The sequence below is a fragment of the Pedobacter sp. AC464 genome, from assembly GCF_979253075.1.
In genome coordinates, this window is sequence record NZ_CEEDBV010000002.1 from 1,134,797 (window position 1) to 1,250,139 (window position 115,343).

General features: G+C 39.3%; 106 protein-coding genes and 1 tRNA gene (2 of these 107 running past the window's edge). 40 read left to right on the plus strand and 67 right to left on the minus strand.

From position 1 onward, the window contains the following. The 23 genes from nuoL to AC0IWT_RS15860 all read right to left on the minus strand — a co-directional run. Positions 1–447, minus strand: the beginning of a protein-coding gene (gene nuoL, locus AC0IWT_RS15750; protein ID WP_471797881.1) for an NADH-quinone oxidoreductase subunit L. It extends 1,455 nt beyond the left edge of the window; only the first 447 of its 1,902 coding nucleotides appear in the window; its start codon is at positions 445–447; its stop codon lies off the left edge, out of view. A 13-nt stretch (positions 448–460) separates the two neighbouring features. After that, a complete protein-coding gene (gene nuoK / locus AC0IWT_RS15755; protein ID WP_010601897.1) occupies positions 461–790 on the minus strand; it encodes an NADH-quinone oxidoreductase subunit NuoK in 330 nt (109 codons plus the stop codon). Continuing rightward, positions 790–1,293, minus strand: coding sequence for an NADH-quinone oxidoreductase subunit J family protein (locus AC0IWT_RS15760; protein ID WP_471797882.1), 504 nt, complete (start codon positions 1,291–1,293; stop codon positions 790–792). Before AC0IWT_RS15760 ends, nuoK begins: the two co-directional genes overlap by 1 nt. Positions 1,294–1,441: 148 nt before the next feature. Then, positions 1,442–1,945 (minus strand): NuoI/complex I 23 kDa subunit family protein, encoded by a 504-nt coding sequence (locus tag AC0IWT_RS15765; RefSeq protein WP_231425464.1) that lies wholly within the window; start codon positions 1,943–1,945, stop codon positions 1,442–1,444. Between the two features lie 2 nt (positions 1,946–1,947). Continuing rightward, positions 1,948–2,985, minus strand: a complete 1,038-nt coding sequence (gene nuoH / locus AC0IWT_RS15770) for an NADH-quinone oxidoreductase subunit NuoH (RefSeq protein WP_056869355.1) — start codon at positions 2,983–2,985, stop codon at positions 1,948–1,950. Then, entirely contained in the window at positions 2,985–3,995 is a 1,011-nt protein-coding gene (locus tag AC0IWT_RS15775) for an NADH-quinone oxidoreductase subunit G (RefSeq protein ID WP_471797883.1), read from the minus strand. Before AC0IWT_RS15775 ends, nuoH begins: the two co-directional genes overlap by 1 nt. Positions 3,996–4,074: 79 nt before the next feature. Continuing rightward, on the minus strand, positions 4,075–4,617 hold the full coding sequence (locus tag AC0IWT_RS15780) for an ORF6N domain-containing protein (RefSeq protein WP_471797884.1): 543 nt from the start codon (positions 4,615–4,617) through the stop codon (positions 4,075–4,077). Positions 4,618–4,670: 53 nt separating this feature from the next. Beyond that, positions 4,671–6,038, minus strand: a complete 1,368-nt coding sequence (gene nuoF, locus AC0IWT_RS15785) for an NADH-quinone oxidoreductase subunit NuoF (RefSeq protein ID WP_471797885.1) — start codon at positions 6,036–6,038, stop codon at positions 4,671–4,673. An 80-nt stretch (positions 6,039–6,118) separates the two neighbouring features. Then, a complete protein-coding gene (locus AC0IWT_RS15790; protein WP_471797886.1) occupies positions 6,119–6,631 on the minus strand; it encodes an NADH-quinone oxidoreductase subunit NuoE family protein in 513 nt (170 codons plus the stop codon). Then, the gene (locus AC0IWT_RS15795) at positions 6,624–7,838 is read right to left on the minus strand and encodes an NADH-quinone oxidoreductase subunit D (RefSeq protein ID WP_471797887.1); all 1,215 of its coding nucleotides are present in this window, start codon (positions 7,836–7,838) and stop codon (positions 6,624–6,626) included. Before AC0IWT_RS15795 ends, AC0IWT_RS15790 begins: the two co-directional genes overlap by 8 nt. A gap of 5 nt (positions 7,839–7,843) precedes the next feature. Then, positions 7,844–8,344, minus strand: a complete 501-nt coding sequence (locus AC0IWT_RS15800) for an NADH-quinone oxidoreductase subunit C (RefSeq protein ID WP_471797888.1) — start codon at positions 8,342–8,344, stop codon at positions 7,844–7,846. After that, on the minus strand, positions 8,344–8,886 hold the full coding sequence (locus AC0IWT_RS15805; protein ID WP_056869349.1) for an NADH-quinone oxidoreductase subunit B: 543 nt from the start codon (positions 8,884–8,886) through the stop codon (positions 8,344–8,346). The genes AC0IWT_RS15800 and AC0IWT_RS15805 overlap by 1 nt, the downstream gene beginning before the upstream one ends. 181 nt (positions 8,887–9,067) lie before the next feature. Beyond that, positions 9,068–9,439, minus strand: a complete 372-nt coding sequence (locus tag AC0IWT_RS15810; RefSeq protein ID WP_056869348.1) for an NADH-quinone oxidoreductase subunit A — start codon at positions 9,437–9,439, stop codon at positions 9,068–9,070. Positions 9,440–9,522: 83 nt separating this feature from the next. Further along, complete coding sequence (locus AC0IWT_RS15815; RefSeq protein ID WP_471797889.1) at positions 9,523–11,238, minus strand: tetratricopeptide repeat protein; 1,716 nt, start codon at positions 11,236–11,238, stop codon at positions 9,523–9,525. Positions 11,239–11,352: 114 nt separating this feature from the next. After that, positions 11,353–12,252 carry a PstS family phosphate ABC transporter substrate-binding protein gene (locus tag AC0IWT_RS15820; protein ID WP_471797890.1) on the minus strand — a complete coding sequence of 300 codons (900 nt, stop codon included), beginning with the start codon at positions 12,250–12,252 and terminating at the stop codon, positions 11,353–11,355. 6 nt (positions 12,253–12,258) lie between these two features. After that, complete coding sequence (locus AC0IWT_RS15825; RefSeq protein ID WP_056869345.1) at positions 12,259–12,477, minus strand: hypothetical protein; 219 nt, start codon at positions 12,475–12,477, stop codon at positions 12,259–12,261. A 4-nt stretch (positions 12,478–12,481) separates the two neighbouring features. Next, positions 12,482–13,297 (minus strand): energy transducer TonB, encoded by an 816-nt coding sequence (locus AC0IWT_RS15830; RefSeq protein ID WP_056869344.1) that lies wholly within the window; start codon positions 13,295–13,297, stop codon positions 12,482–12,484. 18 nt (positions 13,298–13,315) lie between these two features. Continuing rightward, on the minus strand, positions 13,316–13,822 hold the full coding sequence (locus AC0IWT_RS15835) for an ExbD/TolR family protein (RefSeq protein ID WP_056869343.1): 507 nt from the start codon (positions 13,820–13,822) through the stop codon (positions 13,316–13,318). A 3-nt stretch (positions 13,823–13,825) separates the two neighbouring features. Then, on the minus strand, positions 13,826–14,443 hold the full coding sequence (locus AC0IWT_RS15840; protein ID WP_056869342.1) for a biopolymer transporter ExbD: 618 nt from the start codon (positions 14,441–14,443) through the stop codon (positions 13,826–13,828). Positions 14,444–14,521: 78 nt separating this feature from the next. Next, complete coding sequence (locus AC0IWT_RS15845; protein WP_056869341.1) at positions 14,522–15,352, minus strand: MotA/TolQ/ExbB proton channel family protein; 831 nt, start codon at positions 15,350–15,352, stop codon at positions 14,522–14,524. 297 nt (positions 15,353–15,649) lie between these two features. Then, positions 15,650–17,245 (minus strand): phosphoenolpyruvate carboxykinase (ATP), encoded by a 1,596-nt coding sequence (gene pckA, locus AC0IWT_RS15850; RefSeq protein ID WP_471797891.1) that lies wholly within the window; start codon positions 17,243–17,245, stop codon positions 15,650–15,652. A 177-nt stretch (positions 17,246–17,422) separates the two neighbouring features. Beyond that, complete coding sequence (locus AC0IWT_RS15855; protein ID WP_471797892.1) at positions 17,423–17,773, minus strand: translation initiation factor; 351 nt, start codon at positions 17,771–17,773, stop codon at positions 17,423–17,425. Positions 17,774–17,787: 14 nt separating this feature from the next. Beyond that, positions 17,788–18,669 (minus strand): diacylglycerol/lipid kinase family protein, encoded by an 882-nt coding sequence (locus tag AC0IWT_RS15860; protein WP_235528480.1) that lies wholly within the window; start codon positions 18,667–18,669, stop codon positions 17,788–17,790. A gap of 225 nt (positions 18,670–18,894) precedes the next feature. On the opposite strand from AC0IWT_RS15860, the gene metK reads away from it, so the two are divergent. Beyond that, entirely contained in the window at positions 18,895–20,145 is a 1,251-nt protein-coding gene (gene metK, locus AC0IWT_RS15865; protein ID WP_471797893.1) for a methionine adenosyltransferase, read from the plus strand. A 226-nt stretch (positions 20,146–20,371) separates the two neighbouring features. After that, on the plus strand, positions 20,372–20,716 hold the full coding sequence (locus AC0IWT_RS15870; RefSeq protein WP_056870196.1) for a hypothetical protein: 345 nt from the start codon (positions 20,372–20,374) through the stop codon (positions 20,714–20,716). A 195-nt stretch (positions 20,717–20,911) separates the two neighbouring features. Here AC0IWT_RS15870 and AC0IWT_RS15875 read toward each other — a convergent pair whose 3' ends face one another. From AC0IWT_RS15875 to AC0IWT_RS15885, 3 genes are all read right to left on the minus strand, one after another. After that, positions 20,912–21,082, minus strand: a complete 171-nt coding sequence (locus tag AC0IWT_RS15875; protein WP_471797894.1) for a hypothetical protein — start codon at positions 21,080–21,082, stop codon at positions 20,912–20,914. Positions 21,083–21,247: 165 nt separating this feature from the next. Further along, on the minus strand, positions 21,248–21,910 hold the full coding sequence (locus AC0IWT_RS15880) for a hypothetical protein (RefSeq protein WP_471797895.1): 663 nt from the start codon (positions 21,908–21,910) through the stop codon (positions 21,248–21,250). 72 nt (positions 21,911–21,982) lie between these two features. After that, positions 21,983–23,929 carry a glycoside hydrolase family 97 protein gene (locus AC0IWT_RS15885; protein ID WP_471797896.1) on the minus strand — a complete coding sequence of 649 codons (1,947 nt, stop codon included), beginning with the start codon at positions 23,927–23,929 and terminating at the stop codon, positions 21,983–21,985. 197 nt (positions 23,930–24,126) lie between these two features. Between AC0IWT_RS15885 and AC0IWT_RS15890 the strand changes: the two genes are divergently transcribed. Together AC0IWT_RS15890 and AC0IWT_RS15895 are read left to right on the plus strand one after the other, a co-directional pair. Next, the gene (locus AC0IWT_RS15890) at positions 24,127–25,836 is read left to right on the plus strand and encodes an FAD/NAD(P)-binding protein (protein WP_471797897.1); all 1,710 of its coding nucleotides are present in this window, start codon (positions 24,127–24,129) and stop codon (positions 25,834–25,836) included. A 48-nt stretch (positions 25,837–25,884) separates the two neighbouring features. After that, the gene (locus tag AC0IWT_RS15895; RefSeq protein ID WP_471797898.1) at positions 25,885–26,460 is read left to right on the plus strand and encodes a DUF1543 domain-containing protein; all 576 of its coding nucleotides are present in this window, start codon (positions 25,885–25,887) and stop codon (positions 26,458–26,460) included. A gap of 50 nt (positions 26,461–26,510) precedes the next feature. Here AC0IWT_RS15895 and AC0IWT_RS15900 read toward each other — a convergent pair whose 3' ends face one another. From AC0IWT_RS15900 to AC0IWT_RS15925, 6 genes are all read right to left on the minus strand, one after another. Continuing rightward, positions 26,511–26,873 (minus strand): response regulator, encoded by a 363-nt coding sequence (locus tag AC0IWT_RS15900; protein WP_056869331.1) that lies wholly within the window; start codon positions 26,871–26,873, stop codon positions 26,511–26,513. Further along, positions 26,863–28,419: a PAS domain-containing sensor histidine kinase gene (locus AC0IWT_RS15905; RefSeq protein WP_471797899.1), complete on the minus strand. Its 1,557-nt coding sequence runs from the start codon at positions 28,417–28,419 to the stop codon at positions 26,863–26,865. Before AC0IWT_RS15905 ends, AC0IWT_RS15900 begins: the two co-directional genes overlap by 11 nt. A gap of 208 nt (positions 28,420–28,627) precedes the next feature. After that, a tRNA-Asp gene (locus AC0IWT_RS15910) sits at positions 28,628–28,701 on the minus strand. A gap of 106 nt (positions 28,702–28,807) precedes the next feature. Next, on the minus strand, positions 28,808–29,881 hold the full coding sequence (gene prfA, locus AC0IWT_RS15915) for a peptide chain release factor 1 (protein WP_471797900.1): 1,074 nt from the start codon (positions 29,879–29,881) through the stop codon (positions 28,808–28,810). Between the two features lie 98 nt (positions 29,882–29,979). After that, entirely contained in the window at positions 29,980–30,123 is a 144-nt protein-coding gene (locus AC0IWT_RS15920; RefSeq protein ID WP_471797901.1) for a hypothetical protein, read from the minus strand. Between the two features lie 186 nt (positions 30,124–30,309). Continuing rightward, positions 30,310–31,050, minus strand: coding sequence for a UDP-2,3-diacylglucosamine diphosphatase (locus tag AC0IWT_RS15925; protein WP_471797902.1), 741 nt, complete (start codon positions 31,048–31,050; stop codon positions 30,310–30,312). A gap of 238 nt (positions 31,051–31,288) precedes the next feature. Here AC0IWT_RS15925 and AC0IWT_RS15930 point away from each other — a divergent pair, with 238 nt between their 5' ends. The 3 genes from AC0IWT_RS15930 (at position 31,289) to AC0IWT_RS15940 (ending at position 34,898) form a co-directional block, all read left to right on the plus strand. Further along, on the plus strand, positions 31,289–33,328 hold the full coding sequence (locus tag AC0IWT_RS15930) for a prolyl oligopeptidase family serine peptidase (RefSeq protein WP_471797903.1): 2,040 nt from the start codon (positions 31,289–31,291) through the stop codon (positions 33,326–33,328). Positions 33,329–33,520: 192 nt separating this feature from the next. After that, a complete protein-coding gene (locus AC0IWT_RS15935) occupies positions 33,521–34,531 on the plus strand; it encodes an NAD(P)/FAD-dependent oxidoreductase (RefSeq protein ID WP_471797904.1) in 1,011 nt (336 codons plus the stop codon). Between the two features lie 40 nt (positions 34,532–34,571). Next, a complete protein-coding gene (locus AC0IWT_RS15940) occupies positions 34,572–34,898 on the plus strand; it encodes a 2Fe-2S iron-sulfur cluster-binding protein (RefSeq protein ID WP_056869326.1) in 327 nt (108 codons plus the stop codon). A 93-nt stretch (positions 34,899–34,991) separates the two neighbouring features. On the opposite strand, the gene AC0IWT_RS15945 is transcribed toward AC0IWT_RS15940, so the two are convergent. From AC0IWT_RS15945 to AC0IWT_RS15960, 4 genes are all read right to left on the minus strand, one after another. Then, a complete protein-coding gene (locus AC0IWT_RS15945) occupies positions 34,992–37,595 on the minus strand; it encodes a glycoside hydrolase family 2 protein (RefSeq protein WP_471797905.1) in 2,604 nt (867 codons plus the stop codon). An 82-nt stretch (positions 37,596–37,677) separates the two neighbouring features. Beyond that, a complete protein-coding gene (locus AC0IWT_RS15950) occupies positions 37,678–39,006 on the minus strand; it encodes an alpha-L-fucosidase (protein WP_471797906.1) in 1,329 nt (442 codons plus the stop codon). An 18-nt stretch (positions 39,007–39,024) separates the two neighbouring features. Continuing rightward, complete coding sequence (locus AC0IWT_RS15955; protein WP_471797907.1) at positions 39,025–40,716, minus strand: S41 family peptidase; 1,692 nt, start codon at positions 40,714–40,716, stop codon at positions 39,025–39,027. Between the two features lie 163 nt (positions 40,717–40,879). After that, on the minus strand, positions 40,880–41,095 hold the full coding sequence (locus tag AC0IWT_RS15960; protein WP_471797908.1) for a hypothetical protein: 216 nt from the start codon (positions 41,093–41,095) through the stop codon (positions 40,880–40,882). A 153-nt stretch (positions 41,096–41,248) separates the two neighbouring features. On the opposite strand from AC0IWT_RS15960, the gene AC0IWT_RS15965 reads away from it, so the two are divergent. After that, positions 41,249–41,851: a porin family protein gene (locus AC0IWT_RS15965; RefSeq protein WP_056869321.1), complete on the plus strand. Its 603-nt coding sequence runs from the start codon at positions 41,249–41,251 to the stop codon at positions 41,849–41,851. A 188-nt stretch (positions 41,852–42,039) separates the two neighbouring features. On the opposite strand, the gene AC0IWT_RS15970 is transcribed toward AC0IWT_RS15965, so the two are convergent. From AC0IWT_RS15970 to AC0IWT_RS15985, 4 genes are all read right to left on the minus strand, one after another. Beyond that, complete coding sequence (locus AC0IWT_RS15970) at positions 42,040–44,337, minus strand: gliding motility-associated C-terminal domain-containing protein (protein ID WP_471797909.1); 2,298 nt, start codon at positions 44,335–44,337, stop codon at positions 42,040–42,042. Between the two features lie 179 nt (positions 44,338–44,516). After that, positions 44,517–45,332: a hypothetical protein gene (locus tag AC0IWT_RS15975; protein ID WP_471797910.1), complete on the minus strand. Its 816-nt coding sequence runs from the start codon at positions 45,330–45,332 to the stop codon at positions 44,517–44,519. 10 nt (positions 45,333–45,342) lie between these two features. Further along, positions 45,343–46,914: a RagB/SusD family nutrient uptake outer membrane protein gene (locus AC0IWT_RS15980; protein ID WP_056869317.1), complete on the minus strand. Its 1,572-nt coding sequence runs from the start codon at positions 46,912–46,914 to the stop codon at positions 45,343–45,345. A gap of 11 nt (positions 46,915–46,925) precedes the next feature. Then, on the minus strand, positions 46,926–50,024 hold the full coding sequence (locus AC0IWT_RS15985; RefSeq protein WP_471797911.1) for a SusC/RagA family TonB-linked outer membrane protein: 3,099 nt from the start codon (positions 50,022–50,024) through the stop codon (positions 46,926–46,928). A gap of 234 nt (positions 50,025–50,258) precedes the next feature. Here AC0IWT_RS15985 and AC0IWT_RS15990 point away from each other — a divergent pair, with 234 nt between their 5' ends. Then, a complete protein-coding gene (locus AC0IWT_RS15990) occupies positions 50,259–51,005 on the plus strand; it encodes a DeoR/GlpR family DNA-binding transcription regulator (protein ID WP_056869315.1) in 747 nt (248 codons plus the stop codon). A 42-nt stretch (positions 51,006–51,047) separates the two neighbouring features. Here the strand turns inward: AC0IWT_RS15990 and AC0IWT_RS15995 are convergent, their stop codons facing one another. The 3 genes from AC0IWT_RS15995 to AC0IWT_RS16005 all read right to left on the minus strand — a co-directional run bounded on the left by AC0IWT_RS15995 (position 51,048) and on the right by AC0IWT_RS16005 (position 56,765). After that, complete coding sequence (locus AC0IWT_RS15995) at positions 51,048–52,346, minus strand: RagB/SusD family nutrient uptake outer membrane protein (RefSeq protein ID WP_056869314.1); 1,299 nt, start codon at positions 52,344–52,346, stop codon at positions 51,048–51,050. A gap of 18 nt (positions 52,347–52,364) precedes the next feature. Further along, positions 52,365–55,502 carry a SusC/RagA family TonB-linked outer membrane protein gene (locus tag AC0IWT_RS16000; RefSeq protein ID WP_471797912.1) on the minus strand — a complete coding sequence of 1,046 codons (3,138 nt, stop codon included), beginning with the start codon at positions 55,500–55,502 and terminating at the stop codon, positions 52,365–52,367. A 66-nt stretch (positions 55,503–55,568) separates the two neighbouring features. Continuing rightward, positions 55,569–56,765 (minus strand): anhydro-N-acetylmuramic acid kinase, encoded by a 1,197-nt coding sequence (locus AC0IWT_RS16005; RefSeq protein WP_471797913.1) that lies wholly within the window; start codon positions 56,763–56,765, stop codon positions 55,569–55,571. A gap of 156 nt (positions 56,766–56,921) precedes the next feature. Between AC0IWT_RS16005 and nagB the strand changes: the two genes are divergently transcribed. Together nagB and AC0IWT_RS16015 are read left to right on the plus strand one after the other, a co-directional pair. Continuing rightward, positions 56,922–58,841 (plus strand): glucosamine-6-phosphate deaminase, encoded by a 1,920-nt coding sequence (gene nagB / locus AC0IWT_RS16010; protein ID WP_471797914.1) that lies wholly within the window; start codon positions 56,922–56,924, stop codon positions 58,839–58,841. Positions 58,842–58,991: 150 nt separating this feature from the next. Further along, positions 58,992–60,134 carry an acyltransferase family protein gene (locus tag AC0IWT_RS16015; protein WP_471797915.1) on the plus strand — a complete coding sequence of 381 codons (1,143 nt, stop codon included), beginning with the start codon at positions 58,992–58,994 and terminating at the stop codon, positions 60,132–60,134. Here the strand turns inward: AC0IWT_RS16015 and AC0IWT_RS16020 are convergent, their stop codons facing one another. Next, positions 60,135–61,679 carry a glycoside hydrolase family 10-like protein gene (locus AC0IWT_RS16020; RefSeq protein ID WP_471797916.1) on the minus strand — a complete coding sequence of 515 codons (1,545 nt, stop codon included), beginning with the start codon at positions 61,677–61,679 and terminating at the stop codon, positions 60,135–60,137. Positions 61,680–61,889: 210 nt separating this feature from the next. Between AC0IWT_RS16020 and AC0IWT_RS16025 the strand changes: the two genes are divergently transcribed. Next, positions 61,890–62,792 carry a hypothetical protein gene (locus tag AC0IWT_RS16025; protein ID WP_471797917.1) on the plus strand — a complete coding sequence of 301 codons (903 nt, stop codon included), beginning with the start codon at positions 61,890–61,892 and terminating at the stop codon, positions 62,790–62,792. Here AC0IWT_RS16025 and AC0IWT_RS16030 read toward each other — a convergent pair whose 3' ends face one another. The 4 genes from AC0IWT_RS16030 to AC0IWT_RS16045 form a co-directional block, all read right to left on the minus strand. Then, positions 62,793–66,521, minus strand: coding sequence for a sensor histidine kinase (locus tag AC0IWT_RS16030; protein ID WP_471797918.1), 3,729 nt, complete (start codon positions 66,519–66,521; stop codon positions 62,793–62,795). It lies immediately after the preceding gene. Between the two features lie 87 nt (positions 66,522–66,608). Next, on the minus strand, positions 66,609–67,490 hold the full coding sequence (gene fabD, locus AC0IWT_RS16035; RefSeq protein WP_471797919.1) for an ACP S-malonyltransferase: 882 nt from the start codon (positions 67,488–67,490) through the stop codon (positions 66,609–66,611). Positions 67,491–67,555: 65 nt separating this feature from the next. Next, the gene (gene folE / locus AC0IWT_RS16040; RefSeq protein WP_471797920.1) at positions 67,556–68,191 is read right to left on the minus strand and encodes a GTP cyclohydrolase I FolE; all 636 of its coding nucleotides are present in this window, start codon (positions 68,189–68,191) and stop codon (positions 67,556–67,558) included. Between the two features lie 6 nt (positions 68,192–68,197). Further along, on the minus strand, positions 68,198–68,608 hold the full coding sequence (locus AC0IWT_RS16045) for a 6-pyruvoyl trahydropterin synthase family protein (protein WP_471797921.1): 411 nt from the start codon (positions 68,606–68,608) through the stop codon (positions 68,198–68,200). Between the two features lie 100 nt (positions 68,609–68,708). Here AC0IWT_RS16045 and mqnB point away from each other — a divergent pair, with 100 nt between their 5' ends. Both mqnB and AC0IWT_RS16055 read left to right on the plus strand, forming a co-directional pair. Further along, a complete protein-coding gene (gene mqnB, locus AC0IWT_RS16050) occupies positions 68,709–69,332 on the plus strand; it encodes a futalosine hydrolase (RefSeq protein WP_471797922.1) in 624 nt (207 codons plus the stop codon). Between the two features lie 40 nt (positions 69,333–69,372). Further along, entirely contained in the window at positions 69,373–70,200 is an 828-nt protein-coding gene (locus AC0IWT_RS16055) for a menaquinone biosynthesis family protein (RefSeq protein ID WP_471797923.1), read from the plus strand. Here the strand turns inward: AC0IWT_RS16055 and AC0IWT_RS16060 are convergent, their stop codons facing one another. The 3 genes from AC0IWT_RS16060 to AC0IWT_RS16070 form a co-directional block, all read right to left on the minus strand. Next, positions 70,201–70,896: a response regulator transcription factor gene (locus AC0IWT_RS16060; protein ID WP_471797924.1), complete on the minus strand. Its 696-nt coding sequence runs from the start codon at positions 70,894–70,896 to the stop codon at positions 70,201–70,203. 180 nt (positions 70,897–71,076) lie between these two features. Next, positions 71,077–72,894 (minus strand): sensor histidine kinase, encoded by a 1,818-nt coding sequence (locus AC0IWT_RS16065; RefSeq protein WP_056869302.1) that lies wholly within the window; start codon positions 72,892–72,894, stop codon positions 71,077–71,079. A 225-nt stretch (positions 72,895–73,119) separates the two neighbouring features. Further along, on the minus strand, positions 73,120–73,488 hold the full coding sequence (locus tag AC0IWT_RS16070; RefSeq protein ID WP_056869301.1) for a DUF3127 domain-containing protein: 369 nt from the start codon (positions 73,486–73,488) through the stop codon (positions 73,120–73,122). A gap of 72 nt (positions 73,489–73,560) precedes the next feature. Between AC0IWT_RS16070 and AC0IWT_RS16075 the strand changes: the two genes are divergently transcribed. The 10 genes from AC0IWT_RS16075 to AC0IWT_RS16120 all read left to right on the plus strand — a co-directional run bounded on the left by AC0IWT_RS16075 (position 73,561) and on the right by AC0IWT_RS16120 (position 82,499). Next, positions 73,561–74,757 carry a THUMP domain-containing class I SAM-dependent RNA methyltransferase gene (locus AC0IWT_RS16075; protein WP_471798501.1) on the plus strand — a complete coding sequence of 399 codons (1,197 nt, stop codon included), beginning with the start codon at positions 73,561–73,563 and terminating at the stop codon, positions 74,755–74,757. Between the two features lie 200 nt (positions 74,758–74,957). Then, positions 74,958–75,236 carry a helix-turn-helix domain-containing protein gene (locus tag AC0IWT_RS16080; protein ID WP_471797925.1) on the plus strand — a complete coding sequence of 93 codons (279 nt, stop codon included), beginning with the start codon at positions 74,958–74,960 and terminating at the stop codon, positions 75,234–75,236. 76 nt (positions 75,237–75,312) lie between these two features. Next, a complete protein-coding gene (locus AC0IWT_RS16085) occupies positions 75,313–75,957 on the plus strand; it encodes an HD domain-containing protein (protein ID WP_471797926.1) in 645 nt (214 codons plus the stop codon). Between the two features lie 94 nt (positions 75,958–76,051). After that, complete coding sequence (locus AC0IWT_RS16090; RefSeq protein WP_471797927.1) at positions 76,052–76,579, plus strand: hypothetical protein; 528 nt, start codon at positions 76,052–76,054, stop codon at positions 76,577–76,579. A 79-nt stretch (positions 76,580–76,658) separates the two neighbouring features. Then, positions 76,659–77,918, plus strand: coding sequence for a putative DNA modification/repair radical SAM protein (locus AC0IWT_RS16095; protein WP_056869297.1), 1,260 nt, complete (start codon positions 76,659–76,661; stop codon positions 77,916–77,918). Positions 77,919–77,943: 25 nt separating this feature from the next. Beyond that, positions 77,944–78,708: a TIGR03915 family putative DNA repair protein gene (locus AC0IWT_RS16100; protein WP_471797928.1), complete on the plus strand. Its 765-nt coding sequence runs from the start codon at positions 77,944–77,946 to the stop codon at positions 78,706–78,708. A 34-nt stretch (positions 78,709–78,742) separates the two neighbouring features. Further along, complete coding sequence (locus tag AC0IWT_RS16105) at positions 78,743–79,402, plus strand: hypothetical protein (protein WP_471797929.1); 660 nt, start codon at positions 78,743–78,745, stop codon at positions 79,400–79,402. A gap of 46 nt (positions 79,403–79,448) precedes the next feature. Then, on the plus strand, positions 79,449–80,474 hold the full coding sequence (locus AC0IWT_RS16110) for a sensor histidine kinase (RefSeq protein ID WP_056869294.1): 1,026 nt from the start codon (positions 79,449–79,451) through the stop codon (positions 80,472–80,474). A gap of 360 nt (positions 80,475–80,834) precedes the next feature. Beyond that, on the plus strand, positions 80,835–81,476 hold the full coding sequence (locus AC0IWT_RS16115) for a DUF47 domain-containing protein (protein WP_200940304.1): 642 nt from the start codon (positions 80,835–80,837) through the stop codon (positions 81,474–81,476). Positions 81,477–81,488: 12 nt separating this feature from the next. Continuing rightward, positions 81,489–82,499, plus strand: a complete 1,011-nt coding sequence (locus tag AC0IWT_RS16120) for an inorganic phosphate transporter (protein ID WP_056869292.1) — start codon at positions 81,489–81,491, stop codon at positions 82,497–82,499. Between the two features lie 322 nt (positions 82,500–82,821). On the opposite strand, the gene AC0IWT_RS16125 is transcribed toward AC0IWT_RS16120, so the two are convergent. Further along, the gene (locus tag AC0IWT_RS16125; RefSeq protein WP_471797930.1) at positions 82,822–84,111 is read right to left on the minus strand and encodes a hypothetical protein; all 1,290 of its coding nucleotides are present in this window, start codon (positions 84,109–84,111) and stop codon (positions 82,822–82,824) included. Continuing rightward, on the minus strand, positions 84,104–84,682 hold the full coding sequence (locus tag AC0IWT_RS16130; RefSeq protein ID WP_471797931.1) for an RNA polymerase sigma factor: 579 nt from the start codon (positions 84,680–84,682) through the stop codon (positions 84,104–84,106). Before AC0IWT_RS16130 ends, AC0IWT_RS16125 begins: the two co-directional genes overlap by 8 nt. 412 nt (positions 84,683–85,094) lie before the next feature. On the opposite strand from AC0IWT_RS16130, the gene AC0IWT_RS16135 reads away from it, so the two are divergent. From AC0IWT_RS16135 to AC0IWT_RS16185, 11 genes are all read left to right on the plus strand, one after another. After that, entirely contained in the window at positions 85,095–85,853 is a 759-nt protein-coding gene (locus AC0IWT_RS16135) for a DUF4197 domain-containing protein (RefSeq protein WP_471797932.1), read from the plus strand. 85 nt (positions 85,854–85,938) lie between these two features. After that, a complete protein-coding gene (locus AC0IWT_RS16140; RefSeq protein ID WP_471797933.1) occupies positions 85,939–86,874 on the plus strand; it encodes a hypothetical protein in 936 nt (311 codons plus the stop codon). Positions 86,875–87,193: 319 nt separating this feature from the next. Further along, positions 87,194–87,745, plus strand: coding sequence for an RNA polymerase sigma factor (locus AC0IWT_RS16145; RefSeq protein ID WP_056869286.1), 552 nt, complete (start codon positions 87,194–87,196; stop codon positions 87,743–87,745). 11 nt (positions 87,746–87,756) lie between these two features. Beyond that, positions 87,757–88,104, plus strand: a complete 348-nt coding sequence (locus AC0IWT_RS16150; RefSeq protein ID WP_471797934.1) for a hypothetical protein — start codon at positions 87,757–87,759, stop codon at positions 88,102–88,104. Between the two features lie 353 nt (positions 88,105–88,457). Beyond that, positions 88,458–88,718 carry a hypothetical protein gene (locus AC0IWT_RS16155; protein WP_471797935.1) on the plus strand — a complete coding sequence of 87 codons (261 nt, stop codon included), beginning with the start codon at positions 88,458–88,460 and terminating at the stop codon, positions 88,716–88,718. 3 nt (positions 88,719–88,721) lie between these two features. Next, complete coding sequence (locus tag AC0IWT_RS16160) at positions 88,722–88,952, plus strand: hypothetical protein (RefSeq protein WP_471797936.1); 231 nt, start codon at positions 88,722–88,724, stop codon at positions 88,950–88,952. 4 nt (positions 88,953–88,956) lie between these two features. Further along, complete coding sequence (locus tag AC0IWT_RS16165; RefSeq protein ID WP_471797937.1) at positions 88,957–89,340, plus strand: hypothetical protein; 384 nt, start codon at positions 88,957–88,959, stop codon at positions 89,338–89,340. Positions 89,341–89,395: 55 nt separating this feature from the next. Then, on the plus strand, positions 89,396–89,839 hold the full coding sequence (locus AC0IWT_RS16170) for an Hsp20/alpha crystallin family protein (protein ID WP_471797938.1): 444 nt from the start codon (positions 89,396–89,398) through the stop codon (positions 89,837–89,839). A gap of 161 nt (positions 89,840–90,000) precedes the next feature. Further along, positions 90,001–91,221 carry a DEAD/DEAH box helicase gene (locus AC0IWT_RS16175; protein ID WP_471797939.1) on the plus strand — a complete coding sequence of 407 codons (1,221 nt, stop codon included), beginning with the start codon at positions 90,001–90,003 and terminating at the stop codon, positions 91,219–91,221. An 82-nt stretch (positions 91,222–91,303) separates the two neighbouring features. Beyond that, a complete protein-coding gene (locus AC0IWT_RS16180; protein ID WP_471797940.1) occupies positions 91,304–91,774 on the plus strand; it encodes a Dps family protein in 471 nt (156 codons plus the stop codon). Positions 91,775–91,850: 76 nt separating this feature from the next. Beyond that, the gene (locus AC0IWT_RS16185; RefSeq protein WP_471797941.1) at positions 91,851–92,762 is read left to right on the plus strand and encodes an AEC family transporter; all 912 of its coding nucleotides are present in this window, start codon (positions 91,851–91,853) and stop codon (positions 92,760–92,762) included. Between the two features lie 58 nt (positions 92,763–92,820). On the opposite strand, the gene AC0IWT_RS16190 is transcribed toward AC0IWT_RS16185, so the two are convergent. Continuing rightward, complete coding sequence (locus AC0IWT_RS16190) at positions 92,821–94,203, minus strand: L-serine ammonia-lyase (protein WP_471798502.1); 1,383 nt, start codon at positions 94,201–94,203, stop codon at positions 92,821–92,823. A gap of 156 nt (positions 94,204–94,359) precedes the next feature. Here AC0IWT_RS16190 and AC0IWT_RS16195 point away from each other — a divergent pair, with 156 nt between their 5' ends. Next, positions 94,360–94,857, plus strand: a complete 498-nt coding sequence (locus AC0IWT_RS16195) for an RDD family protein (RefSeq protein WP_471797942.1) — start codon at positions 94,360–94,362, stop codon at positions 94,855–94,857. Here AC0IWT_RS16195 and AC0IWT_RS16200 read toward each other — a convergent pair. From AC0IWT_RS16200 to miaB, 10 genes are all read right to left on the minus strand, one after another. After that, the gene (locus AC0IWT_RS16200; protein WP_056869275.1) at positions 94,838–95,497 is read right to left on the minus strand and encodes an MgtC/SapB family protein; all 660 of its coding nucleotides are present in this window, start codon (positions 95,495–95,497) and stop codon (positions 94,838–94,840) included. The genes AC0IWT_RS16195 and AC0IWT_RS16200 overlap by 20 nt on opposite strands. Before the next feature lie 24 nt (positions 95,498–95,521). After that, complete coding sequence (locus AC0IWT_RS16205) at positions 95,522–96,544, minus strand: PorP/SprF family type IX secretion system membrane protein (RefSeq protein WP_056869274.1); 1,023 nt, start codon at positions 96,542–96,544, stop codon at positions 95,522–95,524. Beyond that, entirely contained in the window at positions 96,541–100,797 is a 4,257-nt protein-coding gene (locus tag AC0IWT_RS16210; protein WP_471797943.1) for a PKD domain-containing protein, read from the minus strand. Before AC0IWT_RS16210 ends, AC0IWT_RS16205 begins: the two co-directional genes overlap by 4 nt. Positions 100,798–101,118: 321 nt before the next feature. Further along, positions 101,119–102,756, minus strand: a complete 1,638-nt coding sequence (groL, locus tag AC0IWT_RS16215; RefSeq protein WP_056869272.1) for a chaperonin GroEL — start codon at positions 102,754–102,756, stop codon at positions 101,119–101,121. 83 nt (positions 102,757–102,839) lie between these two features. Continuing rightward, the gene (locus AC0IWT_RS16220) at positions 102,840–103,130 is read right to left on the minus strand and encodes a co-chaperone GroES (protein WP_029281770.1); all 291 of its coding nucleotides are present in this window, start codon (positions 103,128–103,130) and stop codon (positions 102,840–102,842) included. Positions 103,131–103,390: 260 nt separating this feature from the next. Next, complete coding sequence (gene secG, locus AC0IWT_RS16225; RefSeq protein ID WP_056869271.1) at positions 103,391–103,750, minus strand: preprotein translocase subunit SecG; 360 nt, start codon at positions 103,748–103,750, stop codon at positions 103,391–103,393. A 13-nt stretch (positions 103,751–103,763) separates the two neighbouring features. Further along, the gene (locus AC0IWT_RS16230; RefSeq protein WP_471797944.1) at positions 103,764–104,840 is read right to left on the minus strand and encodes a hypothetical protein; all 1,077 of its coding nucleotides are present in this window, start codon (positions 104,838–104,840) and stop codon (positions 103,764–103,766) included. Between the two features lie 484 nt (positions 104,841–105,324). Further along, on the minus strand, positions 105,325–105,828 hold the full coding sequence (locus tag AC0IWT_RS16235) for an LptE family protein (protein ID WP_471797945.1): 504 nt from the start codon (positions 105,826–105,828) through the stop codon (positions 105,325–105,327). Between the two features lie 8 nt (positions 105,829–105,836). Next, positions 105,837–107,081, minus strand: a complete 1,245-nt coding sequence (locus AC0IWT_RS16240; RefSeq protein WP_471797946.1) for a sigma 54-interacting transcriptional regulator — start codon at positions 107,079–107,081, stop codon at positions 105,837–105,839. A gap of 177 nt (positions 107,082–107,258) precedes the next feature. Further along, positions 107,259–108,674: a tRNA (N6-isopentenyl adenosine(37)-C2)-methylthiotransferase MiaB gene (gene miaB, locus AC0IWT_RS16245; protein WP_471797947.1), complete on the minus strand. Its 1,416-nt coding sequence runs from the start codon at positions 108,672–108,674 to the stop codon at positions 107,259–107,261. 303 nt (positions 108,675–108,977) lie between these two features. Here miaB and AC0IWT_RS16250 point away from each other — a divergent pair, with 303 nt between their 5' ends. The 4 genes from AC0IWT_RS16250 (at position 108,978) to AC0IWT_RS16265 (ending at position 114,208) form a co-directional block, all read left to right on the plus strand. Next, positions 108,978–110,765 carry an AsmA family protein gene (locus tag AC0IWT_RS16250; protein ID WP_471797948.1) on the plus strand — a complete coding sequence of 596 codons (1,788 nt, stop codon included), beginning with the start codon at positions 108,978–108,980 and terminating at the stop codon, positions 110,763–110,765. A 64-nt stretch (positions 110,766–110,829) separates the two neighbouring features. Continuing rightward, the gene (locus AC0IWT_RS16255) at positions 110,830–112,647 is read left to right on the plus strand and encodes a hypothetical protein (protein ID WP_471797949.1); all 1,818 of its coding nucleotides are present in this window, start codon (positions 110,830–110,832) and stop codon (positions 112,645–112,647) included. A 55-nt stretch (positions 112,648–112,702) separates the two neighbouring features. Continuing rightward, positions 112,703–113,257, plus strand: coding sequence for a LemA family protein (locus AC0IWT_RS16260; RefSeq protein WP_471797950.1), 555 nt, complete (start codon positions 112,703–112,705; stop codon positions 113,255–113,257). A gap of 3 nt (positions 113,258–113,260) precedes the next feature. Then, on the plus strand, positions 113,261–114,208 hold the full coding sequence (locus AC0IWT_RS16265) for a DUF3137 domain-containing protein (protein ID WP_471797951.1): 948 nt from the start codon (positions 113,261–113,263) through the stop codon (positions 114,206–114,208). On the opposite strand, the gene AC0IWT_RS16270 is transcribed toward AC0IWT_RS16265, so the two are convergent. The 3 genes in view from AC0IWT_RS16270 to AC0IWT_RS16280 are tightly spaced (at most 30 nt apart) and all read right to left on the minus strand, a layout consistent with a single transcriptional unit that may run on beyond the window. Beyond that, on the minus strand, positions 114,205–114,570 hold the full coding sequence (locus tag AC0IWT_RS16270; protein ID WP_056869262.1) for a response regulator: 366 nt from the start codon (positions 114,568–114,570) through the stop codon (positions 114,205–114,207). The genes AC0IWT_RS16265 and AC0IWT_RS16270 overlap by 4 nt on opposite strands. Before the next feature lie 30 nt (positions 114,571–114,600). Next, positions 114,601–115,182: a chemotaxis protein CheB gene (locus AC0IWT_RS16275; protein WP_471797952.1), complete on the minus strand. Its 582-nt coding sequence runs from the start codon at positions 115,180–115,182 to the stop codon at positions 114,601–114,603. After that, positions 115,167–115,343: the 3' portion of a CheR family methyltransferase gene (locus AC0IWT_RS16280; protein WP_471798503.1), read on the minus strand. 606 nt of this gene lie beyond the right edge of the window; 177 of the gene's 783 nt are visible here — the last part of the coding sequence; its start codon lies off the right edge, out of view — the gene reads right to left on this strand; the stop codon is at positions 115,167–115,169. The genes AC0IWT_RS16275 and AC0IWT_RS16280 overlap by 16 nt, the downstream gene beginning before the upstream one ends.

The following is a 115,343-nucleotide window of genomic DNA, read 5'->3' on the forward strand; positions in this document are numbered from 1 at the left end:
TACACCTTCCCAACCGATAAACATGACGATGTAGTTTGAACCCAGAACTAACAATAGCATAAAGAACACGAACAGGTTTAGGTAGGAAAAGAATTTCCCGAATCCTTCATCATCGTGCATATAACTGGTAGAATATAAATGAATCAGGAAACCTATTCCAGTAATAATCAGTAGCATGATTGCGCTGAGTGGATCAACCAGGAATGATAAAGGAATGTGCAATGTTCCTGCGCTAATCCAATCAAATAAAACTACCTCGTGAGATTTTTGTGTATCGCCTTGTAAACTAAAGAAAATAACTACGCTGATTATGAAAGAGGCTAATATTACGCCACTTCCAATGATGCCAACAAGTCCTTTAGATAAAGATTTTCTGCCCAGTCCGTTAATTACAAAACCTAAAAAAGGGAGTAAAGGAACCAACCAAATCAATTGTTCTATTGTCATTCTTAATATATATTTACCACTTAAGGCGATTTAAAACATTAATATCTATCGATTTTGTATTTCTGTATACCATAACAATAATCGCCAAACCAACCGCAACTTCTGCAGCGGCAAGGGCCATAATAAAGAATACAAAAACCTGCCCTGATGGGTCATTACTGTGCACGGAGAAAGCGGTTAAAAGCAGGTTAACTGCATTCAACATTAACTCTACCGACATGAAAATTACGATTGCATTTCTGCGGGTTAATACGCCGATTACACCAATTGTGAAAATTATTGCACATAAATAGATGTAGTGATTTAGCGGAACGCCTGCCATTTGTGTAGTTAGATTTTCCATTATGCTTCTACCTCATCTCTTTTAGATAATAAAACGGCTCCTACCATTGCTGCCAACAGTAACAGAGATGATAATTCGAATGGTAATAAGAATGGGCCAAAAAGTTCTTTACCCAGGTTTTCTACCAAACCTAAGCCCGGGTTTTTTAAAATTAACGGACTGGTAATGGTTGCTGCTTTGAAAGAACCCACCAAGGTTACCACTAAACAACAGCCTGCAATTACCCCCACAATTTTAATTAATGGTGATTTTACCGGCTCAGTTTCCTTATTTAAGTTTAGGAGCATGAGCACAAATAAAAATAAAACCATAATGGCACCCATGTAAACAATGAAGTTTACCACAGCTAAAAATTGCGCATTTAACAGTACGTAATGAACTGTAAATGTGAAGAAAGTAAGGATTAAGTACAAAACGCTGTGGATCGGATTTTTTGCAAAAATCACCATCAGCGAAAAGATGATACTTAATGTGGCTACGAAATAGAATACTTGTGTACTCATTAATTTAATATTTGTTTGTATGCCGGCAATTGCAAGGCAAGAAGCAAGCTTATTTATTTAACGTCTATCGCATTAGGATTGCTTCGTTCCCCGCAATGACGATGGTTAACTTCATTTGTAATTCATTTGTGAAAATACAAATGAGGCTTTATTTTTTCATCTCCAACGGAGCTTCCACTAATTTATCTTTACCGTAAATAAAATCCTTACGTAAATAATCGGCCGGTACAATTGGCCCATCTAAATAAATTGCTTCTTTCGGACAAGCCTCTTCGCATAAGCCACAGAAAATGCAACGCAACATATTGATTTCGTAAGTTGCTGCATATTTCTCTTCGCGATATAAATCTTTCTCCTCCGGCTTGCGTTCTGCTGCAATCATTGTGATGGCTTCAGCAGGGCAAGATAAGGCGCATAAACCACAGGCGGTACAACGCTCTTTTCCATTCTCATCACGTTTAAGTGAGTGCATACCTCTAAAATTTGCAGAGAATTCTCTTTCAACTTCCGGGTATCTTACTGTAGCCTCCTTTTTGAATAAGTGGCTGATGGTAATGCCCATTCCCTTTGCAATTGCAGGAAGGTACATACGCTCCATAAAGCTTAAAGGCTTTTGTTCCAGTACTTTTTTCTTATTACTTAATGATTCCATAGTTAAAACTTCTCAATAATCGCAATCACAACCCCAGTTATTATAATATTAGCAATTGCCAAAGGTATTAAACCTTTCCAACCTAAGTTCATCAATTGGTCATAGCGGAAACGAGGTATTGTCCACCGTACCCACATAAAGAAAAAGATGAAGAAGAATATTTTAGCAAACAAAATAGCCGTTCCAAATAAAGGTGCCCAGGTTGGCCCAAGTAAAGTAGCCATATAATCCATACCTGGGTAGTTATAACCACCAAAGTATAAGGTTGCCATAACTGCTGATGAAACAAACATGTTGATGTATTCGGCAAAAAGGTAAAAGCCTAATTTCATTGATGAATACTCCGTATGATAACCACCAATTAGCTCTGTTTCACATTCTGGCAAATCGAACGGTGCACGGTTGGTTTCAGCAAAAGAACAAACCATGAAGATTAAAAACCCTAAGGGTTGATAGAGCACATTCCAATGCCAGCCATGTTGTTGCTCAACAATGGTTTTTAAGCTTAAGGTGTTTGTCATTAAAAGCAAAGCGATGATGGATAATCCCATTGCGATTTCATAACTAATATTTTGTGATGCCGCACGAATAGCACTTAACAATGAATACTTATTATTTGAAGCCCAGCCGCCAATCATTACACCATAAACACCTAACGAAACTACACCGAAAATGTACAAAACACCTACGTTAATATCGGAAACCTGCAATGGAACAACTTTATCGCCAATAACCATCGGGCTGCCCCATGGAATAACCGCTGTACCGATACAGGCACAAAGTAAAGCTAAACCTGGCCCAACAATAAATAACCATTTGTTCGATGTGGTCGGAATAATTTCTTCTTTCATGAACATTTTAACTCCATCAGCCAGTGGTTGTAAAATACCAAAAGGCCCAGCTCTATCCGGACCTAAACGATCTTGAAGATATGCTGCAACCTTACGTTCTGCGTAGGTAGAATACATGGCAATTACCAAACTGATACCGAAAATTACCGCTACCAGAATAAATTTTTCTATGATAAAAGCTATATCCATTAGTATTTTACTGTTTTATGTAACTCAATTTCGTTGGCTGCCTGCAAAGCTGCGTTTGGTTTTATTACAGGAAGTGGCCTTAATGTTTCGTAATGGTTCGATGCAATCACCGACGTATCATCAATGTGCGTTGGATGTTCAATTGTCCAATCTGAAGTTGCCTTCTTATCAAAACGGCAGGTGTTACAGATAAATTCTTCTACCTCGCCAAATTGGTCTTTACGAGCGGTAACGCGGAGTACATTCTCCCCTTTATACCAAAGCGTAACCTTTCCATTGCACTTTTCGTGGTCGCAGTTGCGATGAGCATCAACCGGCTTTGTAAACCAAACGCGGTTTTTGAAACGGAAAGTTTTATCCGTTAAAGCGCCAACCGGACAAACATCAATTACGTTTCCTGAGAAATCGTTATCAACAGCTTGTTGGATGTAAGTTGAAATCTCAGAATGATCGCCACGGTTTAAAATGCCATGAACACGTTTGTTAGTAATCTGATCGGCAGTGAAAACGCAACGGTAACACAAAATACAGCGATTCATGTGCAACTGGATTTTATCACCTATATCAATTCGATCAAACGTACGGCGCTCAAATTCATAACGCGTTTTCTGCAAACCGTGTTCATAACCTAAATTTTGCAAATCACATTCTCCTGCCTGGTCGCAAACAGGACAATCCAACGGGTGGTTAATCAATAGAATTTCCACTACCCCTGCACGCGCCTCTAAAACTTCGGGCGAAGTAATGTTAAGCACTTCCATACCATCCATTACTGTTGTACGGCAAGAAGCAACCAATTTTGGCATTGGCCGTGGGTCTTTTTCCGAACCTTTTGTTACCTTAACAATACAGGTACGGCACTTTCCACCACTGCCTTCTAACTTAGAATAATAGCACATAGCCGGCGGAACGATATCGCCTCCAATTTGCCTCGCAGCATTTAGGATCGTTGTTCCGTTATCAACCTCTACTGTTATCCCATCTATCGTAACCTTAACTTTTTCACTCATGGTTATTGATAATCTTATTTTTTATGCTCTTGCCGTCATTGCGAGGCAAGAAGGCTGCCTAACGCAGGCAATCTCAATACTATTTTTTCTGTTTCGAAATCTTGTAGCCAATTTCCTTCGTTGGCTGCGCTTTCTGTTCCAGTAGCTGATCAAAATACCTAAATATCACTTCGATGTTTTTATTCTGATTATCCACCTTCTTTTTTATCTTTTCTACTTCTAATCTTATTTCTGTATTGCTTAAAACCATTTTCCTAAGTTCAACAAACACATCTATAATTTTAATACTAACTTCTATCGCCCGTTTACTTTTCAAAACGTTTGACAATTGCAATACACCATGTTCGCTAAAAGCGAAAGGTAGGTATTTTGAGTATTTTCCCTGTTCTAAGATCACAGATTGTGATCTTAGAACCTCGTTTTCCTCATTAGTTAACTCAAACATAAAGTTCTCTGGAAAACGCTCTATATTTCGTCTAACTTGCTGTTTTAAGTGTCTAGTCTCAACACCAAAGAGTTCAGCCAAATCAGAATCCAACATCACCTTTACTCCTCTAAAAAGATATATCTTTTTAACTATTACTTCGTTGGGGATAATTTCAGGTGATATCAGTTTATCCATTTACATATACTCGTTGCTTAATTTTTACTTTTCAATTTGCAATCTTTGAACTTTTATCCCTCTTCTGCTACCGGAGCCTTTTCTATCGGATTAGCATAATTTGCCAAACCATAGTTTTGTTGCTGGCTTTTAACCGGCTCTTTAATGTGCCACTCAAACTCATCTCTAAAGTGACGAATTGCACTGGCAACCGGCCATGCAGCCGCATCACCTAAGGGACAAATTGTATTTCCTTCGATTTTACGTTGAATATCCCAAAGTAAATCTACATCTTCCATAGAGCCGTGTCCATGCTCGATTTTGTGCAACACCTTTTCCATCCATCCGGTTCCTTCGCGGCAAGGCGAACATTGTCCGCAACTTTCGTGATGATAGAAACGAGAGAAATTCCAGGTATTGCGCACAATACATTGGTCTTCATCAAAAGCGATAAAACCGCCAGAACCCATCATTGTTCCGGTAGCGAAACCACCTTCAGATAAAGATTCGTAGCTCATTAACCGGGGTTCGCCATTGGCTAGTTTCAAAGTTAAGTTTGCTGGCAAAACCGGAACCGAAGAACCGCCTGCCACCGTTGCTTTTAAACGTTTTCCGTTTGCAATACCTCCGCAGTATTCGTCAGAATAAATGAATTCTTCAACCGGCAAGCCTAATTCAATTTCATAAACGCCTGGCTTCACTAAATTTCCAGAAGCTGATATTAATTTAGTACCTGTGCTTCTGCCGATGCCAATTTTAGCGTACTCTTCGCCACCATCATTAATAATCGGCACAACCGCCGCAATAGACTCTACGTTATTTACCACTGTTGGGCAACCATATAAGCCAGCAATTGCAGGGAACGGAGGTTTAATCCTTGGATTACCTCTTTTACCTTCAAGCGATTCTAACAGGGCGGTTTCTTCGCCACAAATATAGGCGCCGCCTCCCGGCTGAACATAGAGTTCCAAATCGTAACCTGTTCCCAAAATATTTCTACCCAGCCATCCGGCAGCTTTCGCCTCTGCAATTGCTTTCTCCAGAATACGGATTTGAGGCATCATCTCTCCACGAACGTAGATATACGAAACTTCTGCGCCCAAAGCGAAACTCGAAACAATCATTCCCTCAATCAATGCATGGGGAATGTACGTCATCAAATAACGGTCTTTAAAAGTACCCGGTTCCGATTCGTCAGCATTACAAACCAGATAGCGTGCAACACCCTCTGGTTTAGCCAGGAAACTCCATTTCATTCCCGTTGGGAAACCCGCACCACCGCGGCCACGTAAGCCCGATTTCTTAACTTCTTCAACAATCTCTTCAGGTGTTAAAGTTTTAAGCGCTTTTTCCACGGCACGATAACCACCTTTTTGGCGATAGACATCAAGTGTGTTGATGCCTGGTACGTTTATATGCTCAAGTAATAATTTGCGGCTCATTTATTTTTAGATATGAGATGTGAGCAATAAGATGTACGGCAATTGCCCAATCTCAACGCTCAAATCTGGTTTCTCAAATCTTATTTGTTTTTCAAATCTTCAATCAATTTATCTACACTTTCTGTAGTTAGGTTTTCGTAAAAAGTATAGTCGGGGCTAATTTGTAAAACCGGACCAAAGCCGCAGGCGGCTAAACATTCAACTCCTCTAAAGCTGAATAATCCATCGGCCGTAACTTCGCCTTCTTTAACACCTAGTTTACTTTCCAAGTGGTCTAATATTTTTTCGGCACCAACCAGGCAACAAGGGCCTGTTCTACAAACTTCAAGAGCATATTTCCCCTGAGGTTTTAAAAAGTACATTGTGTAAAAAGTTGCTACTTCATAAACTTCAATGGGCTGGATATTTAAATATTCAGCAACTCTATCCATTGCAGGTGTACTTACCCAAAGATATTCTGCCTGTACCAGGTGTAATAATGGCAACAGTGCTGATTTATGTTTGCCTTCGGGATAACGGCTTTTAACATCATCAAATTTGGCAAGCAATTCTGATGAGAACACTACAGGTGTTTGTTCTTCTACTTTAAGCATCTAATTCTCCTGCAATAATATTCATACTACTCATGTTTATAATGGCATCAGACAGCAACATGCCTTCGCTCATTGGTGCAAACATTTGGTAATTTACAAAACTTGGCCTGCGGAAGTGCAAACGATAAGGCGTACGGCCACCATCATTGATTAGATAGAAGCCTAATTCTCCGTTTCCACCTTCCACAGCATGATAGACTTCTGCTTTCGGCGCATCAATTTCACCCATCACAATTTTAAAGTGGTAAATTAAAGCTTCCATGTTATTGTAAACTTCTTGTTTTGGAGGAAGATAAAACTCAGGCACATCCGCATGGAAAATGCCTTTTGGCTCTGTTTTTAACTTTACTATAGCTTGTTCGATAATGCGCAAACTTTGCCACATTTCCTCGTTGCGCACTAAATATCTATCATAAATATCGCCACTTGTGCCAACCGGAACCTCAAAATCAAAATCCTGGTAAGACGAGTATGGGTCGCTTACACGTACATCATAATCGATACCCGTAGCACGCAACAATGGGCCAGTCCAGCTGTATTCTAAAGCAGCTTCCTGACTAACTTCTGCAACACCAGCTGTTCTGTCAATGAATATACGGTTACGCGTTAAAAGGTTTTCAAACTCTTTTAAAGCTACCGGAAATTCTTTTAAAAATTTATCAATTTTCGCGAAGGCAATCTCATTGAAATCTCTTTCAAAACCGCCGATACGACCAATATTTGTAGTTAGGCGGGCACCGCAAACCTCCTCAAATATTTCGTAAATATGTTCACGAAACTGAAAAAGGTAAAGGAATGTTGTCGTTGCCCCGGTATCCTGACCGATAATCGTATTGCAGATAATGTGGTCGGCTATTCGTGAAAGCTCCATTACAATAACGCGAAGGTAATCTACACGTTTTGGCATCTGGATATTTAACAATTTTTCAACCGTCATGTGCCAGCCCATATTATTTATAGGCGACGAACAATAGTTTAAACGGTCGGTTAATGGGGTAATCTGATAAAAAGGGCGGTGCTCGGCAATTTTTTCAAAAGCTCTGTGGATATACCCAATGGTAGAAACGCCGCTTACAATACGCTCGCCATCTAGTTGCAAAACGTTTTGAAAAACGCCGTGGGTTGCAGGGTGTGTCGGACCTAAATTTAAGGTTACGAGCTCACTTTGCGGGTCGTTATCTGTAAATACCGGATGGTTATGATTCATATAAATTACCTTCCAAAAAATTCGTCTTTTTTATCAACTCTGTTCGGGTCTTCCAATGGATATTGTTTCAACATCGGGTGCACTCCTAAATCATCCATATTTAAAATACGGCGCAAATCTGGGTGACCTTCAAATTTAACTCCAAACAAATCATAGGTTTCACGCTCCATCCAGTTTGCACCTTTCCAAACCACTGTAGCCGTTGGTATGGTTGGGTTTTGTTCAGAAATGAAAACCTTTATTCTAACTCTTACCTTCTCTACCATGTTATGCAGATGGTAAACCACAGCAATACCATGTTCTTTACCCGGATAGTGAACTGCTGTTATATCAGTAAGGAAGTTGAACTTTAATTCTTCTTTTAGATGTGAAAGCACATTTACGATAACATCTTTATAGGTTACGAAGGTTAGCAAACCATAAGGTTCAGAAACGGCGGTAACTTTTTCGCCAAACTTTTCTGTCAGTTTAACGTATATGGTGTTATTCAGCGTTGTTTCTTCCATTATTTAATGCCGTATTGCCCTAAAAGGTCTCTATAATAATCTGAATTTCGTCTCCTGCCAGATTCATTTTTAACCAAATCCTGAATGCGTTGAAAACCATCCAGAATCGCTTCTGGTCTCGGCGGGCAACCCGGAACGTAAACGTCTACAGGAATAACTTCATCAATGCCTTGCAAAACAGAGTAAGTATCAAAAATACCTCCACTACTCGCACAGGCGCCAACTGCCATTACCCAACGCGGCTCGGCCATCTGGATATAAACTTGTTTTAATACGGGTGCCATTTTTTTAGCAATGGTGCCCATTACCATTAAAACATCTGCCTGACGGGGAGAAAAACTTAAGCGTTCGGCTCCAAAACGACCTAAATCGTAGTGAGAACCCATGGTTGCCATAAACTCAATTCCACAACAAGAAGTAGCGAACGGCAGCGGCCATAATGAATTTGAACGAGCCAAACCAATCACTTTATCTAATGAAGTAGCAAAGTACCCAGGACCTTCGGTTCCTGGAGGCGCATCAACTATATTAATTTCACTCATGTTTATAAACAAAAAATGCTCATCCCTTTGCAGAATGAGCAACAAATTTACAATATTTTAAAGGCAATTAAAGTAGCTTAACCTGATTTAGAACCTTTCTAAATTAGATGCGGTTTTGGATTCTGAGCTGCATGTTTACCCACCAAAAACCACTGTGTGAATATTTTAGTGTTATAGAAATCTAGTTCCAGTCTAATACTTTTTTCTTGATAACATAGATAAAGCCAAGTAGTAATGTTCCCATAAAAATGAACATTTCAATCATGCCATCCATTTTCAATGCCCTGAAATTAACTGCCCAGGGGTACATAAAAATAACTTCAACATCAAATAATACAAACAAGATGGCTACCACGAAATATTTAATTGAAAAAGGCTGGCGGGCGTTACCGACCGATTTAACTCCGGCCTCAAACGTTTCAAGCTTATCTAATGTTTTACGCTTAGGGCCTAAAAAGTGCGTTGCAACCAAGGTGGTTACCACAAAACCTAGTGCAACGATAACCTGGAAAATAATGGGTAAAAAATCTATTGATGTGCTTTGTGTCTGCATAATCTGTAATTTCTGATGCAAAAGTAAAAGAAAAAGGCAGAGTAACAAAACTCTGCCTTTTCTAAATTATTTAACCTTAGCTATTATTTCCCTTTTCCTTTTGGAGCTGGTGCAGCTAATTCTTTCAATTTTGCAGCAGCAAACGTTCCGCTTGGATATACAGCTACACTTTTATCAAAATAATCTTTAGCTTTTGCTTTATCACTGTTGAAGTAATATCCACCTAAGTTATCATATGCTTCTGATAATTTTTTTGCATTAGCAGTAACCAACTCAGGCTTTTCAGTTACTTTCTGAACGAAAGTTTCAAAAAACGGAATCGCTAAACCTTTAGGCGCTTTATCATCATCTAAAAGGTTATTTATCCTGGCTCTGTATAAGTACGCATCAGTTGTTTCAGGAGCCAATTGAGCAACCTTCGCAATTGAAGAATCTGCTTTTACCAATAAATCTTTTGAAGGATTCTTTTTTGCTGAATACTGTGTAGCGTACTCGAAGTAATAGGCTAAACCATCATAAAAATAGCTATATAAAACACCTTTACCATTCGGACTAGCAGCGATAACTTTATCGTAAATAGCAGCAGATTTAGCATACTTTTTAGCATCGAAGAATGTTTTCGCAACTTCTGCTAATGCATCAGTGTTCGATGAATCTTTAGCTACTGCTTTGGTAATGTTAATTAAAGCTAAGCTATCCTGACCAGCTTTTAATTGTGCTTTACCTAAATACAGGTAATCGAAACCTAAAAGCTGAGTAGTATCTTTTTGTTTAGCAAAATATTCGGTCATGTTGGTTAATGCCTGAGGATAGTTTTTATTCTCATAGGCAGACCAACCTTTCAGCCTGGAAACGATAGGTGCTTTAGGGTTGTTTGCAGGAACCTGAATAGATGATGCAACTTGTTCTAAAGCCGGGAAATCTTTTGCATAGAATAAAAACTGCATGTAACGCAACTGAGATTCTAAAGATTTATCAGTTAAATCAAGGTATTTTTTATAAAATTCTACCCCTTTAGCTGCCTTTTCTTTATCTGTTCCGAAGCTACTCCACTGTAAATATAGCTCCCCTAATTCGCGGTAAGCAGGTCCATAATTTGGGTCAGCGGCGATAACTTTTTTCAACTCATCTTCACCTTCTTGGAATGCACGCGATTCTTTATACATCTTACCAACCTGGGTTGTCGCTCTTCTGTTTGTTGGATCTATATCACCAACACGGAAATAAGGACCGATGGCTTCAGAATTTTTCTTTTGTAATGCGTATGCATCGCCAAGACCAATAAACACTTCAGCATCTTTATCCTTAGCGTCTAATTCGTCCGCTTTAGTTAAGTTTGCAATTGCATTCGCAAAGTCTGGTTTCGAAGCTACATCGCCAGGTTTGTCCTGAGCTAAGTAGGCTTTACCAATTGCTAAATAAGTTTTATAGTCTTTCGGGGCAGCTGCAATAGCTTTATCGAAATTAGTTTTAGCTGAGGTAGGGTTGTTAGACAACAAATCTGCCTCGCCTAAACCAGCATAATTTGATGCATTCTTTGCATCTGCTGCTACACCTTTATTAAAAACGACTCTAGCTGAATCGATGTAACCGGTTTTTAAATAAACCAAGCCAAGGTTATAAAAATTATCACCATTAGACGCTTGGGAGGTTGTTAATGTTTTAAGCATAGATGATGCTTTTTGATATTGTTCAGCATCAATCGCTTTTTTCGCGTCGGTTAAACTTTGAGCAAAAACTGCAGAACCCATCAACACTAAACCTACATTTAAGGTTATTGCTTTCTTTGAAATTTTCATAGTTCTTTAATATGTTTTTTTAATGGTTATAAAGTTTACATAAGCCATGCAACCTTCATCTGATTTTTCTTGTTTTTTGTAATTGATTGCTGTCTGCAATCGTGGTTCAATTTATTATTTTTTAGTTATATTCAATTCTCTCGGCATTAACTTATGAGGGGCCAATGCAGATTTCAGTACGATGAGTTGTCCACGCTGACTCCTTAACCATACTGCAAACCCCGTGCCTAAACCATCTCTTCCCTCGCAATCGATGATATTTATGTTCCTTAAAAACGGATAGTCACCATTAATCAGGTTTGTTTGAGTTGGCTGGTAATATTTGTCATCGCCAGGCTTTCCTTTAACATTTTTAACGCCTAATACTGTAATTTTGTCCTGATATTTGAGCAGTTCCGGGTTTTTGTCAGAAATCCAATTTACGCCTAAAATACCTATAAAGTTTTTATCTTGCGCAATAAGTTTTATAACTTCATTGCTAGAGTTCTTCGAAAAAACATCTTTTGCAGGAAATTGACTGATATTAGCCAATTGCATAAAATACTGAAATGTGCTAGAATAAGCGTTATCAAAAACCAACTGTTTCCCCGTTCCTTTTCCCTTTAATATATCAACAACATCTTTAACGTTGATTGTGCTGTCATTATTGCCTTTATTTGTAATTAAAGCAATACCATCAACAGCAAACCTGGATGTGTTGATTTTAATGTTTCTTTGTTTATAATATTTCTCTTCTGCTTTGGTAAGCATTCTTGGAAGCACAATCACCCTCGCCGTATCGTTTAAAAACGCAGGCAATAGTTTTAGCTCAGGTTTAAACGTAGTTAAAAATGTAGCCTTAGGATAATCGATTTTGAAGATGTCAATCTCTTGTTGTACAATAGGCCCAACGCTTTCATCCACCAAAATTTTGAGGGTTCCGCTGGTTCGGGTTTCTTCGATACCATCTTTTTTCTCCTTGCGTTTGCAGGAGAAAAAAGACAACGCAATAAATAACAAAAGGATGTTTCTCATTAATAATTAATCACGCCTACCCAGGCTTAGTAATCTAACAAAAGCATAAATAATTAAAAATATTCCAATGCCTATCTTGTAAGGCCGGCCAATGTTTAGCGGCAGCTCTGCCCAGAAAATACAGGCCAGGCCAATTGCCAAATAGAAAACAAACATGATAAGGCCTAAAATGAGCAAAAACCGCTGTTTAGGCGATTTTTGCTTAAAAATATCAAAATTTAACATTTTACTATTGTAGTGCAAAGTTAATGTTGATGTTGTATTTAACACGAACTGGTTTACCATTTTGAATACCTGGAACCCAACGCGGACTAGCTTTTAGTACACGTTTTGCTTCCTCGTCGGTACCGCTACCTAAACCGCGGGTTACCACGATATCGGTAAGTTCGCCATTACGCTCCACAACGAAAGATAAATAAACTTTACCCTGAACGTTATTTTCCTGAGCCATTGGCGGATATTTCATTGTTTTCTGCAAAAACGAATAAAACTTAGCCATACCGCCCGGAAATTCCGGAACCTTTTCAATACTAACAAAATCGTAAACTTTGTTATCATCTACTGCAACAGCAGCTTCTTTTTTAGGTCCTTCACCAACTGGTTCAGCGATAACGATATCAGCCGTTGGGTCACCTTTGATATCTTTTTGTCCTGGATCTGCCTCTTTCAATTTTTCAACTGTAGGTGGTTCATCCTGAACTTCGATATCCGGTTTTACAATCGGAGGTGGCATTTTTACCTGATCCACTTTTGGTGGCGGTGGCTCTACCGGTGGTGGCGGAGGTGTTTTCGGATCAACAGGTGGTGGCGTGTTCAACACAACCTCCTGCGCCTTTAACTGTTCCTCCTCCGGAATAGCGCCTTTAATAAGACTGTAGATTTTTGGTGAGAAGAACAAAACCAAGAATACAATGGAGCCATATAAAAGGGCCTTTGTTGTATTGCCAGCACTACCTTTACGCAATTGGTAAGCACCGTAAGCTTTATTTTTATCAGCAAAAACGACTTCCAGCCATTCTTTTCTAAATATATCTAACTTCGACATAATTCCTGATTTGATTAATTATAAAATTCCTTGTTCCTTCATGAAAGCCTTTTCGTTATCAAGGATGTTATCATCATCGATTTGACGAGAGTTAACTTTCATGATCTCTAGTTCATCCATCATATCAACAAAATTTTGGAAAGTAGAACCAGTAGTAGGTTTTACAAGAACTGTAAACTCTCCGGCAACGCCAGAATTGTTTGCTTTAGTTCTATTTTCCGCAATAGTTTTTTCGATATCTGAAAATGATTCGATTACCGGCGAACTTTTACCTGCCTCACCCATGTACCAAGCTATTTTATTGTTTTTACCCAATAATACAGTCATAGTTTTGGTTGCCTTTAGTTCAAGTCTGTTTTCCGGCAGTTTTTCGTTTTTATCTGGTTTTGTAATATCCATCGCCTGTGGCGTAGAGATTACAGTAGTTAAGATAAAGAATGTTACCAAAAGAAACATTAAATCAACCATTGGAGTCATATCGACTCTTGGCGTGGCTTTCTTCCCGCCTGTGTTTAATTCTGCCATTTCTTATTTCTTCTTTTTAGCTTCAGCGTTTGTTACCAACAAAAATTTATTCACTTTTTGTTTCTGAAGTACATCAATAACTTTTTTCACAACAGGATATTCTTCCTTAGCATCGCCCTTGATACTAATACGCATATCCTGGTTATTTAGTTCTTTTGTTGCTTTACGAGCATTAAGAACCCATGAATCTAACTGGTTATCTAAAGAATCTGCTGGAATACCAGTTTGAACACCAGGTTTCATACGGTCAGCACTGTTCATGGCAATTAATGATTTCAGGTTTTGAATCGGAACACCGAAACTCGCAAGACCTGAAAATCTATTAACTTCCTCCGGGGTGAACGTTAACTTGTACTGTTCGCCCATTAATTGCAATGTTCTTGCTCTTACTTTTTGTCCTGCTACTTCGAAGAACACCTTACCTTGTCCAATTGTTAAAATTGCGTTGTTTTCTACTGGCACCTTAAACTCATACGTAGATGAGGGTGTTGCAACAGCTAAAGGTTCTGGTTGTCTTGCCGTAGCAGTCAAAATGAAGAAAGTAAGTAACAATGATGCCACATCACACATGGCGGTCATGTCTGTTACTGTACTTGTTCTTTTAACTTTTATTCTAGGCATAATATTTTACTAGTTTTTTAATAATGATGATCTTTTTTCCGGTTTTCCATAAAGCCGGTAAAAATTTTTTCAAAATTCTTATTTATGAGAACTAGCGTATGTTTGAACGATGCTAAAACCAGCTTCGTCGATTGCATAAGTTAACTTGTCAATTTTAGAAGTTAATACGTTGTACATGATAATTGCCAAAGTAGATACAGCGATACCAGTCATCGTGTTAATTAATGCCTCAGAGATACCTACCGCTAATGCTGATTGATCTGGAGCACCAGAGTTAGCTAAACCGGCGAATGCACGAATCATACCTGTTACTGTACCTAATAAACCGATTAATGTACCGATTGATACTAAAGTTGCAATTACAGTTAAGTTTTGCTCTAACATTGGCATTTCTAAAGCAGTTGCTTCTTCAACTTCTTTTTGGATAGCAACGATTGATTGCTCAACATCCATATTCGTGTCTGCTTCAACTTCGCTATATTTTTTTAAACCTGATTTTATTACAGCTGCAACAGAACCTTGTTGTTTATCGCATTCTGCTTTTGCAGCTTCGATGTTACCTGAGTTTAAGAAACCTTTAACTTTAACGATAAAAGTATCTAAGCTTGATTTACCGCTTGCTTTACCAATAACGATTAAACGTTCGATAGAGAATACGATTACAACTAGCATTAAGCCAATTAAGATTGCTACAATCGGACCACCTTTGTAAGCTGTTCCAGGGTAGTTGTTAGGTAATGGTAAATTGTTGTTGTCTCCTCCGATAAAGTTATCAGAAGCACCTAATACGAATCTCCAGATAATAAATCCGATAATAATACAAATAGGAATAACAAATGTTGCAAATACATTTGATGCACTTGAAGAGCTTTCAGTTTTAACAGTTGTTGGTTTTGGTGCGTTTGCCATTTTTTTAATTTTTAGTTTTAGTTCTTGTTTTAATTTTTAGCTGTTTTTTTCTTTTGTAATACACACAACGTAAGTTTATCTGATTTTGTTGCGAAAACAAATTTATAAATTGATTTTAAATTACAAATTAATAAATCAATAAACAATTAAATCGTTACTTAACTTTTTAGTTTTCCGCTTATCACTTGGGTATATAACAAAAAAATTGCCTCAGCCGGAGGCAATTCTTTCACAATAAAAACTAAAAAAAAATCGAATTGCAAATTTTTCGACTAAAAAATGCATTTAAACCTACATTTAACACATTTTTAACGCTTCTTCCCCAACATTGGGCGTTTTCTCCGCTTCAAATTGTTTGAAATTTTGGATGAAGGCTTCATTGAGTTCGTAGGCTTTTAAAAAGTATTCTTCCGGGTTGCTCCATGTTTTAGAGGGGTCTAAAATATCGTTCGGAACATTAGGGCAATGTAAAGGCATCATTAACTTAAATACATGATGCTGTTTATAATTGCGGTGTTCTAAACCGCCGTTTAGTGCCGCGGTAATCATTGCCCTGGTATAGTCCAGCTTCATCCGTTTACCTATACCATATGGTCCGCCTGTCCAACCGGTATTTACCAGCCATACATTAACGTTGTTTTCCTTTATCTTTTTACCGAGCAGGTTCGCATATTTTGATGGATGCAAAGGCATAAACGCTTTACCAAAGCAGGCCGAAAAGGTTAATTGCGGCTCGGTAATACCAGCTTCGGTGCCGGCCACTTTAGCGGTATAGCCACTCATAAAATGAAACATGGCTTGCTCTGGCGTTAATTTCGATATTGGCGGAAGCACACCAAAGGCATCGGCAGTTAAAAAGAATATATTTTTTGGGTTTGAAGCAATGGAAGGAATAACTGAATTTTCAATATACTCTAAAGGATAAGCTACCCGGGTGTTTTCAGTTTTTTCGACATTGGTAAAATCTACGTTCTGAGTTCCAGGATAGAAGTTTATATTTTCCAATAAGGAGCCGAATTTTATGGCTTTGTAAATCTGAGGCTCTTTCTCGAGCGTTAAATCAATACACTTCGCGTAGCAACCTCCTTCAAAATTGAACACAGAATCATCGCCCCAACCGTGCTCATCATCTCCAATTAGTGCCCGTTGCGAATCAGCTGAAAGCGTGGTTTTTCCTGTGCCCGAAAGCCCAAAGAAAATTGCCGTATCGCCATCTACCCCAACGTTTGCAGCGCAATGCATTGGAAGGGTATCTTTATAGGTGGGTAACAGAAAATTCAGGACTGAAAAAATGCCTTTCTTAATTTCGCCTGTATAGCCTGTTCCGCCAATCAAAATCATCTTTTTTGTGAAATTGATAATTGAAAAGTTTTCCTGCCTTGTGCCGTCTACAATCGGATTTGCAAAGAATCCTGGTGCGGCAATAATCGTCCATTCGGGAGTTTCGCCTAAACTTTCCTGCTCCGGCCTGAGAAAGAGATTATTAGAGAAAAGATTTTGATAAGCTGTTTCGGTGATAACCCTTATTGAAATGGAAAAATCCGGATTTGCACAAGCATTTGCGTCTCTAACGTACATTACCTTATCCCGAAGATAAGATGTCATTTTAGTTTGTAGCTTATCGAAATCCTCCGTATCGAATTTGATATTTATATCGCCCCACCAAACGCTACTTGCTGTTTCTGCATCGCAAACAATGAACCGATCTTTAGGTGAACGTCCGGTAAATCTCCCGGTATCAACAGCCAGCGCACCAGAAGAAGCTAAAACGCCTTCATTATTTTGAAGTGCTTCTTTTACAAGTTCGGCTGCAGACAGCTGATATTTTACGCATAAACTATCCTGTAGATTTAAGTAGCTTAAATCCGGAGATTGCAGTTCCATTTTGCTCATAACAATAAGTTAGTTAGTTGAGCAAAGGTAAATACATTTTTATCGAAGAAAGAAATTTTTTAAACGCTTTTTTTACATATTGTAGCTTGTACACTATGATTTAAAATGCTTTTAATCAGATGTTTAAATAAAATAAAACAGCACTAAAAAATATTAAAAAATACACTAAGTAAGTGTTTACCCGCCTGCCTTTTTTGCTTTAAAACCATCTTTTTGGAGAATCAGCATAACCTTATCTCTAACATCACCCTGAATGAGGATTTCTCCATCTTTAACCGAACCCCCTACGCCACATTTATTTTTCAGCATTTTGCCGAGTTTTTCCAAATCTTCGTTTTTACCCTTAAAACCGGTAATTAGTGTTACAGCCTTACCTCCGCGGTTTTTTTTATCCAGCATTACCCTTAAATCCTGCTGTTGGTTCGGTGCGGTAACCGTATTATCAACTTCTTGTTCATATTCAAATTCGGGATTTGTAGAATACATAATTCCACCTAAATCGCTCAGATTATTTTTTTTTGACTTCATACTTTAGGGTGTTTTTAAGGCACGATTACTTCTAAGGAAAGCGGATTAATACTGATTTCGATTTCCTTGCCCATTTTTAACGGCTCGCCGTCAACATGTACAGGACCATCCTTCGTTCTCGAAATCGTAATTTTTTGTCCGCGGATAATCTCAATCATATCAGAACTTTCGGCAGTTCCTTTTAACATAACATAACTTAAAACAGGCAGTTTTAGTATCGAAAAGGGCTTTATAATGCAAACATCCAGCAGGCCATCTTTAACTGAGGCATCTGGTGCAATGTAAACATTATTGCCATATTGTGATGAATTTGCCACGGTAACCGCGAAGGCTTTCCGGTTATAATCTGCACCATCGATATTTATGTTATAAACTTCGTCTTTATAACTAAACACTTCTTTAAGGCTCTGCTTAATGTAACCGGCTAAACCACGCTTCTTATCTTTCGAAAATGCAGAACTTAAATGGGCATCAAAACCAACTCCTGCAAGGTTAAAAAAAAACTTATGGTTAAAAGTGGCCGAGTCAATCCGATCAGTTTTCATTTTATTAATCAGGAGAATGGCCTCCTTCAAATTTTGTGGTATGTTTAGGAACCTGGCCAGGCCGTTACCCGAACCTAATGGCAAAATACCCAGAATTTTTCCATGTTCTACAACCTTCGAGGCTACTTCATTTATAGTTCCATCGCCGCCGGCAGCCACAATAACATCGAAATTTTTCGCAATCGCCTCTTCCACAATCTCTGTGGCATGGCCAGAATATTCTGTCAACAAAAAATTTGCATTAAACCTTTCCTTGTCCAAATACTTATCAATAAGCGTCGGGATTCGCAACTTTGCCTTTCCTCCTGATATCGGGTTAATTACGAATAAAATATTTGTTTTGACTTGCAAAGCTTGAGTATGAGGACACAAAATAATCTATAATTTTTGAAATAAAGAAAATATGCTAATTTTGCATCGTTAAAAGTGGATTGATTTGCGATGTTTCTTTTTAAGAAACGGGATTGCAACCACTCAAAAAAAAGTGCTAATACCTTCCTTTTACAAGCAAAACCTGTTTTCAGGGACTGTTAGCGCTTATTAAATGTTTATTTTCATCATTAATTTATTTAATAAATGTCGTATTTATTTACATCAGAATCTGTATCTGAAGGCCACCCTGATAAAATTGCCGATCAAATTTCGGATGCTTTAATTGATAACTTCCTTGCTTTCGATGCAGAATCGAAGGTTGCCTGTGAAACTTTAGTAACTACAGGGCAAGTTATTTTAGCTGGAGAAGTAAAATCAAAAACCTATTTAGATGTGCAACAAATCGCCCGCGATGTGATCAGGAAAATTGGTTACACGAAAAGCGAATACATGTTTGAAGCCAATTCTTGCGGTATTTTATCTGCAATTCATGAGCAATCTCAAGACATTAATCAAGGTGTTGATAGAACGACAAAAGAAGAACAAGGTGCCGGCGACCAGGGAATGATGTTTGGTTACGCAACAAACGAGACGGAAAATTACATGCCACTGGCTTTAGATTTATCTCATGCTTTGTTAATTGAACTTGCAAACCTGAGAAGAGAAAATGCCGAAATTACCTACTTGCGCCCGGATGCAAAATCGCAGGTTACTTTAGAATATTCTGACGACAATAAGCCACAACGAATTGATGCGATTGTAATTTCAACCCAACATGATGACTTTGATGAGGAGGCTACCATGCTCGCCAAAATTAAATCAGATTTGATATCGATATTAATTCCAAGAATTAAGGCAAAATATCCTCAATATGCGCATCTTTTTAACGACCAGATTACCTACCATATCAACCCAACAGGCAAGTTTGTTATCGGCGGACCGCATGGAGATACCGGCCTAACCGGAAGAAAAATAATTGTTGATACTTACGGTGGTAAAGGCGCCCATGGTGGTGGTGCATTTTCTGGTAAAGACCCAAGTAAAGTAGATAGAAGCGCTGCTTATGCAACACGCCACATTGCTAAAAATTTAGTTGCAGCTGGCATTGCCGATGAGATTTTGGTTCAGGTGAGCTATGCAATTGGTGTGGCTAAGCCAACATCGATTAACGTGGTTACTTACGGTACATCTAAAGTTGGTTTAACCGATGGCGAAATCAGTAAAAAAGTAGAAGCCATTTTTGATATGCGCCCTTACTTTATCGAACAGCGTTTAAAATTAAGAAATCCAATTTATAGCGAAACTGCAGCTTACGGACACATGGGACGCAAGCCTGAAACTGTTTCAAAAACCTTCAGAACACCGAATGGTGAAGAAAAAAATGTTTCAGTTGAACTATTTACCTGGGAAAAATTAGATTTCGTTGATAAGGTTAAAGAAGCATTCAGCCTCTAATAATTTGAAATAATAGAAAGCCCCGAGAAAAATCGGGGCTTTTTTTATGGCCGTTGATTTCGTTTAGGTGAGATCTTTCTCAAAAACATCCAAAAAAAAAAGCCTTTGCAATTTTACATTGGCTGTTCATCTTCCTTAATTTGAGCGTACATGATGCCAGCACAAAAAAATGACTAAAACCATTTTAAGTGCAACGTGTTTAAATAGTACTAAAAATCTTATAACTATGGAACGGCCAATTGCAATGAATACTTTAAGTCAGATTTTAGAGAAATTGAGACTTAAAGGAAAAGATAACGAGTTAAAAATGACAGACCACGGCAAAATGCAGAGCCAAACCGGGAAAATTTACAAGCCAGAAGACTTAACAATTGTTAAAACCTACCGCTTTGAAGGAGACTCAGACCCTGCAGATAACTCCGTTCTTTACCTAACTGAAGACAGTGATAAAGAAATAGGTTATATTTTAGATGCCTACGGAATTTACTCAGACAATATCGGCTCGTCTTTTGATGATTTCCTGAAGAAAATTCCTACGGAAAACAGAGACGAACAAGAATTATTTTGTTAAACACTAAACCGAGAAAAAGCGGCATTGCTACAGCAATGTCGCTTTTGTTGTTTATCAGGATTTTTTAAACCAGCTACAATGATTTCAGACACCGCAAAAATTGTAAAACGTTTTAAAAATAGTATCTCAGCCTTACAATCAGCATTTTGACAGTGCTAAAAACCTGTAACTGCTTATTTAAAAAAATTCGTTTATTCATGGGTTTTTAGCAACGATTTCTCGCTCTATATGCTGCACCCATTTGCTTTCGCGTTCTACCAAACTAAATATATATGCCGACGTAATGAATACCAACATTGCAATAAGAAATGTTACCATTAGTTTATTTGTCGCCTCAATTTGCGTATTCGTTCTTCCCTGACTCATGATGATTAATTTAGTGGGCCCAGGCAAATTTGAAAGCGCTAATTTGCTTAACTCAGGTCTAAAAACACGGGTATCAGAATTTTGTTTTTCAGCATTTAGCTAAAGTAGATAAACGGTAAAAAAAAGTAGATAACCAGCCTAAAAGTTGTCTAAAAATACTTTAAGCTATGATTTTTTTGAAGACGACTTCTCATCCTCATTATATTTTTTGAAGATGAGACCAAGGTCTTTAAAGCCTAGGTATTTCGATTGGAATTGCTTAATCAACACCGGATTATCAGCGAACGCTTTACTCAAAATATCGATATAATTTTTCTTTGTAAGTTCGTAAGTGGTGTTACCTTCTTCGTAAAGGTAAGTCTCATCAACTCCGGTTACGCCCGATGTACTTGAAAAAGAATTTGCGTTACTATAAATGCCCCTTCCGGAAGAGGCGGTCATGGTTGGTGCGGCGCTCATGCTCATACTTTGCGAGCCTGCAGTAGTATACACGCTGTATTTGCAGAAAAAATTTCTGCCGGGCGTTGAGGCGACCTGTGTTGCAAGGTACTTTTTACTCGCTTTATTATCCTGGGTTTTTACCACCAGGCTATCGTTGTTTCCTGCGAGCACAACGCTGCTTACATTATCCAAACTAATAATTTCTTTCGGGGTTTCATTGTCTTGTTTAAAAACCAATGAAGTTAAGTTAGGGGGGCAGTATAAAAAACCAGAAATTTTTTCGCCTTTTAGGTTGTAGTAGTGGCCAAATTTAAAATCTTTCGAACTTTGGGCTTTGGCATTGATGCATAGGAACACCAGAACAGATAAAATAATTGAATTGCGCATATTAATGTAGATGATTAGATGAACCAAATTAATTAAAATTTTGATGGAGAAAAAGCTAAATGGTTATTAGATTTAGTTTATAGGAACAAAATGAGCTGCATACCCCCCATCCTTAACCATATCAATATTGATTTTATCGCCAGCTTTGATTTTCATGGTTAACCGCTTAAAATCCATCGCCTGAAAATCAGCATTAACACCATCTTTAATGATTGTAAGTTGATAAGTTTTATTCTTGGGCAAAAAATCAGTGTCGATAATTAATTTACGTTCGGTACTATTTGTCATAGCCCCTAAAAACCATTCCTGACCTTTTCTTTTTGCCGTAACAATATATTGTCCAACTTCGGCCTTTAGAACTTTTGTTTCATCCCATGTTACCGGTACACTTGTTATAAAAGAAGTAGTTTCAGGTTCGCGAAGGTAATTAAAAGGGTTATCGGCCAGCATTTGAAATCCACTCTCGAACACAATATACATGGCAAGTTGATGTGCCCTCGTGCCAATACTCATCACATTTATCCAATTCGGCTTGTAATCTTTTGGGTGCCCGGACCGCATAGCACCGGGCGTATAATCCATTGGCCCAACTGCATTCCTTAAAAATGGCAGGTAAAGGTTATTGTTTGGCGTTGCCAGTCCGCCGCCAATATTTTGCTCCATACCAATTACACCTTCGTAAGAAAGCACGTTTGGATAGGCGACTTCGAGCCCGGCAGGTTTAAATGCACCGTGGAAATCAATTAAAATATGGTGTTTGGCAGCCTCTTTTGCTACCCTGGTATAATAATTTACCATCCATTGGTCGCTGCGATCCATAAAATCTACTTTCATACCAGCAATTCCCCACTCTTCCAGTTTTTTAAATACGTCGGGGTTTTGCTCCACTGCCAGCCAGGTAAACCATAAAATTATTTTTACATTTTTTTGCTTACCGTAGGCAATTAACTCCTGGAGATTAATTGTTGGATTGGGTTCGTAAGGATTTAAAGTTGTTTTTGCCCAACCTTCGTCCATAATGATGTAGGGAACCTTAAACTTTGAGGCAAAATCGATGTAATATTTATAGGTATCCTGATTGTAGCCAGACTTAAAATCGACACCATAAACATACGCGTTGTGCCACCACTCCCAGGTAACTTGCCCGGGTTTAATCCACGAGGTTTCCTTTAGCTGGTTCGGGGTTGACAGTTTATAAACCATCTCATTTTCCGGTAAAGCTTCATCCTTCTCAGAAATAACCATAAATCGCCACGGGTAAGAGCGCCTGCCCAAGGTTTTTGCGATGTAATTGTGCTCCTTTACAATTTTAATATTTCTGTCGCCGTTTGGCGCATACAATTCCGGCACCTTCGGAAAAACGGCGTCGATGGCATTATTTCCTTTTGCTTTTACGAACATTGCGGGGTAATCATACAAATCCGCCTCCGACAGTAAAATTTTATACTTTTTATCGTTAAACAAAATTGGCAATACGCTCATCTTTTGCGCATCAACCTCTCTTAAATTTTTATTTTGATACAAGATTTCATAAGCGGTCATAAAACTCTTGGTTTCGAGATATGAAGCATTTACATCGTTCGCAAAGGCAACGTAAACCTTTTCATCTTCAACGATAACCGAATCTTTTTTACTGGTGATGAAACGGTAGGCAATACCATCATTATACGCTCGAAATTCTACGCTAAAATTATTCTTAAAATTTAGACGAAGCAGCCCATATTTATTTTCTACACTGCTGTTTTTTAAAGGCACAACGGGTTTTGAAACATCAACATGCGCAGAAATTATTTTATTTAACAATTTTGGATTTTCGCCAAGAGTTTCGCCGGCGAGATTTAATTGCAGAAACGAATTTGAAAGTACATTTTCGCCGCTTACAGCTACAGAATAAAAAATTTTCTTTGAAAGATTTACTGTGACTTTCACTTTCTTATCTGGAGAAAAAAGTTCGATCGGTGCGCTATAAAGCTTAAATGATAGACAAATGGCTACGACTAAGAGTAATTTCGACTTCATGAAATTGAAAGGTTAGCTAAGGATTTAAATTCGGTTATCAAACCAAATATATATAAAAACAATGTGATTTTTAACATTCTAAAACGTTTTATCATACTTTTAATGGGCAACAAAAAACAAGATCTAAACATTCTCAAAAACTTTATTTAGTTGAAAAGGTTATCTGAGACAATCATTAATAATTTAACTTCAAATATTTGAAAAACTATAAACACATTGCCATTTTAGGTGGCGGGCCAAGCGGACTTTTCATGTTTAAGCGATTGGTAGATTTAAACGAACCTGAAATCAGCATCGCTATTTTTGAGAAAAGTGCACAACTCGGTGCAGGCATGCCTTACAGTAAAGCCGGTGCAAACGACGAGCATATAACAAACGTTTCCGGCAACGAAATTCCGGAACTCGTAACCTCGGTTGAAGAATGGATTCAAACTTTACCGCAAAATATACTCGAACGTTTTAACATAAAGCCTGATAAGTTTAACGACTACAAAGTAATGCCGCGTTTGCTTTTTGGAATGTATTTAACAGCGCAATTTGAGCTGTTGCAAAAGCAGGCCGAGGAAAAAGGAATTCCTGTAAAAATTCACCTCAACAATGAAGTTGTCGACATTATTGATCGGCCCGAAGACAACAAAGTTCAAGTTAAGCTTGCGGAAGGTCAGGTTTTTGAATTCGACAACGTTGTTGTTTGCACAGGTCATAGATGGCCAAAAAAGTCTGAAGGCAAAATTCCCGGCTATTTCGATTCACCATATCCACCGGCAAAATTAGAATTTAAAGTAAATCATGCTGTGGCCGTAAAAGGATCATCGCTCACCGCCATAGATGCGATACGCACTTTAGCACGCCATAATGGTCATTTCAAAGATTCTGACAACGATAAATTTACCTTTGAACTAGCAGAAGGGAGCGAAAAGTTTAAAATTATTATGCACTCCAGAAACGGCATGCTCCCTGCTATACGTTTTCACCTGGAAGATCCTCATTTACTAAAAGATTCGATTCTGAGTGAGGAAGAAGTAGAAAAAAACAAGGCTGATAATGGCGGGTTTTTATCCCTTGATTATGTTTTCGACAGAAACTTTAAGGAGATGTTTAAGGAAAAAAGGCCCGAGTTCTACGAAATTATTCAAAACCTTTCTATGGAAGATTTTGTAACCGTGGTAATGAATAAACGGGAACACAAAGCCGCTTTCGACCTTTTTAAAGCGGAGTATTTAGAGGCAGAAGAATCAATAGAAAAAGAAGAATCTGTTTACTGGAAAGAAATGCTTGCCGTTTTAAGCTTCGCGATGAATTATCCGGCAAAATACTTTTCAGCCGAAGATATGTTGCGTTTGCAGAAAACATTAATGCCACTAATTTCAATTGTAATTGCCTTTGTGCCCCAAAGCTCTGTTGTGGAAATGATGGCTTTACACGAAGCTGGAATTCTGGAAATAACAGCAGTTGGTGATGATGGCGAAGAGGAACCTCAGGAAAATGGTGGAGCCATCTATCGTTTTACTGATGAGAGCGGTACAAAGCAGGAGCAATATTACGAAACATTTGTAGACTGCGTGGGCCAGCCTCATTTATCGTATCGCGACTTGCCTTATAAAAGCCTGGTCGATATGAAAACCGTTGCGCAGGCCAAGATCAAATTTAGAAAAGAAGAGAAAGCCCGCAAAGCCTTTGAAACTAACGATAAGGTAGAAGCAAGTGATGACGGTAATTATTACCTGAATGTTCCTGGTATTGCCATAAACGATAATTTTCAGGTTATGAACAGCCTCGATGCGGTAAATGAAAGGATTTACATGATGGCCGTTCCTTACATCGGCGGCTATAATCCCGATTATTCTGGCCTCGACTTTTGCGAAGCGGCCTCCGAGCGAATTGTAAAATCGCTTTTGCCAAACTGATTTGAGCTGACTTTGTTAAGTATGGAGGCAAATAAAAATTTACGCTAAATGACCGAAAACGAACAACTGACACCGAAACTATTTTTGCTGCTGCTTGGCTCAAAAGCCCCTAAAAGAAATGTAGAACAGCACGATTATTTTTTCGGTATTGCAAATACACTAAAGGAACTTGTTCCACAGATTAAAGCATTTTGGCCTGAAGCAGGGGATTCCATTCATTTGGATGGATGGCGATTGGTTACCAATGTTGATGGTTACGAAATTAAGGTAATGCCAAGAACAGGTTTAACCCCGCCATCTGAGCGAAAACTCTTTTTTATTAACCTTGGTGGCTACCAGCCCAACAAACTCGAAGAGCAACACTATACCGTTTTAACGGTGCAGGAAAACCGGGCAAGTGCTGTTCAGGATGCCAAAAAAACTGCATTTTTTAAGGCCAATTCTATCAAAGGTGCAAATTCGCACATCGATGAGAAATACGGAATTGATGTTGACGATATTTACAGAGTTGAAGATATTTTAGACCCGCAGCAAAAAGAAAAATATCACATCGTTATCGAGCCGGGCAGTGATTTAACAGCAGACCACATTCACCTTGGATATTTCAAGCTGGATAAACTATAAGAAAAATCAATTCTTATAGTTTATCTCGTCATTTTTGGAAAATAAACGCATTAATTAAGGCACTCTTCCACTACGGCGAGTACGTGGTCAAAATCGAAGGGCTTTGCCAGGTAAGCATTGGCGCCGGCAGCGGCTGCAATTTCTGCACCGTCTCTGCTTGCCGACATCACAATTACAGGAAGATTCATCGTTTTTGGATTGCTTCTAATCATCTTCAGAATCTGGTCTCCGGAAATAACCGGCATCCATAAATCAAGGATGAGCAAATCCGGCTCTTTATTCTCGATGAGGGCTTTTACATTTAAACTTTTAAGTTCGGGGATAACGATATGTCCGGTGTCTTCAAGCATCAATTCGAGTACATCAACGATTCCCGCATCATCATCACATATTATTATTTTCTTACTTGCCATCTTTTCCGGTTGATTTTTTAGGGATCGTAAAATTAAATGTCGAACCTTTTCCAATTTCGCTTTCTACCCATAGGGTACCGCCATGGTTTTTAATAATCTGGTCGCAGATGTACAAGCCGATGCCCATGCCCGGAAATTTCTTCTGAATATCGCCACCACGGTAAAATCGCTCAAAAACCCTTTTCTTATCTTCCGAACTCATTCCAAGGCCAAAATCCTTTACCGAAACTTTTACATATTCACTTACACTTGCAATGTTGACTTCAATTTTTTTAGAATCCGGTGCATATTTTATTGCATTCGATAAGAGGTTATTTATGACCTGAATAATGTGCGATTCATCGGCCGTAACCTTGGCACCGGTATTTCCGGTTAAACTTATCTTATGGTCATGCGCTGAAGCCCTGATGCCCTCAATTGCTTCTTCAATCATCGCATCAAAGTCGAAACTCGATTTATGCAATTCCATATTGCCGGTCTGAATTCTTGACATATCAAGCAGTTCGGCAATGAGGTTATTAAGTCTATCAACGTAAACGGCAACCTTTGATAAGGTTTTACTAAACTTTTCTGAAACGTTGCCTGGAACACTTCTTTCCAGCACCTGAATATAGCCTTTAATGGTTGTAAGAGGTGTTTTCAATTCATGACTGGCAATGGATAAAAAGTCGTCTTTCCGGCGTTCAATTTCTTTACGTTCGGTAATATCCTCTATAGCAAGCAAAATCTGATCTTTAAACTGGCCTTCAAGCTCAATGCGGTAAGCATTTAATAACATAAGTTTCCTGCCGATGTGCGGAAAATCATGTTCCACTTCAAAGTCTACCACAGGGTTGTTAGTTGGCAATATTTTAATTAACAGCTCTTTCAACTGCGGAATATCCCATTGGTGGTTACCAAGCTCATATAACGGCTTGCCAACAGTTTCTTCTGCAGATACTTTAAAAGTACGCAAGAAGTGATAATTAGCACTTAAAACATTAAACTCAGGGTCTAAAACCAGCAAGCCCTCGCGAACGGTTTCAATTATGCTGGATAGAAAGGCTTCACTTTCGCGAAGTTCCCGCGTGCGGTCTTCTACCTTTTTTTCCATCATTGATTTTTGTACACGTAAATCCTGTTCAGCCTTTTTCCTTAAGGTAACGTCATTTTGCACACCAATGAAATGTGTTATTACACCAGCAGAATTTTTAACCGGCGACATATATAGTTCATTCCAGAAAAGATCTCCATTTTTCCGGTAGTTTCTAATTTCTACCCTGCACTCCTTACCTTTCTTTACCGCCTCAGACAAAATCGCACGTTCTGCCTGACTTCGGTCATCGCCCTGAAGAAACCTACAGTTATGGCCAATAATTTCGGCCCGTGGATAGCCAGAAATTAATTCGAAGGCTTTATTGCAAAATACAATCGGGTTATCTGGCTCGCGGTGGTCGGTAATAATAATTCCTGAAATTGAAGCGTCAAGCGCCTGGGTTAATAGCTCGAAGTTATCAGTAATCGAATCGCCTGAGACGTTGAACTTACCGTTTTGAAAAGTGTTCAATTAACTTGGGTTTTATTAAAAAGTGAATGATTTGTTTTTTAGTCAAAGATATCAAACATGAAAATAATATAAATGTTTCAAACCGATATATTTTTCAGTTACGTATTTTGGTAAGCGAAGGTTTTGGAAAACAACACTAAGGTAAATCGATGAAGTAATTCCACGAAAACAACAAAGCCTCAACTTTTTCAAGTTAAGGCTTTGTTTGCGGAATGGACGGGACTCGAACCCGCGACCTCCTGCGTGACAGGCAGGCATTCTAACCAGCTGAACTACCACTCCGTTTTGTTTACTTTTTAAAAGTTTAAACCTCTTTCCCCTTTCGAGGTTGCAAATATAGAGACAATATCGTTATTAGCAAACTTTTTTTTAAAATATTTATAAGTCGTTAGCTTACAGCACCTTCTTGCATCTTCTCTGCATTCTCTGCAAACTGAAGTGCGTCAATAATCTCCTGGATGTCGCCATCCATGATGCTTGGCAGGTTATACATCGTTAAACCGATGCGATGTTCGGTAACACGGCCTTGCGGATAATTGTAGGTTCTAATCTTCGCCGAACGGTCTCCAGTTGATACCATTGTTTTACGTTTAGCTGCGATATCGCCATTTTTTTTCTGCAATTCGATGTCGTACAATTTACTGCGAAGCATCTCCATCGCAATAACGCGGTTGCCCAACTGCGAGCGCTCCTGCTGGCAAACCACAACAATACCCGATGGTTTGTGGGTTAACTGCACTTTAGTTTCCACTTTATTTACGTTCTGTCCGCCTGCACCACCAGAACGCGAGGTTTGCAGTTCAATATCCGCGGGGTTTATATACAAATCAATTTCTTCAGCCTCAGGCAAAACTGCAACAGAGGCCGCCGATGTATGCACGCGGCCCTGCGTTTCTGTATCCGGCACACGTTGAACGCGGTGTACACCACTTTCATATTTTAACTGCCCGTAAACATCATCGCCACTTACTTTTAAAATAACCTCTTTGTAACCGCCGGCAGTTCCTTCGGTAACATCAACCGTTTCAACACGCCAGCCTTTAGTTTCAAAATAGCGGGTATACATGCGGTACAGATCGCCGGCAAATAAAGCCGCTTCATCGCCACCTGTGCCGCCACGAATCTCAAAAACAGCATTTTTAGCATCTTCCGGGTCTTTCGGAATCAACATCAACCTGATGTTGCTTTCCATCTCTTCCTGCTGTTTTAAAAGCAAATCCAACTCCTCTTTCGCCATATCACGCATTTCTGCGTCTTTTTCTACCGCCAAAATCTCTTTGTTGGCATCAATATTACTCATCACATTCTTGTAGATTTTGTACTCATCTACAATTTTGCCTAAATCTTTATATTCTTTGTTTAAAGCCGCAAAACGTTTCATGTCCTGAATCACATCCGGGTTACTCAACTGCTCCTCTACATCCTCCCAACGCTGCTTAATCGCTTCTAATTTATCTAACATAGTATTATTAAAATTGAATTCCTTAGCTTTTGTTTAGCAAAAAATTAAGGAAATGCAAAAATAAGTAAAAAAGCTGAATTAGTTTGGCAGGGCGGAAATCAAAGAGAAATGATTTTTTGGAAATGATTGTCGCCGGCAATGGCGGCCTGTAGTCCCGCTAACGTTGCAAGCACCGTTAAAAACGATGGCTTTACACTCATATCGGGTTTAGAACCAAGGTAACCTGCTTCGTAAATAAGCAAGTAGCCATTTGGGTTTGCAACCTTTAATAGCAGCAGAACCTCGCGTAATTAAACGGGATTGAAATGGCAGCTCCCGATTTTTTTCTAATCGGGACTATAATGAAAAGCCCGGCGTACATTAATTTTAAGTACTACCCTTGCTTTTCAAATACTTAAATACCATGCAAGAGAACAATATCTACAAGGTTATTTAAAATATTCGAGCGTTAAATTCGAACCATCATACACTGCATAAGAGGAATATTTCAGCCATTCGCCGGTGTTTATGTAGCGGCTGCCATTGCCTAAATCTAAATCTAAAGGCAAATGCCTGTGTCCGTAAATAAAAAAGTCGAAGTGTTCTTTTTGGAGTATTTCTTTCGAATAAATGGCCAGCCACTCTTGGTTAACTCCGAAGAATACTTCTTCAGGATTACTTGCTGCACGGCTACTTTTGCTCCATCCGGTAGCAATGCCAATGCCCAAATTTGGGTGTAAACGGGCAAAAAGCCACTGGCAAAGCGGACTTCTAAATATCTTTCTTAAGAATTTATATTTCTTATCGCCCGGCCCAAGGCCATCGCCATGGTGCAGATAAAACTTTTTTCCGCCACGTTCCATAACCATCTCATCACTTATAATCTGCATCCCGATTTCTTCGGTAAAGTAATTGCGTACCCACATATCGTGGTTGCCCTTAAAAAAGTAAATCTTAATTCCTGAATCGGCCATTGATGCAAGCTTACCCTGCAACCGGATAAAACCTTTAGGAATTACTTTTTCGTACTCAAACCAAAAATCAAAAATATCACCCATTAAAAATAGCTCACCACAGTTGGGCTCAATAAAATTAAGCCACTTTACAATGCGCTCTTCGCGGCTACGGCTTTCGGCATGGTTTGGGGTGCCTAAATGAAAATCAGAAGCGAAATAGATGTTTTTACTCATGTGCGATTTCAAAGGTAACGCAAAAAGCTGAAAGACTAAAGGCCAAAGCTAAAAGCCCCGAAAGCCAGCTGGGTAACCGTTAAAAAACAGCTGAGGGTTTACATTCTATCTTACCAGTATTAATGAAAAACATAAATTGGTAAATAATTAAATGCGGTAAGAAAAAAGCCAATCCTATTAGCCTTATTTGTATTAAAATTGGCCTGTAAATAGCATAAGAATATAACGCAGTATTTTAATGAAATATCCGGAAACTAAAAAAGATTCGACAACCGACAATTACTTTGGCGCTGTAATAGCCGACCCATATCGTTGGTTAGAAGATGACACATCAGTAGAAACAGAACACTGGGTTGATGCTCAGAACAGCCTGACAAAAAACTACTTAAGTAAAATCCCATATCGGGCAGACATTAAAAAGCGTTTAATGGAAATCTGGAATTACCCAAAAGAAACTGCGCCATTTAAGGTGGGCGAACATTATTTTTTCACCAGAAATGACGGCTTGCAAAATCAAAATGTTTGGTTTATAAAACAAGGTTTAAACGGAAGCAAAGAGTTATTTTTAGATCCAAACACCTTAACGGCTGATGGCACGGCTTCGGTTTCGTTACTCGGTTTCTCTAAAAACAAAAAATATTTAGCCTATGCCGTGGCGCAATCTGGTTCTGACTGGAGCAATATTTACGTAATGGAAATTGCAACAAAAAAGAAACTAGCCGATGAATTAGCGTGGACCAAATTCTCTGGCGCCGCCTGGTATGGCGATGGCTTTTACTACAGTAGATATGATGAACCAGTAAAAGGTACGGAATTTTCTGAGGCAAATCAGTTTCAAAAAGTGTATTACCACAAGCTTGGAGATGCGCAAGCTGCCGATAAATTAATTTTTGAGGACAATACAAATCCTAACTTATATTTTGGGGCAGAGGTTACGGAAGATGAGCATTTCCTGGTTTTGTATGCAAGTGCAGGCACCTCAGGCAACGCCTTATACCTAAAGGATTTACAAGACCCTGAAAACGACATTGCTTTATTGGTAAAAGGGTTTGAGCATAACCATAGCGTTGTAACCAATGTTGGCGATAAACTTTTACTAAGCACAGATTTAAATGCAGAAAATATGCAGGTAGTTCTTGTTGATCCGAAGATGGCCGAGCCGAAACACTGGCAGATGATTATTCCTGAATCGAACCTGGCATTAGAAAGCGTTCGGCCGGGCGGTGGATTTTTATGGGCATCGTATTTAAAAAATGCGAGTACGCATATCATTCAATTTGACCTGAACGGAAAGGAAATTGCGGTAGTAAAGTTACCTGCAATTGGCACTGCGAGCGGCTTCGGTGCTTTTAAAGACGATAAAGATTTTTTTTACTCTTTTACCAATTTTACCAGCCCGGGCACTACTTACCATTACGATATTGAAAGTGGCAAATCGACGCTTTACAGAAAATCTGCACTTAAATTTGATACCGAAGATTACCAAACTGAACAGGTATTTTACCCATCAAAAGATGGCACGAAGGTTCCAATGTTCATTGTTTATAAAAAGGGGACAAAACTCGATGGCAATAATCCATTGCTTTTGTATGCCTACGGTGGATTCCAGGTTTCGCTAACACCGGCTTTTAGTTTATCGAGAATGCTGTTTCTGGAACATGGAGGCATATATGCGCAACCGAGCTTACGCGGTGGAAGCGAATATGGCGAAGCGTGGCACAAAGCGGGAATGCTGGAAAACAAGCAAAACGTTTTTGATGATTTTATAGCTGCCGCAGAATACCTGGTTAAAGAGCAGTATACAAAGCACTCGAAAATCGCAATTTCCGGTGGTTCAAACGGGGGCCTTTTGGTTGGCGCCTGCATGACGCAACGCCCCGAGTTATTTAAGGTTGCCTTACCAGCTGTTGGCGTTTTGGATATGCTGCGATACCAGAAATTTACAGTTGGGTGGGGCTGGGTAGTAGAATATGGCAGCAGCGATAAAAAAGAGGATTACGATTACCTGATTAAATATTCACCATTACACAATGTTGAAGATGGCGTAAATTACCCGGCAACCTTAATTACAACTGCCGATCATGACGATCGTGTTGTACCCGCCCATTCATTTAAATTCGCAGCCACTCTTCAGGAAAAACATAAAGGAGAAAACCCGGTTTTAATTAGAATTGAGAGAAATGCAGGTCATGGTGCAGGCAAACCAACCGGAAAACTTATCGCTGAGGCTACCGATGTCTGGAGTTTTGTTTTTCAAAATTTAGGCATAAATTGGTAAATCGTACAACTACTAAATCTATAGACCAATTATAATTCGCTTTAAACGGCTTAAAACTGTTAACTATTGCTTTTTATTAATGATGAGCATACAAAATACTGAATATAACGGGTTTACAAAATTATCTGGAATATTTCTAAATAAGAATATTGATAATAGTTTATTTCGTAACTTTGCGTCAAATTTTTTTGCATGATTTCTACTGATATAGCTGTAATAGGCGCTGGTCCGGTTGGTTTATTTGCCATTTTTGAAGCCGGCTTGTTAAAAATGCGTTGCCATTTAATAGATTACCTCCCACAGGTTGGTGGTCAGCTTTCTGAAATTTACCCTAAAAAACCAATATACGACATACCTGGTTATCCATCGGTATTGGCTCAGGAGCTTATAGATAACCTGATGGAGCAGGCAAAACCTTTTCACCCAACATTTACTTTGGGCGAACGTATTGAAGGTTTAGAGAAAAGGGGTGAAGCAGATTTCGTGTTAACAACGAACATGGGTACTGTTATCGAAGCTAAGGTTATCGTTATTGCTGGTGGTTTGGGCTGTTTTGAACCTCGTAAACCGGCTGTAGAAAATCTTGAAAACTTTGAAAATGGTAAAGGTGTAAATTACATGATTCTCGATCCGGAGAAATATCGTGATCAAAAAATGGTTATTGCCGGCGGCGGCGATTCAGCGCTCGACTGGACAATCTATCTTGCCGAAGTTTGCTCTGAATTAACTTTGGTACACAGAAGCGAAAGTTTCCGTGGTGCTCCTGATTCTGTTGCAAAAGTTATGGCATTGGCCGAAAGCGGAAAAATTAATCTTGTTTTAAATAGCAATTTGCATGCTGTTCATGGTAATGATAAGTTAGAGCAGGTAGAAATTGTACAAAACCGCACCATGGAAAAATCCATTGTAGAAGCCGACCATTTAATACCATTGTTTGGTTTAAGTCCGAAATTAGGGCCTATTGAAGAATGGAATTTAAACATCAGTAAAAGTGCTATCGAGGTAAATACCGACGATTACTCTACAAATATTCCTGGAATTTACGCCATTGGCGATATTAATACGTACACAAATAAACTGAAACTAATTCTTTGTGGTTTCCATGAGGCAGCGTTAATGAGCCACAGCGCTTATTCGTATATGAACCCCGGGGTTAAATACACGATGAAATATACAACCGTGAACGGAGTTTCAGAATTTTAAGTAGTTTATTTTATATTTGCAGTCGATATTAAACGAGCAAATGGAAAATAACATTACGATATATATGCAGGAGCCGGATGGTTCTGTTACGCCCCACGAAGCCCCAACAGATATGGGTCTGAGTTTGATGGAGTTTTTGAAAGCATCTGAATACGATATTCTGGCTACATGTGGCGGTATGGCGTTGTGCGCAACTTGTTGCGTGGATGTTTTAGAAGGCGAAGAAAAGCTTAACGAAATGAGCGATGACGAATATGCGATGCTGGATACCTTGCCAGATTTATTGCCGAACTCCCGCCTGGCCTGCCAGTTGCAGTTAAACAACAATATGGACGGTTTGAAGGTTAAACTTCATGGTGCAGGTTAACTAAAAACGATAAAAAACAAAAAGCGATGCAAATGCATCGCTTTTTGTTTTTGCGCTGTTATTGTTATTGCCAGCTAATCGCAATCTATTAAATCAATTAACTTCTATCCTCGTTTTTTCTACATTCCAGCCGTAAACTTCAACAGCTGTTTTTTGATTTCCGGGATATTCTACTGTTACGGTTTTGCTTTCGCCCGGAAGAATGCTAATGTAATTATCATCATAAAAAGCTGGTAAAATCCGCTTCCCTGATGCAGCATCAATCAATGCTATCCGGTTAAAAAATGCAACTGGGTTCCCGGCGCTGTTCGTTAATGTTACCAAAACTTTTCCTTTAACGTTTTGCGTGGCTTTTACCTCTGGAGCAACAGATTTCATTTTCTGCAAGCCTTTATATTCGCCGTCTTTAGCGGGTAACCAATATAAATTTTCACTCAAAACCTTCTGGCTTTCGTCCAGGATGCGTAGTGAAACGAAAACGCCATCTTTTTTATCGAGCTTTTTTAAGTAATCATTTAAGGGGAAAAACCTTCTTACAGACGACGGCCCTATCGAATTAAAGACCTGAGAGTAAAAATAATCCTTTCCATCCATATCATAAACCTTTGCCTGCACCATCAAATTATCACGGGTTAAAAAACCGTTATTTACTACGGTAACCATGCTATCCAGCGGATTCATCATTACATGCAGCGGCTCACTTCCTTTTCTTAAACCATACAAACAGGCATTTGGGTCGAGGTAGTAATCGTACATTTGTCCACGCATGGCCGTCCACGGATTTTGGGTTTTCCAAATGATAGAACCCGTATACCACTCCCACATGTGAGAGGAAAAGCCTTCCATTAGAGCACGGTATTGGTCGTAATTAACCAATTGTGCTTTCATTGCAAAATCTTTGGCATCTTTTGCTTTTCCATAAGGATTAATGTATTCATCGTAACCAATATATTTGTGGTAATCCCAAACAGAATCTAGTTTTTCTTTAAACTGCGGGGCAAGCAAATTTTCCTTTGGAATAAATCTTTCCAACGATTCGAAATCGCCAACGCCAACGGAGCCCACTTCAGAATTGTAGGGGAATGTTTTGTTCGCCCAAAAACTTGTCGGATTTTGAATGCCATAAGGTCCGTCGCCGTTTCCTCCTAAAGAATTGAATGACATCTCATCGCTGTTCGAAAAATCAAAGAGTATGCGTGTTCCATCTAAACGCGGAAGGATATCATCCTTCATTGGCTGTAAAATATCTGCTGGTGGCGTAATCTCATTACCACCGCACCAAAAAGCCAGTGAAGCGTGGTTTCGAATCATTTTCACCTGGTCTTCAATCGCGGTTAAAACCAGATTATGATTGTCGGGATACTTTCTTCTCGTCCACTGGTCGTCTTTCTTCATCGGATCTACCCAACGCCCGTTACAATCTCCACTAAACCAAAAATCCTGGAAAACCAACAAACCGTATTTGTCGCAAGCATTATAAAACTCTGGTCGCTCGAGAATTGCACCGCCCCAAATCCGAATCAGATTCAGGTTCATATCCTTATGGTAACGCACTTCAGCATCATACCTGGCATCGCTAAAACGAAGCATTGCATCAGAAATAATCCAGTTGCCACCCTTTATAAATATTTTCTGCCCGTTTACATAAGCCCCCATACTTCGGGTTTGCTCGTTCCACAGGTTATCAATTTGCCGAACGCCAACTTTTAGATTCTCCTGATCTAACGTTTGCGCATTGCTGATAAATTTAATGTTCGCATCATACAGATATTGCTCGCCGTAGCCATTTGGCCACCATAACTTTGGGTTCTGAAGAACCAAATCGGGAAATGAAACCTCTATGTTCTGGTTTGCTTTGATGCTGATTTGTTTCTGAATGGTTTGGCCGCCGAGCTGGTACTGTAAAAGGCCGGAAATAACTTTTTCTGTCGGATTTTCTACCTCTACAGACATTTTTACCGTTGCCGGCTTTTGTTTCCCTTCAGGCAGACGCTTACCCGGAACCATGGTAATTACATGTGGATTTTTGAGGTTAATTCCTACTGTTTTTTCGATGGTCACTTTATCCCAAATGCCGGTATTTCTATCGCGAATTGGCTGAATCCAGTCCCAACCTGCTGTATATTGCGTGGTTAAACCTTTGGCAATTGTTCCATCGCCGCCCTGGCCCCCATTCGGGTTTCCAACAACATCTGGTGGATGAACAATAACTGCTAATCTATTTTTGCCGTTTGCAGCAAGCAGTTTGGTAATGTTGAAATGAGAGCGCAAATGCATTCCCTCAATAACATTCTGGTTCACTTTTTTGCCGTTTAAATAAACATCAGCCTTATAATTTATGCCCCGGAATTGAAGCCAGATTTGTTCACTACCTAAAGCTTTTTGTTCGAAATCTTTTACAAACCAGTAGGTATAATAATCATTTCCGGTTCTATAAACGTCAGCTATCTTTTCATTGTTCATGCCATAAAATGGATCAGGAACCTTGTTGTTGTTTAAAAGGCTTGTTAGAACTGTACCCGGCACAGTTGCTTTCATCCAGTTACTTGTTGAAAAGCGCTGGTTGGAAATTTCAACACCTGTTAAATTAAGATCTTTAACATTAGCACAAAGCCAGCCAGTGTTTAATTCATAACGTTGTTGGGCATTGGCGAAAAAGCCAAGGCACAGAAATAATACTATAAAGATTTTTCTCATTTTAAACGGTAAAGAGCACAAAGAAAGTAAAATATTGCAAAAACGTTTTACTTTTCTGCCTGAAACTTAAGAAATGCAGAGGCTAGTTTGCAACGTCCAACACAACAACATTATCAATTTCAGCATTAGAAAAACCCGTTGTTATAGCTGCCGAACCATTTTTTAAGCTGTACTTTACAGCTGTTTTATCTTTCAATAAATAAGCTTTTGTTATTTTCTTGAAAGGGAATTTATCGAATAAAACTGATGCGTTTTTAGGGTCTAAAATGTGTAAATAAACTTTATTGCCTTTTTGCGTTACACTACCCCACGATTGAGGCTTTACAAATCCGGCTGTAGTGCCGTAAATACTTTCGCCATAAGTTTTAAGCCATTCGCCCATTGCGTTTAAGCGCTCTATAAATTCAGGTTGGATTTCACCATTAGGCATTGGCCCAATGTTAAGCAATAAATTGGCGCCCAAGCTGCTCGATTTAACCAATGTGCGGATTAAGGTGGGTTTACTTTTGTAGCTTGTATCGGTTAAATTGAAACCCCATGAGCCATTTATGGTAATACAAGCTTCTAATGGTAAATGCTCACTAGCTTGCTGGAAACTGAGGCCTGATTTATTTTCACCAGGCAAATCCTGCTCAAACATTTGAAAATCTTCACCTGGAAATGGTGTCATATGGTGGTTGTTGCCAATCATACACTGTGGCTGAAGCCGATGTATCAAACCATAAATTTCGTTGTATTTCCAATCAATACGCGAACTTCGGTCTGCAGCACCTTCCGGAGCGGTCTGGTCCCAATGTCCATCAAACCAAATTCCACCAATTTCACCATAATTAGTAAGCAGTTCCGTGAGTTGGTTTTTCATAAACTGGAGGTAGGTAGCGTAATCGCCATGACCTTTCCGCCCGCTGAACTGGCCGGTTTTACCGGTTTCATGCGGATAATCTTCGCGGCGCCAATCTAGCAACGAATAATAGAGATAGAGTTTAATGCCTTGCTTATGACACTCATCGGCCATCATTTTAACTATATCTTTCTTGTAGGGCGTATTCATGATGTTAAAATCCGAATATTTCGTATCCCACATACTGAAGCCATCGTGATGACGGGTGATTAAGGTGATGTATTTCATCCCTGCATTTTTTGCAGTGCTAACCCATTTCTCCGCATCAAAATCAATCGGATTGAAAAATTTTTCCAGACGGCTATAGTTTTCCACCGTGACTTTCCGCTCGTTCATTACCCACTCGCCGGCGCCGGGAATACTGAAAGGCCCCCAGTGAATAAACATGCCAAAACGGGCATCGTTAAACCATTCCCTTTGTTTTAAATTTGCTGCAGAGGGCTTGTACTCCTGTGCGTTCAATCTGGCAAGGCACAAAAGCGCAATGCAAACCAGAGATAATTTTTTCATAGCATGTTGTTTAACTACTTAATCGATGCTTGTCGTTTCTTTAGCAGGCTTGCCAATAACCTTATAGTTGCCATCGCCTTTTAAAATAGCAAGCATTTGCTGTTGATTATTGAAGACCGCTTTTGCCGCCGCAAGTTCTTTATCGTATTGGAAACTTTGTTCAATCCTTCCCTTTTCATAAAAATAGCGACTAACAATTTGTGTTTCCAGTACTCTTTTTATTTCTGCTTTGTGATTGGCCAAGTCGGCTTTCTTTGCAGAGATTAGCTTGTTCTTCAAATTTTCTAAATCTGCTTTCACCTCTGCCGTTTTATTCTCCTTATCGGCCTCGTACCGCAATTCAGTTAATAATCGTTCCGTTCTGCTTTGGTAGCTTAAATCTTTATCGGCCAGCGAATTTGCAAATGCCGCATAATCAGCATCTGTAATTTGAAATGTTTTGGCTGATGCAACTTCAGGCTTTTCCTTTTTATAAAGGTTTGCATAGTTAAAAAACATGCTTTTATTAATCATTGTAATCGTAATCGGACTTAATTTTGCTGCCTCTACAACAACATCTGGATATACGCCATTGCCACTATAAACATTTCTGCCCGCTTTGGTTTGATACATGGCTATAGTAGAATCAGCAAAACGTTCGGCAATGCCATCTGCGTTTCTATGGGCATAATCCAACTTTTGGATGCACCGGCCAGACGGGGTATAATATTTAGCTACCGTTACTTTTACCAAACTATTATAAGGAAGATTGAACGTTTGCTGCACCAATCCTTTTCCGTAACTGCGCTGTCCGATAACAATTGCCCTGTCTAAATCCTGTAGCGAACCGGCAACAATTTCGGATGCTGAAGCTGAATTAGTATTGACCAAAACCACCAAAGGCACCGAAGGTGAAACTGGTGGAACCTGAGTTTTGTAGCTTATTGTTTTCTCTGCATTTTTACCTTTCTGGGTAACCACAAGCTGATCTCTGTTTACGAAAAGGTTTACAATCTTCACAGCTTCTTGTAAAATACCGCCACCATTGTTCCTCAAATCCAACACAATTCCCTTGGGGTTTTCCTTATTTAAACTTAGCAAAGCATCTCTAACCTCCTGACCAGAATTTTCGAGAAATTTATCCAGGCGAATGTAACCTACGCCATCGCCAACCATTCCGTAATAAGAAACATTGGGTTGTTTTATCTCTTCACGGATAATTTTTTTTATGATTTCCTTACCTTCCCGAATTATCGTCAAATCAACCGGGGTTCCCTTCGGCCCTCGGAGTAACTGACTTATCTGCGCTCTGTCTTTTCCTTTAATTTCAATGTTATTGATTTTGGTAACCTGATCGCCTGCCTTGACGTCTGCCTTATTAGCCGCATAGCCTTCGCTTACTTCATTAACAAAAAGCTTTCCATCGATGATAACCGTCCCGGCGCCGATACCACCGTATTGCGTACTAACATATTTCAACTTGTAGTCTTCAATTTCCGACTCTGGCACATACTCGGTATATGGGTCGAGACTTTCGAGCATTGCATCAATGCCAGTTTTCATCAATTCCGGCGCACTGGTTTCATCAACATAATTTATGTTAATTTCCTTGTAGAGGGAAGCAAAAATATCGAGGTTTTTTGAAACAAGAAATAAATCTTCTTTAAACGAAAAGGATAAAATTGCAATGGCTGAAACAGTTGCAATGACCAGGTATTTAATTTTCTTCATCCCTTATTGTTTTTAATGCTAAGCGCAGCCGAAGTAAACTTATGTCTAAATTAACCAATTGCGTACTGTAAATGTACAAAAAGAGACAAAGATTAAAAAGAAGGTCGATGGCTAAACGGGTAACTTAATCGTTAGCGTTTAAGAAAAAATACGAAGTAAAAATTTATAGTCTGTTGCCTTTTGTATCGGCAAGGGCTTTTTGAAGCGTATACTCAACGTAGGTACGATCGCGTTTAACCAGACGCATTATGTCTGCAACTAGCTTATCTTCGTTACCAGGGGTAAAATCCAACGGCTCGGCTACAAGATCGCGATATTTTCTTAAAAACTTAATTTTAACTTTTTCTGCGTTATCTGCCGTGAGTTGAAAGTTTGCCATTTTAATTTGATTTGCTACAAAAGTAAAAATATTATTGTTTGATTGACATGTTTTTAAATCAAAAACACAAAAAAATGGGCCTGTGTTTATTTTAGCATGATAATTGTGTTAAAAGTGCGTTATAAACGAAAATAACCCTTAAACTTAAACACAATGAAAAAATTTATCTTCTCTATTGTATTCTTAACCGTTGGTTGGGCAACGGCGCAGGCTCAGACCTTTAATCTAGGAATTAAGGCGGGCGTAAATCTTGCTAAAATAAACGCCGATTTCGCCAGCGAAGAAAACCGATTAGGTTACCAGGTAGGTGCATGGGCACGCATTGGTGGCGCCAGTTTTTATGTACAACCCGAAGCTTATATTGGTAGCAAAGGCAATAAATTTATCAGCTTTACAAACAACAGTAACACCGAAATTGCTGCAGAAGGAAAGGTGAAATTCACAACCTTAGATATCCCTGTATTATTGGGAACTAAGTTTGGCAGCAAAAACCTAAACGTAAGGGTAATGGCTGGCCCTGTATTATCGCTGATTTTAGATGACAGTTCTACTTTCAGTTCCGCTTACCAACAAGCTACAGATTTTGACAATTACAAAAACCAGGCTTTTGGCATACAAGCCGGAGCAGGCGTAGATGTTGGCGCAATTTCTGTTGATTTACGTTACGAAGCTGGTTTAACAAACATTAGCAAAAGCGAAAAATATAAGCAAACACCAAACTTATTCCAGTTAAGTTTAGGATTTAAGATTTTGTAAAGAAATTTAATCAATATGAAAGGCGGCCAATTGGCCGCCTTTTTTTGTTTCAGAATAATTGTCTGATAAAAAGACAGAAATCAGCTTTTTCAATTCTGATTATACGGGGAAATATAAAATTGTAATCGAGGGCATTAACGCTGACGGGCAAATCGGCCGGGCTGTATATAATTTTGAAGTTAAATAGATCACTTCAAAATCGTTAGGCTTCCGCTCAATTTACCACAATCATTTTTTAAATCTATTAAATAATAGTAAACACCAACGTTAAGTGGTTTGCCATTATCTGTCCCATCAAATTCTTTAGCATAGCCTTTGGAATAGAAGATTTTATCGCCGTTTCGGTTAAATATCGAAAATTCTCCCGCCGGGTAATTTGTTGCGCCTGCAATTTTCCAAGTATCATTTATGCCATCTCCATTTGGTGTAATTGAGTTCGGCACCTGCAAAACACTATTTTCGAGTTGGGTAAAGTCTATACTTTCGGTGCTAACCACACAGCCGAATTTATCTGTTACCATCAGAGTATATTTGCCTGGCTTCACGCCCTGTATATTCAAACCCTGGTAAACGTGTTCGCCGCTTGTATTCATCCAGCTGAACGCGTAAGGCGCCGTATTTCCAACAATCTCAATTCCTGTAGCGCTTACAGTTTTGCCATCGCAACTAATAGATTGCTGCATTTTACCAAGGTTGATTATCGGTAGCTCGGTGATGCCAACCGTGAAAGTTCCGGCAATATTGGTACAGCCATTGCCATTAGAAGCGATTAATGTGTAGTTGCCCGCAAAAACATTGCTGAGGTTTTCAGAATTGCCAACAATGTTTCCGTTTTCATCAGTCCAGCTAAAGTTTGTTGGCTTTTCTGTTTCATAGCTTATGATTGAGATGGCGCCATTTTTTTCGTTGCAGCTTGCAGGCAAAGTATTACTGGTTTTAACTTTATAACTGATGTTAATATTTTTAATGGTGTAATTTGCTGATAAAACATCGCAACCTCCGGGCTGGCTGGCTTTTAAATAATAGATCCCAGCCGGAACATTTACTAAATCCTTTGCATTGCCAACTTGTTCGTTGGCGGCGTTGTACCAATTAAAAACACTCGCGTCGCTAATGGTTAAATTTGTGATACTACCGTTTGAAGCACCACAGAATACATCGAATATTTTCTTAGATGCTTCTGAGATAAGTGGTTTAGAAAATCCAGAAGTTGCACCATCAGGATTGGTTCCGGTGCTGGTTAAACCTCCGGTTAGCGGTCCATTATATTGCCATGCTCCATTCGCATCTGTTTGTAAAGTTGCAACCCAGTTTTTACCCTGACAATCCGGACATTCGTCATCATAAAATAATTCTATTATGGAATTTGGGAGGTAAACGCCAGACGCCGAATTAGCGGTGATTAAATCGATTTTCGATTGTGAAATGGTTTTTCCATCTGGCAAGTCTTTAAATTCTATAGCAGATTTTTTGTTACAATAAAGGCTGTTCTTTAATATCGAAACGGGATAAGAAAAATCGACTTGTATGGCCTGTTCATTGTATGCAATTATATTTTGGTCGGAAATTAAACTACCACCAACAACTCCTGCGTCACAGTTATAAAGCTCTATTCCAAACTTGTTGTTGCCGAAGTTTTGGCTAGATAAAGCAGTACCAATATTGTTCCGCTTTATTTGATAGCCACTTTTTACATTATCAAGCATAATTCCTTTTTGCTGTGATGCAATGTAATTATCGGCAATAATAATCTTTGCATTCTGCCCGTTTGCAAAAATACCGGTAGCAAGTTCTGCAGGAAAACTCTTTGTTTTTGTAGCATCTAAGCCAATTATATTGAAAGAAACGTTTATGTTACCGCTTAAGCCGCCGAGCGATACTGCGTTTCTATTGCCGCTAACTAAGTTACCAAAACTGGCATTTGGCCCGCCAATCATGGAGTTTTTCAGGTAACTCAAATCAATGCCTACAACATTGCCTACAATTGTTAAACCTGTTGGATCTAAACCGATAATGTTTGCTGAAACTGTAATGTCGTCTAAATTGCTTGGTGTGGTTGGAGAAATAACTGACGTATAGTTTCCGCCAAAACAGTTCTGCCTGTTTGGTGCACCAATAATGATGTGCATTGCATTCTTAAGAAATATGCCTGCTTTACGCTCATCGGCCGGAATGCCGGTTTGTGAAATAAAATTGCTGAAGTATATACCGTAGACCTCAACATTTTCTATGCCATCGATGACTAACCCGCTGTAAAAAGCGCTCGATGCTCTTACTAGTTTAATCTTGATACTTGCATTGCCGAAAAATGATGAGGGCTGGGTTGTTGCATCAATAACTAAGTTGGAACTCAACGCAGGAAGCTCTTCGGTTAAACTGATTGTTACATCATCAGCGATTACTCCAGTTATATTAAAAACAATGTTATCTGTTCCGGCTGTTCCATTTGCATTTGCATCTAAAATTGCCTCGCGCAGAGACCCCATACCAGCATTTGAGTTGTTTAAAACTGTAAAAGTTGCTGCTTTAATTTTAAGGCAAAATGAAATGGAAACAAAGCAGATCCAAACAAATTTCATCATACAACAAGATACAAATATTTAAAATTCGTTTAAATAAAAAAGTCCCGATTTGCATCGGGACTTTAATTCATTTGCCTGCCAAATTACTGGTTAGCTGTATTATCAAGCAATGGCCTGTTAGCAGCCGTTGCCGATGTTATTGTCAGGTCGCCACGAGCACCAACGGTGTTGGTTCGTCCGCCGAAAAAACTTACAACTCCGTTTGTTGTTCCATTTCTAGAGATAATATTAGTAGAAGAGCCAGGATATCTTACATATAGTTCATAGCTTCCAATTGGCACAGCAACAAACGCTGACCCGGCTTTATAAGCAACATTTGTAGCAACTACAGTTTCAACCGCTGTAATTGAGTTCTTTATAACCAGATTCAGAGGAGCAGTACCATTAGGAATTGCATTTACAAAGCGCACATATGAAACCATATTGCTTGCAGAGGTCGGCGGTAATACATCTTCCAATACAAACGACTCAGCAGTTTTAGTAGTTGCATTGTAAATTCCACTTGTGTAAAAAGAATAGTATTTGCCGTTAGCTAAAACTGGGCTAATTTCTGATATAGAAACGTTCGCATTTGCGGAAGCTGTTGATGGAATAATACCGTTGATTTTATATGTGCCACCTGCTATTGCGCTGTAGTTAGAAGCAGGATATACCGCTCCATACCCTGTACCAGCGGTATTTTCAGCGCCTGTAGCACTTAAAATGCCAGATACTTTAACACCATTTGCATAAAAGTTCACTGAAGGTGCTCCGGCAGCAAAATTGAAATACTTAATCCTTGCATTATTTGCAGCATCTAAAGGCAAATCAATCACTTGTATGGAATTGTCTTTCTTACAAGAAAAACTAAATACTGATGCCAGTGTTACGGCCAGTATAGCTAAATATTTTATTTTCATAACGAGCTAATTAAGGTTGAACGATCCAGGTTGGTTTAGTATGATAATCGGTTGCTAAACCACCAATAACGCCTAAGGCTGTGCGGTTCCAAACATATTCAGAATTGTAACGCGGACGAATTCTGTATGCCGGTTTACCCGCATTATCTGAATATAATGTTGTTGGAAATACATAACCCAGATAAACCTGTTTACCGGTAGCCGGGTCTGCATCTGTATAATGGTATCTTCTCATATCCATCCAGGTTTCCAGATGGCCCCAACCCCACTGGGCAATATATTTCTGACACATAATCTGCGTTAAAGTTAAATCGGCAGAGCTTGTAGGGATAATTAACGGCGAACTCAAATAAGCTGTTTTTTCTGCGCTCGTAATCTGCGTTGGCGATTGGTTATCTTCAATATTTCTCGCGTTAACAAAATCGATGTGGCTAGATACACCAGCTGTATATGCGCCTAAGGCTGTTGCTTTATCGCCTTTTCTGAATGCAGCTTCTGCTTTAATAAATTGTAGCTGAGAATAAGTCATTACCGGCAGTTTACATTTATCAGAGAAAATATATCTTCCCTGTGTATTGGCTGGCGGAGCTGAGATAGAAGCTAAATTCCAAAAGTTATTCGGTAACTGACTTGCAGCAAACGATGCGTTTCCTGCGGCAGTAACAATACCTCTGTACACGCCATCTGGTGCTGGTGCAAGCATACGGCTCATGCGAGGATCTGTAACGCCAGTGAATTGCGTTCCATTCATCAAATTAACTATAAATGATGTTTGTCTGTAAGTTTGCATATTGCCCCTGGTTGGACCTAAAAAGTTTCTGTCATCATTACCAGTTACACCAGGATAAGCCATTAGCGCATCATCTGCATTACTGGTGAAAGACTTATCGACCGCAGCAATAACATCATCAGGTTTATAAGTCGATTTATTGCTGTAGTGGTTTAAATTTAAAGCCAGCATTGCGTAGGCAAGTTTTAACCATTTAGACCGGTCGCCTTTGTAAATTAAATCTGTTTTTCCTAAAAAGGCGGCATCTACGGCTCCGTCAGTTCTTTGCAAATTTGCGATAGCAGCGTTCAACAAACGCTGAACTTCCTGATAAGCAAATTCCTGTGTGTCATAATCGAATACATATTTCGTTGGATCAATTGCCTGTTTAACAATAATTTCCCCATGAACATCGGTTAGAGATTGCCATCCCCAAGCTTTAATTACCTGACCAACACCTAATAAATCCCATCGTTGTTCTGCTTCGGCCTTGGTGTTCATATCAACCAGATTCTGGCCCAAACTCCAATAAACATCTCTCCAAAGTTCGGCGCCATTATCCGAAACCGGATCGTAACCCTGTAAATCCCAGGTTGTACCTGCTGAAGTTGATGTCCAGTTTTGGGTATATCTGCCAATAAACCTTCCATCGTACTGTGGAGCAGTTACCATCCAGTGTATCATCGGCGACAGGTATAAGTTAGCTGTTACCGTTTGTGGTGCATTTGGATTGGTATTTACATCCAGATATTTCTTACAACTGCTAACAGTGAACAGAAGTCCGGTTAGCAATATTAAATATATTTTTTTCATAATCTTTTCTATTATAATCCGATCTTAATTCCAAAGTTTAAACCAATCGGCATCGGGAAGTTACCATAATCGATACCAGCCGCCCCTGAACCACCAACTGCTGCTGTATTACCATTAACAACCGGGTCTAAACCTGTGTAGTTTGTAATCAAAAACAAATCGGTACCAGTTACGAAGACACTTGCACTTTTAACAAATTTTTGTTTGCTAAGCAAGGTTTGTGGAAGTCTGTAATTAAAGGTAACATCACGCAATCTTATCCAGTTAATATCTTTTTCGATAAATAATTCCTCACTTACTGATGAATAAAAACCGTTTTGGTAGTAAGGAACGAAAGAAATGTTATTTACCGTTGGATTAGCGCTGTTTTCTCTTCCATCCTGCAACACTCCAGGAATAATTCTTGGCGTCATTCTATCAAGCGTATTGGTGCTTAAGCCTAAAGTGGTTAGGAAGTGTTGTGTTGCATTCAATACATCGCCACCTTTTCTAATGTCCAACAAGAAAGAGAGCGACATATTTTTGTAAGTGAAAGTATTGGTTAATCCAATCGAGAAATCTGGCTGTCTGTCATAACCTCCTTCAAGGAAAGTTGTTGAACGAACCGGAATACCTGAGGTTGGATTTATTAACAATTGTCCCTGGTTATTACGTAGGTAGAAAAGCCCTGTTAATGATCTGGTTGAGAAGCCCGGCGTATTACCGTTACGCACGTTTGCATATAACCAGGTGTCAGACACGTAAGATTCTGGCAAATCATTAGGTAAAGATAAAACTTTTCCTTTTGCCGATTCAAAGTTCGCTAACACATCCCAGTTGAAGTTTTTAGTCTTAACAGGCGTTCCACGCAAGGTAATTTCAACACCCTGGTTTCTGGTAGAACCACCATTAAGGTTTAACAAAATAAAACCGGTTGCATAACTGCTCCTGATGTCGTTTACAATCTGATCTGTAGTTTCTTTACGGTAAGCAGTTACATCCAAACCTAAACGATTATTGAAGAAGCCAAACTCAGCACCAAACTCGTAAGATTTCGCGAATTCTGGTTTTAACCCAGGGTTTGGACCTGTAAAACCGTATCCGTAACCACCACCTGCAGTTGTTTTGTTTTCTAAGGTCGGCACATAAGCATACGGTCTGGCATCCTTACCAACATTTGCATAAGCTGCTCTTAACTTACCGTACGAAAATACGTTTTTCAACGCCTTAAATGCAGGCACGTCTGTGAATACAAAACTACCTTGAACTGATGGATACCAGAAAGAATATCTGTCAATTGGAATGGTTGATGTACGGTCATTTCTGATTGTTCCGGTCAAAAATAAATAGTTTCTGAAATCGAACGTGGCTCTACCAAAGAAACTTACCAAACGGCGCTGGCTGATTGATGTTCTAACCAATTTGGTTGCAACGTTGTTTAACGAGTTGAAATTTGGATCAAGAAACCCTTCTCCATAACCTGCATCTACATTCGACTTTAGATTTTGCAATGAGTTACCTAAAGTAGCATCAAATGAAATATCTTCAGTAAGCTTTTGTTTCTCAAAATTAATTAAGTTTTGCAAATTGATGTTTCTGGTAATGTCGTTCGCAACATCTATTGTTCCACCGCGGCTAAATGCTGAAGCGCTTTCCGGGTGACGAACGATTAAGTTTTGATTCGTATATGAATCGATACCTACATTAGATTTGATGTTAACCCAGCTGAAAGGTGTAATAGTTAAACCCAGGTTGGAGATAATTCTATTGGTTTTTGAATTGATGATATTCTTATTAACGTTAAAATAAGGATTATCTATTTCAGCGTTCCCGGCAGAACCGAATGCCAATAATCTTCTTGTACCAGCGGCGGTTATGTAATTTGTTGCATCATCCGTTTGTGGCCAAACTAATAATCCTAACAATGGGCCAATACTACCTTTTAAAGGCTGGTCGTTAACGGAATAGCTATAATTCATTGATAAATCGGTTTTTAACCAACTGTTTACAATGCCTTGAGATGCACCTGTTAAATTTATCCTTTGATAAGCTGAATTAGGAACTACACCACCCTGATCTGTGTAAGATGTCGAAATACGGTAGTTAACTTTTTCTGAACCACCTTCAAATGATAAGTTGTGCTTTTGAGTAAAACCTGTTTGAAAAAAGTCTTTAACGTTATCATAAAACTGCGTTCCGGGCGCATAGGCAGGCCCAAAATACTGATAGATATTGTTAAGAGTTGAAACAGAGTTTGGTATACCCTGGCCACCCAAGCCATATTCTTTCTGTAACTCAGGATATTTTCTTGTTGTTTCTACTCTGAAACTGTTGCTGTAATTAATTGCGCCTGCTCCAGCTTTTGCTCTTTTTGTAGTAATAACGATAGCACCATTTGCCGCATCAATACCATAAAGTGCTGCTGCCTCCGGACCTTTTAAAACCACCAAACTTTCAATATCTTCAGGGTTAATATCTGCCGAACGGTTTGTAAAATCTACGCCACGATTGCTAAAGGCAGTGTTAGAACTCGCGTCAGAGACAAATGCCGAAGTGTTTAATGTCTTGTTATCAATTGGCAAACCATCAACAATCATTAAAGGCTGGTTGCTTCCGCTGATAGAACTTACACCACGAATTGTAATTGAAGATGATGCTCCCGGTACACCAGAAGAACTTGTAACCTCAACCCCGGCAACGCGGCCTTGTAAAGCGTTAACGAAGTTTTCGCGTTGAGTTTCGGCAATTGCAGCGCCCGAAACCGTTTGTTGAGAAGTACCCAACTCGCGTTTCTTAACCGTATTACCCAAAGCTGTGATCACAACCTCGTCTAAACCTTTTGCGTCCGACTGTAGCGCAACGTTAATTGTTGTATTGGATCCAACTGTTCTTTCAACTGTTGCAAAACCAATATAAGAAAATGTTAAAACATCTGTTCTGGATGCCTTAATTGAGTAAGTACCATCTCCACTGGTTTGAGTAACCACCGTGGTACCTTTAACTTTAATGGAAACACCCGGTATCGGTCCGTCAGACGACGTAACCCTACCGGTAACGGTTATTTGTTGCGCTATGGCATGAGCCAGCAACAAAAACGTACCGATAAAAATTAAGAGTAGCTTTTTTTTCATAAACTGCCAATAAGGTTAGTAAAATGTTTAGTTGTTTGTAGTTAGTTTGTTTTGCCAAAAACACGCACAATACCGCACGTTTTTCAATATTAAGCTAATATCATAAATGTTTTTCAATAAAAGAACAAACAACTAACATTTTTATTTACAACTTACAGTATTTAATTGCAGAAAACCGCAAAAACACGCACGTATTTGAAAATTATTTTTACATTCGTGTAAACCAAACGCTATATGCTCAAAAAGGAACGCCATGACTTCATCATGCGCCAGATCAATCTGCACAACCGGGTACTTACTTCTGATTTAGTTCATTTACTTAACGTTTCGGAAGATACGATACGCAGGGATTTACAGGAACTTGTTGACCAGGGCCTGCTTTTTAAGGTTCATGGCGGTGCATTGTCTAAGTCTTACCATTCTTCTTTTGATGATAGCACGGTTTATGCCCGGGAAAGCAAAATCATCATCGCCAAAAAAGCAACCACTCTGGTTAAAGATGGTATGGTTGTTTTAACCGGCGGGGGAACGACCATTCTTGAATTTGTTAAACAATTACCAGAAAACCTTGCCGCTACTTTTTTTACGATAAGTCCGTTGGTTGCCGTAGAACTTGCTAAATACAGTAACATAGAAGTTATTTTGATTGGCGGCTTATTCTCAAAAAATTCGCAAATAACCTACGGTGGACATGTTATTAATCAACTTTCGGAAATTAAAGTTGATTTATGCCTGATGGGAACCAGTGCTATACATCCGGAAGAAGGTTTAACAGATACCGACTGGGAAATTAACCAGCTAAAAAAAGCAATGCTGGCGGCTTCGAAAAAATCGGCGGTTTTGTGTATATCAGAGAAACTCGATATTTCTTTGCGACTAAAAGTTTGTTCGATGGAAAGTATAAGTTACCTGATCACTGAATTGGACGCGGACCATGATTCGATATCGAGGTATGTTGTAAAAAATTTGAATATCCTATAATTAGCAAAAAAGGTTCCGGTTTTATACCGGAACCTTTTTGCTTTAAAATGATGGATCTGCAGGTGTGTTTGAATTATTATCACGCTCCTGAAACGGATATGGGAAGAAATTACGCTTCCTTTCTGATGTTGGCCTTGCGAATCTTCTCATATCTTCCAGTTTTAAACCAGACATGTACAATTCGATACAGCGGTTTTGATAGATTAAATCCAATAATTGCTGCTGGCTATAACTTCCTGTCAAAGCAGGCAAAGCTGCACCAACGCCGAACGGATCGCCCGCAGCAGTTTTGGTTATTATTTTATTCAACTCTGTTAAAGCATTAGGTAAATCTGGTTGCCTGGCGTAAACTTCAGCCTTTATTAAAGTTATCTCACCCGGAAGGTAAATCGGGAAGGCTGTTGAGGCCGCTGCGCCAAAACCACTTATGCGCACAGCAGGTGCAATTACCGCGGTTGAAGTGTAGAATGGAATACGTTTATCAGCCGGATCTGGAGTAAACGAACCGGTTAAACCTAAATTTGCATTTGTTGGCTGAAAAACATTATTCGTTGATGTAGCCACTTCAAAAATTGGATTTAAGGTGATGGCATCAAAGTTAAATGCCGATCTTTTCGTTAAATCTACCTGGTTAGCGGCAGCCAAGGCCAGCGGATAATTTCCGGCAAAAAGAGCATAACGGGCTTTCAACGCATACAGGGTATTCGTAATATCTAAACCTGCCGGAATTTGCGCTAAAAATGTAGCACTCACAGGGTTTGCCGCAATTACAGAAATTGCATTATCTATTACAGAAATCGCTTTGTTAAAACCTTCAACGCGGGTGATGAAGGTAACGTTTGAGCCGATTCCAGAAGGCACCTTTTCCCAAAACTGAGACATATTTCCAATCGCAAGCGCTTTAAAAATACTCGAGTAAGCAATTAACCCAGCTGCGTAGTTTTTATCTGCAAGATTTGCAGCATTGGTTATCACGTTATCAGAATCGTAAACAATTTTGTTTGCATTAGCCCACAAGTTTAGCAGAATCGAATTTGTACCATCTACTGCGCTTCCTCCGGTGCTTAATTGCAGTTCGGGGATATTTCCCGAATTTAGAAGAAACACTTCATTAGTTACAAAGCCGTTCGCGGCAATCGAATTGAAAAGCAAACCCGGCCTGCTAACGGTATAAACTCTCTGCAGGCCAACAGAAACGCCGGTTAAACCTTTTGATGAAGCCAATACATCGGCAGCAATTGCCCCGTTTGGGTCTTTATATTCTTTTTTGCATGAAAACAGCATCGATGAGGCCGTAACCATTACTAAAAAAGCTGAATATTTTATGTTGATAGTTTTCATAATGATTTAGTGTTGGAATTAAAATTTAGCCTGTAAGCCCAATGAAAAAGTACGTGGAATTGGCACCGAACCAAAATCAATATTTCTTAAAATAGTTGATTGTCCGCCGGAGTTTAACTCCGGATCATAGCCTTTGTAATTATCCCAGCTAAATAAATTTCTACCACTTACGTTTAAAGTAAGGTCTTTTACGAAAGAAACTTTACCCAAGTTGTAGCTTAAAGATATTTCCCTTAGTTTAACAAAAGATCCGTCGTCAATACGCCATTCTTCGGTAGCATACACACCTGCAATATAACCTCGAGGTAACAAACCTAAATCTTCCTGTTCTGCAACTTTACCATTTCCAACGCCTTGTCTGGTACGCCAATCAGCATTCCAAACCTCACCGCCCTGTACTGCATCCAGCTGAACATGCAAACTCAGTTTTTTGTAAGTAAAATCATTAACAAATGATGCGGTATAATCCGGATTTGGATCGCCTAAAACCTTGCGCAACGTAGTTCCTGTTGGTAGGCCATTTGCATCACGCTGTGGTGAAAATGTTGTTGCTGATGTTTGGGTACCTCTTTCCAGCTGAGGAATTCCGGCAGCATTTGTAAGCAGGCTTCCATCGTCCTTACGGGCGAAGAAAGTTCCGTAAAATACACCGATTGGCTGGCCGTCAATAATTGCAACTGGCGCTCCGGGATTTGTAGATAATAATCTCAATCCACCTGTTCCAACTGCTTTATTACGGTTTCTGTTGAAAATAACTGTACTATTCCAGCTGAAATCTTTTGTTTTTAAAGGTACGCCGCTTACCATTAACTCGAAACCACGGTTGCGGATGGAGCCAGCGTTATCCAGTAAACTCGAAAAACCAGTTGTCGGTGCTACCACCACCGGAATAAGTAAATCTTTTACGTTTTTGTTATACCAGCTAAAAGTCAAACTCAAACGGTTATTAAAAAAAGCCATGTCTGTACCTATTTCAAGCTCTTTCTGGCGCTCTGGCTTAACACTTGTATTGGCAAGCTGACCGCTTGATACCAATGAAATTTTCCCGATGTAAGAACTCGAACTGTACTCGTTAAAACGATCGTAAGGACCAATACCCGTTAAGTTACCCGATTCGCCATAAGCAGCCCGAACTTTAAAGGCATTCCACCATGAGCTTACCCCAAAATCTTTCCAGTAATCGGCAGATGAAGGCACGTAACTAATGTTACCTTTTAAATAATATTGCGTACGGTTATCTTCACCAAAAACAGTCGATTGATCAACACGTACCGCTCCGGTTACGAACAAATGATCTTTGTATTTAAAGTTCTGTTGAATATAAGCTCCGGAAATTGAAAATTCCGACCTCCTGTCGTTATTTGGCAGAATTGAGCTTGCTCCGTTCACAGTTTCAACAAATGGTGCTAAACCTCGTCCGTTAAGCAGGCTGTACAAGTCTTTTTGATACTGGTAAGAACCGCCCAACTGGGTAGTAGAACTTAACAGTGATGTTAATTTCGCATCATAGGTAAAGTTCAGTTCGTTATTAAATAAGGTTGTGGTTGCATTTGCCGCACTTGCATAACCGTTTAAAGATGGGTCTAAGCCCGCACCGCCACCATAAAAACCTGTGCTTACGTTATAGGCGAAGGGCGGGATAAAAGTTGTGCCGTTTTGAATCGTATTATCAACGCCCATTGTATAATCGACAGTTAAGTTTTTAACCGGATTTAATTTTAGGCCTGTATTTGCAATAATGCGGTTCGAAAACTGGCGCTGCTTTATGTCTTCAATAACCGATACCGGATTTACACGGCCACGCTCGCCAACAGCCAATAAATTGCCGAGTGCGTCCCTTTTAAAAATATCATGAAAATTACCGATGATGGTTACAGAATTCATCGGAGAGAAAAACGAGTTACCATCCGGTTTTTCATTAGCATCACTATGTACATAATTGAAACCAGCTGTCATCCGGGCCCAGTTATTAATTTTCTGATCTAAATTTGCTTTAAAATTATACCTTGTAAAATCAGTATTCTTAATAATGCCCTGGTTTTTAAAGTAACCGGCAGATGTGTAAAACTTTGTATTATCATTACCACCAGAAACCGATACAGAATTATCTGTACCTACACCGGTTTGGAAAATATAATCCTGATAATTGTAACGTGTAACCGGCGTTGTATTCGTAAGCAAGGCTGGTGGCGTGCCTACAGTTTGAATAATATCCTGAGTAAAAGCATCTACCGAGCCACCAAATTTTAGCGGCGCCTGGTTAACTTCAATTTGTTTGCGCAGTTCGCTTATGGTTAGGCTGGTATTGAACGTAACCTGAGTAGCGCCACTTTTGCCACGTTTGGTAAAAATCTGAATCACACCCGCATTTGCACGCGAACCGTAAATTGCCGCAGCAGCTGCGCCATTTAAAACTTCAATGTGATCAATATCGGATGGGCTGATATCAACCATCCTGTTTTGGCCAATGGAACCCACAAAGTTATTTCCATCGTAATTACCAGAGGTATTGGTTACCCGGGTTGTAGAGTTATTCGCAATTACGCCATCAATTATATAGAGTGGCTCTGATGAAGAATAAACAGAACTTATACCACGTAATCTAACCGACATTCCGCCGGCTGGGTCGCCATTGTTCTGACTAATTTGTGCACCAGGCGTTTTGCCCTGCAAAGCTGTTAAAACATTTCCGCTTGGCGCTTTATTTAAATCGTCGCCCTTTACCGTGCTCACATAACTTCCCAATTGTTTTCTCGTAGTTCCTTGTGATGTACCGGTAACGATAACCTCATCGAGGCCCACCGCATCTGTTGCTAAACTCCCATTAAGCTGCACCTGATCTCCGGCGCCTAAATCTGCCGTTTGCGTTAAGGTTTTAAAACCAACATATGACATTTGAACCTGGTACTTTCCGGCCGGCAAATCGACAGCAAAAGTGTAAGTTCCATTTGCGGCGGTACTTGTGGCTAAGGTTGTATTTAAAATTTTTAGAACTGCGCCAGGAATTGGCTCTTTCGTTGTTGCTTCAGTTACCTTTCCGCTAATTGTATAGCGCTTTGTTTGAGCGTCTGCCATCTCTGTAAATAAGAGTAGCAGCAATGGGGCCATCAAAATTGTAAAAAACCTTGGCGACCATTTAAGGTAAAATTTTTCCATAAATTAGGATTTAGTAAAAAATAGGATAAAAACAAATTTAATAAAATTGCGTGCAAACAAAATTTTTTATTCAGGAAGACTGATTTTACCCATACAAATGGAAGGTACGCCCTGTCTTCTACCAAAATTTATTGGGCTTCCGCACAATGTTTCGTTAGCAAGAACCGCAAATAAAACGGCTTCCTTTGCATCGGGATTAATGCCTAAATCTTCGGTGCTCCTAAATACAGATTGAGGCAGTTTAGCTTTAAGCAAATTAACGAGTAATGGATTATGCATTCCACCGCCACTCATAAAAACATTTGCAGCAGCATCATCTCCAAAGCATTTTTTCACTGAGTTTGAAATCGTTTCGGCAGAGAAATGGCAAAGCGTTGCCATAACATCTTCCTTGTTAATGTTTTCTGTGGATGAGGCTTTTTGCGCTGACGTCAAATAATCAAGATTGAACAATTCAGGGCCTGTCGTTTTTGGGAATTCAACATCAAAAAATTTACAGTTAAGTAATGCCGAAAATAATTTTTCATTTATTTTTCCTGATGATGCGATCCCGGCATTTTTATCATAGAAAACATCATAGTGTTTTTGCACGTATTGGTCCATCATGGTGTTCCCAGGACCAACATCTGTAGAAAAGATTTCGCTGGCGTTCAGGTTTCCGGGCAAATAGGTAAAATTTGCAATCCCTCCTATATTAAGCATTATCCTGTCTTCGTCTTTCTTCGAAAAAATCAGGTAATCGCCATAAAAGGCCAACGGAGCACCCTCACCGCCCGCAGCCAAATGCTTTTGCCTGAAATCTGATAAAGTGATAATGCCCGTTTTTACCGCAATGTGATCTCCATCGCCAATTTGCAGGGTTCCGTTTGGGTAATCGTGTAATTGGTGTTGTGCCTTCGGCGCATGAAATATCGTTTGCCCATGGCTTGCGATAAAATCGATTTCGGCGGCAGTATAACCCCAACGCTTCAATGCATCGTTTATTAACTCGGCATGAGTGTTTGCTATATGCTCATTCATGAGGCAAACCAATTCTAAATCAACCTGCTTTTTAGAAAAGATAGCTTTTATTTTTTGCCTGAAATCATCGGTAAAATCACCAGTTTCAAATTCGAGTATTCGTATCTGAGTTTCTGCACCATTTCCCTTAACACTGCAAAGCGCAATATCTAAACCATCCATCGAGGTACCACTCATTAAGCCAATAATTAAGCGTTCATCTTTGCCTGCGTTTTTATAGAGTCTTTCTAACTGTAGATTCATAATTGCTTGATTTATTGCGAGAACGATCAAACGTTTGTTTGTGCCTCTAAGCCAATTTTAAGGAAATAGTTGCAATAAAAGTAAATAACCTTTGTTAAAAACCGACCATATCTTTCTATATTTACTGCTCCGTACATTAAAATCCATACAAAAAAAATGGCAAGATTAAATCTACTGGAGGAGACGCGCTTCGAGAAACTACCGGTAAGCGTGTTCGAAAATCCTAAAATTGCTTCTGTAAATGTTGCACATCGCATCGCAGATCTCATCAAAAGAAAACAAGCATCCAACACACCTGCAGTACTGGGCTTAGCAACAGGTGTTACGCCGATTGCGGTTTATGCCGAACTGGTTAGATTGCATAAAGAGGAAGGCTTAAGTTTTAAAAACGTAATAACTTTTAACCTGGATGAATATTATCCGATGCTCCCAAATGCGGCGCAAAGTTACGTTACGTTTATGAACGAAAATCTTTTCGACCATATCGATATCGATAAAAATAATGTACACATTCCGGATGGAACCCTGGCGTTGGAAGACATTCCTGCCTTTTGTTTGGATTATGAAAAGAAAATCGGCGATTTGGGTGGCCTCGACATTCAGATTTTGGGTATCGGCCGTACTGGTCACATCGGTTTCAATGAGCCAGGCTCTGCGCCAAACTCCGGAACGCGTTTGGTAACATTGGATGATTTAACACGAAGAGATGCTGCCCGTGATTTTGGTGGGAAAACTTTTGTTCCTACAAAAGCCATCACCATGGGTATAGGAACTATTTTTAAGGCTCGCGAAATTATTTTAATGGCCTGGAGCCGTAAAAAAGCTTCAATTATTAAAAAAGCTGTAGAAGGTGAAATTTCTGGTGAAGTTCCGGCAACGTATCTTCAGCTTTCTGATAATGTTGAGTTCATTTTAGATGCTCCGGCAGCCTCTAATTTGACCAGATTTGACACCCCTTGGTTGGTTAAGGATTGTGTTTGGACCGATGCATTAATTCGTAAAGCAGTTATCTGGCTTGCAAATACCCTAAAAAAACCAATATTAAAACTAACTGAAGATGATTATAACAACAATGGCATGGCACAACTTGCCACCGAAAAAGGGCCTGTTTATAACATCAACATCCATATTTTTAACAAATTACAGCATACCATTACAGGTTGGCCCGGCGGTAAACCAAATGCAGACGACTCGCAACGCCCCGAGCGGGCAGAGCCTGCGAAAAAGCGTGTCATAATATTTTCGCCTCATCCTGATGATGACGTAATATCTATGGGCGGAACGTTCATCCGTTTAGTCGATCAGAAACATGATGTACACGTAGCTTATCAAACCTCGGGTAACACGGCAGTTTGGGACGACGACGCTTTGAGATTTGTGGAATTTAATGTTGATTTTACCGAGAAGATGGGCATGGATAATACCCACTTAAAAGAACTCTATCATAAAATGAGGGCTTTTATCGAGCAGAAAAAGCCAAATCAGGTAGATACTCCGGAAATTCAGACTGTTAAAGGCTTAATCAGGAAAGGTGAAGCGATTGCCGGTGCCCGGTATTGTGGCCTTGAAGATGACCACATTCATTTTCAGGCGCTTCCTTTTTATGAAAGTGGCAAAAACCAAAAAAACCCGGTAACAAATGCTGATGTACAGTTAACGATTGAGCTTTTGCAACAAGTGAAACCGCAGCAAATATTTGCAGCCGGCGATTTTGAAGACCCACATGGCACCCATTTGGTTTGCTTTAATATTATTTTAGCTGCTTTAACTGAATTACGTAAAACAGAAGAATGGGCAAACGAATGCTGGTTATGGATGTACCGTGGTGCATGGCATGAGTTCGAAACCCATGAGATCGAAATGGCGGTGCCAATTAGTCCGCAGGAACTTGAGCGCAAAAAATACGCGATTTTTAAACACCAAAGTCAGAAAGACAGAGCTGTTTTTCCAGGTGACGATGCAAGGGAATTCTGGCAGAGAGCCGAAGACCGCAATCGCGATACTGCAAAAGCTTATGATGCTTTAGGTTTAGCAGAGTATGAGGCTATGGAAGCTTTTGTTCGCTGGAAGTTTTAGCAGTAATAAACTGTTTCAATAGAAAAATCCTGCATTGTGAATTCAATGCAGGATTTTTTTTGTCTGAACCATTCTGAACTTATTTTTTCAATATTTCAATTTATTAAAACAATACTCTAAATTAGTTTCAAAATCTAACCCAGCCTAAAAATGACCCAGCCAAAACAACGTTTATTATCACTCGATTTTTTAAGAGGATTAACAGTTGCCGCTATGATTTTAGTTAATAACCCAGGCAGTTGGGCACACATTTATGCACCACTTGAGCATGCCGAATGGAATGGTTGCACACCAACCGATTTGGTTTTCCCCTTTTTTCTGTGGATTGTAGGCGTTTCCATCGCTTTTGCAATGAGCAGTAGCAAAGCAGATCCTTCTTCGCATAAAAAAACAATAATTAAGGCAGTAAAAAGAGGCCTGATCCTTTATTTTTTGGGGTTCTTTTTAGCAATTTTCGGAAAACTGCTTAATGACCCTGCTCATGCGTTTCAAACCGTAAGACTGTTGGGTGTTCTTCAGCGCATCGGCATCGTGTTCATCATCAGCAGCATCATATTTTTAAAAGCATCGCAGAAAACAATTTTCAAAACATTAATTGTAATTCTTGCGGTTTATTGGGCATTGATGACATTTGTTCCTGTGCCCGGTGTTGGTTATCCCAATATGGAAAAAGAAACCAATTTAGCAGCCTGGATAGACAGAGGTATTTTAACAGAATCCCATACCTGGGCTTCATCAAAAACCTGGGACCCGGAAGGTGTTTTAAGTACTTTGCCAGCGATAGGAACCTGTTTGTTCGGTATTCTAGTTGGCATTTGGATGCGAAGAAAAGATGTAGATAACCCAACAAAAGTTGCATGGTTATTTAGTGCCGGTATAGCAGCTGTTGTTTTAGGTTTGCTTTGGGATTTGCAATTTCCAATTAACAAAGCCCTGTGGACAAGCTCTTATGTATTGTACGCCGGCGGACTGGCCTCTGTAGCTTTGGCACTTTGCTACTGGGTAATCGACGTTCAGGGATATAAAAAGTTTACCACCCCATTCGTTGTTTATGGAGTTAATGCGATAACAGTATTTTTCCTTGCCGGCCTAATGCCGCGAGTACTTAACTTAATTCAGGTAACGAAGCCCGATGGCGAAAAAACCGGTATCCTGGTACGTTTTTATGAAACCTGCTACGTACCGTTTTTTTCGCCGATAAATGCCTCTTTAGTTTGGGCGATAACTTATGTACTGGGGTTTTATGTTTTACTTTATTTCATGTACAAAAAGAATATCATCATTAAAGTTTAACTATTCTTTTGCCAAAGGAATTTCTACGCCAACTGGCCCGCTGGGTTCGCTTTCATTTTTTAACCTGTCCAATGCGGTAACTAAATAGCTGTATCGCTTTCCGCTTTCTACTGTAGTATCTATAAAAGAAAGGTAGTCTTCGAAACTAATTTTTAAGATGTTTTTGGGGTCGAGGGTGGAGATTTTTTCACCTTCCGCAAAGCGATAAATCACAAAGCCTGATGCTGTTTCGCCATCCCGGGCTTTCAAAGGCATTAACCACTTTAAATGCACGCCATCCTTCAATGCGTCTGCTGTTAACAACTGCGGTTGATTTGGCGGTGTTTCATCCAACCATGGCATTTGTGGTGGTAAAGCTGGGTATTTGTATAAATCGGTTTTTAAAGAATCTCCAAAAGCCCTTGCCACCGTACTTAACGATTTCGAAGAGAAGTAAACGCTGCCTTGAATACGGTTATTCTCCCGGAGTGCCCTAATTTGACTTGGCAGTTCGGTCGGATTACGCCAGGCCATTTCTGCTCTGGAATTTACAAGATATGCCGCATGGCCAACATAAACGTGCCGCCCGTAAGCATTATTGCTCCACCAATCTAACAACACACCAAATGGAGCAACTTTTTTACTGAAACTAAAGTATATCTGAGGGTTGATGTAATCTACCCAGCCTTCTTTAATCCATTTACGACTGTCAGCGTAAAGTTCTGCGTAATTTGAAAGGCCATTACTCGCAGATCCTTCCTGATCTTCGTATTTGTTTCGCCAGATACCGAAGGGACTTATCCCGAATTTTACATATTTTTTGTAGTGGTGCACACTGTCATCAACCATTTTTATGAGCAGATCAACATTATTTCTCCGCCAATCTTTGATATTAGAAAAGTTGTTTGGGTATTTATAGAAGGTGTTACCATCATCAATCCTCTGGCCGGCAATTGGATAAGGGTAAAAGTAATCGTCGAAGTGGATGCCATCTATGTCATAGTTTTTTACCACATCTAAAATTACCTGTGTAATGTATTCTCTAACTTCAGGTATTCCCGGGTCGAATTGTCTTTTCCCTCCATAATTAAAAAACCAATCCGGATGGGCCTTTGTTACGTGGTCTGCACTTAAGGCTGTTGACATATTCATACTGGCCCTGTAAGGATTAAACCAGGCATGCAATTCCATACCCCTAAAATGAGCTTCTTTTATGGCAAACTCCAAAGGATCGTAACCCGGCGCAGGTGCTAAGCCTTGTTTCCCTGTTAGCCACTGGCTCCACGGCTCCCTGCCTTTAGCATAAAAGGCATCTGCGGCAGGCCTAACCTGTAAAAGGATTGCATTTAAACCTTGTGATTTGTGTTTTTCAAGGATTCCAATCAATTCTTGCTTTTGCTGATCGACCGTTAATCCTGGCCTTGATGGCCAATCTATGTTGGTTACTGTGGCTACCCAAACGCCCCTAAACTCTCTTTTTGGTGCAATTTTTGATGTTGGTTGTGCATTTAATATATAAGGTAGTATAGTTAAAGATAAAAGTGCGTATAGAAAGTTTTTAAGCATTATTATGTATGTTTTTTTATTCAGGATGAGTGTGTGTTCGAAAATAAGATAGTTTTTGAACCCTGGCAATTAAACGATTTTTTTTAAAAACTCATATAATTTTATGAAAAATTTTAATTTGCGCCACATTTTACAAACCTTAGTTGTGTTACCATTTACCTATGAAGACATCAATTATATTAAACTGAAACGAAATGAGCATTATTAAGAATGGAACCACAAAACGTTAATAAAGGCGATAGAAACAAAATTTACTTTCTGATAATTGTAATTGCCGCATTAATTGGCACTAATGGTTACCTTTTTTTTAAAGATCGGCAACAAGGCGAACGCCTGGTTACGGTAAGTACTGAAAAAGATAAACTGCGCTTAGAGGTAGAGAAAATCGAAGTTGAGCTTGACAAAGTAAATGCACTTAATCTTGATTTGAATGAAAAACTTGTTGGGGAGCAGCAACTGGCCAGAGAAAAAATTGCAGAATTAAAAATTTCCCTCGAGAAAGGCAAAATTACGCAGGCAGAACTGGATAAGGCACAAACTCAGATTGATGAGCTGAAAATTTTTATTAAAAACTACAATGACCAGGTTATCCAGCTGCAGAAGGAAAATATATTTTTAAAATCAACGAAAGATAGTCTGGAAAATTCTGTTAAGCTGGCAAATGACAAAGCCAACAGCCTGGCAAACGAAAATTCTAACTTAAATGCGAAAGTTAAAACGGCCGCAGCATTAAAAGTTCAGAAAGCGGAAATTATCGCATTCAGAACAAAGTCTAGCGGAAAAAAAATTGAAGTTAGTAAGTCATCAACGACCGAAAAACTGAGTGTACGTTTCAACGTAATCCCAAATGAACTTGCCGAAAAAGGGCATCACAACGTTTTTTTAAGGGTTTTTGACCCTGCCGGAAATTTATTAGCCGACGAGAGCAACCGCTTTGAAGCAGACGGACAAGAGATGCAATATACGCACTCCGTTTACATCGACTACAATAACGACAATAGCACCTACACTATTGATTGGGCAAATCCTAAGCCTTATATTAAAGGTATTTACACCGTAATCCTTTACACTGATGGCGCTACCATGGGTAAAGCCCAGCTGGAATTGCGTTAATTAAACCAAAGGGAAGTTTAAGTAAAATGTTGTTCCTTTACCCATCACCGAAGTAAAACTGATGTTTCCTCCTGCATTTTCAATAGCCTGCTTAACAAATGCTAATCCTAAGCCTGTGCCCGAAGTTTTGGTTGTAAAATTTGGAACAAAAATCTTATCATGTAATCCCGCAGGAATGCCTTTACCATTATCTTTTATTTCGATATATGCGTTTCTGTTATCATTATAAATTAACACATTTATTTCGCACTCCAAATCACCATCGTTTGCTTCGATGGCGTTTTTAAACAGGTTATTGAAAGAGCGCAGCAACTGATCTTTATCAGCCTGAATGTAAACATTAATTGTAGCCCTATTAGTGATGTTTATATCTACAAATTCTGCGGTTCTGAAAACTTCCCTGGCCTGTTCTATCACAGAAAGTACCGCTGTCTGCTCAAGTTTGGTATCTGGCATCCTGGCAAAATTGGAGAATTCAGAAGCTATTTTTGAAAGACTATCTATCTGTTCAATAAAAGATTTACTGAACTTATTGAATTTGAGCTCAAAGTTCGGATCTTTCTCTCTCCAGGATTTCTCCAGTAACTGAACGCCTAGTTTTAATGGTGTAAGCGGGTTTTTAATCTCGTGGGCAACTTGTTTTGCCATTTCCCTCCAGGCACTTTCTCTTTCAGATCGGGCAAGTTTAATGGCACTATCTTCCAGGGCGCCAATCATATTGTTATATTCTTTAATAAGTGCCCCAATTTCGTCATGACGACGCCAAACAATTGGCTCATTCTTCTGCCCAATTTTTGTGCGGCTAAAGCTTTCTTGTAAAAAAGTAAGTGGACTAGTAATCTGATTCGCAAGGAAAACTGCCAGCACTCCAATTGCCACAAAAACCAGCGCATATAAATTTATCAGGTTACTTACAAAGAGTGCTATCTTATCTTTGTATTCATCCTCATTAGAATAATTCGGTAAACCAATATATGCGATTGTTTTATTCTGAGCGTTCCTAATCGGGGCATAAGCCGCTGCATAGGTCAAATTGCCAATTTTCTCTTCCTGATTTATAAACTCCGAGCGTTGAAGGCCTCCTAAATTCAAAAACGCTTTAGTACCCATCTTACGCCCAATTATTTTAAAATTATAGAGCTTTGGATAGGTAGTCATAATTACATCACCTTTGGTATCATAAAGCGTTAAATCCGCATTGTTTACATCAGCAAAATTATTGAAATCGGCTATGGCATTTTCATCAGTACTAATCTTACCTTCGTTAAAAACCTGCTTTTCAAAGTTCTGCTGAACTTTTCTAATTTTATCTTTTATTAAAATATCTTGCTGCCCGCGGTACTCATTATTCATGTACCAATAGGTTGTCCAACCTACAACCATCAGCGTGGCCACAACCGTTAAAACTATCGTTACCTGGATTCTCGTTTTATATAAAATTTTGTTGGCATTAATCATTAGTGAGCGGTTAATGCTAAACCACCCTACCCTGTCATCATCGAGGTTTTTAATGAGCCATACAAGACCATAGAGTAAAATGCAAAAAATAATAAAAACCAGAAAAAAGAATGAAAGAGCCGCCAGTCTTTCAACATAACCAACTTTTTCTTTGCTGATTACAACCATTTTAGAGTTGCTCGGCTTAAAGATTAGGTTGCTGTAATGCAAATTATCATCATTTGAAATCACAAAATCGTTTAATTTGCCTTTGTAAATACTGCCGTCTAATGGATAAGTATAGGTACCAGATTGGTTCAATAGCTTGTTGTTGCTGTAAAGTGCAATCGAGTAATTCTTAAACTCTTCATCCTTATTGTATTTCTGGTCGGCAAGCAAATCGGGCAGACGATTACTGTAATTGTAAGGCTTAGAGCGCAACTCTATAATTAAAGTACCAAGAAGGTTGTTATTTTTCACTACCGGAATAATCCCGAAATAATCCTGATAGCCAAAAGTGTTGTTTACCTGATAAAAAAAGTTGGAGGCTTCAGTTTTAACTGAGCCGGATTCTACCAAACGCTTATACTTTTCTATAGGCTGTGCCTCTGCATTATTTATGGCCGTCTCAAACTTATTGTAGTCGAAAATATTATAATCGTATCGGGTTAGGTATCCATCTAAATAACCTCTGATGTGGTTCTTCAAAACCGCAAAATTGGCAGTTTGATTATTTGTAAAATACTTAACCAAAAACTCATCTTCGAGCAGTTGCCTTTCCAGCTTACTTAAAGCAATTATTGCATTTGGATCTTCTGATGATTGAACTTTTCTGGCCAGGAGTTCTCTTTCGCTGCGTTCTTTAATGTCTTTGTATTTGATGTATTTTATGGATGTATTAAAGGCCAGACAGAAAAATAAAACGGAAAGCAATCCAACAGAAAAATACTTTTCTTTAACATAAGTTATCCTCCCAATAATAAAAAGAACCAATGCAAATACGATGAAAAATGCAGTGAAATCAGTTGCCAGCTTGTAAACAAAAATACCTGCAAAACCTGTTAAAAATAAGATTAAACGTTCCTTGTTGGTAACATTTAGCTGTTTGGTTACTTCGATCGAAACTACAGTTATCAGGTAAATCTGAAACCAGGCCAGGCATAAAATTACGATGCTAACCCAACTGTTTCCGCTCAGTTTTAAAATATTAATGATATCGAAATTTATCTTTGAATTATTAATAAGCCCGAAAAATAAATCATCAACAAAGAAGGCGATAAGCGAAATGTGAATTAAAAAAACAACGTGAATAATTAACCCGAAAGCCTTATTTTTCCTTATCCACTCTGGAAATTTATATTGTTCTTTATGGTTGTAAACAAACAGTAACCACCATGTTCCGGCGAAAACATTCATTAAAAAATCGCCGAGCGATGGCATAAGATCATTCGCCGCGTAAATTTTTGGATCGAATAACTCTAAAGGGAAATGATGATTAAACCATCCGAAACTGATATCTGTTAAACGCCCTGTTACAAAAAAAGCCAAAAACAAAATACTTGCCAACACCAAATGTCCGCGTCTGGCAATGAACGAGCAGAGCGAATTAAAGAACATGCAAATGCACAAAATGCCTGCTATAAAGAGCCAAACCTGTGTTTCTGAATAGTAATTATCAGTGTAGCCCGGTTTTATTTTTAATGAAAACAGAAAGGTGTTATCGTTGCTCCTTATCGAATAAACATCGGCATCATTATATTCGGATAAAGTAATTATTTTTGAGTTGGATAATTGAGGATCCATCTCATTTTTAAAATACCTGTTTTCAGGAACCGCATATTTAGATTGAATGGATATTAAAAATACCAAAACAAAATCGCCGTCAGTCTTCTTAATAACCTCGTAAAATCCGTTAGAAAAATACAGAACTGATTTACCTTCCTTTATTGTTTTCGGGTTTATATCCAGCACTTTTATGCTGCTCCAATACTTTAAATTATTGTTTTGAAACGTTTGAAGGTTAATCCCGGCGGTGCGGTATAAATCTAAAAAGTTGAGGGCATTTTTTGTATCAACATGATATCGCTTCGCTTTGGCTAACTCTTTTTTGTTGGATAAGAATCTATCAACAATATCTTCTTTGGAACGAAGGTTTTCCTGAATTTTTTTTGCTTCACGCTCGAGCAAAACTTTTTTAGTGGTAAAGCGATTTAATGAAATTGATGTTGCAATAAGACAGCATCCCAGAACAAACAACAGAAATCTTATTTTTACACCAAAGCTCAATTTCATCGATTTTGATAAAGATATTAAATATTATAAAAAAGAACGCCATAAACGGCTGGGTTTATGGCGTTGAATAATAGACGTACTTATTGCTTAACTTAAGGTTGCACTACTTGTGGCAACCTCTCTACTTACCTTTTTAACCAAGCCCTGAAGTACATTTCCTGGCCCAACCTCTACAAATTCGCTAACGCCATCTTCAAGCATATTTGTAACAGTTTGGGTCCAGCGCACTGCTCCGGTTAACTGTTTAATTAAGTTTTGTTTAATCTGATCCGGGTCGGTGTAAGGCTTGGCATCTACATTTTGATAAACCGGGCAAACTGGCACTGAGATGTTTGTAGCTTCTATTGCCGCTTGCAACTCAATTTTTGCAGGCTCCATTAATGGTGAGTGAAATGCACCACCCACATTCAATTTCAAAGCCCTTTTGGCGCCTGCTTCCGTAAGCTTTGCGCAAGCCAAATCTATTCCTTCAATACTGCCAGAAATAACCAGTTGCCCTGGGCAATTGTAATTTGCCGGAACAACGACTGCGTCGATTTCTTCGCAGATTTTTTCAACCACATCATCTGCCAAACCCAATATTGCCGCCATTGTTGATGGTTGCGCTTCACAAGCTTTTTGCATTGCATTCGCCCTGGCAATAACTAACCGCAAGCCATCTTCAAAACTTAAAGCATTTGCAGCTACTAAAGCTGAAAACTCTCCAAGAGAATGACCAGCAACCACATCAGGCTTAAAATTATCTCCTAAAACTTTCGCTAAAATAACCGAGTGCAGAAATATTGCAGGCTGTGTTACATTGGTTTGTTTTAGCTCTTCATCAGTGCCACCAAACATAATGTCGCTAATTCTAAAACCAATAATTTCATTGGCTTTTTCAAATAATGCCGCAGCTGTGGAGTTTTCATAAAGGTCTTTACCCATGCCCACAAACTGTGCTCCCTGACCAGGGAAAATATATGCTTTCATTATCTTTCTTTTAAAAAAATGAGTTTCCACTCAATATTGGTACTTGAAACTTTTTAATTGAGCAATTAATCTAAACTTGCAGTAATTAACCTCAAAAATTCTGCTCTTGTTTTATCGTTACTTAAAAATGTGCCGGTAAAAGCCGATGTAGTGGTAACTGAATTTTGCTTTTGTACTCCACGCATAGCCATGCACAAATGTTTACACTCTATAACTACCGCAACACCCATTGGGCTCAAATTATTTTGTATGCAATCTCTTATTTCGTTTGTCAGCCGCTCCTGAACCTGCAAGCGGCGGGCAAAGGCATCGACCACGCGAGGTATTTTACTTAAGCCAACAATGTGCCCGTTTGGAATGTAGGCAATATGCGCCTTGCCAAAAAACGGTAACATATGATGTTCACACATCGAATAAACCTCTATGTCTTTAACAACAACCATCTGACTGTAATCTTCCTCAAACATTGCTGACCGCAATATTTCATCAGGCTTTAAATCGTAGCCATGAGTTAAATATTGAAGCGCTTTTGCAACACGTTCAGGTGTTTTCACTAAGCCTTCACGTTCCGGGTTTTCACCTAACTGACCTAAAATATCTTTATAATGCGCAGCAACCGCGTCGATTTTCGATTCATCATATCGATCGATTTTTACATAACCGTCTATTGATTCTTCTTTCAAAATATCTTTCTTTTCCATTAAGGCTTAACCAAAATATTCAACGTAATTATTTTCAGTTTCGTAAATTTTAACGGCATGCAAAATTGCACCGGCTTCGGCAATTGGATTTACCAACTGATCCCAAACTGCAATTGCCAGATTTTCTGTAGAAGCCAGTTTGCCTTTCATAAAGTCTACATCGAGGTTTAAATTTTTATGATCTACCTTATCTACAACATAAGTGTTCATCACATCTTTTAACCATTTAAGGTCTACAAGAAAACCTGTTTCCGGGTTAACCTCGCCTTTTACGGTTACATAAAGCCAATAATTATGACCATGCCAGTTAGGATTGGCACATTTGCCGTACACTTCAGCATTTTTTTCATCATCCCAATCGGTTCGGGCCAGCTTATGCGCTGCATTAAATGATGCTTTTCTCGTTATATAAATCATTATTATAATTAAACCACAAATATACTCATAATGCTTTAAGCCTAAACACGAAAGGCTAAAGAAAGATATTTTAATGAAAAGAATGCGCTAAATTTACTTCATGAAAACATTAGTTGTAGCCGCTACAAAAGCCGAACTTACCTTTCTGTATCAGCATTTCAACTTGCAGGAAGGGGATTTTATTGAAGAAAGAAATTTCGACATTTTAATTACTGGTGTGGGTATGGTTGCAACGGCCTATGCATTAGGCAAGCATTTATCATACAAGTACAAGCTCGTTTTAAATTTAGGCATAGCTGGATGTTTCGACAGGCAAATGGAACTTGGCAGCCTGGTAAACATTACCCATGATACCTTTGCCGAACTTGGCGCAGAAGACGGAGAAAACTTTTTAACAATAACCGATTTAGGCTTCGGCGAAAACACCTTTACATCTGAAAGCAGGGTTGAAGTTAATTTACCAAAGGTTTACGGCGTTACGGTAAACCGGGTGAGCGGCAATGAAAAAAATATAAGAAACTTGCTGGAGCGCTTAAATCCGAAAACCGAGAGCATGGAAGGCGCTGCCGTTTTATTTGCCTGCCAGCAGGAAAAAATAGATTGCTTACAAATCAGAAGCATATCCAACTATGTTGAGCCACGCAACAAAGACAAGTGGAAAATTGGTTTAGCGATTAAAAATTTAAACGACTGGGCAATTGCTTTTCTATCAGATATGAATTGATTATGACGAACTAATTTATATCATCGCTTAATTTTGAACTATGAAACTTACACTCGGCTTTTCGCCTTGCCCTAATGATACTTTTATCTTTGATGCCTTAATTCACCATAAAATTGATACTGAGGGTTTGGAGTTTGAAGTTTTATTTGATGATGTTGAAACGTTAAATCAAAAGGCATTAAAGGGCGAATTAGACATTACAAAATTGAGTTTTCATGCCTTTGCATATGTTGCCGACCAATATGCATTGCTTGATGCCGGTAGCGCTCTGGGCTTTGGCGTTGGCCCTTTGCTCATCAGCAAAAAAGATTTTAGCGGCGGCCTGGATGCAAATTTGAAAGTCGGCATCCCCGGCAAATACACTACGGCAAATTTCCTTTTAGGTATTGCCTACCCTCAGCTACAGAATAAGGAGTTGATGGTCTTTTCTGAAATTGAAGCTGCTTTGCTCGAAGAACGCATAGATTTAGGATTGATTATTCACGAAAATCGTTTCACTTATCAGGATAAAGGCTTAAACAAAATTGTTGATTTAGGCGATTACTGGGAAAAGCTAACGGGTTGTGCCATACCATTAGGTGGAATTGTAATTAACAGAAAATTAGATAAGGAAATTCAGTTAAAAGTTAATCGTTTAATTCGGCAATCGGTTGAATATGCTTTTGCGCATCCAAAATCCTGTATCGAATTTATAAAACAACATGCACAGGAAATGGACGAAGCTGTGATGTACAAGCATATCGATTTGTATGTGAATAAATATAGCATTAACCTGGGCGAAGAAGGTAGAAAAGCGGTTGATACTTTGTTTAAACTTGCGCAGGAACGGAATTTAATTCCTGTGGTTCAACAAAACCTCTATATTTAATTAGCTGACCAGCAGTTTATAGCCTTTTCCGTGTACGTTTATAATTTCAACAGCAGGGTCTTCTCTTAAATATTTCCGCAGTTTGCTTAAAAACACATCCATACTTCTGCCGTTAAAGTAATTATCATCGTGCCAGATGGTTAGCAATGCTTCCTCGCGGGTTAGTACCGTATTTTTTTTAAGGCATAGCAACCGCAGCAATTCTGCCTCTTTGGTTGATAATTTCTGAACCTGATCTTCGCGTGTTATAATTTGAGTGGTATAATCGAAATTGTACTTACCAATAGAAAACTGGCTTTCTGTAGGTTCATCGTTATTTCCATTCTTACCCGCAACGCGTTTAAACATGGCGTTTATGCGAAGCAAAAGTTCTTCAATGCGAAAAGGTTTTGTAATGTAATCATCTCCGCCCAAATCATACGCTGCAGATTTATCCTCAAGCATTGTTTTAGCGGTTGCAAAAATCATCGGTACCTGGGCGTTTATCTTTCTAATGTCTTTCCCCAGACTAAAGCCATCTTTTTTTGGCATCATTACATCCAAAATGCAAAGGTCGAAATTTTGTTTGTTAAATGCCCTCAAGCCTTCTTCTCCATCGGTACATAGCACAACATCAAACTTACCCTTCAACTGTAGATAATCTTGCAATAGCAAGCCCAAATTTGGATCGTCTTCTACCAAAAGTATTTTTTTCATTTTTTTCTGTTTAGTGATCTATGCAGTATGACTACGCTAAAGGTTTGATTCTGATTTTGCATTACGGTTTAATTGCACTTAGAGGTAAATTAATTATTCCTCCCTTTAAGCTCAATTATAGCCACTGTTTCGCAACTTATTAATGGAGTAGCTTAATGTAACGGCGGCTAACCCGCCTTATTATAAAGGTAAAGATATTTCGAAGGTTGTTCCCCTATCTTTTTCGCTACTTACCTTAATTGTTCCGTTAAGTTTCCTGATAATATCCTGCACGTAATTTAAGCCCAAACCAAAACCTTTAACATCATGCAGGTTTCCGGTAGGCACTCTGTAAAACTGGTCAAATATCCGTTTAGAATGTTCTTTACTCATTCCAATTCCATTGTCGGCGATTTCGATAATTAGGTTTTTACCGGCGTTTTTTGTGGTTATTGTTATTTCGGGCACATCCTTGCTGTACTTGTTGGCATTATCAATTAAGTTGTAAAGCACATTTGAGAGATGCAGTTCATCGCCAAAAACAGTAGCATGCTCCGCATCAGTATGTACGTTTATAATGGCATTTTTCTTCTGTAACTGAAGGCTCATACTGTCCAGAACAATCACGATTAAATCGTTCATGTCTACCTCTGTATTTTCCAGTTTAAGCTCACCTTTTTCTAACCGGGCGATACTCAAAACCCGCTCAATGTGACTTCCTAACCGAACATTCTCGTCGTAAATTATTCCTGCCAGCCGTTTCAACCTCGCCTTATCCGCTGTAACTTCCGGGTCTTTCAGCGCCTCGCTCGCAATCATAATTGTAGCAACGGGCGTTTTAAATTCATGGGTCATGTTATTGATAAAATCTGTTTTCATTTCAGAGATTTTCTTCTGCTTTAAAATAGCATAAAGCGTATAACTGAAAATGAAAACCAGCACCAATAATAAACCCACTGAGGAGGCCAGCGTTGCACTTAGATTACCAAGAATAGCTGTATTCTTATTTGGAAAATTGATTTCCAGAACTCCGGGGTCGCGATACAAATCGTTACCGAAAAGTGTTGTGCGGTAGGTATTTTTAGGCAAAAATGTTTGCTGCGGATATGAAGCCTGTAAATATAGAACCGAGTCTTTCTGAGCCAGTTTGACCCTAAAATTATAATCCTGAGTAATGTTATGGTCTAAAAATGATTTTTTGAGCGTCTCCTGTAGCGAAGTAAAATTGATTCGTTTGCTTAAAGGAACATTTTTTTCGTTCATTTCTTTTGCCACATCCTCGAGTAAATTGTATCCGCGTTTATACGCCAGAGAATCTTTGCCTAAAGCCGCAATCTGCAATTCAAGTTTTCGTTTCGCCAGGTTATCTTCCCGCTTAAATTTCCGTACCAAATCGTCAGATATCTTCGGTAAATTTACGAACCACGGGAAACCACGTGCATCAAATACCTGATAACGAATGGTATCCGGCAAAGATTGGACTGTTCTGAAGTTAAAGGTTTTGGCGGCCGAAATTGGCTTCGAACGCATGCTGTAACCTTTAATTGTGTAGTTTTTAAGGTCTACAAATGCATCCATCTGCAAATCTAATTTTGCAGAACCTCCCGGAGATAAAGACACAAACTCATTCTCGGTAATTACCTTCGGAGCCAGATAGGAGGCCCGGATAATGCTATCCTGCTGATTCAGGTATTTTTCTATTTCGCTTTCTCGTTCAGCTTGCCTTAAATCTGCTGCCTCGGCGAATTGCTGGCGCAAATCTTTAATATCAAGTTGCCGCTGCCTCAAATCCTGGCTGCGCTTTATTCTATTCTCAATGTCTTTTCTATTGATTCGATCGGCAGCGCTTCTCCTTTGTATTTTGTTTACTACGGCTGTTAAAGTTTGGTTTACCTGCTCATCAAACAGCTGCGATTTTAGGTTATACGCCTCCCTGATGTAATACAACTGCATTACAAAAACCCCAAGTAAAGCTACCGTCATTAAACCTGTAATTAACCAAAAACTTCTTTTTCTCATTAACCTTTTGCCTGCATAAAGTGGCGATTAACATTACAATCACCCTCAAAAACCAATAGAACGTAAAATTACTTAATAACGGCTTGATGTGTATGCTTTTAACATAATTTAACACGAGAAAACTCTAATCATGACTGCGTTTTACAAAAAATCAGGGGCACAAAAAAATGCCGGAAAATTTCCCGGCATTAGTTCAAAATTGTTTGCTTAAAAAAGAATCTTTATTTAGAAAGGCAAGTCATCATCTTCGCCTGGTGCATTGCTTACATCAGCAGGGGCTGCGTAAGCCGGAGTTGATGCCGCAGGTGCGCCAGCTGCAATTGCATTAATTCTCCAAATAACCAAACTATTAAAATATGATGTTTTTCCCGTTTTATCTGTCCAAGGGCGGCCACGTAAATTAAAAAATACTTCAACCTCATCGCCTGCTTTAAAACTATCTAATAATGCAGCTTTATCTTGCAAAGCCTCGAAACGAATATATTCCGGGTATGTTGGGTTTTCTGCGTATTCTACTATTAAATCGCGTTTTTTAAACGTTTCACTTACTTGTTGTGTGGCACCTACTTCGTGTACTTTTCCTTTAATTTCCATATCTAATACTACTTAAATGTACTATAAAGATCAAATCTCTATAATTTTATTGATAACTTCGCATACAATATGATGCAAGTTTTCCACAATAAAAGCAAGGTAATTATTACCTGCAACAAGCGCCTTTCGCCCTACTTACAAGAAGAAGTTATCGCCCTAGGCTATACCATAGAAAGAGCTTTTGCAACCGGTGTAGAGTTAAGCATAACCCTAACTGAGTGCATTAAGCTTAATTTAAACCTGCGTTGTGCAAGTCAGATTTTATATTCAATAAAAAGCTTTAAGGCTATTACGCCAGATGATCTTTACCAGGAAATATCTGCCATAGAATGGGAAGAACTCATCGATTTTACAGGTTATTTCTCTGTAACATCGAACGTGGATAATCCAAACATTACCACTCCGCTTTTTGCTAATCTTAAAGTAAAAGACGCAATTGTAGACAGGCTAAAAGAAAAGAAAGGTATTCGTCCGAATTCGGGTTCTGATGCCAATAGAACCGTTGTTCATTTGTATTGGAAAGATGCAGAAGCGGATGTTTTTATGGACACTTCGGGAGAAACGCTGGCAAAACATGGTTATCGAAAAATACCGGGCAAAGCACCAATGCTGGAAGCACTTGCATCGGGCGTTATTTTTGCTACCCAATGGGATAAAAAATCGCCATTTGTAAACCCAATGTGCGGGTCGGGCACCTTGGCAATAGAAGCTGCGCTGATTGCGACGAACCGTGCCCCGGGATTGTATAGAATGAATTATGGCTTTATGCACATTATGGGGTACAACGAGGAGGTTTTCTTTGCTGAACGCAGAATTTTAAAAGATCAGGTATTAAAGAATGTAGACCTTAAAATTATTGCCTCCGATATTTCCGAAGATGCTGTTGAAGTTACCCGCAGAAACGCTAAAACCGCTGGCGTAGATACGTTAATTGATTTTCAGGTTTGTGATTTCGAAGCAACTCCTGTACCTGAAGATGGAAAAGGCGTTGTGGTTTTTAACCCGGAATATGGCGAACGACTCGGCGTTCACAGTAAGCTCGAATTAACCTATAAACGCATGGGCGATTTCATGAAAAAAGAATGCAAAGGTTACACAGGCTATATTTTTACGGGAAATCCTGATTTGGCGAAGAAAATCGGCTTGCGGGCCTCTAAAAAAGTCGAATTTTATAATGGTAAATTAGATTGCCGTTTGCTCGAATATGAGCTTTATGATGGCAGTAGAAGAGAACCATTAGATCCGCTTGATACAGCAGTAAGCAGTTAGTATCCTGTCTCTTAATGTTTCCTAAAGGTTATGCAACTGTCTTTATACAGTTTAGATGTGCATGCCCTGAATTTTTCAGATTCAAGCTTATGATTTAGGTGTTAAAAAGCGCTTTTATGTTAAAAATCAAACATTTCGAGATCCTCTTCGGAACAATTTTCGTTTATATTGGTATTAGATATTAAAAAACATCCTTACCTATGGAAGATCTATTGGCTTTAAAGACGAAGAATGTAGCCGGGAACATTAGAAAAATTAGAGAATATAGAGATTACACTCAAGATTATCTGGCTGCAAAACTAAAAATATCGCAGAATGCTTACAGCAAAATTGAACTTGGCTACAGCAAACTTACAATCGAACGTCTATTTCAGATTGCTTCAATTTTAAATGTTGAAGTAACAAATCTTCTTACGCTCGATCATAAAGAATTAATAAAAAACATTTCCCTTGAGGAAGAGACAGTTTCTGTAAAATAGAAGTTTCCATCCTCAAAAATCGAAAACTAATTTTCATCCTGCATTAATTAAGATAACTTTAAAAAAATTTTATCGTATGCAGGATGTAATAAGTTCCACAATTGATTTCGTAAAAAAAACGCTTGAAAATGCAGAGGCTGGTCACGACTGGTTCCACATTGAACGAGTTTATAAAACAGCTTTAACAATTAACGAAACCGAAAACGGCCATCCGTTAGTTGTTGCTTTTGCGGCTTTATTGCATGACATTGCAGACCCAAAATTTAATAATGGCGATGAAGAGCTTGGACCAAACATTGCCGAAAAGTTTTTAAGTTCTATTTCGGTTGATGCAGAAACGATAACTCATGTGAAGCTGATTATAAAAAACATGTCGTTCAAAAATAGTTTCGACGAAAGTGGTTTTTCATCGAAGGAGATGCAAATTGTACAGGATGCCGACAGGCTCGACGCTATAGGAGCAATTGGAATTGCCCGTGCTTTCACCTATGGTGGTTTCAAAAATAGAGTGCTTTATGACCCGGAAATAAAGCCTGAACAGCATCAAAGTAAAGACAGTTATAAAAACACAACTGCGCCAACCATTAATCATTTTTATGAGAAATTGCTATTGCTAAAAGATATGATGAACACGGAAGCAGGCAAAAAAATAGCTTTGGAACGTCATAATTTCATGCTATCATACCTTGAGCAGTTTTACAAGGAATGGGATGGTAATTAAGTACTTAGAAGGGTAAAATTACCTTTTAAAAATACCCAAAAGGAGGTATTTGAAAAGCTTTCCATTGGCGCTACATTTAATAAACTTTAACGCCATGCAAAGCTCTCAATTAAACTATCACAAAAATACCACCCTGCTGGTTTTTATGCTCGCAGTTCCAGCAGCTATAGCAGCAATAACCTTATTGGTTTTATTAAACCTTTCGACGCAACTTTCAGAATATGTTTTTATATCAATAACGGCCACTTCATTATTGCTGATGACGATAGTTTTACGCTGGCTAATCAATCAAAAGATTATTATCTCTGCGAACATAAGTCTGAGTCATGAAGGCTTGTTCTTTAAACTGAATAAACCGACATTTATTTACCAGACAAAAGATTTTTTCGCCACCTGGAAGAACGTTAAAAATGTTAGTGAGATTTTCTGTTCAAAAACCGGCATGTATTTTTATCGAATCAATTTTATCGACCCATATTTTACAGCGAACTTTAGTGCAATTAAAAATGAGCGGGACGAAGCCGAAAAGTTTTTTAGCGAACTTACTTATTACCATGAAACTTATTCAAAGGTAGCGAAGAAGAGCAGGCAGGGAACGCCAGATGGCTTGAGCCGGGCTTAACCAATTACTCTAAAAAGGAATGTTTTTTTACTAATTTTATTAGCTTTTTAAAGCTATTTTTGTTAGTAAAATTAAGCCTATGTCTTTTGACCGAATTCGCGAAAAACTGAATATTCTTGCTGACGCTGCCAAGTATGATGTTTCTTGTTCATCGAGCGGTGGTACGAGAAAAAACGACAATAAAGGTCTCGGCGACAGCCACAGTTCAGGAATATGCCATACCTATACCGAAGATGGCCGCTGCGTGTCCTTATTAAAAATTCTTTTAACGAATCACTGCATATATGATTGTCTTTTCTGCGTTTCGAGGAAAAGCAACGATGTAAAACGTGCCGCATTTACGGTAGATGAGGTGGTTGAACTAACGATGAACTTTTATCGTAGAAATTACATAGAAGGTTTGTTTTTAAGTTCGGGTATCTTTAAGAATGCCGATTTCACAATGGAACGCTTGCTGCTGGTATGTAAAAAGCTTCGGTTGGAACAAAAGTATAATGGCTATATTCATCTTAAAACAATTCCGGGAGCCAGTGATGAGCTGATAAAAGAGGCTGGTTTGTATGCAGACCGCATGAGTATAAATCTGGAAATGCCAACTGAAGCAGGGTTGAAACTTTTGGCGCCCGAAAAAAGCCATCAGGATGTGATAAAACCACTGGCATTTGTTCAGCAAAATATTACCCAGTTTGCTGCCGATAAAAAATTGATCAAGCATGTGCCTAAGTTTGTTCCTGCGGGGCAAAGCACGCAAATGGTTATTGGTGCTACGCCTGAAAGCGACAAAGACATCATGTACACCGCAAACGCCTTTTACAAAAATTTTTCTTTAAAACGCGTTTACTATTCGGGATATGTGCCCATAAGTAACGATTCCAGAATGCCGGTATTGGGAACGCAACCACCTTTGCTTCGCGAAAACCGACTTTATCAAACAGATTGGTTAATGCGGTTTTATGGTTTTAAGGTTCAGGAAATATTAAATGATGCCAATCCCAATCTGGATGTGGATATCGACCCCAAATTGAGTTGGGCCATTAGGAACATGCAACATTTTCCAGTCGACATAAATAAAGCAGACTACAAAATGATTCTTCGCATTCCCGGGATTGGGGTTATGTCTGCACAAAAAATTGTTCAGGCCAGAAAATTCGGAAAATTACGGATAGACCAGCTTAAAAAAATTGGTGTGGCATATAATCGTGCTAAACATTTTATAACCTGTGCTGATAGTCCGTACCAGTTAAGAGATTACCAAGGCACTCAGATTAAAGCTTTTATCCTTGCCGAAAGCCAGAGTAAATATTTGAAGACCGACAGCAATCAATTGATTCTATTTTAACCCGCCTGGAATAACAAAGCATTTAATGACCTACATTTTCGACGGCTCCTTACCTGGGTTACTTACAGCGGTTTTCGAGTGGTTCGAACGCAAACCCGGTACGGTTTCACTTAAATCGATTGAAACATTTCAACCAGAAGCATTTTCAGAAAGTTTCACTGTTGTTACCAATTCGGATAAGGCCGATCGCGTTTGGAAAGGTTTGCAAGGCAAGCTGAAGAAAGATTGGTTACGAAAGTTTTACTGTACCTACTTATCAGAAATTCCCGAGGCTTTTGATCATCTTTTTCAGTTTACCATCTACGTTTTTCAAAGCGAAAAGGGCGCTGAAAATAATTACGGCAATGCGCATGTAATTGCGTTAGCAAAATATGCCAAGAGTGTTGAGCGGGAAAAGCATCGGATGGAAGCCTTTATTCGTTTTCAGCACACCGCAGATGGAATTTTTTACACCGGAGTGGACCCAGATTTTAATGTGTTACCTTTAATCTCCAATCATTTTAAAAACCGTTATGCCGACCAGCAATGGATTATTTATGACTTGAAGCGAAAATATGGTTTACATTACAACCTGTCTACGGTTGAAGAAATTACGATAGATTTCGCTGTTGGCGTTAATAATAAAAATCCCGAAGCAATTTTATTGAATGAAAAGGAAGAACTTTACTCCGTTTTATGGAAAGACTACTTCAAAAGCGCAAATATCGTTGCCCGTAAAAATACAAAGCTTCACATAAGGCATGTTCCTAAAAGGTACTGGAAATATTTAACTGAAAAGCAATTGAGTTAAAAAACTTTTTTAAATTTATTAAAAAAGAAACGCGATGAAACTCAGAGTTATTTTCACTTTTTTAATATTGCTATCGGCACATATATCTTTCAGTCAGATAAGTGGCACCTACATCTATTCTGCAGGTATGGATGCAGGTACCAGAACTTTGACTTTTAATGGATCTAATTTTACAGATAAATCTACCGGACACCTGAACGAAATATTTGGCGAAGGCTCGTTTAAGCTGGAAGACAACTTCTTAACGCTCAACTATTTCAAACTTAACGATAAAGATTCTTCAATTTACAAAATTGAATCGGGGAAAGCACTTTATGGATATTCAAGCATTTTCGCCAAGGTATTTGCTGGTAAACTCCCACTGAATGGCGCCTCGGTTGTGTTGAGCGATAATACATTTGAACGATTGTTTTCCGTATCAACACTTGCTGACGGATCTGCATCTTTTACTGTTTTTAAAAATGAAAAAATAAAATACTTGACGATAGATTATCTCGGATATAAAAGGATTATTATACCATTTGATAATCTAAAAGGCAGAAACAATGATATTTTTGCAGAGTTTAAAGAGGATAACGCAGCTATTGAGCCACCACATGCCGCCGTTTATCGTGTAAAAGAGAAAAATGATAACTTTTTAAAGCTTGTTGGTTACCGGGATACTGAATTAGTCTTCAAGAAAACTGGAAAGTAGCAACTGAGCTTAACAATCATTTAATATAAAACTGGTAAATTGCAGCATGAAATTAAGTGTGCTGGTTCTATTTACTGCCCTCGCCGTGGCCCTCTCTATCGGCATGGTAAACTTTTATTTTCAGCACAGCTGGTATTACCTTGCCATTTCTTTTGGGGTTTCTTTCCTCAGTAGTTTTCTCGTTTTTTATTACCTGCTGGAGAAATACATTTACACGAAAATTAAATTGATTTATAAGCTAATCCATAACCTTAAACTTGGTAAAGACTTAAAAGATGCACTTGGTGAATATGTAAGTTCTGACCCGATAAACGATGTAGAACAAGAAGTTAAAGAATGGGCCGGGGCTAAAAAGAAGGAAATTGACTTGCTTAAAAAACAGGAGCAGTTTCGCCGGGAGTTTCTTTCCAACGTTTCGCACGAATTTAAAACACCCCTTTTTGCTATTCAGGGATATATTGAAACTTTACAGGATTGCATTGAAGATGACCCGGAAATGGCAGCAAAATTTTTGAAAAAAGCGGAAAACAATGTTGAACGTTTAAGTTATTTAATTAACGATTTGGATGCCATTGCAAAACTTGAAACAGGAGAATCGCCAATTAATTATCAAAAATTCGATTTTGTGCAGCTGGCAAAAGAGGTAATGGAAAACCTGGAAGACCGTGCTAAAGGAAAGCACATTAAACTCTTTTTTAAGGATAAATACACTGCCGTTACCACAGTTAACGCCGATAGGGAAAAAATTCGGCAGGTGCTGATTAACTTAATGGTGAACAGCATTAAATATGGTATTGAAGATGGCGAAACAGCCATTAAGATATTCGAACTCCACGACCAGGTATTAATTGAGGTAACCGATAATGGCATTGGTATTGAAGAAAAACATTTATTTCGCTTATTTGAACGTTTTTACCGCATTGACACCCACCGGGCCCGCGAGGTTGGCGGAACCGGATTAGGACTGGCAATTGTTAAACATATTTTGGAGGCCCACCAGCAAACAATCTCAGTGCGAAGTACCCCAGGAATTGGAACAACCTTTGCTTTCACGTTGCAGAAAGCTGGCTAATATTTCTGAACTCGAGAGAACAATAACACAACACGCAGTGAATCCCAACTGGTCTAGTGGATAAATCATCAGGCGGCAGAGCAGAAAATTTGTAAACCCAACGCTTTCCTATTAACGTTTTACTAACGTTCTTAAACCCGATATAAGCGGCAGCCCCGAATTTTTTATGAGGGCTACAGCGTTTAGCGGGACTAAAGTTACAGAAGCGTTTGAAACGGTAATTTCCAAGCCTCATTCACCAGGCAAACCACTATAGAATTACTTAACCTTGTGTGTGGCAGGCTGATTGCTTAATATAATTAAGAACTTAACATTAACTTAACATTGAGCTTGTAGCTTTGCAACATATTAAAAATTAACATGAACAATATTTTCAAGTTCTTTACGCCTCAAGATAGAAAGTTTCATCCTCTTTTTGAGCAAGCCGGTAGCAACGCTTTAAAGATTGCTGAAACGCTTTTAGAAATGGTTAGCACAGGTGATGCTGAAGCTAGAAAAACCATTTTTAAAGAAATTGAGCGCTTAGAACACGTTGGGGACGACATTACGCATTCAATTTTCTTAGAATTGAGCAGAAATTTCATCACCCCGTTTGATAGAGAGGATATACACCAATTGGCTACGGCAGTTGATGATGTTGCCGATTATATTTATGGCACTGCAAACCGCATGCAGATGTACAACATGAATACCATAAACGAACCAATTGTAAAGATTGCAGAGCTTTTGGTAGAAATGTGTACCGATATTGATAAAGCAATTAAAGAATTGCGCAGTTTCAAAAACATACGTGTTATTGCCGATGCTTGTATCCGCATTAATAGCGGAGAAAACCAGGCTGATTATGTTTTTACATTAGCAGTTGCCCGTTTATTCGAGTATGAAACCAATGCAATTGAATTAATTAAACAAAAAGAGGTTTTACAAACGATAGAAAAAGCGACAGATAAGTGTGAGGATGTGGCGAATGTACTGGAAACTATCTTGGTTAAAAACGCTTAATAAAAAACAAACATGGTAACTACCTTATTGGTTGTTGTTGTAATTCTGGCCATTGCTTTCGATTACATTAACGGCTTCCACGATGCCGCTAACTCGATTGCAACGGTTGTTTCTACAAAAGTTCTTACGCCTTTTCAGGCGGTTTTGTGGGCTGCACTTTTTAATTTCGCAGCTTACTTTTATTTTACCGACCATAAAGTGGCCAACACGGTTGCCAAAACGGTAATCGAAAATTACATTACATTAGAAGTTATTTTAGCTGGCCTAATTGCCGCTATCATCTGGAATCTTTTAACCTGGTGGTATGGTATTCCGTCAAGTTCATCGCATACCTTAATTGGTGGTTTCGCAGGTGCAGGTATGACACATGCGTTACTTACAGGCGCCAGTCCGCTTGATGCTGTAAATATGGGTTACGTTGTTAAAATTGTGTCGTTTATTGTATTGGCGCCAATAATTGGTATGGTAATATCGGTGGTTTTAACCCTGATCATCATCAATATTTGTCGCTATGCCAAACCTGCAACTGCAGAAAAATGGTTTAAACGGTTACAGTTACTATCATCTGCGGCATTGAGTTTCTTCCACGGCGGTAACGATGCGCAGAAGGTAATGGGTATTATTGCGACGGCTTTAATTGCTGCAAAGGTTATCCCAACTTTTGAAGCCATGCCGGCTTGGGTGCCAATTTGCTGTTATTCGGCAATTTCACTTGGTACAATGAGCGGTGGCTGGAAGATTGTGAAAACAATGGGCTCGAAAATTACCAAAGTTACGGCACTGGAAGGTGTTGCAGCTGAAGGTGCCGGTGCCATTACATTAGGCATTACCGAACATTTTGGTATCCCCGTATCCACCACGCACACCATCACAGGCTCTATTGTGGGTGTAGGCGTTGTAAAAAGTGTTTCGGCTGTAAGATGGGGTGTAACAATTAACTTAATCTGGGCATGGATTTTAACCATTCCTGTTTCTGCTACCTTGGCCGCAATTATATATGGAATAATTTATTACTTCAAATAGATTTCAAAATACTTTTAAATATTTTGAGGAAGACTAAGGCTATTGCTTTAGTCTTTTTTCTTTTACAAGGGTAAGCACATTTTTCCAACGGAGATAAGCAGAGCTCGAGAATTTCCTATTGATTATTAGGTAGAATTGGGGATGATACAGGATTTCGGCTTGTGGTCATTTATAGACACGAAGCAATTTTACCACGATTGTTATTTAAATATGAATGAAACCATTAAGACTGCTTCGTGCCTCACAATGACAAGTTTTTCGTATGTAGTGCAACAAAATAATATTCCCGAAATCGTTCCACTTCTAATCCGTTGGTTTAATCCTAAAACTTAACACTCATTTCTACCACATCATTTCCATTCTTAGGCAACACCCAATCAGGGCCGGTTTCAATTAGCCTTTTGGCTTCAGCATCAGCCTTTTTGTTTAACGATTTTAAAACAGACACATTGGTAGGTCGCCCGTTCTTTCTAACTTTAAAGCTCAAAATAACATATTGTGCGGGTCCTTTCGAATTATAAAGCTTGTTGTTGCTCTCTAAATACTGCTCGTAATTTATTGTAGATACCGGCACAGGTTTCGTAATTTCACCTTTAGCGCCATCCAAATTTTCAACAGCTTTTAAAACAATTTTCTGCGGAACTATGGTTTCTTTCTTTCGCCCGTTAGAACCTGTAATTAACGCGATTTCATTTAGCGATCTATCACCTGATAAAGCCGTTCGTATGGCTTCCGGATTGGTAACCAAAGCCCTGTCATTAAAACCCGGAGCCTTAATTAATATTTCTTTATTCTTATCAATACTATCAACGGGCAAAGTGAAGAAACCGGCCGCATTTGTCGCGGTTACCGCCTTCGAATTTTCAAGTTTTACAACAGCACCCTGAACTGGCTGCCCGGTTTGAGAAACAACATTACCACTGTAAATCAGTTCACTCCCAGAACTTGCAGGCGCAGCAGAAACCGTTACTTCATCCATAGCGCTGCCAACCTTAATGCGCTGCATAGCCATTGGCGCTGTCTTTGCCATTTTCTCCTCCGAATATGCTGAACCAACAATTGCTGGTTTGGCTCCAACTTCTGCATTTCTAATGGAAGGCAAAGCCTTTGTGTTTTTAGCTAAATCGCCGGTTTTCGAATCAACAATTGCCTTATCAATTAAAGCAGTTTTCGAAGCTTCAGTTGCCATTATAGCAGTATCTTCAGCCTTAGGCTTAGTTAAAGCTACTGCGTTCATCGAATCTAAATTAACAATAACACCAGTCGATTTTCGGGCAGCAATCTCTGCACTTTTACGGTTTGTTTCCCGCATAAAAAACAAAATGCTTACTGCAATAAAAGCAACAGTAGCCGTTGCAGCAATACTTAAACGCTGCGTAGTAATGCCCCACATCTTACGTTTAACCGGTTTTTCAGAAACCCGATCGTAAAGCTGTTTTTGTAAAATAGAAAGTGTGTGCTTGCGTTTTGGCGATTGGCGCAAACCTTCGAGCGCTTCGGCAACGAAAGGATCATCTAAAGCCTGCCTTTCTACAAAGTGCATACCTTTAGCATCAAGCTTACCGTCAAGGTAATCTTCCAGCACATCAATATCCAACCAATCGTTATTCACCGCTATTTTTCTCTATACAAATCTTTAAATTCCGCTTACCGTTTTGAATGTAACTTTTCACCTTAAGCATATCGTAGCCAGTAATATCGGCTACTTCTTTATAGCATTTCTCCTGTAAATAAAATAAATCTACGCTTTTTCGCTGTTCTTCTGTTAAGGTTTCCATGCACTTTTCCATAATGCTAAGCTGGGTTTCCTTTGTGTTGTCAATATCCAGATGCACAAATTCCGTATTTTCCACAAATGTATCATCCAACGAAACGTTATTTTGTTTAGACGATTTCCGGAGCGCCATTAAGCAATGGTTTCTTGTGAGAACGTGCAACCAGCTTTTAAAATTTTGCACCTCATGTATTTTGAGTTTCGTGACCAGTTCCTCAAAAATCTGCATAACGGCATCCTTGCTTAGCTCTTCGTCTTTAAAATAATTTAGGCAAACCCCAAAAACAAGGTGCATGTACTTATTGTAAAGCGTACCCAACGAGTCTAAATTGCCGGTATTTTTATACTCGGCAATCAAGTCAGCATCTTCTTTCTGGTTGTTTCCAGCTGTATTTTTTATAAACTTCAAAAAATTGGGAGCTAATACAAATTATCCTTCAAGTATAAAAAATATTTCTGAGTGATTGTCGAATTAACTGAAGATATAGGTTTTCGATTTTTTATGCGGAAAGCGAGGTTCGGTGCGTATTGGGCTAGGCCCTGCCCCGCTTTTTGCTGCAATCTTTTTAAACGCGGTAACTTGCAAAACGAAAATTTATTTTTATCGGCTAAACCCGTTTGATAATTCAATGGTGGTGCAAAAAAAGTATTTCCGCGGCAATCGGGTTTACAACACGCAGGTAATTACAGGAGATCGCGGCTGCAAAGCGCAAACAAAGTTCTTGTTTACAAATCCGGTAAAGCTTGTGCTTAAAACATTTCCCACCGGAATAGCTTTTTGTGGCAGTGGTTTTGCTTATCAGAAACTAAACACACACAAAATGAAAAAATTTAATATTCTACCCGCAGTTCTGGCATTGATATTATTTTCGAACCTGAATGTAAGCGCACAAGTTAAATTGAGCGATATCTTTAAAAAAATTACAGAAAAAACCAACTCAACAAGTGTAAGTGGTACGCCCTCCAGCTTGGAAATTGGTCAGGGAATTAAAGAAGCGCTACAGATTGGTGTTTCGGCCGGGGCAGACAGGCTTTCGGTAAAGGATGGCTTTTTGGGTAATTTGGCCGTTAAAATCCTCATGCCACCCGAAGCCCAGAAAGTTGAAAGAACTTTAAGAAGTATTGGCTTGAATAAACTTTGCGATAATGTTATTGTAAGTTTAAACCGGGCCGCCGAAGATGCAGCAACAGAAGCTAAACCAATCTTTATCTCGGCAATTAAGCAGATGACGCTAACAGACGCAACAAATATACTTTTAGGCAACAAAACTGCAGCGACAGAATATTTTAAACGCGTTACAACATCGCAACTCATGCAAAAATTCAGTCCGATTGTAACCACAAGCCTAAACAAAGTAAATGCAACCAAGTATTATACCGACTTAACTTCGCAATACAATCGTTTGCCGTTGGTAAAACCGGTAAACACAAACTTAACCGAATATGTAACCGAAAAGGCAATTGATGGCTTGTTTCTGGAAGTCGCCAAAGAGGAGTTAAAAATAAGAGACAACTTTAGCGCACGAAGCACCACTTTATTACAAAAAGTATTTGGCTATGCCGACAAGAAAAAAAGTTAAGTCGTTGTAAAATCATAAAAGAAAAGATTTGGGCCGGTAGCGTGCCCAAATCTTTTTTGTTTAAAAACAATTTGTAAAATTGTAAATGACTAAAATCAGCGGCAAAATTATTTCCCTTTTTATTCCTTTTTTTGCAACAGTTGCTTCCTGTAACAACGATAATGCAGGCGAAGGAAGCAAAAAGGCTGTTTTGGATACCATTTCTTTAAGCAATAAAAGTTTTGCACTGGCTTACCAGGATGGGAACAAAATTGTAGCAACCAGTATTGATACGATGAAGCAGATATCATTTGGTGGTGCTACTGAACCGGCAATTTCGCCTGATGGAAATAAACTGGCTTATACAGTTCAAGATACAGCAGGCCACAAATCCATATGGGTTGCGGATATGGAAAATAAGAGCCAGTTGCAGTTACAGGTAAATGGTGCTAACCATTACGATGCAATTTGGTCGCCAGACGGAACCGCCATGGCTTTCAGCATTATCAATGAGAAAAACATTAATAAGGTTGGCCTGATAAAAACTGACAACACCGGCTATACCATGTTTGAAGGTGCTTCTAGCACAAATTTTTACGCCCCGACCTGGAAAAACGAAAAAGAAATTGTTGCACAGGATTTAATTAACCTTTACATTTTTGACCTTACCGGGAAGGTAATCGACAAAAAACCCATTGAAACTTTGATTGGAAAACAATTTAATATAGCAAATACCAACCGTTTCTTTTATTCAAAAGATGGGCAAAAACTGATTTTTAACGCCGGCGATTCCGATAAATTACCTGGACTGAACGCACCGGCTCAGGCGGTTTATGTTTTAGATTTAACTTCTAAAAAAGTAGAGCGGATTTCGGCAGACGGCATGAATGTGCCATATGTTTTTTTAACCGCCGATGACAGGATTTTTTATAGTGGCTCGGAAAAGCCGTTTACCCAGAGTAAAATTTATGTTTCTGATTTAAAGGGAAACAGTAAACTGGTTGTTGATAACGGAACCAATCCAACAGGAACATTGAAGTAAAGCTTATACACCGGGGAAATTTCGACCGGGATGGATCTTCCAAAATATTGTTAGTAATGTTGCGCTTGCAATGTGGGTTTTTTGCACAATTTTGTGTTAATTAAACCTGATTGCAATGAAAAGCCCGCAAGCGAGGTACGAGTGCGGACTTGAAATGAAAAGCAGGGCCAATATTGCCAAAAGCCACTGCCTTTCATTTCCAAAAAAAAATGCCTTGCGACTGTTTCCTCAACAAAACTTGATTATTCAATAAAAAATTTAGCAAATTTTAAAGTAATATTGATTTTCATCCGTCTACGGAGTTATCAAACAAAAAGTTTTGCCAACAAACGAATCCCAAAATGTAATTTCTACGGTTGCCAATTACGGTAAACGCTTATTCAGTTTTATCCGCGGGCGGGTGAACACGGATGAGGATGCGGAAGATATTTTGCAGGATGTATGGTTTCAGTTGAGCAACCAGCCCGAGGCTGGAACGATTGAGCAAATTAGTGGCTGGCTTTATCGGGTGGCCAGAAATAAAATTACCGACAAGTACCGTAAGCAAAAAGATGTGCTTATAGATGATTTGAGCTATGAGGATGAGGATGGCGAAATCAATTTCAGAGAGATATTGCTGGCAGAATCTTTCTCTCCTGAAGAGGAAAGTTTAAAAAAACTTTTTTGGGATCAGTTGTTTTTAGCTTTAGAAGAATTGCCGGAAAACCAGCGTTATGTGTTCGTTCAGAATGAGCTTGAAGACAGGACCTTTCAGGAATTAGCGGATGAAACCGGCGAAAATATTAAAACTTTAATATCGAGAAAAGGCTACGCGGTGAAGCATTTACGTTCCCGATTACAAAATTTATATCAAGAATTTATTAACTATTAATTGAGCAGAAAATGATGAACAGAAAGTTTAGTAAAGGGAAGAAATTCATTTTCTTTTTACCGGTTGTGGCACTTATTGCCGCTGCTTTGGGTTACATTGTTATGTATTTATGGAATTGGATTTTACCGGATGTTGTGCATGCAGGGCGGTTAAATTTCTGGCAGGCGCTGGGAGTGCTGGTATTATGCCGGTTGCTTTTTGGCAATTTTAATAAAGGCGGAGGTAATAACAACCGCTTTAAGCAAAAAGCGATGGGCATGCGCTCAAAATGGCAGAACATGAACGATGAAGAACGGGCAAAGTTTAGAGAAGAATACAAAAGGAGATGCGCCGGATGGGGGCATCGCAACAAAGACTAATTTTTAGCCAGCTTTTTAGCTGGCTTTTTTTTTGCTAAATGATAAAAAAAGCTGCGCCTTTTCCTGGTGCTTCCATTCAACATATTAAGAACCAGGCAAAGGTTGTTTCAATATTTTCGAAAAGTGAAATTTGTTTAAGCCTTAATGCTGAGTTTTATTTCTGCGCTACCATGATTCACCAAACCTATATTTCTGATTCATTCTTTTCTTACTTCGTGCAGTAAAATACTGCTTTTCAGGTCTTTTCCAACGCTGGGATTTTAGGGTTTAAAAACTTTTTTCTTTTTTTTTTAAAGTAAAAGCAAGACTCTACCGTCTACCCTTTTAAATAACAAAATTTTAAAATGAAACAGATGTTAAAATCAATAGGCTTCGGGATTGTGCTTGGCGCAGCCGCCTTCTTCATACCCTTTTTATTCAAATTTATCTTTGCTGTATTGTTAATCGGCTTAGTGTTTAGATTAATTTTCAAACGCAGAATTTATCGCCATTTTACCAATAAATATGAGCGATTTGGCCATTACTATTCGCCAATAGTTCCGATAGATAACCAATGGTACAAACCTGCAATTCAAGGAAATGGTACAGTTCATAATGTTAACATAAATTATTAACCGATGAAAGCAATTAGAATATTATTAGCAATAGCTGCTGCAGGAGCAACATTTTATAGCCTCAACGCATTTGCAGTAAAGAATGGTTACCCCGATAGATTGGATTTTAGAAACAGGCATTATCAGGAAGATTGCAACCATCGGCCATCTAGAACCCATTTGCTAAGGCCGCACTACAGAGGAACTGTTGATACCTCAATTAAAGCGACAGATAGCGTAAACCTTAATAAATAAGCCGATGTCTCTAGTTCTATTTTTAAGTGCGCCATTTGAAAGCGATGTTCAGCCAAACCTCGGTTTAGCCAGCGAGCTAATAACGCGTGGCGAAAAGGTAACATTTTTTAGCTCTGATGAATTTAAACAGCCTATTGAAGAAATCGGTGCAGATTTTAAAGCATACAATAAAGATTTAGATGTTTTTGGCAAGGTAAAACACGCAGGGAAATCGAAACCCGGTTTAATTACCGCCTTGTTAGAACCAATGAAATTTATCGATGACATTGTGGTGCAGATTCGGGGTTTAAAATTTGATTATGCGCTTTTTTCACCCTCTTATCCATACGCTAATATCATTTCACAGCTATTGGGAATTCCGCAAACAGCGCTTGAGGTTTCCAATTAAAATATTGGCTCTTCGCCAATGAATTAACAAACTAATAACAATTAAAATTAACAACATGTATAACGAAAATAGATGCCATACAGGCAAAATGAATAGCCGTTGGGGCAGAAACTTTGGCCACCATCACCACGGGAAATTTGCCCACCATGCAGAAAAAATGTTTGGCGACAGACTAAGACGCGTACCTGCAAACATCGAAGAAACTGATGACAGCTTTATAATTCATCTTTTTGCGCCGGCCCTGGTTAAAGAAAATTTAAAGGTGATTACTAAAGATGATGTCCTTACCGTCTCTTACGCCCCGAAAGAGGAAGATGCCGGCGCAGAAAAGTTTAGCAGAAGAGAATACAGTAACGGTGCTTTCGAAAGGGCATTTGCACTAAACGGAAAAGTGTTAAGCGAAAATATCGCTGCAAAATATGCCGATGGAATTCTGAAAATTACCCTTCCTAAAAACCCCGAAACCAATATACCTGCAAAAGATATTGCAGTAAACTAAGTTTCGTCTATTATAATTTCTGAAGCCCCGCTTGTTTTACAATCGGGGCTTTTTTTCTGCAGGAATTGGTTTCCAAATCATTTAAGAAATCAAGTTTTAAGTCTTGTTTGCTATTCGCCGTATTTTAAGGTACTTTTGCTAAAATACATAAACATAACAGATTGAATTTTAACGACTTTAATTTTAACCCCGACTTATACGAAGGCCTGATGGCCATGGGGTATAAAAGCGCTACTCCGATACAAGAACAAGCCATTCCGGTAATTTTAGATAATCACGACCTTATTGCCTGCGCCCAAACCGGCACAGGAAAAACAGCCAGCTATCTTTTGCCGGTAATGGATAAGATTATGAGGGCGAAGGACAGGCACAACAATACTTTAATTTTAGCGCCAACCCGAGAGCTTGCCCAACAAATTGATTTACAGGTAGAGGCACTTGCATACTTTACCAATATTAGCTCGCTGGCGGTATATGGTGGTGGCGATGGAATTGCATACGAACAACAAAAACGCTCGATGCGTGATGGTGTTGACGTAATTATAGCGACCCCGGGCCGATTAATGGCGCATCTATCTTCTGGTGTATTGAAGCTTGAACATTTACAACATCTTATTTTAGATGAGGCAGACAGGATGTTGGACATGGGCTTTTATGATGATATTATTCGGATTATAAGCTACCTGCCAAAAAAACGTCAGACGCTGCTTTTTTCTGCTACAATGGCGCCAAAAATCAGGACGATGGCAGGCAAAATTTTGCATGAACCGCAACAAATTACCATTTCTATTGCTAAGCCGGCAGAGGGAATTAATCAGCAAGCCTACTTTATTCACGACCAGCAGAAGCAAGCTTTATTAACTGATATTTTTAAAGATGGAACGTACAAGAGTGCAATCATTTTCGCATCTACAAAAGATAAAGTAAAGGGTTTATACAAAACTTTTAAAGGATTGGGCATTAAAGCGGATGCTTTCCACTCAGATTTAGGTCAGAAAGAACGCGAAGATATTTTGCTTGCGTTTAAAAATAAGAGATTACCAATAATTATCGGCACCGATGTGCTCTCTCGCGGGATTGATGTTGAAGGCGTTGATTTGGTAATTAATTACGATGTACCTGGCGACCCTGCCGATTATGTACACCGAATCGGTAGAACTGCAAGGGCTTCGACAAAAGGAACTGCAATTACGCTGGTTAACGGACGAGATAAACGAAAATTCGATAACATCGAAAAGTTGATTGAAAAAGAAGTTCCGAAAATGACTTTACCTGAGCATGTTGCTACTATGGAAATTACCCATGTAGAAGAGAAAAGACCACATCAAAACAAAGGAAACAAAAAGGTTTGGCACAAGAAAAAACCTAAGCCAACAAGTTAAACTTTATTTAACATAAGCATGATATAGACTTTCTTGTTTCACAACTATTAAGGGTAAATTAGTACATCAAAATAGAAAAAACATGAAAACAAATATCGGAATTTCCGCCGAAAACAGACAGGCTGTTTCAGAGCAGTTGGCTAAGTTGCTTGCTGATGAATACGTTTTGTATACCAAAACACGAAATGCCCATTGGAACGTTGAAGGTGCTGATTTTTTATCAAAACATAAATTTTTTGAAGAGCAATACGGTTTACTCGAGGGATTTATAGACAGCGTGGCAGAACGAATTCGTAAAATTGGCCATTATGCACCGGCAACGCTTAAAAACTTTTTAGCTTTAACGCATTTAACAGAGTACAGCGAACGGAAAAACGATAGTTTAGGCTATATTAAAGATCTTTTAGCAGACCATGAAACCGTTATTGAATTTATCAGAGGCAATATTAATCCGATTGCTGATGAATACGGAGATGCTGGAACGAGTGATTACTTAACCGGTTTAATGGAAGAGCATGAAGAGATGGCGTGGATTTTAAGAGCTCATTTATAAGAATAAATATTTTAAGAAACGCGGATAAGAGAAATTTTATCCGCGTTTCTCTTTTTCGTTATCTTTGCCACATTCAATGGCAAACTTCATTTTAATCGGCATATGCATCATCGCAGGAATACTTTTTCGCAAAAGCAAGACCTTGCCGAAAGACGCTCATAAAGGGATAAATGCCTGGATTATCTATGTCGCTTTGCCAGCCGTTTCCTTTAAATATCTTCCCCACATAACCTGGACGAATGAACTGCTTTTTCCCGCCTTCGCTCCGGTTTGCGTTTGGCTGTTAGGCTGGGTTTTCATTACACTATACAGTAGGTTTAGCAAAATTAGCAGGGCTACTTCGGGTGGCTTAAAACTGGTGAGTTCATTAAGCAACACCTCATTTATCGGCTTTCCATTAATTATTGCCTACTTTAGTGAAAAGGAACTAGCCATTGCCATAATCTGCGATCAGGTTACGTTTACATTGCTATCAACCATCGGTATAGTGGTAGCCATTCGTTCCGCTCAGAAACAGACCCTAAGCCCAAAACTCGTTATTAAGAAAGTGCTGACTTTTCCGCCATTAATTGGCTGCATTTTGGCTTTAACCCTTCCCAAATTCATCAATCTATCGAGCCTTGATGTCCTTTTCGATAAACTGGCCGGAACTGTGGGCCCACTGGCATTGTTTTCTATTGGCCTGCAGCTGAAGTTTGGCGGTTGGTTTAGTGAAATTAAACACATCAGCGCCGCTTTATGCTATAAATTAATTTTATCGCCTCTTGCGGTATCGCTTATCGCCTTACTTTTAGGTATGAGTGGAATAATAACCAAGATAACAATTTTCGAAATGGCAATGCCAACGTTATTAACCGCGGGCGTTGTAGCAGACCAGTATAATTTGAACCCGAAGGTATCGAATCTGGTGGTTGGAATCGGGATTTTGCTTTCGTTTATCACAACCGCAATTTGGTGGCTGGTGCTAAACTATTCTGGTTTGATTTAGTATATCAGAAGCCGTATCGTTTTCTGACACGAACGACGATGGTTACAACTAAAAGTGTTTAACACTCAGGCAAACTGATTGGAATGTTTGTCGCCAGGCCGCCGTCAGAAGTTTCTTTGTATTTGGCATTCATATCTAACGCGGTCTCCCACATCGTATTTACAACAGCGTCTAAACTCACCTTCGCCTTATCAGGGTTACTTTGAAGCGCTAGCTGGCTTGCTGTTATTGCTTTAATGGCGCCCATAGTATTTCTTTCGATGCATGGAATCTGTACCAGTCCACCAATCGGGTCGCAGGTTAAACCAAGGTGATGTTCCATTGCGATTTCTGCGGCCATAAGTACCTGCCGCTGCGAACCGCCCAAACATTCGGTTAAGGCCGCAGCAGCCATAGCAGACGAAACACCGATTTCGGCCTGACAGCCACCCATTGCAGCTGAGATGGTTGCCCCCTTTTTAAAAATGCTTCCAATTTCGGAGGCACAGGCAATAAACTGAATTATTTTAGCTTCCGAATAGCCATCGCAAAAAGTGATATAATATTGCAGAACAGCAGGAATTACCCCCGCAGCACCATTTGTAGGAGCGGTAACCACACGCCCGAAAGAGGCATTTTCTTCATTTACGGCAAGTGCAAAACAACTCACCCAATCTAAAATATAGTTAAATCCATTTCCGCCTTTTTTAATAGCTTCAACCCACGAATTGTAGTCCTGATATTCGCTTTTCCCAATCAGCCGCCTGTTCAACGGAAAAGCCCTTCTCGCAACATCAAGGCCGCCTGGCAAAAAGCCGGTGGTATGGCAACCACGATAGATGCAATCTCTCATTACCGCAAAATGCTGTAGAATACCCGCTTTGGTAACCGATTCCGGGCGCCAGGAAAGTTCATTTTCCATAACGATTTCACTCACCTTTAGCCCTGTAGATAAACACCAGTGAAGAAGCTCCTTCGCCTTTTCAACTGGAAAGGGTAAATCTACCTGAGGTTTTTGGCTGTTATCTTCACCTTCTTTTACTACAAAACCGCCACCGATCGAATAGTAGGTTTCGGAGAAAGCCTTTCCATTATTTAAAAATGCCTGAAATGTTACCGCATTTGGATGAAAAGGAAGACTCTCGGCAAAAAGGAAAAGCAGGTCGTTCTCGAAATCAAAGTCGATGGTGACATTACCTGCTAAGTTCAACTTTTTGTCCGTCTGGATTTTTTCAAAAGTCGGCGTAACGGCATCAACATCAAAAGTTACAGGGTCGGCACCCGTTAAGCCTAACAATATTGCAACATCAGTTCCGTGGCCTTTACCTGTTTTTGCAAGCGAACCATAAAGCAAGATTTTTACCATCTCCACAGTTTCTAAAAGATCATTTTCTTTTAAGGAAGCGGTAAATTGCTGGGCAGCCCGCCATGGCCCGAGCGTATGAGAACTGGAGGGGCCAATGCCTATTTTAAAAATATCGAAAACTGAGATTTGTTCCTTACTCATGAATTTAGCTAGTTACACAAAGCTAAGATTTGTTTTACGATTTAGCGTGAATTAATTTGTGTGTGATGCGTAAAAAATTTATCTTGCTTTGAATCTAAATAACGCTCAAAAATGGATTTCAACATAAATGCCTACGATCAGGTCGATTACCGGTATTGCCGGGCATCATCCGGCTTAAGGCTTGCAAATTACCTTATTGATGTAATTTTTATTTACATCCTAATGTTTGCACTGGGCTTCATCATTGCATTTATCGATCCTGGCATTATCGATTTTATTGATGATGGAATTACCGGCCGCATTTTTAAAATGGTGTTTTACGGCGTCATCATGTCGTTTACTGAAGCAATGTTGAATGGAAAATCTATCGGAAAACTGATTACCAGAACCAGAGCTGTGAATTTAGATGAGAGCGACCTTTCGCTGGAAAAATCATTTACCAGAAATTTAATAAGAATTGTACCCTTTGATGGGATTACTGCTTTAGCAACGCCATCCGTTCCATGGCATGATAAGTGGTCAGACACAATGGTTGTTGTAGACAAGAAGGTTGCGCTGCAGCAAAGACACCTGGATTTAATTGAACCGTTTAAAAATCAAATTCAATAATTTCACCATCTTTCAGCATTTTCTCTACAAATTTTTTATGGTTTTTAGGTGTGCCGGTTGCCACCCAATTCCCGGTGATTACATTGTTAACCAGCTGGTGTTTTCCACGCTGTGGCTTTAGCTTATTTTCTTTAAAAACTTCTTCATAGCTTTCAAGATCGCCATGGGCATGCTGTTTTTTAACAATTCTGTAAATGCGCTTGGTAAAACGGCGGTCGCCTATTTCTTCGATGAAGGGGAAAATAATTAGCGCTAAAAGTACCACACCCGTTACACCGATTGCCTGTTCGTAATAACCAGAACCCACGGCCATGCCTATTGCTGCAACAATCCAGATTATACATGCTGTAGTTAAACCCTTTACACGATTTTCTTCCTTAAAAATTACACCAGCGCCTAAAAAACCTATTCCGGTAACAATATTTGACGCAATTCTATCCTGACTTGTTGGGCCTATTTTTATAGAAAGAATGGTGAAAAGCGTAGCGCCCAAACCAATCATCATCATGGTTTTTAAACCTGCCGATTTACTTCGATATTCTCTTTCGGCACCAATCAGGCCACAAAGCAAGGTAGCGAGCAGAAACTTGTTGACTTCGCTTTGCGTAATGAAATGGCTGTTGTCTAAGATATTGTTCATGGCCTTTAGGTTAACCAAGGCAAATTAGTAAAAATCGTAACATCTAAGGCCATTCGCCCTTCCGTAATTTGTACTGTTCGACCAGTATTTTTCGTAGCCTAAACCAATTTCGGAAGTTCCACCGGTGTTGGTATAGTTAATTTTAGAGGTGGTGGCGTCATGACTGATGCCAATCCTGAATTTCTCCCCGTTAGTTCTCCTGTTAAAAATATCAAAAATTACCGAGAACACGATTGCGTCGTTTCCGTTTGAGTTTCCATCATTTCTATACCAAATTCCTGCATTAATGCCCGCATATTTAAACTGGGTACCAAAACTAAAAGAAGTAACATTTTGCTGTTTATAGGCAACGATTGAAGGAATGAGGTAAGTTCCATCCCGATCGTACTGGTCGGGAATTAAGGCAAGCTTATAGCTTAAATTACCAGAAATACGCATGGGTAACTTTGCCTGAAAACCTGCTAAAGATTCGTCGGGGCGATTTAAATGGTGCAACCCTACGCCGACCATAAAATTTTTGTAAACCAGATTGGTACCGGCGGCAGCATCAAAATAAAATCTGCTATCTATGTTTGGCCGTTCGGCACCAGAAATAACACCAGGTATAATGCCCGCAGTGCCATCAATTTGGTCGCCAAATACCAGTTTATCCCAATTCAGTTTTTGATTGGTTATTCCACCTTGCAAGCCGAACGAAAGGGTAAAATCATCTCCGCCAATAATATAAGAATAACTAAGGGCAATATTATTTTTCTGCAAATAAGCGGTTCCTTCGCTGCTTCGGTTAAAAATTAAACCAACACCACTATTTAGTTTTTGCAAGTTTAAATCTGCCGAGGCACTCATGTAAGAGAAATCGCCCGAAAGGCCCGTCCACTGGTTTCGGTATAAAGCATTGAATCTGATATCGCCTTCAAACTGACCGGTTAGCGCAGGGTTTAAATAAACCGGCGCATTGTAAAATTGAGAATAAATGTGGTCCTGCCCTATTGTAATTAAAGGCACTACCATTATCAACAGCAATAAATTAATCCACCTGCTCATCATCTTATTAAATATATATTACCTGTTTTCTTTGGGGCCGACGAATCATATGTCATTCCTTTCCATTCGCCGCCATTTATAAACTTCACTTCAATTTTCCAATAATAAACCCCTTGTGGCTGCTCCTGACCATTATATCGGCCATCCCATCCTTCCAGCGGAGCACCGTCGTCTAGTTTTGTTGTTTCCCATAAAACCTGGCCCCATTTATTAAAAATCGTCATCGTCCAATTGTCAATGCCTCTGCCTTTGGCTTTAAAAGTCTGGAGTTCGTTTTTCTGGCTTGCCGGCATAAAGGAGTTTGGCACGTATAGGAAGCCTGGAACGCCTATTATGCGAACAGTTTGCGATGATGATGCCGAACAACCCTCTTTATTTAACACTTTAAGGGTAACCACATAATCTCCGGTGTTGGCGTAGGTGTGGTTTGGGTTCTGCAGTGTAGATTTCGTTCCATCGCCGAAGTTCCACTCCCAGCTTCCGGCACCATTTAAACTTGCGTCTCTGAAACTGAATGTAAAATTTGGAATGGATAACTCATTCCCGGGTAATACAGAGAAAATAGATTGAGGTGGCGGAACTAAGTTTATGTAGTTTGGAATTACCGAAGTGTTGCTGCAGCCCTGGAGGTTATATGCGGTTAAAGTAACCGTATAATTTGTGGCGGCTCCAACAAAGGAGTGCTCCGGCTCAAAGGCTGTTGAGGTGGTCCCATCGCCGAAATCCCAAAGATAATTAACCGCATTTTTACTGTTGTTTTTAAACTTGATAACAGTTCCGCTACAGCCAATTGTTTTATCGGATGTAAATGCTACTGTTGGTTGGTCGAGCACAACAATTGTTTCTGTTGTAGAGGCATTCGAGCAATCGTTCGAGGCGTATAAGGTAACCACGTACGAGCCCGGCTTTGTAAAGGTGTGCGCAATCATTTCCGGCGCTGCATTGGTAAGTGCAGAACTACCATCTCCGAAATCATAATAGAATGTACTTCCACCCTTGGTGTTATTAAAGAAATTAACAGTAAGCGGTGCGCAGCCTCTTAGCTCGGGGGCGTTTACAACAAGTTCGGGCACGATGTTGTTTGGTGAAACCCTAACAGTATATTGTGATTCACTAACGCCGCAATCATTTCTGGCAGTCATTTTAACTACGAAATCTTTAACAACAATTGTGGTATAAGTATGCGTAACACTATTTTTATCATTTGTAGTTAAGATTGTTCCGTCGCCAAAATCATAAGTAAAACTCGTGTAGTTGCCCGGCGAGGTGTTACTAAAGGTTGTGGTAAAAGGCGAACAGCCTGAAGTTTTATCTGGCGAGAAGGCCGAAATGGGCAATGCTTTCACCAAAATCGTTGATGTTTTCGTTATCGTTCCGCAAGGGGTGGTCGCATCTAAAGTTATGGTATAGGTAATGTCTTTCCCCAAGGGATCTGGCTGATAAATAACCGTAGGCGGAGTCGCGAGATTCGAGGTTACGCCATTACCAAAATCCCATTTAAATGTGGCATCAGTAAGCGAGCTGGAAGTGTTGACCGCAATCAAACTAAGTGGCCCGCAGCCATCTGTAACGTTTTGCGTAAAGTTGGGCGTTACCGTTTTAAAGGTGGAGAAAGTATGAGTGGCTTCGTCATTTCCACAACCTGAAGCCGTGGTTACTGCTAATTTTATAACTACGCTTGCATTACCGGCAGTTATGGTGTAGTCAGGAAAAGTTGCCCCTGTTCCAATCTGGACATTATTTGCAAACCAGGTATAGGTTGCATTCTGCGGATAATTTCCCGCCTTTATATTAGCGGCTGTTAACAAAAATGGCGCACAAGCTATATCTGTGGTAAAAATAATTTCTGCCTTTGCTGGCTGGTTAACGGTAACTGTAACCGTATTGCTAATATTTTGTGAACCACCAGGGCATGCGCCGCTCGACACCAATCTGCGGTAACGAATGGTAACGGTTGGCTGCGGAGGCAGGAAATCTTTAGCAGTTGCGGCGGCAATGTCGGCCCAGGTTGTGCCGTCCAAACTTTGCTGCCATTGATAACTAAAGTTAGAGCCATCTGCCCCTGTTGGCAGCGTACCGGTTAACGATGAAACGACATCGCCGATGCAAATGGTTTGATTTGCCGAAATGGTGTTATTGGCAATTGCCGGCAATGCATTAATTGTGATGCGATTGCTTTCTGAAATACAAACGCCGCTGGTTACCATTCTTCTGAAATAAGTTAGCGCCGTTACAGTAGCCGTTAAGTTTTGCAATGTACCACCCGGAGTAACATTTAACCAATTCACATTATCGCTGCTTTTTTGCCATTGATAAGCATAAATCCCGGTGCCGCCTGTCGGTAAATCTCCTGTTAAAACAATGGTTTGGCCCGAGCAAACTGTAGATGATGGCGTGTTAATGGTATTCGCAATGGGTTTGGGATAAGTAATTGTTACCTCATCATAACTACCTGGACAGGCGCCGCCATTAATCGTCCACCGGAAAGTATAAGACTTTTCAGGAGCAATACCAGTAACCGTTGTGTTCCACTGGTTTGGCGCATCAATAGACACCGTTGGACCAGAGATCTGTGTCCAGGTACCGGGTATATCGCTATTACCGGCCAATGTGGCTGTATTTCCGCTACAAATGCTTTTCTGATCTTCGCCTGCATTAGCGCCCTGCACAATGACGGTTTGTGGTGCTGATACGACCGGACCGCAGGTGCCTGTTGTAACGCTTAGTGTTATGGTGTATGTACCCGCTGTGGTGAAGTTGAAGATTGGATCTTTACTGGTTGCCGATGTATTACCAGCGAAGGAAACGGCGGGAGTTACCGTCCATAAATAAGCACTAACTGCGCTGCAGGTAATATCAGTAATTGAAGAATTTACAGGAGCCAGGTTATATGGCGCACACACTGTAGTTACTGGCAGTGTAAAAATTGGCGTTGGTGGGTTTTGAATACAGATTTCCTGTTCAACCGGGTCGGCATCGCAGGCGCCCGAACTTACGGAGGTTAATCTGATGGTGTGGCGCCCGTTTGTTAAAAATTTGTACACCAAATTATAAGAACGGGGTTTATTCTGTTGAACTAAAACCCCATCAACAAACCAGTTATAGGTTACGGTATTTGGAGAACATGCTGCAGATGTTGTGTTCGGATTTTCGCCTAAAAGCGATGTATTTATAAAAGTGATATCAGTATTGCTACAGGCCGGGGTATCGAACTGGAACCTGTTTTCGGGTTTTACCACAACCTTTGCGTAAGCCAGCAGTGGCGAACCAAGGTTACCGCAAAAATCGTTGGCAACCCTAATGGTAACATCGAACGCATTGTAAACCGTTCCGCTACTTGTATTCGATGCCCGCCCGCAAGAAGACCTCGTGTAATTATGGCTAACCCTGCCCGCCGCTTGCTGAATCTCACAATAGGTGTAAGAAGTTGAGCTTCCATCCCCCCAGTTTATCACGTATCTATCTCCAGGGAAGTTATTTAAAATTCCGCTTTGCGTTAAATCAACAGCAAACTGGTAATTGGCCAATGGCAGGCATACGGGTGTGTTGTTTAAAGTTGCAAAAGCAGTAATGGCCTGATTGTTTATTATTAGATAGGCTTTGGTACCAACCGTTCCATCAGGCATCGTAGCCTTGGTAAAAACGGTATAGTGTGCAAGCTGAGCAGTAAATGTTTTAGGTACATCGAGATTCAAAACAGTATTCGTTTTTGAAATCTCATTGGTAATGCTCGCTGTAACTGTGGCAGCCGAAGTCGACCCATTATTTAATACCAGCGTGTAATTATCACGCGTGGTACAAGTACCGAAGGTTTCGGCATTTGTAGCCAATAATTGCGATGACGTTATCTTTGCAGCAACAGCTGCTCCTGCTTTTATTTCGAAAGGAGCGGAAACTGTGCCGACAAGTGCGGGCGCTGTCGATTTTACGCGTACCTGGTAATTTGTGCCTGCGGGCGTTCCGAGCGGAATGATGCCGTTTACATAGGTGCTGTAAAAACCGGTGTAGGAACCGATTAACTTCTCACCAACAAAATTTCCATTTTGATCAGATAGATAGAGCTCGAACACATTACCTTGGGTGATACACGAATTCGCTGCTATGGTAAAAGTTGCAGCAATTGTACTGCCCGGTGTGTAAGGCCCAGGGTCTACTGCGTTAGTGGTCAGCGCTTGCGAATAAGCAAAACTTACGGAACACAAAAAAGTTAGGAAAACAACAATAATACGCGTAATCTTTCTACACCAGGTCTTCATAAATCGTTAACAATAGGGAATTGCCTTAATAGAAGAAGTTTGCGAAGAAAAATAACCCTGCCATTTGCGAGGATGTCGTAAGTGGCAACAAAAACGTTAATTTGCTTGGTAAATATTTATCGATATGACTTTCTTCCAATTATACAATTGCGAAACTACCGAAATGAAGGAAACCTATTTAAAATTTTACACGAATGCTGACTTTCGAAAACATCAATTTCGTGAAAAGACGCTTTTTTAGGGTTTTTTTCAACAAAAAATCCCCCAAAACTTTAGTTTTGAGGGATTTATTTTTACACGTAAATTTATTTGTCGTACGGATTACATCATGCCACCCATGCCACCGCCACCCATTGGAGGATGTGCTGAAGCACCTGCTTCTTCAGGCTCGTCTGCTAAAACAACTTCAGTTGTTAATAACATCGCTGCAATAGAAGCTGCATTTTCTAATGCCACACGAGAAACTTTAGTCGGGTCGATAACACCGGCACCAATTAAGTTTTCGTAAACATCAGTACGGGCATTGTAACCGAAATCTGCTGTACCTTCTTTAACTCTTTGTACAACGATAGAACCTTCAATACCTGCGTTTTCGCAAATCTGACGTAATGGTTCTTCAATTGCACGGCGAATAATTTGAATACCTGTATTCTCATCTTCGTTAGCACCTTTCAAATCAGCTAACGCGGCAACCGCACGGATGAAAGCAACACCACCACCAGCAACGATACCTTCTTCTACAGCTGCACGAGTTGCATGTAAAGCATCATCAACACGATCTTTTTTCTCTTTCATTTCAACTTCAGAGGCTGCACCAACATAAAGAACTGCAACACCGCCAGCTAATTTAGCCAAACGCTCTTGTAATTTTTCTTTATCGTAATCAGATGTAGTAGTTTCAATTTGCGCTTTAATCTGGCTAACGCGAGATTTAATATCATCTGAATTACCAGCACCATTAATAACGGTTGTGTTGTCTTTATCAACAACAACTTTCTCGGCAGAACCGAGGTAAGTTAAATCAGCATTTTCTAATTTATAACCTCTTTCTTCTGATACAACGATACCGCCGGTTAAAATCGCGATGTCTTCTAACATTGCTTTTCTTCTATCGCCAAAACCTGGTGCTTTAACAGCAACAACTTTTAATGAACCGCGGATTTTGTTAACCACTAATGTAGCTAAAGCTTCACCATCTAAATCTTCAGCAATGATAACTAATGGTTTACCAGTTTGAACAGTTTTTTCTAAAACCGGCAACAATTCTTTCATGTTGCTGATTTTCTTGTCGTAGATTAAAATGTAAGGATTATCTAATTCCGCTTCCATTTTATCTGCATTGGTAACGAAGTATGGAGATAAATAACCTCTGTCAAACTGCATACCTTCCACAGTTTTAACTTCAGTTTCTGTTCCTTTTGCTTCTTCAACAGTAATAACACCATCTTTACCAACTTTACCCATTGCCTCAGCAATCAGGGCGCCGATAACCTCATCATTGTTAGCTGAGATAGATGCTACTTGTTTAATTTTGTTATTGTCTTCACCAACAGTTTGCGATTGAGCTTTCAGGTTCTCTACAACTGCTGCAACAGCTTTATCAATACCACGTTTTAAATCCATTGGATTTGCACCCGCAGCTACGTTTTTAATACCAGTAGTAATAATTGCCTGAGCTAAAACGGTAGCAGTTGTCGTTCCATCACCAGCGATATCTGCAGTTTTAGATGCTACTTCTTTAACCATTTGAGCACCCATGTTTTCAACCGCATCTTTCAATTCGATTTCTTTAGCAACCGTTACACCATCTTTGGTGATGGCCGGAGAACCAAATTTTTTATCGATAATTACATTACGGCCTTTCGGACCTAAGGTTACCTTTACTGCGTTTGCTAAGATATCTACACCACGTTTCAGGGCGTCGCGAGCTTCTACGTTATATTTTACTTGTTTTGACATTTTGATTTAAGATTTTAGAATTACGATTTACGATTTTTAAATCGCCTCATCTTATAAATTTAACTTTCTACTATTACTTATAATTATCCAACTACCGCGTAGATATCAGTTTCACGCATAATAAGGTAGTCTTTACCTTCGTAAGGGAATTCGGTACCGCCATATTTACCATAAATTACAACATCGCCAACTTTTACGCTAGCTTTTTTACCGTCAGCATCCTCTTCAGAAACGGAAACTACAGTTCCTTTAGATGGTTTTTCTTTCGCAGTATCAGGGATATACAAACCCGATGCAGTTTTTTCTTCTGCCGCAGCCGGTTCAACGATAACTCTGTTCGAACTGCCAGCAATTGGTTTAAGGTTTAACGCCATAACTTTTTATTATTTTTTATTTTGATTTAAGTTTTTAACTAAGCATACAATTAACACTTTTTATGCCAATAGCATTTCAGGGACAAATTTGCACCTGTACTGTCAAATTTTTAAACAAATAGAGAATATAGCAAAAATTTGGGTGTCAGCTTGGCAGAGGAAATTTGCTTGTGTTGACAATATTTATTGCTAAAAAATGCTTTAACAACAAAAAAGCTTTCCCTTTTGAGGAAAGCTTTTCAAGCTAATATCTGCTTAAATTATTTTTTTGTAGTATCTGCAGTTGCAGGTTTTGCAGGCGCAGGCGTATTTGTTGCACCGCCACCAAGTGGAGAAGGTGAAGGCATTTTGTTTAAACGATCCTGAATTTCAGTATTACCAGTTGCAGCAGCGCCGCCGTTAGTTTTAGCAATTGTGGTAATTGATAACGTTAAAACAACGATAACAGCTAACAAAACCCACGATCCTTTTTCCAAAACATCGCCAGTACGTTGCACACCAAACATATTGCTGGTACCACCGCCAGTTGCCAAACCACCACCTTTAGGATTTTGTACCAATACAAATAAGCCTAAAGCAACACAAGCAACAATTAATAAAATGATTAAAAGGGTTATCATGATAAAATATATTTTATAATTTCTTTTCTATAGATTGGATAAGGTCGGCAAAGTAACCACTTTTTTCTGGATATTTCAAACTTAATTTTTTATAGGTATCTATGGCTTTGTGGTAAAGCATTTGCTCTATGTAAATCTTCGCTAATGTTTCCGAAACAAGGTCGTAATGGTCTTCTGCGCTTTTTTTTGCTTTATTCTCATTATCTATCTGCTCTGGTTTCGGTGGTTTTATTGTTGGGTCTTCTTTTAAAAACCGTTCAATAATCTCTGCGCCTTTAGCATCTTTAACTTCTGCCGCCGGGTATTCAGCCAAATGGTCGGCTACTTCAAAAGGCGTTTGGATGTGAAAAATGTGCTCCACATATTGCTGCTGAAATTCTGCCTGTTGCTGATTTTGCTGTTGTGGCGCCCTGACCAGTTCAGGCTTCGGTTGCGCATAAGGCTGAAAAATTTGTTCGTGTTCTTTACGCGTTTTCGCCAGCCACCATAAAAAGGTGTAGGGAAGCTGGTCATCATCGTACTTAGAAACAAAGCTATGCTCAGGTTCATCCGGTACAACGGTTTCAATTTCAGGCACTACAGTAACATCGGTACTTGCCTGCTGTTCGAAAGCGAAAAAATCAGTTGAGGCAACAGTTTCTATAAAATTTTCTTCATCTGCCGGTAAATCCATTAAATGGCTATCAATGCCCGGTAAGTTGTTTGGCGTTTCTATATGGATGGCATCTGCAACAAAAGGCTTTGCGTCTTCACTACTTTCAGCCGATTCATCAAAAACATTTACTTCATCAATGATGCTTTCCTCATCAGTTTCTGCAGGGTCAGTTTCTACAATTTTTGCTTCCAAAGCCTCAGCATCGGCAATTTCCTGCTCATCAACAGCTTCCAACTGTAGCAAATTATACAAAACTTTTCCATTGCTATATAACGATGCACCAGGAATGTACGCATCATCTGCTTTTGCCAACAACAACCGAATTGGCTGTGCATACGGATATTGCTCAAGCATTTCCTTTAGCATAGGTACATGCTCTTGCTTAACCTTTCCGGGTTGCGCCAATAAATTTGCAAGTAGCTGTTTGTTATCCATTGCCTTGGTTTGCTGCTAAGATAAATAATGCATGCGGTTTTTAAAATTTTATAGTCCTTTTTGCGTGTTTTAGTCCGTACTCCAGTATTTAGTTCTCTTCTAATTTTAAGAAGCGCAGCGTTTGTGAATAAAATTAAATTCGTTCCCGTTTTACGCTTTACTCCGCTAAACAGCCGAAACGGCTGTTGCTACGTGTTCGCTTCAACCGGGGCTAATTCGCAAAAACGGTGTTCTATTTTAATGGTTTGCAAGGCGCAAAAACCTTGGTTTATAAACCTGATAGAGCGGATAGCCCGCAATCCCGATTTTTCATCGGGAGAGGACTATAAGCGATAGCAGGACTACAGGCCGCCAAAAGTACAGCAACATAGTTTTTCAAATCACTTTAAGCTATTTTATGCCAGGTACATTTAAAATCTTTGCCTTTAACACCATTTACAAAAACAAATTTTTATGCTATTAGCTAATTCCGGCCAGCCGAAAACTACCATTGAGCAAAAGCCCTGTTAAAAATATCTTCGGTAAGTTGCTTGTTTATCGATTCAATTGCCTGTGCCTGCAGCCCTTGTATGGAACCGCCAACCGGGAAATCGTAAAAACGGGTAAAGCTTTCTTCAAAACTTTCCTTTTCGTGGTCTTTAATGTTGTTAATGTACTTTACCGCAATTGTAATGGTTAACCTGTTGTTGGAAGCCGTTGGCGTAGCACTCGAAGTTAAGGCAACCGGCCTGATTTCGTAGCCGGTAATATTGCCCTGAAAAATTGCATCGCCTTCATTTGGGGTTATGCTTAGCTTTGTTTGACTGCGGATACGGGATTTTAAGGCCTCCGTAAATTGCTGACTCAAAGTAGGGACAACCAGCTGTGCATTATTTTCGAAAAAGCGCACCGTTACCGTTTTCAACCCCTCTGTAGATGCGCCACTAAAAGTATAGGCACAAGAACTTAGTGTTGCGATTAAAAGGATTGCAAATATTTTGATTTTCATAAAATGACCTATAAACTTAATTCTTTAATCTTTCTGTAAAGTGTGCGTTCGGAAATGCCCAATTCCTGAGCTGCAAACTTGCGTTTGCCTTTGTGTTTTTTAAGCGCTTTCTTTATTAAATCAGATTCTTTGTCAATCAACGATAATGATTCTTCTACTTCTTCCGCATCATGCGCAAAATTGTAGTCGGCATTGTTATTGCCATTATTATTGTTTGGCGTTGGTTGCTGAATGGTAAAACCATGTTCCTGGCCCGCAGGCAATTCAACATCTCTGTAAAGTTGGTTTATGTATTGAGGATTATCTGCCAAAACTGTAGCCGTATTGCCGCCATGCTGAATAATTTCAGCAACCAGCTTTTTAAGCTCAACCATATCTTTCTTCATATCGAAAAGCACTTTGTACAAAATATCTCTTTCTGTAAAATCCTCTTTCGATTGCGAATTGATGGTCATCGGTAAATTGCTCCCCGCTTCGTTCGGGATATAGTTTAAAATGGCCTGCCCCGTTACATTCCTGTCTTTCTCGAGCACACAAATCTGTTCGGCAATATTTTTTAACTGCCTAACGTTACCCGGCCAGCTGTAATTGGTTAAAATGTTTACAGCTTCTGGTTCCAGGTGCAAACCCGGACTACGGTATTTATCGCTAAAATCAGCGGCAAATTTTCTAAAAAGCAAGTAAATATCTTCTTTACGCTCGTGCAGGGCTGGAATACGAAGCGGAACCGTGTTTAACCGGTAATATAAATCTTCACGGAATTTGCCGTTTTTAACCCTATTATAAACATCTACATTTGTTGCTGCAATAATACGCACATCAGTTTTTTGAACTTTCGATGAGCCAACGCGTAGATATTCGCCACTTTCTAAAATCCGCAACAAACGGGCCTGCGTTCCGAGGGGAAGTTCTGCAACCTCATCCAAAAAAATTGTTCCGCCATTGGCAACTTCAAAATAACCTTTCCTTGCTTCATGTGCACCAGTAAAAGAGCCTTTCTCATGGCCAAACAGCTCCGAATCTATTGTTCCTTCCGGTATGGCGCCGCAGTTAACAGCAATGAAAGCGCCGTGTTTACGTGCGCTCATCTGGTGGATAATCTGTGAAAAAACCTCTTTACCACTTCCACTTTCGCCAGTAATTAGCACAGACATATCTGTTGGCGCAACCTGACTAGCAATATCTATAGCACGATTAAGTAGTGGCGAATTGCCTATAATACCGAACCGTTGTTTAATATTTTGTGTATCCATTCTTTAAGGTTGAAAGTTAAAGGTTAAAAGTTGACAGCCTGTAGGCGCATACAACACTTCAAAACCCAACTATAATCAATAACTTTTTTATTTTGTATAAGTTTTGAACCCGCACCGGCCGCCTTGTTAATTTGTTGTTTCCGACCCTAAAAACCAGAATTGACAACATGGAACTAACTAAACTATCTTTCCAATCAGCGTTGCTGATGTACATCTCTCGATGTAAACATTTGCATACTGGCCAGGTTTTACGCCTTCAATAGCAGGAAAAATTGCCATAGCGCCGCTATCGCCCCTGCCGCAGTAATCGAGGTCAGACTTTTTCGAAGTACCCTCAATTAACACCCGAATTGTTTTACCAACCCATTCTTGTAAACGCATTAAAGAGTGCGCTTGTTGTTTGGCTAAAATTTCTGCAAGTCTGCGTTTCTTAACTTCTTCAGGAATATCATCTGCCAATTTACGGGCAGCTAAAGTTCCAGGCCGTTCAGAGTAGGTGAAGTTATAAGCAAAATCATACTCTACGTAATCCATCATGCTTAATGTTTCCTGGTGCTCCTCTTCAGTTTCGGTACAAAAACCCGCAATAATATCTGTAGAAATGGCGCAACCCGGAATAATCTTTTTAATGGCATCAATACGATTGATGTACCACTCGCGGGTATAGGTTCTGTTCATCAATTCCAAAACACGTGTATTGCCAGATTGAACCGGCAAGTGGATGTAATTGCAGATGTTATCGTATTTAGCAATTGTATGTAAAACCTCGTCGGTAATATCTTTCGGGTGCGAAGTAGAGAATCGAACTCTTAAATCAGGATTAACCATAGCGGTTTGCTCCAAAAGCTGCGCAAAATTCACCGTTTCGGTACCGTCTTCTGAAGTCCACGTGTAGGAATCTACGTTTTGGCCCAGTAATGTAACCTCGCGGTAACCGGCATCGAATAAACTTTGTGCTTCTGCAACAATAGAGTGTGCATCCCTGCTGCGCTCACGACCGCGGGTAAACGGCACCACACAGAACGAGCACATATTATTACAGCCACGCGTAATCGATATAAAAGCAGTAATTCCGTTGCTGTTTAAGCGCACCGGACTAATATCTGCATAGGTTTCCTCGCGGGATAAAAGAACATTAACTGCCTTATGGCCACTTTCCACCTGCTCAATTAAGTTTGGCAAATCGCGGTAAGCATCCGGACCAACAACTACATCAACCAAACGCTCTTCTTCTAAAAATTTAGATTTTAAACGCTCTGCCATACAGCCTAAAACACCAACAATCAGCTTCGGATTGCGGCGTTTTTCTACACCAAATTGCGATAAGCGGTTTCTAACCCTTGTTTCGGCATTCTCACGAATAGAACATGTATTTATAAAAATTACATCCGCCTGGTGGTAATCGCCCGTGGTTTCAAATCCTGTTTCTGAAAGTATTGAAGCAACAATTTCGCTATCGGCAAAATTCATTGCACAACCATAACTCTCTATGTATAATTTACGGGCATCGGCTGTAACCGGTGTTTCTAAAACCAGCGCCTCACCTTGCCTTGCTTCATCGTGCGTCTTATCCTGTACTTGTAAATCAATCATTATTTAAAAACTTTTGGGGATTGCAAAAATACATAAATAAAATTAAAAGTGACAAATTGACATATTTAGTTTGAATATTTACAAACCAATTATTAACAGCCATTGCTTTAAAGTAAAGGTAACAAGCCTTTGGCCGTAAATACATTAGCTGGAACTGGTTTTGATTAACAAAACCCTGATTTTATAAATGCATTGGCGAAATCTCTTATCGCCCCTAAATGTATTGCCGCCGACTTTAGCCGGCGATTTTAGAGCCGCAAACCTTTCCGTCATCAATCTGTTAGTAAGCTATAAATCATCGGGATGAGAGCGCAAAACAAAAATAGATTCTGGCTATGGGTAGCAGGCATTTTAGGGGGATTAATTTTAATCTTGTCTTTTGCGGCAATGTTCATCAGCGCACGCTGGAAACCCGTTTTAACCGAAAAAATAAAGGCAGCTGTTTACGATGGTTCACATCATCTTTATAGAATAGATTTTAAAAGTATTAATCTAAATGTGGTTACAGGAAGCCTCGCCCTCCGCGATGTTACGCTAATGCATGATACATTAGTTTTCGATAGCTTAAAAAAACAGCGGCTTGCCCCTGTGCATACTTTCGAGCTTAAATTAAAGAAACTGCAGATTAGCCGCGTTGGGATTTTAACTGCTTACTTTAAAAAGCGTGTCGATGTGAAAGAAATCCGGCTGGATAAGCCATCCATTAACATGATTTTTAATAATGTACCTAAAGAAAGGGATACCGTAAAGCCGGAGAAAACGCTGTATGAGCAAATCTCGAAAAGCTTTAAATCTATAGAGGTTCAATCGGTAAAAATTGTTGATGCAGATTTTGACTACATCAATAAAAGTGGGCCTAAGAAAACGAAAAACTCAATAAAACACCTGGATATTACCGTAAAAAACTTTTTACTCGATTCGCTTTCAGGAAAAGATACCACCCGCTTTTATTATACTAAAGACATCTCATTTCAGCTTGCTGGTTACAAATCGACAACAAAAGATAAAATGTATTCAATGAAAGTTGACACCATTGCAGGTTCTTCAGCTTCAAAAAAAATTACTGTAAAAGGGTTAAAACTTACGCCACTTTACCCAGAATTAACCTTTGCAAGAAAATATAAAACCCAGAAAGACCGGTACAATTTGGCTTTCGATAAGATTGAATTTAATGGTGTTGACTTTGTTGGCCTAAACAAGTATGAAAAACTTCATGCAAAATCACTTAAAATTGGGACGGCAAAAGTTGAAGTCTTTATGAGTCGCGAATCGGCACCGCCTGCAGGTTTCGACAAAGGCCGAAATTATCCGCATTTGGCTTTAAGAAGATTAAACATCCCGACGATTATTGATACCGTCAGGTTAAAAAATGTTGATTTAAAATACTCGGAATACAACCCTGCGAGTAAAAAAACCGGCGCTGTAGAATTTAAATCGTTAACCGGAAATATACTTAATGTTACAAACGACAGTTTGCGACTTGCCAAAAACAACCACGCTAAGGCGGATTTTAATTCACTTTTAATGGGCAGCGGAAAACTCAACGTTAAAATCGATTTTAATTTAACCGATAAAAACGGTGCATTCTCTTACAGCGGGAGCTTAGGAAAATTTGATCTTAGAAACTTAAATTCACTCTCAAAAAATCTTGGTCTTGTCGAAATTGAAAGTGGAAACGTACAACATATCGATTTTAAGGCAAACGGAAATTTACGCACAGCATCAGGTTCTTTAAATATGCTGTACAGCAACCTGAAAGTACAATTGCTTTCTGATAATATCGACGGGGAAGGAACTAAACAAAAAGGTCTTTTGTCTTTCCTGGCAAACACGATATTGATTAAAGACGAAAATCCAAAAAAGGGTGAGGCACCGAGAACCGCCACAATGAATAATACCAGAATTAACTCAGCATCGTTTTTTAACCTGATGTGGAAAACAGTTTTTGTTGGTATAAAGGATATAGTGGGCGTTGGCATTGTACCAGAAAAGAATCCGGTGAAACAACAAAAAGTGATCGCTAAAAAGATAAGGGAACAAAAAGGTGAAGACAGGCGGGAGGCAAGAAAAGCGAAACGAACGAAAAACTGATCGTACATTTTAAACAAATGCGTTTTAAATGTATATTGCTGCTAAAAACCAGCCCTTTGTTTAAATGCCCGATACAAAAAAGCGACGTTATAAAATCTTAAAGTGGACTACAGGTATCTTAGTAACTCTTTTTTTAATACTTGGAGGGATTGCTTGGCTATTGAACGTAAAATCACGTCCGATATTAACCGATAGAATTAAAACGCTTTTATACAAATCTACAGACAGTTTATATACCATCAGCTTTACAAAAGTTTCTACGAACATTTTAACGGGTAGTGCTACCTTACAAGATGTAAAAATCACGGCAGATACCAACCGGTATAAAAAACTAGTTTCATTAAAACGAGCACCAAACAACCTCTATACCGTTACTTTGAAAAAACTGGTGGTTAAAAATTTCCACCCGCTAACGCTGTACAGGGAGAAGAAACTTCAAATCGGGGAAATTTTATTCGACAAACCAGAGGTATACATGGTAAACCGCCAGTTAGATTTTAACGAGAACCGGGCTCCAAGACCAATCCAATCGCCTTACACCTTCATCTCAAAAAGTCTGAAAGAATTTAGCATCAAAAAAATCCTTTTTAGAGATGCAAGTTTCAACTATGTTAACAAAAATGTTAACCAGTTTAAAGTCTTTTCGATAGATGATTTAAACATAACCCTGGTTGATTTACTTGTAGATTCCACATCCTGGGAAGATTCTTCCAGATTGTACCTGCTGAAAGATGTTCTAATCAACCTTAAAAATTACAGCTACAAAACGCCTGATAGCATGTATAACATTAAGCTCGACCAGCTTGATTTTAAGGCTTCGACAGGACTTTTAAATGTTAGCAAATTTGCTTTGGAGCCTCGCTACGATGAGATGAAGTTCGGAGAAGTTGCCGGTTTTGCCAGAGACAGGTTTAACATTGCGATGAATAACATTTCGCTTAAAGGCATAAATTTGCCGCTCTACATCTCCAAACAGGAATTGCGTGCTAAAGAAATGGCTATAGCAAATGGCTTTGTAGCCGTTTTCAATAATAATAGCTTGCCAAAAAAGGAAAAGGAAAACAGAATTGGAAAATATCCCCACCAGCTTCTACAAAAACTTGGTGCGCCGATTTTAATCGATAAAATTCGCCTTAAAGACATCAATATAAATTATGCCCTTTACAATAAAGAAAGTGAGCAAAGGGGAAAAATATCTTTTGAACATACCTCGGGTACGGTAAGCAATGCCACAAATATTGAAAAAGTAAAAGCGACCAAGCCAGTAATGGAAGCCAATTTAACGACTTATTTAATGGGACAGGGGAAATTAGATGTCGATTTTAAATTTAATCTGGCAGCAAACACAGGCGACTTTTCTTACCGGGGCGAACTGCAGAATTTTAATGCAAGAGTGCTAAATCAGATCACAAAACCACTTGGCTTAGTTAGAATAAACAGAGGAAATGTAGACAAACTTCAATTCGACTTCAAAGCCGACGACTTTGGTTCTAAAGGAACAGTAAACTTCTCCTACTTCGACTTATCGGTGGCATTAATGAAAAACGACCCAACGAAAGACCATTTGGTAAAACGTGGCCTGATTTCTTTTTTGGCAAATGCTTTAATAATCAATTCTGAAAACCCTGGTCCAGATGGTAAATTCCTTTCTGCAAAAGTAAATTACGTTCGTCCGGAAAACACCTCTTTTTTCAATATGATATGGAAAACACTTTTTATTGGCGTTAAATATAGTGTAGGTATAACGGAAGAAAAACAGACGGAAATAAAAGAGCATATTGTCAAATTTAAAGCCATGCGTGATAGCCATAACCTGCGTAAAAAGAAAAGATTAGAGCGAAGGCAAAGGAAAGAGTTAAAAGAAAAAAAGGAACGGCGTTAGCTCAAACCTGTAACCTTTTAATATATTTATGTTCTAATTAAAAAAATCTTAATTTATGTTCGCACTTATCATAATCGGCGTATTATTAGTTATTGCCATTTTCTTTTACAATTCGCTTGTTGGCAAAAAGAACCAGGTCACAAATGCTTTTTCGGCGATAGACGTTATGCTTAAAAAGCGCTTCGATTTAATTCCAAACCTGGTAGAAGTTGTAAAACAGTATACAAATTATGAGCAGGCAACATTAAGCAAAATCGTAGAGCTTCGTTCTAAAGCTGTTTCAGGAAACATCAGCGATAGCGAAAAAGCTTCGATTGATGCCCAGCTAAGCGGCAGCATTAAAGGCTTGATGGTTAACGTTGAAAACTATCCTGATTTAAAAGCCAATACCAATTTCATAAATCTGCAAAGTACCTGGACAGAAAGCGAGGAGCAAATTGCCGCCGCAAGAAGAACATACAATTCCGCTGTTACCGATTACAACAATGCAATAATGATGTTTCCGGGCAACATGTTTGCGGGTATTCTAAACTTTCAGCCAATGGTAGTTTTAGCTACCGCTGAAGAGGAGCGAAAAAATGTTAGCGCCAGAGACCTTTTCAACAGTTAGTGAATGATTGAAGGCAATATTGAGTTACAAACTGTACTTGCCAAATTAGAACTTAATAGGCAAATAATTGCTGCGACACAAAAGAAAGGCTATTTGTTTATTGCTTTAGGCATAGCGGTGGTTATAGCTGGCTTTGTTATGGGCCTACCCGTACCAGCGGCTGTTGCTGGCCTGGCCAGTCTAATTTACGGTGGCGTTGTTTTGTATAAAATTTCTGATGAGTTAAAAGCATACAAAGAAGCCTTTAAGATAGAGGTAATTGGTACCGCTTTAAGATCGCTTGATAAAAGCCTGACCATCGAACCCTATAAAGGTATTTTAGAGTATGAATTTGAAAATACCCAGCTATTTAACCAAACTGCTGATCGTTATAACACAGAAGATTTGGTAAGTGGAACAGCAGGCGCAACCGGCTTTTACTTTGCGGAAATACATGCGGAGTATAAAACCGAAGTACAGACAAAAAACGGCACAAGTACAGAGTGGCATGATATTTTTAAGGGCATACTGTTCGCCGCCGATTTTAATAAAAACTTTAAAGGCGTAACGATTTTAAAACCGAAAGATTTATTCAGTACAATGGGTGCCTGGTTTTCTAAAAATCTTTTTTCTTTTAGCAATAAGGATGTTATCTCCCTTGAAAACACCGCGTTTAGCAACACATTTATCACGCATTCTACAAACCAGGTAGAAGCTCGCTACATACTTACGCCCGCGATGATGGAAAGAATTTTAAATTTGAACCATTACACTAAAAGCACCATCTCACTTTCATTTATAAACAGCAAAATGTATATCGCTTTCCCGCTAAGCAGAAACTACTTCGAAGCTCCGGTGTTTAAAACGCTTAGCAATCCCGACCTTTTGAACGATGATGTTGCTGTAATTAAATTTATGTATGAGATAATTAGAGAACTGGATTTAAACACCCGAATCTGGGGGAAAATCTAACTAAGGTGTTTTCTAACAATGTCTTCTAAGGCGGCAATATCAAATGGTTTCGACAAATAGCTGTCTGCGCCGGCTTCATCAGCCAAAGCAGAAATATCGTTATTTGCCGAAAAATATATTACCGGAATGTGTTTCAAATCAGGATGGTTTTTTATCGCCTTCGTAGCCTGAATACCGCCAAGATCTGGCAGCCAGTTATCCATAAAGATAAGATCAGGCATAAATTCAGCTACCTGGTTTTCTATATCATTTGCACTTTCAGAGGTCTTGATTTCGTAACCTGCATCTTCCAGAATGAAAGTACACAAATCTAAAATATCCCTGTTATCATCGAAAACAAATACTTTTTTTGTTTCAGCCATAAAATCTATCTCCCGAAGGCAATCAAATTATTATTTAACCAGTTTATTAATAAAAGCAGCCATATCACCGGCATCTAAAACCACAGCACTTCTAACCTCGTTAACTGCTTGCTGGGGCATATACGGAATTATCGCCGTTTTCGGATTCTGCACAACCACTAAGCCGCCAAGCTTTTTCACTGTTTTGAGCCCTTCAACGCCATCTGCATTAGAGCCTGAAAGCAAAATGCATACCAACCCATCTTTGTAAACTTCAGCAGCCGATTGAAAAGTAACGTCTATTGATGGTCTGGAATAGTTTACTTTCTCCGAATAATCTAAAGAAATAGTTTCATTTTCTTCGATTAACAGATGATAATCTGCAGGTGCAATGTAGACATTTCCGGCTAAAAGCCGATCTTTTTCTTCGGCTTCGTTCACCTTTAAACGGGTGCGGCTGGTTAAAAGATCTGTTAAAAGTGCATCATTTCCAGATTTCCGATGGGTGACCAAAATAATCGGAAAACTCATGTTTTCGCTTAAAGATGGAAACAGCTCGAGCAATACATCCAGACTTCCTGCCGAACCTCCAATAACCAAAGCTTTGCAATTGTTTATTAAAGTTTCCGCCATATCTTTTCAGTCTTTATGCGTTTGTATTCCCTGGCTCTACTCCAAAAGTCCAGACTTTCTTTACTTCCCAAAGCCAGATAGCCCAGTTTTTCAAGGCTATTATCAAACAGCTGAAAAACCTTGTGTTGCAAATCTTTATCGAAGTAAATTAAAACGTTACG

Coding starts and splice junctions, on each gene's coding strand:
- nuoK (WP_010601897.1), bottom strand. CDS start 790: ATGGAAAATCTAACTACACAAATGGCAGGCGTTCCGCTAAATCACTAC.
- AC0IWT_RS15760 (WP_471797882.1), bottom strand. CDS start 1,293: ATGAGTACACAAGTATTCTATTTCGTAGCCACATTAAGTATCATCTTT.
- AC0IWT_RS15765 (WP_231425464.1), bottom strand. CDS start 1,945: ATGGAATCATTAAGTAATAAGAAAAAAGTACTGGAACAAAAGCCTTTA.
- nuoH (WP_056869355.1), bottom strand. CDS start 2,985: ATGGATATAGCTTTTATCATAGAAAAATTTATTCTGGTAGCGGTAATT.
- AC0IWT_RS15775 (WP_471797883.1), bottom strand. CDS start 3,995: ATGAGTGAAAAAGTTAAGGTTACGATAGATGGGATAACAGTAGAGGTT.
- AC0IWT_RS15780 (WP_471797884.1), bottom strand. CDS start 4,617: ATGGATAAACTGATATCACCTGAAATTATCCCCAACGAAGTAATAGTT.
- nuoF (WP_471797885.1), bottom strand. CDS start 6,038: ATGAGCCGCAAATTATTACTTGAGCATATAAACGTACCAGGCATCAAC.
- AC0IWT_RS15790 (WP_471797886.1), bottom strand. CDS start 6,631: ATGCTTAAAGTAGAAGAACAAACACCTGTAGTGTTCTCATCAGAATTG.
- AC0IWT_RS15795 (WP_471797887.1), bottom strand. CDS start 7,838: ATGAATCATAACCATCCGGTATTTACAGATAACGACCCGCAAAGTGAG.
- AC0IWT_RS15800 (WP_471797888.1), bottom strand. CDS start 8,344: ATGGAAGAAACAACGCTGAATAACACCATATACGTTAAACTGACAGAA.
- AC0IWT_RS15805 (WP_056869349.1), bottom strand. CDS start 8,886: ATGAGTGAAATTAATATAGTTGATGCGCCTCCAGGAACCGAAGGTCCT.
- AC0IWT_RS15810 (WP_056869348.1), bottom strand. CDS start 9,439: ATGCAGACACAAAGCACATCAATAGATTTTTTACCCATTATTTTCCAG.
- AC0IWT_RS15815 (WP_471797889.1), bottom strand. CDS start 11,238: ATGAAAATTTCAAAGAAAGCAATAACCTTAAATGTAGGTTTAGTGTTG.
- AC0IWT_RS15820 (WP_471797890.1), bottom strand. CDS start 12,252: ATGAGAAACATCCTTTTGTTATTTATTGCGTTGTCTTTTTTCTCCTGC.
- AC0IWT_RS15825 (WP_056869345.1), bottom strand. CDS start 12,477: ATGTTAAATTTTGATATTTTTAAGCAAAAATCGCCTAAACAGCGGTTT.
- AC0IWT_RS15830 (WP_056869344.1), bottom strand. CDS start 13,297: ATGTCGAAGTTAGATATATTTAGAAAAGAATGGCTGGAAGTCGTTTTT.
- AC0IWT_RS15835 (WP_056869343.1), bottom strand. CDS start 13,822: ATGGCAGAATTAAACACAGGCGGGAAGAAAGCCACGCCAAGAGTCGAT.
- AC0IWT_RS15840 (WP_056869342.1), bottom strand. CDS start 14,443: ATGCCTAGAATAAAAGTTAAAAGAACAAGTACAGTAACAGACATGACC.
- AC0IWT_RS15845 (WP_056869341.1), bottom strand. CDS start 15,352: ATGGCAAACGCACCAAAACCAACAACTGTTAAAACTGAAAGCTCTTCA.
- pckA (WP_471797891.1), bottom strand. CDS start 17,245: ATGAGCAAAATGGAACTGCAATCTCCGGATTTAAGCTACTTAAATCTA.
- AC0IWT_RS15855 (WP_471797892.1), bottom strand. CDS start 17,773: ATGAAGTCAAAAAAAAATAATCTGAGCGATTTAGGTGGAATTATGTAT.
- metK (WP_471797893.1), top strand. CDS start 18,895: ATGTCGTATTTATTTACATCAGAATCTGTATCTGAAGGCCACCCTGAT.
- AC0IWT_RS15870 (WP_056870196.1), top strand. CDS start 20,372: ATGGAACGGCCAATTGCAATGAATACTTTAAGTCAGATTTTAGAGAAA.
- AC0IWT_RS15875 (WP_471797894.1), bottom strand. CDS start 21,082: ATGAGTCAGGGAAGAACGAATACGCAAATTGAGGCGACAAATAAACTA.
- AC0IWT_RS15880 (WP_471797895.1), bottom strand. CDS start 21,910: ATGCGCAATTCAATTATTTTATCTGTTCTGGTGTTCCTATGCATCAAT.
- AC0IWT_RS15885 (WP_471797896.1), bottom strand. CDS start 23,929: ATGAAGTCGAAATTACTCTTAGTCGTAGCCATTTGTCTATCATTTAAG.
- AC0IWT_RS15895 (WP_471797898.1), top strand. CDS start 25,885: ATGACCGAAAACGAACAACTGACACCGAAACTATTTTTGCTGCTGCTT.
- AC0IWT_RS15900 (WP_056869331.1), bottom strand. CDS start 26,873: ATGGCAAGTAAGAAAATAATAATATGTGATGATGATGCGGGAATCGTT.
- prfA (WP_471797900.1), bottom strand. CDS start 29,881: ATGTTAGATAAATTAGAAGCGATTAAGCAGCGTTGGGAGGATGTAGAG.
- AC0IWT_RS15925 (WP_471797902.1), bottom strand. CDS start 31,050: ATGAGTAAAAACATCTATTTCGCTTCTGATTTTCATTTAGGCACCCCA.
- AC0IWT_RS15930 (WP_471797903.1), top strand. CDS start 31,289: ATGAAATATCCGGAAACTAAAAAAGATTCGACAACCGACAATTACTTT.
- AC0IWT_RS15935 (WP_471797904.1), top strand. CDS start 33,521: ATGATTTCTACTGATATAGCTGTAATAGGCGCTGGTCCGGTTGGTTTA.
- AC0IWT_RS15940 (WP_056869326.1), top strand. CDS start 34,572: ATGGAAAATAACATTACGATATATATGCAGGAGCCGGATGGTTCTGTT.
- AC0IWT_RS15945 (WP_471797905.1), bottom strand. CDS start 37,595: ATGAGAAAAATCTTTATAGTATTATTTCTGTGCCTTGGCTTTTTCGCC.
- AC0IWT_RS15950 (WP_471797906.1), bottom strand. CDS start 39,006: ATGAAAAAATTATCTCTGGTTTGCATTGCGCTTTTGTGCCTTGCCAGA.
- AC0IWT_RS15955 (WP_471797907.1), bottom strand. CDS start 40,716: ATGAAGAAAATTAAATACCTGGTCATTGCAACTGTTTCAGCCATTGCA.
- AC0IWT_RS15960 (WP_471797908.1), bottom strand. CDS start 41,095: ATGGCAAACTTTCAACTCACGGCAGATAACGCAGAAAAAGTTAAAATT.
- AC0IWT_RS15965 (WP_056869321.1), top strand. CDS start 41,249: ATGAAAAAATTTATCTTCTCTATTGTATTCTTAACCGTTGGTTGGGCA.
- AC0IWT_RS15970 (WP_471797909.1), bottom strand. CDS start 44,337: ATGGGGTCTCTGCGCGAGGCAATTTTAGATGCAAATGCAAATGGAACA.
- AC0IWT_RS15975 (WP_471797910.1), bottom strand. CDS start 45,332: ATGAAAATAAAATATTTAGCTATACTGGCCGTAACACTGGCATCAGTA.
- AC0IWT_RS15980 (WP_056869317.1), bottom strand. CDS start 46,914: ATGAAAAAAATATATTTAATATTGCTAACCGGACTTCTGTTCACTGTT.
- AC0IWT_RS15985 (WP_471797911.1), bottom strand. CDS start 50,024: ATGAAAAAAAAGCTACTCTTAATTTTTATCGGTACGTTTTTGTTGCTG.
- AC0IWT_RS15990 (WP_056869315.1), top strand. CDS start 50,259: ATGCTCAAAAAGGAACGCCATGACTTCATCATGCGCCAGATCAATCTG.
- AC0IWT_RS15995 (WP_056869314.1), bottom strand. CDS start 52,346: ATGAAAACTATCAACATAAAATATTCAGCTTTTTTAGTAATGGTTACG.
- AC0IWT_RS16000 (WP_471797912.1), bottom strand. CDS start 55,502: ATGGAAAAATTTTACCTTAAATGGTCGCCAAGGTTTTTTACAATTTTG.
- AC0IWT_RS16005 (WP_471797913.1), bottom strand. CDS start 56,765: ATGAATCTACAGTTAGAAAGACTCTATAAAAACGCAGGCAAAGATGAA.
- nagB (WP_471797914.1), top strand. CDS start 56,922: ATGGCAAGATTAAATCTACTGGAGGAGACGCGCTTCGAGAAACTACCG.
- AC0IWT_RS16015 (WP_471797915.1), top strand. CDS start 58,992: ATGACCCAGCCAAAACAACGTTTATTATCACTCGATTTTTTAAGAGGA.
- AC0IWT_RS16020 (WP_471797916.1), bottom strand. CDS start 61,679: ATGCTTAAAAACTTTCTATACGCACTTTTATCTTTAACTATACTACCT.
- AC0IWT_RS16025 (WP_471797917.1), top strand. CDS start 61,890: ATGGAACCACAAAACGTTAATAAAGGCGATAGAAACAAAATTTACTTT.
- AC0IWT_RS16030 (WP_471797918.1), bottom strand. CDS start 66,521: ATGAAATTGAGCTTTGGTGTAAAAATAAGATTTCTGTTGTTTGTTCTG.
- fabD (WP_471797919.1), bottom strand. CDS start 67,490: ATGAAAGCATATATTTTCCCTGGTCAGGGAGCACAGTTTGTGGGCATG.
- folE (WP_471797920.1), bottom strand. CDS start 68,191: ATGGAAAAGAAAGATATTTTGAAAGAAGAATCAATAGACGGTTATGTA.
- AC0IWT_RS16045 (WP_471797921.1), bottom strand. CDS start 68,608: ATGATTTATATAACGAGAAAAGCATCATTTAATGCAGCGCATAAGCTG.
- mqnB (WP_471797922.1), top strand. CDS start 68,709: ATGAAAACATTAGTTGTAGCCGCTACAAAAGCCGAACTTACCTTTCTG.
- AC0IWT_RS16055 (WP_471797923.1), top strand. CDS start 69,373: ATGAAACTTACACTCGGCTTTTCGCCTTGCCCTAATGATACTTTTATC.
- AC0IWT_RS16060 (WP_471797924.1), bottom strand. CDS start 70,896: ATGAAAAAAATACTTTTGGTAGAAGACGATCCAAATTTGGGCTTGCTA.
- AC0IWT_RS16065 (WP_056869302.1), bottom strand. CDS start 72,894: ATGAGAAAAAGAAGTTTTTGGTTAATTACAGGTTTAATGACGGTAGCT.
- AC0IWT_RS16070 (WP_056869301.1), bottom strand. CDS start 73,488: ATGGAAATTAAAGGAAAAGTACACGAAGTAGGTGCCACACAACAAGTA.
- AC0IWT_RS16075 (WP_471798501.1), top strand. CDS start 73,561: ATGCAAGTTTTCCACAATAAAAGCAAGGTAATTATTACCTGCAACAAG.
- AC0IWT_RS16080 (WP_471797925.1), top strand. CDS start 74,958: ATGGAAGATCTATTGGCTTTAAAGACGAAGAATGTAGCCGGGAACATT.
- AC0IWT_RS16085 (WP_471797926.1), top strand. CDS start 75,313: ATGCAGGATGTAATAAGTTCCACAATTGATTTCGTAAAAAAAACGCTT.
- AC0IWT_RS16090 (WP_471797927.1), top strand. CDS start 76,052: ATGCAAAGCTCTCAATTAAACTATCACAAAAATACCACCCTGCTGGTT.
- AC0IWT_RS16095 (WP_056869297.1), top strand. CDS start 76,659: ATGTCTTTTGACCGAATTCGCGAAAAACTGAATATTCTTGCTGACGCT.
- AC0IWT_RS16100 (WP_471797928.1), top strand. CDS start 77,944: ATGACCTACATTTTCGACGGCTCCTTACCTGGGTTACTTACAGCGGTT.
- AC0IWT_RS16105 (WP_471797929.1), top strand. CDS start 78,743: ATGAAACTCAGAGTTATTTTCACTTTTTTAATATTGCTATCGGCACAT.
- AC0IWT_RS16110 (WP_056869294.1), top strand. CDS start 79,449: ATGAAATTAAGTGTGCTGGTTCTATTTACTGCCCTCGCCGTGGCCCTC.
- AC0IWT_RS16115 (WP_200940304.1), top strand. CDS start 80,835: ATGAACAATATTTTCAAGTTCTTTACGCCTCAAGATAGAAAGTTTCAT.
- AC0IWT_RS16120 (WP_056869292.1), top strand. CDS start 81,489: ATGGTAACTACCTTATTGGTTGTTGTTGTAATTCTGGCCATTGCTTTC.
- AC0IWT_RS16135 (WP_471797932.1), top strand. CDS start 85,095: ATGAAAAAATTTAATATTCTACCCGCAGTTCTGGCATTGATATTATTT.
- AC0IWT_RS16140 (WP_471797933.1), top strand. CDS start 85,939: ATGACTAAAATCAGCGGCAAAATTATTTCCCTTTTTATTCCTTTTTTT.
- AC0IWT_RS16150 (WP_471797934.1), top strand. CDS start 87,757: ATGATGAACAGAAAGTTTAGTAAAGGGAAGAAATTCATTTTCTTTTTA.
- AC0IWT_RS16155 (WP_471797935.1), top strand. CDS start 88,458: ATGTTAAAATCAATAGGCTTCGGGATTGTGCTTGGCGCAGCCGCCTTC.
- AC0IWT_RS16160 (WP_471797936.1), top strand. CDS start 88,722: ATGAAAGCAATTAGAATATTATTAGCAATAGCTGCTGCAGGAGCAACA.
- AC0IWT_RS16165 (WP_471797937.1), top strand. CDS start 88,957: ATGTCTCTAGTTCTATTTTTAAGTGCGCCATTTGAAAGCGATGTTCAG.
- AC0IWT_RS16170 (WP_471797938.1), top strand. CDS start 89,396: ATGTATAACGAAAATAGATGCCATACAGGCAAAATGAATAGCCGTTGG.
- AC0IWT_RS16180 (WP_471797940.1), top strand. CDS start 91,304: ATGAAAACAAATATCGGAATTTCCGCCGAAAACAGACAGGCTGTTTCA.
- AC0IWT_RS16185 (WP_471797941.1), top strand. CDS start 91,851: ATGGCAAACTTCATTTTAATCGGCATATGCATCATCGCAGGAATACTT.
- AC0IWT_RS16195 (WP_471797942.1), top strand. CDS start 94,360: ATGGATTTCAACATAAATGCCTACGATCAGGTCGATTACCGGTATTGC.
- AC0IWT_RS16200 (WP_056869275.1), bottom strand. CDS start 95,497: ATGAACAATATCTTAGACAACAGCCATTTCATTACGCAAAGCGAAGTC.
- AC0IWT_RS16205 (WP_056869274.1), bottom strand. CDS start 96,544: ATGATGAGCAGGTGGATTAATTTATTGCTGTTGATAATGGTAGTGCCT.
- AC0IWT_RS16210 (WP_471797943.1), bottom strand. CDS start 100,797: ATGAAGACCTGGTGTAGAAAGATTACGCGTATTATTGTTGTTTTCCTA.
- groL (WP_056869272.1), bottom strand. CDS start 102,756: ATGTCAAAACAAGTAAAATATAACGTAGAAGCTCGCGACGCCCTGAAA.
- AC0IWT_RS16220 (WP_029281770.1), bottom strand. CDS start 103,130: ATGGCGTTAAACCTTAAACCAATTGCTGGCAGTTCGAACAGAGTTATC.
- secG (WP_056869271.1), bottom strand. CDS start 103,750: ATGATAACCCTTTTAATCATTTTATTAATTGTTGCTTGTGTTGCTTTA.
- AC0IWT_RS16230 (WP_471797944.1), bottom strand. CDS start 104,840: ATGGATAACAAACAGCTACTTGCAAATTTATTGGCGCAACCCGGAAAG.
- AC0IWT_RS16235 (WP_471797945.1), bottom strand. CDS start 105,828: ATGAAAATCAAAATATTTGCAATCCTTTTAATCGCAACACTAAGTTCT.
- AC0IWT_RS16240 (WP_471797946.1), bottom strand. CDS start 107,081: ATGGATACACAAAATATTAAACAACGGTTCGGTATTATAGGCAATTCG.
- miaB (WP_471797947.1), bottom strand. CDS start 108,674: ATGATTGATTTACAAGTACAGGATAAGACGCACGATGAAGCAAGGCAA.
- AC0IWT_RS16250 (WP_471797948.1), top strand. CDS start 108,978: ATGAGAGCGCAAAACAAAAATAGATTCTGGCTATGGGTAGCAGGCATT.
- AC0IWT_RS16255 (WP_471797949.1), top strand. CDS start 110,830: ATGCCCGATACAAAAAAGCGACGTTATAAAATCTTAAAGTGGACTACA.
- AC0IWT_RS16260 (WP_471797950.1), top strand. CDS start 112,703: ATGTTCGCACTTATCATAATCGGCGTATTATTAGTTATTGCCATTTTC.
- AC0IWT_RS16265 (WP_471797951.1), top strand. CDS start 113,261: ATGATTGAAGGCAATATTGAGTTACAAACTGTACTTGCCAAATTAGAA.
- AC0IWT_RS16270 (WP_056869262.1), bottom strand. CDS start 114,570: ATGGCTGAAACAAAAAAAGTATTTGTTTTCGATGATAACAGGGATATT.
- AC0IWT_RS16275 (WP_471797952.1), bottom strand. CDS start 115,182: ATGGCGGAAACTTTAATAAACAATTGCAAAGCTTTGGTTATTGGAGGT.